Here is an 87,180-nt window from a genome sequence, read left to right as displayed (position 1 = left end):
GGGGGGCGCGCCCCCCGCCCCCCCCCCGCCCCCCCCGCCCCCGCCCCCCCCCCCCGGGGGGGCCCCCCCCCCGCCCCCCCCCCCCCCGCCCCCCCCCCCCCGGGGGGGGGGGCCACGTCCATGAGCGGAGGGGTCTCAGATGAGGTCCACGATGTCGGCGATCGAGTCCACGATCCGCGAGGGGCGGTAGGGGAACTTGTCGATGTCGTCGTCGGAGGTCAGGCCGGTGCGGACCAGGAACGTGGTCATGCCCGCCTCCAGGCCCGCCAGCACGTCCGTGTCCATCCGGTCGCCGATCATCGCGCTCGTCTCCGAGTGCGCGCCGATCTGGTTCAGGCCTGCGCGCATCATCAGCGGGTTGGGCTTGCCGACGAAGTAGGGCTGCTTGCCCGTGGCGGCGGTGATCAGCGCGGCCACCGAACCCGTCGCCGGAAGCGCTCCCTCCAGGCTCGGGCCGGTCGCGTCCGGGTTGGTGCAGATGAAGCGCGCGCCGTCGTTGATCAGGCGGACGGCCTTCGTCATGGCCTCGAACGAGTAGGTCCGCGTCTCGCCCAGCACGACGAAGTCCGGCTCGGAGTCGGTCAGGACGTAACCCACCGCGTGCAGCGCGGTGGTCAGCCCCGCCTCACCGATGACGTAGGCCGTGCCGCCGGGCCGCTGGTCCGCCAGGAACGCGGCCGTCGCGAGCGCGGAGGTCCAGATGTTCTCCTCCGGGACCTCCAGGCCCATCCGCGACAGGCGGGCGTGCAGGTCGCGCTGGGTGTAGATCGAGTTGTTGGTGAGGACCAGGAACGGCTTGTCCTTGGCCAGCAGCGTCTGGATGAACGTGTCCGCGCCGGGGACCGGCACTCCCTCGTGGATGAGCACCCCGTCCATGTCGGTGAGCCACGATTCGATGGGCTTGCGCTCTGCCATGGGGGCGACTCTCCTGCGGAACTCGAGGCGTACGAGACAGCTCAAGCCTATCGATCACCTCCGCGACGGCGAGAGAACGGATCCGATCGTCTCGCCATGCGAATACCCGGGCCCCTCGGTGTCAGGCGCTCGATGCCCGGCTGAGCCGGACGGGTGGCGCGGCGGTGGCGGGCTCACCCGGGTGGACGAGTCGGCGTTTGGGGCATGGGGCGATCGTCATATTTCTCACGGTGCGTCAGCTACTCAGGTGACGGACCGAAAGGGTGACCAGGAACATGGCGAAGCGGTGGAGGGCGATCGCGGGTGTACTCGCGTCCGCCGCGCTCCTGACTCTGTGGTGCGCGGATCCCGTCCTCGCTTCCGACGCCCTCCCCGGCGGCGGGACGACCCTGGTCACCGTCGGCGGCCTCGCGCCGCAGGGAGCGGTCGCACCCGGGGCGGTGGGCCGGGCGAAGGCGCAGCCGCCGGTCGTGCTGGAGACGATGACGGTCGATCCGGCGCAGAGCCGCCCCGGCGGCTCCGTCGACCTGCGCACGTTCGCGGACTGCGGTGGCACCAGCACGGGCGAGGTCCGATCGGCGGCGTTTGCCGGGCCGGTCGGGCTCGCGCTCGCCGAGGACGGCGGCCTCTACGCCGCCGCGCGGATCTCCGCCACCGTGACGCCCGGCACCTACCTTGTGCACGAGTTCTGCGCGGGCCACCCCGTCGCGGCGGGCCGGCTCACCATCGCCGACCTCGGCGCTCCCGCGACCGGCGGCGGCTGGAGGGTGCTCCGCACCCGTTCCGCACCGGCCTCCCAGCCGGCCCCGGCCGCCCCCTCCCCGCTGCCGCGCGACGCGGCCATCGGCCTCACCCTCGCCTCCCTCGCCTGCGTCGCCGCCCTCACCCTCCGCCGCCGCCACCGCCTCGACCTCGACCCGGTGGACGTCGATGCCTGACCGGAAGCCGCGGGACGTGAGCCAGGGCGGTGCGACACCGCCGAAGGCGGACGGAGAGCGCAGGGGTGGGGCAGGTGCGGGCAAGCCGGGCCGGCCGGCGGCTCGGCGGGCACCGAAAGCGGCGGGCGGGCCTGACGATGGCGCGAGCGCGGGTACGGGGGCCCCTGCGCAGGCGCCGCTGGCGCCGAGGGTGGGCGGCGTCCGCGAGCCCGGGGCGAACGCTGGAAGAGGAACTCCCGCGCAGGCTCGTCCGGCGCCGATGGCGGGCGGCGGGGCGAATGCCGGGGCGGGGGTCTCCGCGGTCTCCGCGCAGGCCCGGCCGTTGCCGAAGGTGGGCGGCGGGCACAGGAGCGGGGCAGGCGCGGGTAGGCCGGCCCAGGCGGCGCGGCCGGCGCCGAAGCGTCCCGCTCCGGCCGCTCGCCGCGACGGGATGCCCGACGGGGCGGCGGGCTCGCCCACGCCGGAGCGGCGACCGGCTGCCGGCGCGCCGCGCCGCGCAGGCGGCGAGCCGCCCGTGGCGGCAGGGACTCTCGGCTCCGCCGTGCGCGCGTTCGCGCGTGCGCGGCAGGCGGCGAAAGCGCGCACGGAGGGCTCGCGGACGGGCGCACCAGCGGTGGGCCGCTCGGTCGGGGTGCGCGGGGTCCGGGGCGCCGCGCGGATGATGCGGCTTCGGGCCAGGGCCGGGGTCTCCGAACTGCTCAGGCGGACCGGCTCCGCGCCGGGCGCCGTTGCGGCCGGAGGTGATCCGGCCGGAGGTGTTCCGGCCGTGGCTCGGAACGGACGGGCTTCGCGGTCCGGTAGTGGGCCAGGACGAGCCGGCTCCGCGTCGGGTGCTGCCGCCGGCGGGGCTGCTGTCGGCGGGGTTCCGGCCGGCTGCGGGAGCGGCCGGGCGCCGCGGTCCGGTGGTGGGCCGGGGCGGGGCGGACGAGGGCGGCGGCGCCGGGTGCTGGCGGTGGTCTCGGTCGTGCTGCTCGCGGTCGCGCTCGGCGGGGTGCTGTACGGGGTCGGCCGTGCCCGCCACAGCGTCGGCCCTGTCGCCGACGTGGGGCGGAACGCCCCGCGTGGCGGTTCGGGATCGGACGCGGTCCTGCCCGGCCAGCAGCGGACCGGCGCCGCCACACCGCACGCCCCGACGCCGACCCCGGCCCGGACCGCGACAGCGACCACGCGGCAGAACGCGAGCCGGCTCGCGTCGAAGCCCCTGCAACAAGCGAAAGCGAAAGCGAGCGCGCAAGCGCAGCCGCTCGCGCGCTCGACGCCGCTCGCCCTGGCGATCCCCTCGGTGCGCCTCCAGGCGCCGTTGCTCGGGCTCGGTATGGACGGCAAGGGTGCCGCCGAGCTGCCGCCGTTCTCGCTGCCGCGCACCGCGGGCTGGCTGCGGGACTCCGCGTCGCCCGGTGAGAGCGGGACCGCGGTCGTGGTCGGGCACGTCGACACCACGACCGGGCCCGCCGTCTTCTGGAACCTCGCCGCCGTGCGGCCGGGGGCCGAGGTGGACGTGACCCGACTGGACGGGCGGACAGCGGTCTTCACCGTGGACCTGGTGCGTGCCTACCCGAAGGCGGGCTTCCCCTCCGCCCAGGTCTACGGGCCCTCCCCGGGCGCGCAGTTGCGCGTGGTGACTTGCGGTGGCGCGTTCGACCGCGGCCGGCACGAGTACACCGGGAACGTCGTCCTCTTCGCGCACCTGAGCGGCGTCCGCTGAGGCGAGGTGCGTACAATGTACGCACCTGCGTGGAGGAGGACGTCTTGGCGGAGGCGCGTACGCCCGTGTGGGCGCGGACCCGGAGCGCCGGGCGCGGCCCGCAGCCGTCCCTGAGCGTGGAGTCCGTCGTCGGCGCCGCCGTCGCGCTCGCAGACGCCGAGGGGCTGGAGTCGGTCTCGATGCGGCGCATCGCGGCCGAGCTGGGCGTGGGCACCATGTCGCTGTACCGCTACGTCGAGACCAAGGACGACCTGCTCGACCTGATGATCGACCACGTCATGGGCGAGGGCGAACGCCCGCCCCGCGAGCGGGACTGGCGCGGCGAGCTGCGCGGCATCGCGCTGCGCTACCGCGGGCTCGTGCTGCGGCACCCGTGGGTGCTCGGCGCCTCGGCCTCCCGTCCGCCGCTCGGACCCAACGTGCTGGACAACGGCGAGCGGATGATGGCCGCGATGGACGGCCAGGGCATCGGCATCGACGCGATGGCGCGCTTCGGCGGGACCGTGATGGCCTACGTGCGCGGCTTCGTCATGGGCGAGATCGCCGAGGCGGAGACGCTGCGCCGCACCGGCGTGACCGAGGACGAGTACCGCAACGTCGTCGGGCCGTATCTGATGGGGGTGCTGGCGGAGGGTCGGCACCCGCTGATGGCCAGGTTCGTCCACGAGGCGGACGACCACCCCGACCCGGACGAGGCCTTCGAGTCCGGCGTCGACACCGTCCTCGACGGCCTCGCGGTGACCCTGGAGCGCATGCGGGCCGTGCGGGCCGGGCGGCCGGGAACGGGGTTGTCGGTGGCGGGCGATAGCGTTTCCGCATCGAGTCAGTCCTGAGGCACCGCCCGGAGGATCCCGCATGTCCAAGCCTGCCCCCACCGACGAGTTCGTGCTGCCCGAGTCGTGGCGCGCGGCCCTCCAGAGCGAGGTGGAGCAGCCGTACTTCCACGAGCTCGCCGAGTTCGTCTCCGCCGAGCGGGCCGCCGGTCAGGTCTTCCCGCCGCAGGGTGAGGTGTTCGCCGCGCTGGAGCACACCCCGCTCGACCGGGTGAAGGTGCTGCTGCTCGGTCAGGACCCGTACCACGACGACAACCAGGCGCACGGCATGTGCTTCTCGGTCCGTCGGGGGATCAAGGTGCCGCCGTCGCTGCGCAACATCTACAAGGAGCTCGGCACCGACCTCGGCCTCACCGCGCCCAAGCACGGCAACCTGGAGGAGTGGGCGGACCAGGGTGTGCTGCTGCTCAACGCGGTGCTCACCGTCCGCGCCCACGAGGCCGGTTCGCACGCGGGCAAGGGCTGGGAGAAGTTCACCGACGCCGTCATCAAGGCTGTCAGCGCCCGCCCGGAGCCGGTGGTCTTCGTGCTGTGGGGCGGCTACGCCAAGAAGAAGCTCCCGCTGATCGACACCAGCCGCCACGTGGTGGTGCAGAGCGGCCACCCCTCGCCGCTCTCCGCGCGCCACTTCCTGGGCACCAAGCCGTTCTCCCAGATCGACAAGGCCCTGGCCGACTTCGGCGCCGCCCCGATCAGCTGGCAGCTGAGCGAATAGGGATCAGCGGGTGAATTGAAGCGAGGCCACGGTGACGGTGGCGCCGGGGGTGACCAGGGTCAGGTAGAGGTCGTGGACCCCCTTGGTCGGCAGGTGCAGGGCCGCCGTCACCGTGCCGCCGCCCGCCGGGAGGTCCACCGCACCGATGGTCGGGCTGCCGGGGGAGTCCACGCGCAGCTCCAGCTTGGCCGTTGCGGTGGCGTGATAGCCGACGGTCACGCCCGTGGCCGGGGTGAGCATCGAGCCGAAGTCGTATCCGGGTAGTTCGGCCCTCGGGTTGCCGGGCGTGAGCGTGGGCAGAGGCACGGCCGGGTGGCTCGCCGTGGGCGAGGAGCCGCCGGTGCGCTGCAGCACGGCCACCCAGTCGACCACCATCGGCACACCGGGCCGGGTGCCGGCCGTGGGCGTGGTGACGCCCCTGGGCGCCAGCGCGTCCGGGAACTGGCCGCCGACCGCCACGTTGAGCAGCAGGAAGTCCCCGGCGGTGGTGGCGGCCCGCCAGGCCGCAGCCGAGACGTCGCTCGCCTTGACGGTCCAGTACTCGGTGCCGTCGAGGTACCAGCGCAGCTCCTCGACCGGGCCGCTGCGGTCCCACTCCAGCGCGTAGGTGTGGAAGCCGCCGCGACAGGCGCCGGCCGCGCACGGCGTCGTGCCGCCGAGGCCGACCTTCTCGTTGCAGGGACCGCCCTGGCCCACGCCGCAGTGCATGGTGCCCCGCACGGTGTCGTCGCCGTTGACGTTCTCCACGACGTCGAACTCGCCGATGCCGGGCCACGCGTGGGGATTCGGGCGCTCCCCGGCGCCGAGCGCCCAGAACGAGGGCCAGTAGCCGAGCGCCGCCGGTCCGCTCACCTGCGGCAGTTGCAGCCGCGCCTCGAAGCGCAGCACCGAGCCGGGCGCCGGTCGGAAGTCCGTGCGCCGGGTCTCGATCCGGGCGGAGGTCCACTGTCCGGAGGCGTCGCGCTGCGGCGTGATCAGCAGATGGCCCAGGCCGTCCTGGCGCACGTTGGCCGGGTCGGCGGTGTAGCGCTCGACCTCGCCGGTGCCCCACTGCGGGGCACCGCCCTGATACCCGGTGCCGGTGTCGACGACCCAGCTCGCCGCGTCGGGCGGCGCGCCGGCCGGGCCGCCGAAGTCGTCGCGCCAGACGGTGGACCAGCCCGGCGGCGACGATCCGGCGGCGTCCGGCCCACCCGACGCCGACGACGCCCCGCCGCGCAGCAGCACGAACCCGACCGCCCCTGCCGCCAGCAGGGCCAGGACGACGGCCGGCACAATCGCTCGGGGCGACTTCACGACACCTGCACCCACCGCGCCACGGACGGCACCCCCGCCTTGTTCACGACGAACAGCATGTACCAGCCCGGCGGCACCAGTCCGCTGCTCCGGGGAATCGTCACGCTCACACCCGAGCCGTCCGCCGCCCGCGTCAACGGCAGGGCGACGCTGCGCTGCTGCACGTCGGTGGCGTGGGTGACGGAGGAGGGACGCATCAGCCGGGCGTAGGCGATGTCGCCCGCCGCCGACGTGCTGAACCGGGCCGTCCCGCCGAGCCGTACCTGTTGCGGGCCACCGGTGACACTGGGACGGCTGCCCTGCTGGTAGAGGTAGGCGGGCGTGTAGATCTCGATGCGCTGCTCGAAGAACTGCGGGCCAACGTCCTGCTTGTTGCCGAAGAGCGGGTTCGAGCCGAGGGTGACCACGCGGCCGTCCGGCAGCAGCAGCGCCTCGCTGTGGTAGTCGCGGCCCACGGTCGGGTCGGCCGCCGGGGTGAAGGTGTCGGTGTCCGGGTGGTAGACGTCGGCCTTGAGGATGTCGCTGCCGTGCTTGCCCCGGTAGTCGCTGGAGCCGCCGGTGGTGAAGACCGTGTCGTCGGGCAGGATCACGCTGTTCAGGTAGCGGGTGTCGCCGCCGGGCAGGTTCGGGCCGGGGACGAAGTGCGGGTCGGCGGAGTTCAGGTCGACGATCGCGGTGCGGTCGGTGGAGACCGCGGACTCGCCCGGGGCGCCGCCGCCCATGAACATCACCTTCTGGCTCTGCGCCGGGGGCAGCAGCACCGAGGAGGAGGTCTCGGTCAGGTCGGGCCGGGTGAGGCCGGGCACCACCTGGAAGGTGTTGCCGGCCAGATCCCACAGGCCGGGCGTGCGGCCCTTCTTCGGGTCGCCGTAGCCGGCGTTGGAGCCGGAGTAGAAGAGCTTGTCGTCCGCGGTGAGGAAGAGCGAGGGGTAGGTGGCGAAGTAGCGGTTCGGGCCGGGTGTCCACTTCTTGGTGGCCGGGTCGAAGATCTCGTTCTGGCCGTTCAGGATCGCGCCGGTGTCGTCCAGGCCGGAGACGGCGACGACCTTGCCGTCGGCGAGCGGTGCCAGCGTCGGGTACCAGCGGGCGTACTGCATCGGGTCGGCCAGCTGGTACTGCTCGCTGACCGGGTCGAACTCGTAGGAGGCCTTGATGCCCTCGAAGTTCTGGTCGCCCATGTTGATGTTGCCGGTCATGCCGTAGAGGGTGTTGGCGTCGTTGCCGGACAGCCCCGAGATCTGGAACCGGGTGCTGACCTTGACGTTCTGGCCCTTGCCGGGCTTGACGGCCAGCACGAAGACGGCCTGCTGGGTGTGGCGCACGACCGTCCGGAAGCCGCCGGGCGCCCTGCGGTCGGTGACCCGCACCTTCTGGGCGGGCCCCAGCACGAGCGTGTCGTCGGAGGTGTACTGCCGCCCGTCGGGGGCGGTGAACACGGTGCCCTTGGCGACGGTACGGGCCTTGTTCGGGTCCTCGTTGAAGACCTGCATCGTTCCGCCCGCCGTGGTGACGGCGGCGCCCAGCACCTCGTAGCGCAGCGTGCCGCCCGCCACCAGCAGTTTGCCGTCCGGCAGCTGGGAGTGGCCGCCGCAGAACATGTCGTCCGGCGTGGGGATCAGCTTGTAGGTGTTGGTGACCGGATCCCACAGCAGCGTCTTGAACGTCCCGGCCTTGAAGTTGTCCGAGTCGTTGCCGGAACCCGCGATGATCAGCACCTTGCCGGTGTGGAGCAGGCTGGCGTGGATCGCGTTGACCCGGAACTGCGGGGGCAGTACCAGCGTGCTCCACGAGCCGTACGTGGCCTTGTACCAGGGCTGGGCTATCTCGTAGGCGTGGTACTGCTGTTGGGCGAAGGAGACGGCGGCCGGGGCGTTCATGCCGACGACGGTCAGCACCAGGCTGCTGCCCAGCGCCAGCCGCTTGGTGCGCAGCGAGAAGGGGCGGCGGCCGCTGCGGACGAACCGGGGCAGGGAGAGGATCACGAGGTCTTCCTCCGGGCGGAACGGACGGAGCGAGCAGCGTCGATCCGCCAGATGACGATCGGCAGCAGGCTGGTGGCCAGCGCGATGCCGGCCCAGATCCGCATCGCGAGATAGGTGTTGTGGGTGACGAAGGAGGCGCCGAGGGCGCCGCCGAACAGCAGCGCCCACAGCAGGTGCGTGCCGAAGGTGAGCAGCCGGTCGCCGCTGGCGGACCTGCCCTTGGGCGTCACCCGGAAGCCGGTGGGGATCCGCAGGAGGGCCGCCAGGAACGAGGTGGCGTAGATCGGGGTGGCGAGCGCGCCGACGGCCATGCCGCCGACGCCCGTGGAGCCGGGTTTCTCGTGCGGGCTGATGTTGTGCCGCCGGTTCACCGCGTACAGGCCGATCTGCAGCAGTACCGCGTCGCTGTAGAGCATCATCCACGTCGAGGTCGGGACGGTGACCCCGGAGGCGCCGAGCACCAGGTAGAGCACGCTGCTGACGGCGCCGAGGATGCAGGAGATCGCCGACATCGGGTAGAAGGTCAGCATCAGCAGGTAGTTGACCATCCGGCCCGGCGAGAGCCGCCACATCCGCCACCAGAACTGCTTGAGCAGCGTCTCGTAGGTGCCGCGGCTCCAGCGGGACTGCTGGCGGAAGAAGTCCGTCCAGGAGCTCGGGCCCTCGCCGACGGCGAGCACGTCGGGGGTGTAGACCGAGCGCCAGCGGGCGCCCGTGGCCGGGTTGCGGCGGGTGTGCAGCATCAGGCCGGTGGCCATGTCCTCGGTCACCGAGTCGTGGTAGCCGCCGACCTGACGCAGCGCGTCGACCCGCAGCACGTTGTTGGTGCCGACCAGCATCGGCGCGTGGTACTTGTTGCCCGCGCGCTGCACCACGGAGTGGAAGAGGAACTGCTGGCTCTCGGCGGCCTTGGTGATCAGCCGGTGGTAGTTGCCGTAGACCTGCGGGCCGACGACGAAGGCGACGTCGGGGTCGCGGAACCAGCCCAGGGTGCGCTCCAGGAAGCCCGGGTGCGGCACGTGGTCCGGGTCGACGGCGGCGAGGTAGTCGTAGTGCTCGCCGTGGACGTGCAGCCAGCTGTTGTAGTTGCCGTGCTTGGTGCGCGCCCGGAACGGGCCCTTGCGCGCGTTGAACTCCTCGACGCCGAGCCGGCTGAAGTGGCGCACACCCAGTTCCGCGCAGAGCTCCCGCAGTTCGCCGGTGTCGCCCTCGTCGAGCAGCCAGACGTGCAGTGTGCCGCAGTGGCGGACGCGCACCGCCGCCTCGAGGGTGCGCCGCAGCATCTCCACCGGCTCGGAGCCGGGCACGGCCGTGGTGAGGAAGGCGACGCGGGTGCCGCTCTGCGCGCGCACCGGGACCGGGTCGCGGGCGAAGAGCGAACCGTGCGCGTTCGAGACCACCTGGAGCAGCCGGAACAGCTCGATCACGACGATGCAGGCGAGCACCGTCTTGTCCAGTGCCAGCAGCCAGGTGCGCGGATCGTAGGGCCGGGTGGTCCAGTTGCGCGGCAGGACCATCCACACCAGCAGCGCCAGCTCCATCAGCGGCGCCAGCACCATCAGCGCCCAGACCCGGCGCCGGTTCGGCGCGTCGCTGAGCAGCTTGCGGTACGCCACCCGGTACGGGCCGGGCGGGGCCTCCGTCACCGGCCCGGCGAGCCGGCCGAACCGCTCGTAGTCGTAGAGCGGAGTGTGAGCGCCTGCCCCGGGGACGGGCGGAGCCTCGGGCCCGCCACGACCCGGGGCGCGGCAGACGTGTGCGTCACGTGCGAACCCCCCTTGCGCCGCGCGCCGACCTGCGGAGCCGCGGCCAAACCCCCTGAAGTCGTGCTGAACCGGCCGGACCCCCCGGTGCGACCGTGACTTCAAGCCTGCGTGCCGTGACGGGCGGTGAGCAAGCGACTCCAGAGAATTAACGCGAAAGAGGGACATCGCTCCGGACACGTCGTCAGTGTGAGCTGGATTCGCACTCAGATACGGAAGGGTGCCTCCGTCGCCGCGCGCACGTCCGCGACGCTCACCCCGGGCGCGGTCTCGACCAGGCGCAGTCCGTCGGCGTCGACGTCGAGGACGGCCAGATCGGTGATGACCCGGTGCACCACCCGGCGTCCGGTCAGCGGCAGGGTGCAGCCGTTCAGCAGCTTGGGGCTGCCGTCCTTCGCGGTGTGCTCCATCACCACCACGACCCGGCGTGCGCCGTGGACCAGGTCCATCGCGCCGCCCATGCCCTTGACCATCTTGCCGGGGATCATCCAGTTGGCCAGGTCGCCCGCGGCGGAGACCTGCATGGCGCCGAGAATCGTCACGTCCACGCGACCTGAGCGGACCATCGCGAACGACGCCGCCGAGTCGAAGAAGGACGCCCCTCCCAGCACGGTGACGGTCTCCTTGCCGGCGTTGATCAGGTCCGGATGCTCGGTTCCGGCCGCCGGGTACGGGCCGGTGCCGAGGATGCCGTTCTCGGAGTGGAGTACGACGTGGACGCCCGCGGGGAGGTGGTTCGGCACGAGCGTGGGCAGGCCGATACCGAGATTGACGTACTGCCCGTCCCGCAGTTCGGCGGCGGCGCGGGCGGCGAGCTGGTCGCGGGTCAAGGTCATCGTCCGGCCTCCTGGGTTGCGGGGGTTGCGGGGGCGGCGGGGCCGGCGGCGCGGGTGGTGCGGCGCTCGACACGTTTGTCGCCGGGGTCGGCCTGAACCACGCGGTCGACGTGGATCCCCGGGAGATGGATCGCGTCGGGGGCCAACTCACCGGCCTCCACGATGCGTTCGGCCTCGACGAGGGTGACGCGGCCGGCGGCCGCGGCGAGCGGGTTGAAGTTCCGCGCCGCGGCGTGGAACACCAGGTTCCCGTGCCGGTCGGCGACGGCCGCTCGGACCAGCGCGAAGTCGGCCGTGATGGCCTCCTCCAGCAGGTAGTCCCGGCCGTGGAAGGTGCGGAGCTCCTTGGGCGGGGACGCGAGGAGGACCTCGCCGTCCGGGCCGTAGCGCCAGGGCAGTCCGCCCTCCTCGACCTGCGTGCCGACCCCCGCCGGGGTGTAGAACGCCGGTATCCCGGCGCCACCTGCCCGCAGCCGCTCGGCGAGGGTGCCCTGCGGCACGAGCTCCACCTCCAGCTCGCCGCAGAGGTACTGGCGGGCGAACTCCTTGTTCTCCCCGACGTACGACGAGGTCATCCGCGCGATGCGGCCCTCCCGCAGCAGCAGGCCCAGACCCCAGTCGTCGACGCCGCAGTTGTTCGACGCGACCCGCAGGCCGCCGGTCCCGGCGTCGACGAGCGCGCGGACGAGGGTCGACGGTATCCCGCAGAGCCCGAACCCGCCGACGGCGAGCGAGGCCCCTTCGGGTATGTCCGCGACGGCCTCGGCCGCGGAGCGGAGGACTTTGTCCATGGGTTTCCTTTGCTCGGAGGGGGCCACTTCAGGGGCGCGAGGAACTGCGCGAGAAACCACTGATGAGCGGATGGCCCTGCTCGTTCGGCGTGCGGCTGGGCGGGTGGCTTGTCGCGCAGTTCCCCGCGCCCCTGAGGGAAGTGCAACTGACCCTGTGTGCCTCCAGCCATGTCGGTCGGCCACATGCTTCCCGCAGGGGATGCGGTGCCCGGTCACATGTCAGCGCGGCGCCCCCGCTCCTACGGTTCCGGCATCCACCCTGCAGACCGAGGAGCCGCAGCCATGAGCACCAACCGCCCGTCCCTCCCGACCAGAGGCGTCGCCTGCCTCGCCGCGGCCGCCGCCACTGCCCTGCTCGCGGGATGCGCCTCCGCCGGGACCGCCGGCACCGCCGCCCCCACCGGCGGCGGCGACGCCCCGGTCAAGGTCGGTCTGCTGTACTCCAAGACCGGCCTGCTCGCCGCCTACGGCAAGCAGTACGAGGAGGGCTTCCAGGCCGGCCTCGCCTACGCCACGCACGGGACCGGCAAGGTGAACGGGCATCAGGTCGACGTCATCGAGCAGGACGACACCGGCGACCCGGCCACCGCCGTCGCCGACGCCAAGGACCTGATCGGCAAGGGCGTCAAGATCCTGGCCGGCACCACGGACTCGGGCATCGGGCTACAGCTCGCGCCGCTGGCCGCGCAGAACCAGGTGCTCTACGTCTCCGGCCCGGCCGCCACCGACGCGCTGACCGGCATCAACAAGTACACCTTTCGCTCCGGTCGGGAGAGCTACCAGGACATTGCCGCCGCGGGCTCCTTCGTCGGGGACCCGAGCGGCAAGAAGATCCTCGTCCTCGCGCAGGACAGCGCGTTCGGGCAGGCCAACGTCGCCGCCGTGAAGGCGGTGCTCGGCGCCAAGGGCGCGACCGTCACGCAGGTGCTCGCGCCGCCGAGCGCCACCGACCTCACCCCGTTCGCGCAGCAGGTGAAGTCCGCCAGGGCGGACCTGGTCTACGTCGCCTGGGCCGGTGCGACCGCGCCCGCGCTGTGGACGGCGCTGGACCAGCAGGGCGTGCTCGGCTCGACCAAGGTCGTCACCGGCCTGGCCGGGACCGCCTCGTATCCCATCTTCGGAAACGCCGGCACCAAGGTCGACTTCCTCGCGCACTACTTCCCGGGCGCGGGCGGCAACAACCCCGTCGAGACCGCCATGATCAACGGCATCACGAAGGCCGGCGGCACGCCCGACCTGTTCTCGCCGGACGGCTTCACCGCCGCGCTGATGATCGTCCACGCGATCCAGGCGTCGGGCACCGACACGAACGCCATGGTCAAGGCACTGGAGGGCTGGTCCTTCGACGGACCCAAGGGTGCCGAGCAGGTGCGCGCCTCCGACCACGCGCTGCTCCAGCCGATGTTCCAGGCCACTCTCACCGGCTCCGGCGCCTCCGCGCAGCCCAAGCTGCTGACCGCGCTCACCGCCGACCAGGTCGCGCCGCCGGCCAAGACCATCGCGGGCTGAGACGCGTGACGACGAACGCGCACCAGGCGCCGCCGGTGCTCCGCCTCACGGACGTGGGGTGGAGCGTCGGCGGCGCGGTGATCCTCGACGACGTCTCGCTGGAGGTCCGCGAGGGCGAGTTCCTCGCCTTCATCGGGCCCAACGGGGCCGGCAAGACCTCGCTGTTCAACCTGGTCAGCGGCCTGAACCCGGTCAGTCGCGGCAGCATCGCGCTGGACGGCGCGGACATCACCCGGCTCGCCCCGCACGCGCGCGCCCGGCGCGGGCTCGGCCGCACCTTCCAGACCTCAAGCCTCTGGCCGGCCATGACCGTCGCCGACCACGTCCGCCTCGCCGCCCAGGCGGCGCAGGGCGGCTCGTTCCAGCTGTGGCGCCGGGCACGGCCGTTCACCGCCGAGGTGACGGCGACACTTGGGCGGACCGGCCTCGCCGACCGCGCCGACGCGCTCGCCGGCTCCCTCTCGCACGGCGAGAAGCGGAAGTTGGAGCTGGCCGTGCTGCTCGTCGGAGACCCGCGGGTGATGCTGCTCGACGAGCCGATGGCCGGCGTCAGCGCCGAGGAGGTGCCCGCCCTCACGGAGCTGATCCGCTCGCTCCACCGCGACGAGGGCCGCACCGTGATGATGGTGGAGCACCACATGGACGTCCTGCTTGGCTTGGCCGACCGCCTGGCCGTGATGCACCACGGCACGCTGCTCGCCCTCGACGTGCCCGACGCCGTCATGGCCGACGAGACCGTGCAACTCGCCTACCTGGGGGAGTCGCTGTGAGCGCGCAGCCCAAACGGAGCCGAGGCGGAGCACGAACGGGGGAGGATGCTGTGAAGTCCCCTCTGCTCAGCGTCCGTGACCTGAAGGTCGTCATCGGCGGCCGCCACATCCTGCACGGCGTCGACCTCGACGTGGCCGGCAGCGGCGTCACCGCGCTGCTCGGACGCAACGGCGCGGGCAAGACCACCACCGTGCGCGGCGTCCTCGGACTCGTCCCGCGCACCGGCTCCGTCCGCTACGACGACACGGAGACCGTCGAGATGACGACGCACCGGATCGTGCGGCGCGGCATCGGCTACGTCCCCGAGGACCGCGGCATCTTCGCCGCGCTGACGGTCGCGGAGAACCTGCGGCTCGCCGAACGCGACCCCGACCCCGCCTACGACCTGGTCCACGAGCTCTTCCCCGAGCTCAGGCAGCGTGCCCGGCAGGCCGCCGGGACCCTCTCCGGAGGGCAGCAGCAGATGGTCGCCATCGGCCGCACCCTGCTCAACCGCGGCAACCGCCTGATCATCGCGGACGAGCCGACCAAGGGCCTCGCGCCGCGCGTCGTCACCGAGGTCGCCGTCGCGCTGGAACGTGCCGCCGAGGCCGTCCCGGTGCTGCTCGTCGAGCAGAACCTGGCGCTGGTCCGGCGGCTGGCGCACCACTGCGTCGTGCTGGCCGACGGCCGCACCGCCCACGCCGGACCGGCGGCCGAGCTGCTCGCCGACGCCGAGAAGTCCCGCACCCTGCTCGGCGTCGGCCGCCGCGCGGACGTCGACGCGACACGAAGGGAGCACTGATGTCCACCGTCGTCCTGCTCACCGTCACCGGACTCGGCCTCGGTGCGCTCTACTTCCTCGTCGCGTCCGGCCTGTCACTCATCTTCGGCCTGATGGACGTGCTCAACTTCGCCCACGGCGCGCTGCTCTCCGTCGGCGCCTACGCCACCTGGTGGGCGGCGAGCCACGGCTTCGGCTACCCGCTCGCGCTGCTCTTCGGCACCGCCGTCGGGACGTTGGCCTCCGTCGCGCTCGAACTCGGCCTGATCCGGCCGCTCTACCGGCGTCCGCGCGAACAGGTGCTGGCCACGGTCGGCGTGGGGCTGGCCGTCCCGGCGCTGCTCTCCGCGATCTGGGGAGCCGACGCCCGCACCTTCCCCGTCCCCGGCTCGCTCGCCGGGACGTTCACGGTGCTCGGCGCGAACGTGCCGGTCGACCGGCTGGTGCTGATCGGCGCCGCGCTGGTGGTGCTCGTCGCCCTCAAGGTGTTCCTCGGCCGGACCCGCCACGGGCTGGTCGTGCGGGCCGGGGTCGAGGACCGGGCCATGGTGACCGCGCTCGGGATCGACGTGCGCAAGGCCTTCACGCTGGTCTTCGCGATCGGCGGCGCGGCCGCGGCTCTCGCGGGGGGCCTCGCCGGGCTCTACTTCGGCTCCGTCGACCCGACCCAGGGCAGCTCGTTGCTCGTCTTCGGCTTCGTCGTGGTCGTGATGGGCGGCCTCGGGTCGGTCAGCGGCGCGGCCGTCGCCTGCGTCGTGGTCGGGCTGGTCCAGCAGTTCGCCAACTACTACAGCACCGCGGGTCTGGGTGACCTGTCCGTGGTCGTGATGCTCGCCGCGCTGCTGCTGGTGCGGCCGAGCGGCCTGACCGGGAGGCTCGCGTGAACGTCCCTGCTCTGCTCCGGCGGTGGTGGCCGCTGCTCGCGCTGACCGTGCTGGTCCTGCTCCCGTACAGTGCGCTGCCGCTGCCCGGTCTGCTGGACGGGCCGATCGGCAGTCCCGGCAGCCTGCAACTGCTGGCCCTCTGCCTGGTCTTCGGTGCCCTCGCCACCGGCTACGACCTGCTGCTCGGCCGCACCGGCCTGCTCTCCTTCGGCCACGCCCTCTACTTCGCGGGCGGGACCTACGCCACGGACCTGCTGCTGACGCAGGCCGGGCTGAACTTCTGGCTCGCGGCGGGGCTCGGGCTGCTCGCCGGCGTCGTGCTCGCCGCGCTGCTCGGCTCGGTGAGCCTGCGCATGTCGGGCATCGGCTTCGCCATGGTCACCCTCGCCTTCGCGCAGGCCGGCTCCATCCTGGTCGAGCGCGACCCGGGCGGCGTCACCGGCGGCGAGGAGGGACTGGCCGCGACCGGCCTGCCCGGCTGGCTGGTCGGCATCCAGAACACCGCGAACCTCTACTGGATCGCGCTGGCCTATCTCGTCGTCACGCTGGTGGCCGTGCAGTGGGCGGTGCGCTCGCCGATCGGCCGTGTCTGGGAGGGCATCCGCGAGAACGAGCGCCGGGTGGAGGTGCTGGGCCTGCGCCCCTACGGCTTCAAGCTCGTCGCCTTCGTGCTCGCCGGCACCCTGGCCGCGCTCGGCGGTGTGGTCTACCTTCTGCTCACCGGCGGTGCCACGCCGCAGGCCACCACCTCCGACTTCACGCTCTCGCTGCTGGTCATGGTGGTGCTCGGCGGCTCGGGGACGCGCTGGGGGCCGCTTGTCGGTGGCGTGCTGTACACCTGGGCGCAGCATCGACTCGCGAGCCTGGCGGGCTCCGGGACGATCGCCGGCCTGCCGTCCGTGCTGCGGGTGCCGCTGTCGCAGCCGTTGTTCCTGCTGGGGGTGCTGTTCGTGGTCGTCGTCTACGCCCTGCCGGGCGGTGTCGCGGGCCTTCCGGCCCGTCTGCGAGGGAGGGGAGCCCAGGCATGAGTGCCGTATCGGCCTACGGGGCCTACGAGGCCTTCGAGGAAGTGCCGGTCCCGGTCGAGGGCGGCGAGCTGACGGTCCTGCGGTGGCCGGCTTCCGTGCCCGACGCCCCCGTGGTGCTGGCCGCGCACGGCATCACCGCCAACGGCCTCGCCTGGGGCCCGGTCGCCGACGCGCTGGACGGCCGCGCGACACTGCTGGCCCCCGACCTGCGCGGCCGGGCCGCGAGCGCGGGCATACCCGGCCCCTGGGGCCTGGCCCAGCACGCCGCGGATCTGGCCGCGGTGGTGCGCGCCCTGGCGGGTGGCGGCCCGGTCCGGCTGACGGGCCACTCCATGGGCGCGTACGTCGCGGCGTTGGCCGCGGTGCGGTACCCGGGGCTGTTCTCGTCCGTCCTGCTTGTCGACGGCGGGGTCGGCTTCCCGCCGCCGCCCGGGCTGGCGGGCGACGAGCTGCTGAACGCCGTCCTCGGGCCGGCCATGGCCAGGCTCTCGATGACGTTCGCCTCGCGGCAGGCATACCGGGAGTTCTGGCAGGCCCACCCCGCCGTGGGCGGCGGGATGTGGTCGGCGGCGGTGGACGCGTACATCCAGCGGGACCTGGTCGGCGCGGAGCCGTCGCTGCGCTCGTCCTGCGTCCTGGACGCGGTCCGCGCGGACGGGCTGGCCGTCTTCGACAGGGAGGTCCTCGGCGCGGTCCACGAGCTCCCCGTCCCCGCCCAGCTCCTCCTCGCGGAGCGGGGGCTCCTGAACGAGCCCCAGGCCCTGCTGGACGCCTCCCGCGTGGCTGCCGCCGGCCTGGACACCCTCCGCGTCCCTTTCGAGGTCGTCCCGGACACCAACCACTACACCGTCCTCACGGCCCCCGGCCCGGCCGGCCACCTCGCGGACGCTCTGCTCAGAGAGTGAGTCGCAGCACGTCCGGGGCGCGGGTGAAGGTCGGGTCCGGCTGCTAGCGGTGAACATGAGCGGTGGTTCGTCACGGACCGCAGTCGCCCGGTAGCGTGATCTCCGTACTTCGCTGTCCGCCGCACCGCTTCACCTGCTGTTCGAGGACGCGACAACCCCAGGGGTACGCGCGCAGTGCGTATCCCTTCGTCCCGAATGGGAGAACGTTATGGCTCAGGGCGTCGTGAAGTGGTTCAACGCCGAGAAGGGTTTCGGCTTCATCGAGCAGGACGGCGGCGGCCCGGACGTGTTCGCGCACTTCCGCCAGATCACCGGGAACGGCTTCAAGGAGCTCGTCGAGGGCGAGAGGGTCACCTTCGACATCACCCAGGGCCAGAAGGGCCCGCAGGCCGAGAACATCGTCCGCGGCTGACCCTGAACCGCGCCGAACTTCGGCGGGCCCTCGACGAAGCCTGTGTTCGGCCAGACGCCTACGAGCTCGATGGCGGCCTTCCCCATGAGGCCCACGCCATGGAGCGGCGTCCCGACGGCTGGGCGGTGTACTACTCGGAGCGAGGCCAGCGAACCAGCGAGGGCCTGTTCGACAACGAGGCCGACGCCTGCGCCGAGCTGCACGACAGGCTCATGCGCGACGCAACCACGCGGTTCCAGGCGCCTGCAAGGCGGTCGCCCCGCCGGCCCTGGCGACGCCGTCGAGAGTGAGCAGTGAAGGCCCCGTCTGGCGCGGTCCAGGCGGGGCCTTCGCGTGACAGCCAGTCCTTCAAGAACGTGGCGAACGCGTTGTGATCGTCGCCCGTCCAGTCCCGCACGAACCGGAAGGATCGCGCCTCGTCGGCGCGGGTCGCCGTGTGGACATCCTCGGCACCCAGGTGGGGAGGGCGTACAGCCTTGCGGATGTGGCCGAGTTCTGCCGTCGGGCCGGCCTGGACGAGCTCGACCTCGACCTCGACTCCGACGACATGGTCGAGTGGATCGGCGGCGGCCTCGACGTGTGGGAGTGATCCGAGTCGGGACGCGGTGATGGCCCCGCCGACGGGGGGACGCGGCGGAGCCATCGGCGATGATCTTGGCGGAGTGGACGCCTCCGGTCAAGGCTTACATGCGGCTGCGTCGCCTGGACGGCCTCACGAGTCGGCGCAGTACGTGTCGTAATCCTGTGCGCTCATCAGGCCGGCGAGCTCCTTGGGATCACGGACTTCGACCTTGACCAGCCACGTGCCGTAAGCGTCGCTGTTGATGTCCTCGGGCGCATCGTCGAGCTCCGCGTTCACGGCCGTCACCTTGCCGCCGATCGGAGCGTAGATCTCGCTCACCGCCTTTACGGACTCCACCGTCCCGAACTCCTTGCCTTGATCGAGCGACCTGCCGACCTCCGGCAGTTCCACGAACACGATGTCGCCGAGCTGCTTCTGGGCGTAGTCGGTGATGCCGATGGTCGCGGTCTTGCCCTCGACGAGGACCCACTCGTGCTCGCGCGTGTACTTCAGATTCTTGAGGGTTGTCATGGACAGCAATCTGCCAGGCGGCATCGCCGGTGAACGGCATCGCCCTGGGGGCGCGTTGAAGCATTCGCTACCTGATGGACAGTGCTACGACCCGAAGAATCGCCCTGCGCGACAAGCCACCCAGGGTCTTGAGTTCCCGAGCCGGCAGGGCCATCTGCCTCGGGTGGGTTGCTCGCGCAGTTCCCCGCGCCCCTTGGTGGTGAAACGTCCCGCTGTCGGAAGGCTTACGCGGCCTCGGCCAGGGACTCCGTCGTGGAGACCGCCGCTGCCGCGCGGTTGCGGGCGCGCTGGCGGGCGACCTTGCGGGCGACGAACGCGCTGATGGTGGTCGTCGCCGCGAAGGAGACCGCGAGGCTCAGCCAGAACGTGTTGAACGCGTTCTCGTTCAGCCAGCCCACGCCGATGACGTAGACGGACCAGACCGCCGCCGACACCGCGGACCAGCGGACGAAGTGGCGCGGCGGCGACACCGCCGTGCCGACCGCCAGGTCGAGGACGCTGCGGCCGCCGGGGACGAAGCGGGCGATGATCACGGTCCGGCCGGGCTTCCGCTCCAGCGCGGACAGGACCGTCGCCGCCGCCTCCAGCGTGCCCGCGCGGCGCCCGATCCAGCGGCGCGCCCGCGCGCCGCTGTTGCGGCCCAGCCGCAGCAGCACCAGGTCGGCGGCGAAGGACGCCGCCGCCACACCCGCGATCAGGAGCGGCAGGGGGGCGTGTGACTCACGCGACTCCAGCACGGCGGCCACGACGATGGACGCGCTGGGGACGAAGGGCAGGAACGCGTCGGAGAAGACCGCGAGCAGCGCCAGTAGATAGAACCACGAGGACTCCAGGTAGCCGAGCATCACGTTCACGCCCACTGCACTCTGCCTGTTCCTGTTCGGTCGTCTGTTTCGCTACCGGTCCGTCACGCTCGGCCCAGCCTCCCCCTGCCTTGGTCGACGACCAACGCTAGCCGGTGCATTCTCCCACCGGGCACGCGCCCCATGTGTCACCGATCACTCGCTTCTTACCTGGGTAAAGGCTGGGAACACGCTCCGCTGCCGGACCGGGACCGTCCGCTATCGCATCGTGACACCTCGTTCACCCAGCGGCTGACTTCGTGTCAGCCGGAGGACCCTCCCGATTCCTAGGGTCGTCACCATGACCGCCACGCTTTCGGCCCCGTCCGTCGCCCCGGCCGCGCCGATACCCCCGGCCGGGCCCGGCAGGCCCGCCGCAGCGCGCCGGCGCGCGGTCGGACCGGTGCTCCGCCTGCGGGCGCAGGCCGGTGCCGCGCTGCTGCTGCTCGCGGCGCTGCTGGTGACGGCGCTGGCTGGCTTCGCCGACACCGTCGCGCGTGTGCACCAGCTCACCGCCGTCTCCGAGCCGCGAGCCGTCGCGGCCGGACGGCTCTACCAGGCGCTCGCGGACCTCGACGCGCAGCGCGCCAAGTCCCTCGTCGTCGGCTACGCGGCGCCGGACCCGGCGAACCCGACGGCCACGCCGGCCCTCGTCGACGACGGCGTACTGGCCGGGCTGACCGCGCAGGCGGACCAGCGCGACGCGGCCGCCGCCCTCGCGCAGCTCGCCTCCGCCGCACCGCAGCAGGTCCAGTCCCTGCTGAACACGCTGAACCTCTACGACGCCTGGACCGGCACCGAGGAGTACTTCGTCGGCACCCAGGCCGACCCGGTCGTCGGCCACCCGCCGGCCGGCGCCGTCGACAACTACGCCCAGGCCGACGCGCTGCTCCAGTCCCAGCTGCTGCCCGCGGTCAGCGCGGTGCTCGGCGACGCCGACCGGCAGGTCGCGTCGGACCGCGCCTCCGTGCACGACGCCGCCACCACGTACGCGGTGCTGCTCGGCACGCTGGGCGTGGCCACGCTCCTGGTGCTGCTGTGGTGGCAGCGGGACCTGACGGCCCGCTACCACCGTGTCCTCAACGGGCCGCTGCTGGCCGCCGCGGCCTGCGTCGCCGCGCTGCTCGTCGGCAGTACGAGTGCGCTGCTCGGCGCCGCGAGCGAGGCCGACACCGCCGTCTCCGCCGGGTACACGCCGTACGCCCGGCTCTCACAGGCGTCCGTCGCCGCGGTCGACGCGGAGGCGCGGGAGAGCCGCTGGGTCGTCGACATCGACTACCGCTCCGCGCTGGCCACCGCGTTCCAGAGCGACGCCACCCAGGTGAAGCACCTGCTGGCGGCGGACGACGCCCCGGCGGCGGCCGTGGTGCGGCAGCGCTTCGACGCGTACCTCGCCTCGGACACCGGACTGCGACAGGTGGCCGACAGTGGCGACATCAACGGCGCCGCCCTGCGCCTGACCGGCGTCGGCCGGCAGGACGCGGCCTTCTCCTACTACGACTTCGCGGTCCATCTCGACGCGCTGGCCGCCGACGACGCGGCGGCCTTCGCCACGCACGGGTCGGCGGCGGCCGGTGACGTGTCCGGCTGGGCGGCCGTCTCGGCCGCCGTCATGGCCGTCGCGATGCTGCTGGTGCTGGCGGGCGTCCGTCCTCGCCTGCGGGAGTACGCCTGACCCTGACCGGACTCAGCCGCGACGGCGGTGGCGCCGGGCGTGGCGTCGCGGGTGACGGTGGGCGGCCTCGGCAGCCGGCCTCAGCTCGGGCGCGGCGGCTGACCCCGAGGCGGTCTTCACGGCGCTTTTCACGGCGCTCTTCACGGCGGTCGTAGCGCCCGCCTTGGCGCCGGCCTTCGTCGTGGCCTTCGTTGCGGACTTCGCCGCGGAGGCGGTCGGGCTCGCACCGCGCGCGGTGTGCCGGTACAGGTAGTCGACGACCGGGACGGTGCCACTCACACCGTCCTGGTACATGAACGGCGAGGTGCGGAACGTGCCGCCGACGATGACGCTGGGCATCTCGTCGGTCTGGTACGTGTCGCGCAGCGCGGGCGCCGCCTGGGTCTCGTCCTGGACCTGCTGCGACTCGTAGGCGGCCTGCACCGCGCGCGGGTCCAGGCCCTCGCCCGCCGCCCAGTCGAGCACCGCCTGCTCCGTCGTCAGGTCCATGCCCTCGTCGCGCACCGCGTGAAAGACCGGGATGGCCTCGCGCTGGGAGACGCCGAGCCTGTCCAGCGTGTAGAAGAGGCGGGCGTAGGCCATCATCACCGGCTTGTCCGGCCACGCGGCCGGGATGCGCCGGATCACCACGGGCGGGTCCTGCTGTGCCGCCCAGTCGTCCAGGGGCTGCTCCAGCTGGTACGAGTGCGCGCAGTTGTACCAGAACACCTCGGTGACCTCGCGCGGCGCGGTCTTCACCGGGTGCGCCAGCCGGACGTAGTCCTGCCCCTCGGCCGGAGCGGACACGACGGCCGTCGGGGCGGGCGCGGGCGCGGCACCGAGGAGGCTGGAGCAGATGGCCGCGGCAAGGGCGAGCCGGATCAGAACGCGCATGTAGGCACGATGGCAAGCAGCCTCGCTCGCTCCGCTTCGGACACGGCAACGGCACCCCGGTTTCGCCCGAACGGGGCGGCGTCGGTAATTCGTTTGCCGCCGCCCACGGCCTCGCTTACGGTGGACGACGTACCTGATGCCGCCTGACAGGAGAAGGCCCTTGCTTCGCTGAGCTCGGAGACACGTCCCGACCTCAGCTTCGCCGCGCCTTCCTCCGCTCCGGGCGGCTTTTGCATGCCCGCGCGCCGTCGCGCGCCCTCTGTCGGGCCCTCCGTGTCTCCCACGTGTCGCTGGACGAGCTGACGTTCGCTCGCCTCACCCACCGTCACCGTCTCGGGAGCCCGTATGTCACATCCCACCTTCAACGAACCCGTCGTCGTCGCCACCGGCCTTCGCTACGCCTGGCCCGACGGGACGCCCGTCCTCGACGGGCTGGACCTCTCCTTCGGCGCCGGACGCACCGGCCTCATCGGCCGCAACGGCAGCGGCAAGTCCACCCTGCTGCGGCTGGTCGCGGGCGATCTCGCCCCCGACGCCGGACAGGTCCGCGTCCGTGGCACGCTCGGCTACCTGCCGCAGCGTCTGCCCCTGGACGTCGAGCTGCCCGTCGACGTCGCCCTCGGCATCGCCGGCCCGCGCCGCGCCCTGCGCGCGATCGAGCGCGGGGAGGTGACGGAGGAGAACTACGCCGCCGTCGGCGAGCAGTGGGACGTCGAGGAGCGCGCGCACGCCGAGCTGGCGAGACTCGGCCTCGGCCACCTCGGCCTGGACCGGTGCATCGAGGAGCTGTCCGGCGGTGAGGCCGTGCTGCTGGGCCTGGCCGGTCAGCTGCTGCGCGGCCCGGACGTGCTGCTGCTCGACGAGCCGACCAACAACCTCGACACCCGTGCCCGCGAGCGGCTGTACCGGGCCGTCACCGAGTTCCGCGGCACGCTCGTCGTGGTCAGCCACGACCGCGCGCTGCTGGACCTGGTCGACTCCGTCGCCGAACTGCGGGACCACGAGGTGACGTGGTTCGGCGGCAACTTCACCGCATACGAGGAGGCGCTCGCCGTCGCCCAGGAGGCGGCGCAGCGCGACGTGCGCGTCGCCGAGTCGGATCTGCGGCGCCAGCGCCGCGAACTGGTGGACACCCAGGTCAAGCTGGCCCGTCGCAAGCGGTACGGCCAGAAGATGGCCGACCAGAAGCGGGAGCCGAAGATCGTCATGGGTGCGCGCAAGCGGGCGGCGGAGGAGTCCGCCGGACGGCTGCGCACCGAGCACGAGGACAAGGTGCGCCTCGCGCGCGAGCGGCTGAGCGAGGCGGAGCTGGCGGTCCGGGACGACGACGAGATCCGCGTCGACCTGCCCGCGACCGAGGTCCCGGTGGGCCGCACGGTGCTGTCCCTGCTGGACCTGCTGCCCGTGCACGCGGATCCGGAGGGGCCCCGGCTGCGGCTGGAGCTGCGCGGGCCGGAGCGGGTCGCCCTGGTCGGTCCCAACGGCAGCGGCAAGACGACGCTGCTGCGGACCATCGTCGGAGAGCTGGCCCCCGTCGCCGGGGAGGTGCACGCGCCCGTGCCGATCCGGTACCTGCCACAACGGCTGGACCTGCTCGACGAGGAGGCGAGCGTCGTCGCCAACGCGGCGCGGTTCGCGCCGCAGGCCACGCCGAACGCGTTGCGCGCGCGCCTGGCCCGCTTCCTCTTCCGAGGGGCACGCGCGGACCAGCCGGTCGGCACGCTCTCGGGCGGCGAACGCTTCCGGGCCGCCCTGGCGGCGCTGCTCCTGGCGGAGCCGGCGCCGCAGCTGCTGCTGTTGGACGAGCCGACGAACAACCTCGACCTGGCGGGGGTCCGCCAGCTCACCACAGCTCTGGCCGGCTACCAGGGCGCGCTCATCGTGGTCTCCCACGACCAGCGCTTCCTCGCCGACCTCGGCGTGGACCGGGAGGTCGGACTGAGCTGAGACGCCCAGTGGCGGCACGCAAGGGGCGCGAGGCCCTGCTCGATCAACCGCGTGCGCGACAAGCCACCCTGTGTGGTGTGTCGCCGAACGAGCAGGGCCATCCGCCTATCGGTGGTTGCTCGCGCAGTTCATCGCAGTTCCTCGCGCCCCTGGGGGCGCCCCTGGGGGCCGTCAGCCGCCGGTGCTGGCCGTCGCGGGAGCCTTCAGCGGGGACATGAACCAGTCGAAGTAGATCGACGCGGAGACGAAGAGGCCGATCAGGCCCAGCACCACGCCGGCCCATGCGACGGCCTTGACCCAGCCCGGGATCTCCTTGCTCGACAGGAACGCCCCGCCGAACAGCGTCGCCGCACCCGCCAGCACGGCGATCAGCGCGAACACGCCGTTCCACTCGGCCATGCGGTGCCACGCCTCGTTGTAGGCGTTCTTGACCAGGTCGGCATTGGTCTTGGCGCTGATCTGGCCTATGACGCCCTGACGCTGCTGGATGACCGAGCCGAGGTAGGTGCCGCTGAGGGAGACCAGGCCGAGCGCCGCCGAGACGATCGCGGACGCGCCGCCGAGAACGCCCTTGGAGACGCTCTCCTGCGTCAGGGCCTCCAGCTCGTCGTCGGTCAGGTCGTCCAGGTCCTTCTGCTCGGGGCTGAGGACCGAGTTGGCGCGGGGAGACCAGGCGGTCTTCTGGGCGACGCCCATGGAGACCGTCTTGGGGTCGGCGACCTGGTCGCCTTCGGACAGGGGGGCAGCGGGGCCGAAGCCGGGGAGGCCGGTGGGGGCGGAGGTGCCGCCCGGGGTGGTGGGACCGGGAGTCGTCATGCGGGGCACCCTAGGGCTTCTTTGTGAGGAGCGGATGAATTCTTGACCGCTTCATGGGATTCCTGGCCCGCCGGAGCAGGCCACGTCAGGGGGAGCGGCGTATCTCTCCTGTCCATCCCCACCAGAACCGGGGCTCAGGTCTTGTACGGAGTCGCACCCATGTCTCGCTGGTCCCGCCTCGTAGGGTCGTAAGGGTGAGCTGGTTCCCCGCCACAGCGGAGGACCGTTCCAAGCCGACCTTGGAGTGTTCTGCGATGACCGTCCTGCGTGAAGCCCCCGTGAGCACGAGTGATGCGCACGGTCGTGTGGCCGAGCTGGCCGCCATTCGTGAGCAGGTGCTGGCGGGCCCGAGCCAGGCCGCGACCGAGGCGCAGCACGCGAAGGGCAAGCTGACCGCTCGGGAGCGGATCGCCCTGCTGCTGGACGAGGGTTCGTTCAGCGAGGTCGAGCCGCTGCGCCGGCACCGGGCGACCGGGTTCGGCCTGGAGGCGAAGAAGCCCTACACCGACGGTGTCATCACCGGCTGGGGCACGGTCCACGGCCGCACGGTGTTCGTGTACGCGCACGACTTCCGGATCTTCGGTGGCGCGCTGGGCGAGGCCCACGCGCAGAAGATCCACAAGATCATGGACATGGCCATCGCGGCCGGTGCGCCGCTGGTGTCGCTCAACGACGGCGCGGGCGCCCGCATCCAGGAGGGCGTCACGGCGCTGGCCGGGTACGGCGGTATCTTCCAGCGCAACACCCGCGCCTCCGGCGTGATCCCGCAGATCAGCGTGATGCTCGGCCCGTGCGCCGGCGGCGCGGCGTACTCGCCGGCGCTGACGGACTTCGTCTTCATGGTCCGCGAGACCTCGCAGATGTTCATCACCGGCCCGGACGTGGTCAAGGCCGTCACCGGTGAGCAGATCTCGCAGAACGGTCTCGGTGGCGCGGACGTGCACGCCGAGGTCTCCGGCGTGGCGCACTTCGCCTACGACGACGAGCGGACCTGCCTGGAGGAGGTCCGCTACCTGCTGTCGATGCTGCCGCAGAACAACCGCGAGACCCCGCCGGCCGAGATGACCGAGGATCCGGCCGACCGCCGCTGCGAGGCGCTGCTGGACCTGGTCCCCGCGGACGGCAACCGCCCGTACGACATGCGCAAGGTGATCGAGGAGCTGGCCGACGACGGCCAGTTCATGGAGATCCACGAGCGCTGGGCCACCAACGTCATCTGCGCGCTGACCCGGATGGACGGCCAGGTCGTCGGCATCGTCGCCAACCAGCCGCAGTCGCTGGCCGGCGTGCTCGACATCCACGCGTCGGAGAAGGCCGCGCGGTTCGTGCAGCTGTGCGACGCGTTCAACATCCCGCTGGTCACGCTGCTGGACGTGCCCGGCTTCCTGCCGGGCGTGGACCAGGAGCACGGCGGCATCATCCGGCACGGCGCGAAGCTGCTGTACGCGTACTGCAACGCGACCGTCCCGCGGATCTCGCTGGTGCTGCGCAAGGCCTACGGCGGCGCCTACATCGTGATGGACTCCCGCTCCGTCGGCGCCGACCTGGCCTTTGCCTGGCCGACGAACGAGATCGCCGTGATGGGCGCCGAGGGTGCCGCGAACGTCATCTTCCGCCGCGAGATCGCCGCCGCCGACGACCCCGAGGCCAAGCGCGTCGAGATGGTGCAGCAGTACAAGGACGAGCTGATGCACCCCTACTACGCGGCCGAGCGCGGGCTGGTCGACGACGTGATCGACCCCGCCGCCACCCGCGAGGTGCTCATCCGCTCCCTGCAGATGCTCCGCACCAAGCACGCGGACCTGCCGGCCCGCAAGCACGGCAACCCCCCGCAGTAATCGTCGAACCCCCTATACATCCGCACTCAGCACCGAGGAAGGCCACGATGACCGCCGCCGCGCCGATGGTCCAGATCGTCAAGGGTGAGCTCGCCGACGAGGAGCTCGCCGCGCTGACCGCCGTCCTGATGGCCCGCGCCGCCGCCGCGCAGCGCGCCACCCAGCCCCGCTTCGCCCACGGCAGCCGCCACCCGCAGGCGCGCTGGCGCCGTCTGGAGCGCGTCTCCAGCTACCGCAACCCCGTCAGCTGGCGCTGACGGAAACGGTCTGGCCCCGACCGAGACCAAGATCGTATGGTCGGGCCATGATCAAGGACACACCGGAAGGGGGCCGCGACGCGGCCCCCTTCGCCCCCTTCGCCCCCTTCGCCCCCTTCGCGCCCGTGCTGACGCGCGGGGCCGAGGCCGAGACCTGCGCCGACCCCAGCGCCGTGATGACGCTGCTGGCCGACTCGGGCACCACCGCGGGCGGCTTCACCAGCTACCGCTCCACGTTCGCCGAGGGCGCGGTCGGCGCCCCTGCGCACTTCCACACCAGGGCCAGCGAGCTCTTCTTCGTCATCGGCGGCTCGCTCCGGGTCCTGGTGGACCAGGAGATCACCGTGCTGGAGACTGGCGACTTCCTCGCCGTCCCGCCGCACACCCCGCACGCGTTCGCGGCGGCGCCCGGGTGCGAGGCGGACGTGCTGTTCGTCTTCACGCCCGGCATGGACCGCTTCGACTACCTGCGCCTGCTGGGTCGCGTGCTGCGCGGCGAGGCCGACGCGCGGGAGATCGCGGAGTCGGCGGAGCGCTTCGACAACCACTACGTCGACAGCCCCGTCTGGCGCGCCGCACTGGAGGGCTCGGCATGATCGACACCTCCCTCCACGTGCGCGTGGCCCGCCCCTCGCGGGACCTCGCGGCGGCCGAGCGGTTCTACGTCGAGGGCCTGGGGCTGGACGTCCTGTGGCGCACGACCGAACGCGTCCCCGGCGAGCACGACCTGGTGATGGTCGGCCCGCCCGGCGGTACCTGGCACTTCGAGCTGACGCGCGATCCCGGGAACCCGCTGGAGCCGACCCCGACGGTCGACGACCTCTTCGTCCTCTACCTCGGCACCGCGATCGACGACGCCCTGGTCGCCCGCCTGCTCGCCGCCGGCGGCACCCGCGTCCCGGCCCACAACCCGTACTGGGACACCCACGGTGTGACGATCACCGACCCGGACGGCTACCGCCTCGTCCTCTGCTCCCGCAGCTGGGGCTGACCCCCCGGTCTCCCGCGTGGCAGCGGGTGCCGCCTCGGCCGCGGGCCGTCCGGCCCGGGCCCGCACCCGCCGGCCAGGCGCGCCCCCCGCCGGGCCCGCACCCGTCCGCCGGGCTCGCACTCCTCCGCCGGGCGCGCACCCGTCCGTCGGGCCCCGCACCCGTCCGCCGGGCGGGACCGTGGACGGGTGCCTGCCCGTCCGCCTCCCGCCAGGCCCCGCCCCGCCGCGCGCAATCCCCGCTGTGACCTGCGTCCGTGGGCGTGACGGCGTCGGGCGGGCTCAGAGCCAGTGCAGCAGCTTGCGCAGGCAGTCCTCGACCAGCGTCGCCGGGCCCGCGGTGGCGTCGTCCACGGGGGCGTCCGAGGCCGCCCAGGACTCCAGGGCGAGGCGGATCGCGTCCGTCGCGCCCGCGGCGATCATCCTGAGCTCCAGCTCCTCCCGCCCCGCGAGGCTCGGGAGGGAGGCGAGGACGGCGGTCAGCTGCTCCTCCGACTCCTGGTTGACGCGGTACCAGACCGCGCGCAGCGCCGCGTCGTCCGCCGCCGCGCGCAGCAGTCCGCGGGTGCCCTCGGCCGCCGCCCAGCCGTGGCCGAGGGACCAGCCCTCCGTCTGTGCCGTCAGCGAGGCGCGCGCCGCGCGGACCAGCGCCTCGCGCAGGCCCGCGCCCGCCGCGCCCGCCTCTGCCGCGCCGTTCTCTGCGGCGCCTGCCTCTGCCGCGCCTGTCGCTGCGGCGGCGTTCTCTGCTGCTTCCGAGACCGCTGCCGCCTCCGTCGCGACGAGCGCGCGCCAGCGAGCTCCGCCCGCGCTCAACAGGGGCGAGACTGCGTCCTCCTTGTTGCGGAAGTAGCGGTAGAAGGTGCGCAGCGCGATCCCGGCCCGTCCGGAGATCTCCTCCGCCGTGGTCCCGTCCGGGCCCCGCTCCGCGAACAGTTCGGCGGCCGCCCGGGCGATGTCGAGCTGGGTGGCGGCCTTGCGCCGCTCGGTCAAGGAAGGCTGCGTCGTCACGCCGTCCACCTTAAGCCGTCCTCGGCGGTCAGTGTCGCTGCGGCACGCAATGCACTAGTGGCAAAACATGCCATCCAGGCGTACGGTGTCTGTTGACGCCGAGAACCTCGACGTCGAGAGATTCGTATGGAAACGGAGCAGCCATGAACCGCTACGAGGGTCGTCGAGTCCTGGTCACCGGCGGGGGCTCCGGCATCGGGCAGGCCACCGTCCTGCGCATGCTGGCCGAGGGCGGGCGCGTCGTCGCCGCCGACGTCGACGAGGCCGGCCTCGCCGCCACCCGCAAGCTCGCCGCCGAGGCGGGGACCGACGCGCGCCTGCACACCGTCACGGTGAACATCGCCGACGAGACCTCGGTCCGCGAGGCCGTCGCCGCCACGCTCGCCGCGCTGGGCGGGCTGGACGTGCTGGTCAACGCGGCGGGCATCCTGCGCTCCTCGCACACCCACGAGACGAGCCTGGAGCTGTTCGGCAAGGTGATCGCGGTCAACCTGACCGGTACCTTCCTGATGATCCGCGAGAGCATCCCGGCGCTGCTGCGGGGCGACGCCCCGGCCGTGATCAACTTCAGCTCCACCTCGGCGAGCTTCGCGCACCCGTACATGGCGGCCTACGCGGCCAGCAAGGGCGGCATCCAGTCGATGACCCACGCGCTCGCCGCCGAGTACAGCAAGCAGGGCATCCGCTTCACCGCGGTCGCGCCGGGCTCCATCTCCTCCGGGATGACCGACGCATCCGGCACCAGCGCGCAGAACGCCGGTCCGGGCCTGCCCGCGGACGCGGACTTCTCCCTGTTCGCGAAGCTCGCCCCGGCGCTCGGCAGCGGCTTCGCCGGGCCGGACGCTGTCGCGGGGGTCGTCGCCATGCTGGGCTCGGTGGACGGTTCGTTCATCACCGGCACCGAGATCCGCATCGACGGCGGCACGCACTACTGACACGCCCTACTGGGCCTGACACGCTGACACGCGCTCCTGTGCCTGACACGCGCTACTGAGCCGCCCCGCGCGGCGGAACGACGGAGGGGGCGGCCACCGGCCGCCCCCTCCTCAGCTCATGCGCTCACTCAGCACGGACCGTTGTCTGTCCACACTCCGGCCGCGCCGCCCGGGGTGTCGGCCTCGGTCCACCACTTCGCGGTCCACTGGTGACCGTTGTAGCTGACCACGGCGCCGCCGTTGTACGCGGTGCTGGAGTTCCACGGCGCCGCGGTGCAGGTGCCGCCACCGCTCGTCGCGGTCGCGCTGGCGCTCGCACTGGCCGTCGAGGTCGGGGACGACGAGGCGGAGGCGCTCGCGCTGGCCGTCGGCGTGCTGGTGGGCGGGGTCGCGCCCGCGAACTGCACGTCGTACTTGGTGAAGTCGTACGCGCCCTGCGTCACGCTGCTGCAGGTGCCGGACGTCTGGCCGTTGTTGTCCGCCGGGGTGCACTGGCGGTCGCGGTTGACCGACCAGAAGGTGTACCGGGCCAGGTGGTTGGCCTCGGCGAAGTTCAACACCGTCTGGAAGTCCGACTGGTAGAAGTACTCGCCGCTGTCGCTGCGGCCGTTCATCATCGAGATGCCCTCGTGGGCGTAGGCCGTGGCGCTGTCCCAGCCGAAGGTGTTCATCAGCAGCGTGTTGAACGCCTGCAACGCGGAGATCTGGCTCGACGCGCCGTTGAAGCCGCCGTCGAACGGCATGATCGAGAAGTTGTTCGGCGTGAAGCCGTCCGACTTCGCCTGGTTGAGCATCTGCTGGCCGAACCAGCCGGTGCCGGCGGTGGTGCCGGGCGTGGTGATCGAGATGTACAGGCCGGGGTTGTTCTTCTGCAGGATCTGCGCGGCGCCGATCTCGTTCGCCACGGCCGTGGTGTTCTCGTACTCCGGCTCTTCGAGGTCGAAGTCCATGGCGTGCAGGCCGTACTTGTCGATGACCTGCTGGTACGCGGCGGCGGTCGCGGCCGGGGTGGCGCAGGTCTGGCCGAGCTTGGTGCCGCCGTAACCGCCGATGGAGACGGAGACGTCGCCGCCCGCGGCGCGGATCGAGGCGATGGTCGCGGCCACGCTGGTGTCACTGGCCACGTCCGCCGTGCCGCCCCAGGTCGGCGTACAGCCACCGCCGTTGGGGGCCAGGATGAAGGCGAGTTGGAACGCCTTGAGGCCGGTCGCCGCCATCACGTCGGTGGGGTTCGGCGGGTTGTTGTCGAGCGGCATCAGATAGGGCGCGGCGGCGTACCAGTTGCTGCCGAGTGCGGTGGTGGTACTGGCCTGGGCGCTGCCGCCCATCGAGGCCAGCAGCCCACCGGCGGCGAGCGCGGCGGCACCGACCGTCGCGAGCACGCGGTTGGGGGTGAAGCGGAACACCTGGACACTCCTTGTGGGGAGGAGGACAAGGACACGGACAACCGGCGGACGCCGGCGGCGGGCACGGTGTGGGGGTGTGCCTGCTCGGGTCCACGGTCCAGAGTGTCGAGGTGTCGACGGCGCGTCAATAGATTGGACTAGACCTAGGGCTAGACCAATGCTCCCTTAAGGATCGCGCCGCCCTTCTGCCCGGGATGCCCCTCAACCCGCGACGACCACCGCCACTGTCGTCCCGCACGCCAGTTCCCCTGCCGCGATCCGCGCAAAGAGCGCGCACAGCAGCTTCGCCTCGTAGGTCGGATCGAGCGCGAGACCGTGCCGCCGCTCGAAGTCCGCGCCGAACGCGTCCACCTCGGGTGTGCGTCGCCCATAACCGCCGAAGACGGCCGCGGTGGCGTCCACCTCCCAGCTGCCGCGCACGCCGCCGAAGGCCTCCCGTTGCAGGGCACGCGTCTCCGCCACGAGGTCGGCGTGCGCCAACGCGGCGAAGCCGAGCGCCCGTTGCCCGTGACCGAGCCCGGCCGCCAGACCGGCCAGCATGCCGCCCGTCCCGACCGAGCAGCAGACCAACTCGGCTCCGCTGTTGCGCAGTTCCTCGCCCAGCGACGCGCAGCCGCGCACCCCCTCGGCGTTGCTCCCACCCTCCGGCACCACCCAGGCGGGGCCGAAACGGTCCAGCGACTGCGCGAGCGACTCCGGCGTCATCCGGGAGCGCCAGGCGGAGCGGCTGACGAACTCCAGCTCCATGCCGTCCGCGGCCGCCCGGGCCAGCACCGGGTTCAACTCCCGCCCACGCAGCTCGTCCCCGCGCACGACGCCCACCGTCCGAAGCCCGGCCTCCCGTCCGGCCGCAGCGGCAGCGCGCAGGTGGTTGGAGTACGCGCCACCGAAGGTCAGCAGCGTGCCCGTGGCCCGCGCGCGCTCCAGATTCGGCCGCAGCTTGCGCCACTTGGTGCCGCTCACCGGCGGGTGCAGCAGATCGTCGCGCTTGAGCAGCAGTCGCACACCCGCCCGCCGGACGCGCTCGTCATCCAGCTCCTGCAACGGCGAGGCGCCGCCTACCGGGGCCACCTGCGTCACCGGGGCAGGCCCCACGCCTTGGCGACCAGCTCGTAGGAACGGCGTCGCGCCTCGTGTCCGTGGATGTTGCTGGTCACCATCAGCTCGTCCGCGCCCGTGCGCCCGCGCAGCTGCCGCAGGCCCTCCCGCACCTGGTCCGGGTCGCCGACGACGACGTTCGACAGCCAGGCGTCGACGAAGTCGCGCTCCAGCTCACTGTAGGGGTAGGACTCCGCCTCGGCCGGCGTCGGCACCAGGCCGGGCCGCCCGCTGCGCAGCCGCAGCATCGCCAGCGCCCCGGAGCCCGCGAGCCGGCGCGCCTCACGCTCCTCGTCCGCGGCGACGACCCCGACTCCGATCAGCGCGTACGGCTCCGAGAGCACCTCGGACGGGCGGAACGAGTCACGGTAGAGGTCGAGCGCGGGCACGGTGTTCGCGGCGCTGAAGTGGTGCGCGAACGCGAACGGCAGACCCAGCCGCCCGGCGAGCTGCGCGCTGAACCCGGACGAACCCAGCAGCCACACGGGCGGCCGCCCGCTGCCGGGCGCGCTCGCCTCCCCGGGAACCGCCTTCAGCCGCTCGTACAGGTGCCCGGCGGGGAAGTCCGCGTCCAGGAAGTGCAGCAGCTCGCTCAGCTGCTGCGGGAACTCGTCCGCCGCGTCCAGCCCGGCCCCGCGCCGCAGCGCACGCGCCGTCGCCTGATCCGTCCCGGGCGCTCGCCCCAGCCCGAGGTCGATCCGCCCCGGGTGCAGCGCGTGCAGCAGCCCGAACTGCTCCGCGATCACCAGCGGCGCGTGGTTCGGCAGCATCACCCCGCCGGAGCCGAGCCGGATCCGCCGCGTGTGCGCGCCGAGGTGCGCCAGCAGCACGGCGGGGGAGGAGCTGGCCACACCCGGCATCCCGTGGTGCTCGGCGACCCAGAACCGGTGGTAACCCCACTCCTCCGCCTGCTGTGCCAGCGTCGTGGTGGCCGCCAGCGCCTGCGAGGGCGTGTAGCCCTCGCCGACAGTCGCCAGATCGAGGATCGACAGCGGCACCTGCGCCTCGTCGGCGCGTCCGGCGGTCTCGGCTGTCCCGGCGGCGGTCTGGCTCATCGTGCGGCTCCACGGTCGTGCGGCGGCGGTCTGCCCTCCACTCTCCCTCTGGCCAACCGCGCCCGCCGCCCTCCTGTTCCCGCCCTGCGCCCAGGCCCCGCCCCTGGAGGTGGTCACGAGCACCCTCGCAGGTCAGGTAGTATTTCTGTCGTGCCGAGGCGCGGGAAACCGCGAGGAAAGCACGACCCGCGCCGCTAGCTCAGTTGGTTAGAGCAGCTGACTCTTAATCAGCGGGTCCGGGGTTCGAGTCCCTGGCGGCGCACCACCAAGGTAGTATCTGACCTGCGGCTTCATGATTGATCATGGAGCCGCAGGTCTTTTTTGTGCCCGCGGTGGGAGCGTGGTGGGAGCACAGGCACGCAGTGGATGTGAACGGCTCGTATGAGTCCGCCCTGCCGGGCGCCGCGCCGGGAGAAGGTCGGTCAGTGCCGGGTGAGCGTTTTGGCGGGCCTTTGCGCCGAGTCGTCGGCCCGCCTTTCTGGAGCAAGTGGTTCCGCACCCGGTACTGACGCTGGGTCAGGTGCGGCAACTCGAACGCCTCGGCAACACCGTCACCCTGACCCCCGCCCCGGCCTGACCACAGCCAGCCCTCCACAGCAGCACCAACACGCGAGCACGGAGCGCGCTCCCGTACGTCCACGAAGGCGGTGATTTTCCGGCCAGAGCCCAGGATCAGACACTCCCCGTTCTGCGCAGCACCAGCAGTTCGGCGTCCTTGGCCGTGTCCCGGCGCAGCAGCACCGCAGGCAAGGACAGCAGCGAACGGGTGGCCCGGTACAGCAGTGAGATGATCACGCGCGCAGCATCCCAGCCACCGCCCAGGCCGTTTGCGCGTGGGTTCCCACGTGCGGCGATGACTTTACGAGCCCCACAGGGGGCTGTCCCACGGGTCTACGGGATGAGGACCCAGACACCGCTGGCGACGAAGACGCAGCCGACCCCCGCGAGGAGTGCGCCCGGAACCCGGTGGGCGGAGGGGTGCGTCGGGGGAAGCGTGAGGCGGCGGAGCAGCGGGGGCAGGCGCATCCGGTCCGAGACCTGTCGGGCGTGCAGGCGGGTCATGATCGCGCCGTAGTCGGTGGCGCAGACGGTCCCGAGTCCGAGAGCCAGGAGCCCGAGCATCACGAGCACCGCAGCGGCACCCGCGCCCCCACTCGCACCGTCGCCCGCGCCCGCGCCCGCGCCGACGCCCGGCGCCCGAGGGCTGCTCGGCGGCGTCGCAGCACCCACAACCGCCGTCAGGTGGTGCCTGAGCGCTTCATGGATCAGCGCGAGGTCATCGAGGGAGCCGTCACACCACACGGCGCAACCAGCCGTGGCTGTCTTCGACCCGGCCGTACTGGATCCCGAGCACCCGCTCACGGAGTGCCGCGGTCCGCTCACCCTGCTTGCCGGTGCCGACCGTCCAGGCGTATCCCTCGCCCTTGATGCCGACGACGGAGGTGAGCACGGCCGCCGTGCCCGAGGCGAAGGCCTCGGTGATGGTGCCGTCCGCGAGGCCCTCGCGGAGTTCCTCGAAGGTGACGGGTCGCGCGACCGGGGTCAGGCCGTACTCGGGGGCGAGCGTCAGGACCGTGTCGCGGGTGACGCCCTCCAGGATGGTGCCGAGCGCCGGGGTGACGAGTTCGCCGTCGGACGTGATCAGGAATAGGTTCATTGCTCCGGACTCCTCGACGCAGCCCTGCTCGCCCGCACCGTCCAGATACAGCACCTGGTCGCAGCCGTGCCGTTCGGCCTCGACCTGTGCCGCGAGGCCAGCACCGTAGTTGCCCCCGCACTTCGAGTCGCCGGTGCCGCCCTGGCCCGCCCGCGTGTAGGACGTACTCACCCACAGGGTCACGCCGTTGTCCCCCGAGGGGAAGTACGGTTCCGCCGGGCATGCGATCACGGAGTACACGACGCGTTCGGCCGGTCGGACACCGAGGAAGGACTCCGCCGCGAACATGAACGGCCTCAGGTACAGGCTCCTCTCGCCCGTCGCCGCCGGTACCCACGGTTCGTCCGCGCGCACCAGTGCCTCGATGCCGGCGAGGAAGTCGTCCTCCGGCAGCGTCGGCAGCGCCATCCGCTCAGCGGACCGCGCGAAGCGGCGCGCGTTCCGCTCGGGCCGGAACAGCCAGACGCTGCCGTCGTCGTGCCGATAGGCCTTCAGCCCTTCGAAGACCTCCTGCGCGTAGTGCAGGACGGCCGCACTCGGGTGCAGGGAGAACGGACGCAGCGCGCTCACCCCGTGGTCGTGCCAACCGACCTCCGGAGTCCAGACCGCCGAGGCCATGTGGTCGGTGAAGTGCCGGCCGAACCCCGGCGCGGCCAGGATGCTCGCGCGTTCGGCCTCGGGGACCGGATGCGGGGTGCGCACCAGCGGGAACGCGGATCTCATCGTCAACTCCTCGTGTCGTCGTACCTGGTCGGCCGAAGGACGCAGGTCGCAGGTCACAGGTCGGCCAGGAGCAGGGCGGGGCGCTCCACGCAGTCCGCGACGAAACGCAGGAACCCCCCGGCGGTACCTCCGTCGCACGCCCGGTGGTCGAAGGTGAGCGAGAGTTGGGCGACCTTGCGGACGGCGAGCTCCCCCTCGACCACCCACGGCCGGTCGATGATGCGGCCGATGCCGAGAATCGCGGCCTCGGGGTGGTTGATGAGCGCCGCGGAGCCGTCGACCCCGAACACGCCGTAGTTGTTCAGCGTGAACGTCCCCCCGGTCAGTGACGTCGGCCGCAGACCGTTGGTGCGGGCCTGATCCGTCAGCAGGCGCAGCTCGGCGGCCAGTTCGGCCGTCGTCCTGCGGTGGGCGTCACGGACCACGGGCACGATGAGCCCGCGTTCGGTCTGGGCGGCGAAGCCCAGGTGCACTGCGGAGAAGCGGACGATCTCGCCCCGCGCCACGTCCACCGTCGCGTTCAACTCCGGAAACCGGCGCAGTCCAGCGACGCAGATGCGGGCCAAGAGCGCCAGCAGGCTGATGTGACTGCCCGGTCCCTTGGATCGGAGGGTCTCCCGGGCCTGGACCAGCTCGGTCGCGTCGACGTCCACCCAGGCGGTGGCGTCGGGGATCTCGTTGCTGCGGGACAGTTTCTCGGCGGCGACCCTGCGCAGGCCCCGCAGGGGGATGCGCTCCTCGGTGTCGGTCCTGGCGGGTTGGTCCGCGCGGGCAACGGCCGGTTCGGCGGGCCGCTCGACGGCCCGCTCGACGTCACGGCGCAGGATGACGCCGTGCGGCCCGCTGGGGGAGAGGCGGGTGAGGTCCACGCCGTGCTTCCGTGCGAACGCGCGGACCAGCGGGGAGATCACCAACGGTGCGGCTGCCCGCCCGGTGTCGCCGATGTCACCGGAGGCAGGAAGGGGCTGCACCGTCGGCACGGTCCGGCCGGCGTCGCCCCGATCGCGGGCCCGGCGCCTGGCCGGGGCGTGCTTGGTCCCGTAGCCAACCAGGACGTTGCCGCTCCCGCCTGCGGGGACTGCGGGGGCTGCGGGGACGGTACCCGTGGGCCCGGGGGTGTCCGCGGTGGTGGACCGGCCGACGGAGATGAGGGGGGCTCCGACGGCGAGGACGGATCCCGTCTCCGCGTGCAGGGCCAGCACGGTCCCCGCGTACGGCACGGGGATCTCGACGGCCGCCTTCACCGTCTCGACCTCGGCCACCACCTGGTCGACCTCTACGGTGTCGCCGACGGCCACCCGCCAGGTGATGATCTCGGCGTCGACCAGTCCTTCGCCGAGGTCGGGCAGGGGGAAGACTTGGCCCTCCCGGACGGCGGTCATGCGGCCCCCCTCGCGAGGTGGATGGTGTCCGGCACGTCGTCGTACTGCAGGCGGTGGACCGCGTCCAGGACGCGGTCGACGCCCGGCAGGTACGCGTGTTCCAACCTGGGCGGCGGATAGGGGATGTCGAAGCCGGCGACGCGCAGGACCGGGGCGGACAGGGAGTGGAAGCAGCGCTCCTGCACGCGGGCGGCGATCTCGGCGCCGACCCCCGCGAACCCCTGCGCCTCCTGGACCACCACGCAACGGCCGGTGCGTCGCACGGACCGCGTCACCGTCTCGTCGTCGAACGGCACCAGCGTACGCAGGTCCACGACCTCCAGGTCGATGCCCGCCTGCGCCGCCTCGCGGGCCGCTTCGAGCGCCACCGGAACCGAGGGGCCGTAGGCGAGCAGCGTGGCGTCGTGCCCGGGGCGGCGGACCACCGCCGTGCCGAGGGCGGGAACGCCACGGTGTCCGAGGTCGGCTTCCTGCTTCGACCAGTACAGCTTCTTGGGCTCCAGGAACACCACGGGATCCGGGTCGCGCACGGCGTCCCTGAGGAGCCAGTAGGCGTCCTCGACGGTCGCCGGGGTGACCACCTTGAGGCCCGGCGTGTGGGCGTAGTAGGCCTCGCTGGAGTCGCTGTGGTGCTCGACGCCGCCGATCCCGCCTCCGTACGGGATGCGGATGACCATCGGCAGCGCCACCCGCCCCCGGGTGCGGTTGCGCATCTTCGCCACGTGCGAGGCGATCTGCTCGAACGCCGGGTAGGCGAAGGCGTCGAACTGGATCTCCACCACGGGGCGGAACCCGCCCATCGCCAGGCCGACGCCGAGCCCGACCAGGCCCGACTCCGCGAGGGGTGTGTCGAAGCAGCGCTCCTCGCCGAACTCGTCCGTCAGTCCGTCGGTGATGCGGAACACGCCGCCCAGGCGCCCGACGTCCTCCCCGAACACCAGGGTGCGGTCGTCCTCGCGCAGCGTGTCCCGCAGGGCCGCGTTCAGGGCCTGGGCCATGGTGACCGTCGCCATGTCAGTCCTCCGTGTCCTGCAGTTCGGTTTGCAACTGCCCGCGTTGCTCCAGAAGTTGGGGTGTGGGGTCGGCGTAGACGTGCGCGAAGAGTTCGAGGGGGTCCAGGAGTGCCTCGACGTCGATGCGGGCCCGCAGGTCCGCCGCCAGCGCCTCGGCCTCCGCTTGGACGGTCTCGACGTCCTGCTCGGTGAGGACCCCCTTGCCGCGCAGGTAGGTCCGCAGCCGGTCCACCGGGTCCGCCGCACTCCATCGACGCACCTCGTCGCCGTCCCGGTAGCGGTCGGGGTCGTCGGCGTTGGTGTGCCCCTCCATGCGGTAGGTGTGGGCCTCCACCAGGAAGGGCCCACGCCCGGACCGGGCGTGGGCCACGGCCGCGGTCAGCACCGCGAGGACCGCGACCAGGTCGTTGCCGTCGACCTGTTCGGAGCGGATCCCGTAGCCGACTCCCTTGTGCGCGAGGGTCGGTGCGGCGGACTGCTTCGCGAGTGGAACGGAGATGGCGTACTTGTTGTTCTGGACGAAGAACACGACGGGGGCGTGGAACACCGCGGCGAAGTTGAGGGCCTCGTGGAAGTCGCCCTCACTCGTGCCCCCGTCGCCGACGAAGGCCATCACCACGCCGTCCTCGCCCTTGCGGCGCGTCGCATCCGCCATGCCGGTGGCGTGCAGGAGCTGGGTGGCCAGCGGCGTGCAGACGGGTGCCACCCGCACCGTCGTCGGGTCGTAGCCGCAGTGCCAGTCGCCGCGCAGCAGGGTCAGCACTTCCACCGGGTCCACGCCGCGTGCCACCAGGGCCATGGAGTCCCGGTAGGTGGGGAAGAGCCAGTCCTGCTCCTGCAACGAGAGGACACCGGCGACCTGGCACGCTTCCTGGCCGCGGCTCGATGGGTAGACGGCGAGCCGCCCCTGCCGCGTCAGCGTGGTCGCCTGCTGGTCGAACCGCCGTCCCACGACCATCCGCCGGTAGGCCTCGCGCAGGGTCGCGTCCGGGGGCGCGACGTATCCCGGGGGCGGGGTGGCCGCGGTGCCGGCCTCGGTGACGAGCTGTACCGGGACCGCCGTGGGGAGCAGGGCTTCCGCCGTCCCTCCGCTGCGGGGGACGGGCACAGCTGTCGCGACGGGTGCAGCTGTCGTGACGGACATGCGGGGCACTCGCTTTCTCTGGCGGTTCGCCGGCGGTTCGCCGGCGGGGGGGAGGAGGAGGGCGTCAGACGTTCGCGGTGAGTTTCCGCGTGCGCTCCGGCCGTCCGTGCGGTGCCGCGGCCGGTGCCCGGTTGATCCAGGTGCGTTCCAACTTCGCCACCACGTCCGGGCTGTGCATCCTGGAGGCCTGCTCCAGTGCATAGCGGCTCATGTACGTGCGGAAGAGGTCGTCCGGCTCCTCCGCCAGGTGGACCATGCGACGGTTGCCGGGGACCGCGGGGTCCGCCAGCCGGTCGGCGGCCGCCGCCACGGCCGCGTCGACCGCCTCGGGCGGGACGACCTCGTCGCACAGCGTCAGGGCCTCGGGGCTGGTCGCCGCGACGTGCTCGCCGAAGAAGATCAGCCGTTGCGCCATCCGCCGCCCGACCACCCGTCCGAGCCGCATGTTGGCCGCTCCGGGGATGATGCCCTCCGCCAGCGCGGGCAGGGAGAAGTAGGCGTCGGATCCGGCGATCACCCGGTCGAGGACGAGCGCGACCTGGGTGGCGCCGCCGATCGCGAAGGTGTCGATCGCACCGACCCACGGCTTGCCGCTCGGGAGGTCGAACGGGGTGCCCTCCGCACCCTGGTGCAGACCGTGGACCAGCTTGCGGATGTAGCCCAGCTCCCGGCGGAGCATGAAGTCCACGAAGGAGATCTTCCCCTGGTAGAGGTCGGTCAGGTTGATCCCGGCGCCGAAGGCGCGCCGCCCGCTGTAGCGCGGGTGGGAGAGCACGCTGCCCCGCAGCACGCCCACGGACACCGTGTCGTCCAGGAGCGCCAGGTCCACGGCGGTCTCCAGGGCCTCGACCACCGCGTCGTCCTCGGCGTTGAGGACGTGCTGGTTGCAGATGGTCACCTCGGCCACGAAGCCGTCGCGGTGGATGACGGCCTGGCCGAGGTCCAGGTGCCCGGTCCTGCGGAACTCGGGGAGCAGGGCCAGCGCGCGGGGGGTGGGCGCCAGCATGGAGCGCAGCAGGTGTTCCCCGGGGGTGCGCAGGTTCAGCAGATGGGCGAAGAAGAGCCCCTGGTCGACCTCGCCGCTCGACTTGGCGGATTGGGGGACCAGGCGGTCCGCGGCCGCTCGCGCCCGCGTCGGGACCAGCCCTGGGTACCGGTCCGCCGCCGTGAACGCCAGTTCGTCCAGCCGGACCTGACGGCTCCGACCGGCGGTCAGTTCGTCGTAGACGCGGCCGGCGTGCAGCTCCATGAAGCGGTGGCGCGCCTGTCGTGCGTCACGGTCGATGTGCTCGGCACGGCCGCGCTGGGCGGGGGAGCGCTCGGCGCGCGGCGGCAGGTCGGCCGCGAGGTCCTCGCAGGCGTCGAGGTGGGCGCCGAGCAGGCGGGTGTCCGCGGCGTGGTCCCCGCGGAACTGCGGGGCCGCGGGCGTCCGCGCCGCCACCGTGTCGGATGGGTGGAGGCGCTGCGCCGGCTGTCGTGTCGACACGGGTGTTTCCATGGTGGGTCGTCTCCTCAGGATGGTTCTCGTCGTGCGGTCACCGCGCGTTGACCGGCCGTCAGGACGGGGACAGGCCCGACCGCACGATCGTCGTGAACAGGCCGCCGGTCGGGTCGTAGACCGCGTAGTGGTCTCCGGGGCCCTGGTGGACGCCGAACCTGCCGCCGACGTAGTCCCGCCAGTCCTGCATCACTGCGGGAGGGACGACAGGGTCGTCCGCAGCCGCGAAGACCCGGGTGTCACAGGGCAGCGGGGTGGTCCGCCCTGGACGGAACCCCGCGGCGACCCGCAGGTCGGTGCGCACGACGTGCAGCAGTCGGCGAACGAACTCCTCGTGCTGCATGAGGGGTTCGGGGACCCCGTTGGTGGCGCGCAGATGGTCGAGGAGTCGGTCGTGGGGGAGGGCGTGGAGGGCGGTCCCGGCAGGCAGGTGCGGGGGGCGGGCCCCGGAGATGAGCAGGACCCGTGGCAGGGGGTGACCCAGGTCGTGCAGGTGACGGGCCAGGGCAAAGGCGAGCAGGCCGCCGAAGCTGTGCCCGAAGAGCACGTACGGCGGTCGGAGCAGCGGCAGCAGTGCCTGGGCGGTCTGCTCGGTGAGTTCCTCCAGCGTGTCCGGCATCGGGTCGCCGAAGCGGTTCTCGCGTCCCGGGAGCTGGACCGGGAAGAGTCCCACGGATTCGGGCAGGTTCGCTCGCCAGGGGGCGAACACGCTCGCACCGGCTCCCGCATGGGGGAAGCAGAACAGGCGCTCCTTGGCCGGGTCGAGGTCGGGAAGGCCGAGGAGCCAGGGCGTCGGGGCGGTGGTCACGCGTCCCCTCCTGCGGGCGCGGCCGAGAGGATCTTGGCGATTCGGGTGGCGGTGCGGTTGTCCAGGAGGTCCACCAGGCTCAGCCCGCTGTCGGGGCACAGCCCCTGCAGGCGGCTGAACAGGTCGACCAGCAGCAGCGAGTTCCCGCCCAACTCGAAGAAGTCGTCGTCCGGACCGACGGCGTCCAGTCCGAGGCTCTCGGCCATGGCACCGAGGACGCCTGCCTCCAAAGGGGTGTGCGGCGCGGCGTGCTGGTCGGCGCTCCCGAACCCCGGTGCGGGCAGCGCCCTCCGGTCGACCTTGCCGTTCACGGTCAGCGGCATCTCGTCGAGCCAGACGAAGGCCGCAGGAACCATGTAGGACGGCACCCTGGACTGCATGTACGCGCGGAGCTCTGCGTCGGCAGCACGGACGTCGCCCACCAGGTAGGCGGCCAGCGCCTGACCGCCGGGTGCGTCGTCGCGCACCACCGTGGCGACCGCACGGACGCCGGGGTAGGCGGCCAGCGCCGTGTCCAGCTCGCCCAGCTCGATCCGGTATCCCCGGATCTTCACCTGGTCGTCGCCGCGTCCGAGGAACTCGAGCTCGCCGTCGGGCAGCCAGCGGGCCAGGTCGCCCGTGCGGTAGATCCGGCCGCCCTGCGGATCGAACGGGTCGGGCCGGAAGCGCTCGGCGGTGAGGTCGGGCCGGCCCAGGTACTCACGGGCCAGTCCCTCTCCGCTGAGCCACAGTTCGCCGGGGACCCCGACGGGCAGCGGTGACAGGTCCTCATCGAGGACGTAGGCCCGGGTGTTGGCCAGCGGACGGCCGATGGGGATGGTGGGACGGCTGGTGTCGACCGCCTCGATGGGCTTCCAGGTGGCGAAGAGCGTGCACTCCGTAGGGCCGTACACGTGCAGGAACCGTGTGTCGCCCAGATGCGGCAGCAGCTTTGCGGCACTGGCGGGTGAGAGTACGTCACCCCCCACGAGCAGCTGCCGCACGCGTGCGAGTTCCTCGGGGAACTGGTCGGCCGCCACGTGCAGCTGGGGGGAGACGAGCAGCAGGGTCGTGATGCGGTGCTGCTGCAGCGCGACCTTGAGCTGGTCGGGGAACGGCAGTCCGGAGGGCGGCAGGACCAGCGTCCCGCCGTTCAGCAGTGATCCCCACAGCGCCAGGAGCGAGGCGTCGAAGGAGAGCGGCGAGAGCAGCAGATGGACCTCGTCGGGACCGAGTTGCGCGTAGTCCGCGCCCTTGACCAGTCGGCTCAGCGCCCGGTGGGTGACCGCGACGCCCTTGGGGGTGCCGGTCGAGCCCGAGGTGTAGATGACGTAGGCCAGGTGCTCGGCGGTGGCCTCGACCACGGGGTCGGTCGTCGGCGCGGCGCCCGTCTCGGCTTCGTCCGCCGCGTCGAGGCACAGCACGTGTGCGGCGGTCGAGGCGAACGCGGCCTCGTGTGCGGTGTCCGTGAGGACGACACGGGCACGGGCGTCGTCGACGACGAAGGACGAGCGCTGCGCGGGGTGCTCGGGGTCGAGCGGCAGATAGGCGCCGCCGGCCTTGAGGACGGCGACGAGCGCCACGACCATGCCGACCGACCGGGGCAGGCAGATCCCGACCGGGACGTCGGGGCCTACACCGCAACCGATCAGACGGTGCGCCAGCAGGTTGGCCCGCGTGTTCAGCTGCCCGTAGGTGAGCCGTACGCCGTCGTGCTCGACCGCGGTCGCATCGGCGTCGCGGCGCACCTGCTCCTCGAACAGGGAGGCGGTGGTGCGGTCGCGGGGGAAGTCGCGCTCGGTGCGGTTCCATGCGCTCACCACCAGGGCGCGCTCCTCCGGCGGGAGCACGGGCAGAGCGGCGATCGGCGTGTGCGGATCCGCCACGGCTGCGGTGAGCAGGTGTTCGAGGCGCCGTACCATCCGCTGTGCCGTGACCGGCTCGTAGAGGTCGGCGTCGTACTCCAGGGTTCCGCGCAGGACCTCGCCGTGCAGGTCGAAGCTCAGGGACAGGTCCCGGGCCGCGGTGCCGAGGTGCAGCTCCACGGGGGAGCACGACGCGCCGTGGTAGTCAGGAGCCGCGGGCGCGGTGTCGGTTCCCCACGCGGCGAACCTGACCGGCACGGGCTGGCGCGCCGGATCACCGCAGGCCCCGGCCGGCGTGTCGAGCGATCCCGGCGGCAGCGCGCGGGCATGGGCGATGGCGCGTTCGCGTTCGGCCCGGGCCTGCTCGACGACGTCCAGGAAAGTCGGGTTCCCGTCCAGCCGGAGGCCCAACACGACGTCGGTCTCCGGCCGGCCCGGCCAGGCGTCGGCTGAGGAGGGCCGCACCGGCACCAGGAGCGGGATGTGGCGCTGGGCGGTGTGGCGGGCGAGCAACACGGCCAGGCCCGCGCACAGAGCGCTGTGCGCGTCGGGCGCTCCGGACAGCTCGCGCAGCCGGCGGGCCAGCGCGGGCGGCAGGGTGAAGCGCTCCACACCGCCGGTGCGGGTCGACCGGGGCCGGCGGGGCCGGTCCGTCGGCAGGTCGAGCACGGGGAGCGCCTCCGTCGCCCGCAGCCAGTGGTCCAGGTCGGCGGCGACCTCTTCGGCGGACGGCCCGCCGAGATGGGCCAGGACTGCGGCGCCGCGGTCGGTGTCGGAGGAGGCGGTGTCGGAGGGGGTGGTGCCGACGACCGGCGTGCCCAGGCGTAGCGCCGTATAGCCGCCGGCGTGCTCGACGAGGAACGCGTCCAGCATCACCGGGTCCAGGGCCAGGCGGTGGGCGACGGCCACCAGGACGCACTGCTGCTCGGAGACGCGTAGCACGCGGAGCCGGAGCAACGGCCCGCGGGTGAGGTCGAACGGCCGGCCGGCCTCCCGCACGGCGTGGGCGATCGCGTCCTCGCCCGTCACGCGCTCTTCGGCGAAGTCCACCTCCGTCCTCTGCCGCTCGGACAGCAGCCGGAGCGCGGTGCGGGCCGCCTCCGCGTCGAAGACGCCCTCGATACGGAGGCACCGGACCGTGTGGTGGGAGGGGTGCGACCAGGTGGCGGAGTCGGACTCGATCGGTGCGGATGTCTGGTGCGTCGAGGCCGTCACAGTGTTCCCTCGCTGGTGTCGCCGAGTGGTCGGAGTTCCCGCAGTCCGGCTCCCTCGGGACGCAGCACCGTCCGGACGGGGAGGCTCTTGATCCCTGCGATGAAGGTGGAGTTCAGGTGACACGGCTCTCCGGCCGGTTCGATCCGCTCGAAGTTCTTCGCGATCTCCTCGAACAGGACGGTCAGCGCCAGCCGGGCCATATGGGCGCCGATACAGCGGTGGGCGCCCACACCGAACGCGATGTGGCGGTTGGGGTGCCGGTCGGCGGAGAACCGGAAGGGGTCCTCGAAGACGGTCTCGTCGCGGTTGGCCGATCCCAGCCACACGGACACCGGCTGACCGGCGCCGATGGCGGTCCCGTTCAGCTCGACCTCCCGCGTGGTGTGGCGCAGCGCGTGGTTGGCGGGTGAGGACCAGCGCAGGATCTCCTCCACCACCGAGGCGGTGTTCCCGGTCTCCAGCCATCGAGCCTGCTCGCCAGGGTTCTCCATGAGGGCGAGCAGGCCGGCGCTCGCCGCGTGGGAGGTGGTGACGGTCGCTCCGATGAGGAGGCTGTAGGCGTTGAGGATCACCTCCTCCTGGCTCAGCGGCTCTCCGTCCGGGGCGGCCCGCAGCAGCACGCCGATGAGGTCGTCCGCATCCGCCCGGCCGGGGCGGGAAACCTCCGAGTGGAAGTAGAGGAAGATCTCGGCGTGGGCCCGTCTGAGCACGGCGGACCGCGAGGTGCCGGGGTCGGCGTAGTCGGGGTCCGACTCGGCGACGGCCGCGTAGGTGAAGTGCTTCAGCCGGTTCCACGACGACTCCGGGATGCCGAGCAGGAGTCCGGCGATCGCAATGGGGTAGAACCCCGCCTGCTCGGCGAAGTCCCAGACGTCCTGCCGGGCGCCGATCGAGAGCAGACGCCTGGCGAACTCCCTCAGCGCGGGTTCGAACGCGCGGACAGCCTGCTTGCCCAACGGCGAGGCGAGCGGCTCCTTCAGCCGCTTCTGCAGCGGCGGGTCGGTGACCGCGAGCATCTTGCCGCCGGCGATGTCCGTCTGCCCCAAGGTGGTCAGGATGTTGCCCCGCGCGGCGGTGAACTCCGCGTGTCCGGCGAGTACACGCGCCACGTCCGCGTATCCGGTGACCGCCCAGAACTCGGGCTTGCCGTCCCGAGGGCACTGCCGATGGACGGGCTCCTCGCTGCGCAGTCGCGTCCACACCGGATGCGGGTCGCCGACGCCGAAGAAGTGCGGATCGGAGAGATCGGGTCCGGGGTCGTCCTCCGCGACGGACCCGCCAGAGGTTATGCGCATGCTCAGCTTTCCCTACGACATGTTCGACATGGGTGAGTGCCTTGACGCTGGTGGTGCGGGCCGCCCCGCGGACGGCCTCAGATGTAGTCCTCCGCGCCGCCGGTCCTGACCGTGTCGAGCGTGAAGCAGTGGAAGCCGCCGCCGAACAGCCGACGGTGGCGGTGCTGCACCGGGACGACGGTGAAGCGGTGCTCCTCCAGGGTCCGGATCAGCGTCTTGCACGCGTCGTTGACCATGACGGTGTTCTCGTCGATGGAGAGGACGTTGAGGTCGATGTACGGGCTGGGCGGGATCGGGTCGCCGTTCTCGTACTGCGGGTAGTCGCCGATCTCCGGGGTCGGGGGGACGATCGTGTCCCAGGAGCGCAGCGCTTCGGGCAGGAAGTCCACCACGTCCGCGGAGCGGACCAGCAGCGTGCCCGGACGCAGGGGCACGACCACGCTGTCGATGTGACTTTGCGTCAACTTGTGCATGCGATGGACCCGGAAGCGCCCTTCGAGGTGGCGCTCCAGCCAGTCGCAGGCCAGCGCGTGGTTCGCGTTGGAGATGTTGACGACCAGGTCGCGTCCCAGCCGCAGGCAGTTGGCGGCGTCGATCATCGCCTCCACGCCGGCGTCGTAGGGGGACGGCTGCGGGTTCTCCGGCACCTCGATGTTGGGTGCGGCGTTCTCGTTGTGCGGGTCGAAGGAGGCGTCGGTCATGACCGGGCGCGGCATGACCGTCCACCGCGCACCCTGGGCGAAGTAGCCCATGAAGGTCGGCTTGAGGAACTGGTTCTCGAAGTACCGGGCGCGCAGGGTCGGTGGCGTCTCGATGATCTCGTCGCCCAGGATCAGGGTGTTGTCGCGGACGTTGAGCGGGGGCACCACCGCGGCGTCCCAGGCGGGGGTGGTCACCCGGGTGAGGTCGGCGGCGGGCTCCAGCGGACGGTGCACCGTCACAGAGAGGGCCTCCAACTGCTCGACCACGCCCTCGACGTCCTCGATCAGCTCCCGGAGCAGGCGCTCCTTGAGGGCCAGGCGGTCGGGCTCGTTGCGCCGGCGGCGGGCCTCGCTGTCACGCCAGGTCGACAGGCTCGGGAAGTAGCCGCGGGTGCCCGAGAGGTTGTCGCTGATGAACATGTCGAAGGACAGGTCGCGGATGCGGTCGGCGTATCCGTCCGCGGAGCCGACGATGATCTCCTTGAGGGGCGTGAAGTCGTCGAAGCTGTTGAGTCGCATGGGTGCCGTTCCCTTCTCGGCTGATGGGCATTCAGGATTCGGTGGCCGTGATCGCCTGCACCGGGCAGCGGCTCAGGGCCTCGTGCACGGCACCGTGCAGTTCGGTCGGTGGCGCCTCGTCCAGCAGGACGACGAGGCCGTCGGTGTCGTCCTGGTCGAAGACCTCGGGCAGGACCATGGCGCACTGGCCGGCCCCGATGCAGCTCTCCGTGTCCACGGATACGCGCACGTCATTCCTCCGTTGCAGGGGCCGTCACCAGGTGACGGGCAGGCGCCGTACTCCGTAGACGCTCATGTCGGTGGAGAGCGGGATGTCCTCGGCCGGCACGGCCGGGGCGAGTGCGGGAAAGCGCCGGAACAGCGCGGGCAGGGCCGCCCGCATCTCCATCCGGACCAGGTTCTGGCCGAGGCACTGGTGGATGCCGTAGCCGAAGGCCAGGTGGCCGGTGGTGCGCCGGCCGAGGTCCAGCCGGTCCGGCTCGTCCTGGAACCAACGCGGATCCCGGTTCGCGGCGGACAGGGACACCGTGACCGAGTCCCCGGCCCTGAGCTGCTGTCCGGCGAACTCCAGGTCCTCCAACGGGGTCCGCGGGACCCCGAAGTGGAAGTTCGACAGGTAGCGCAGCAGCTCCTCCACCGCGTTGTCCACCATCGACGGGTCGGCGAGCAGCCTGGCCAGTTCGTCGGGGTGGGACATGAGCGCGAAGGCGCTGAGCGAGAGCGCGCCCATCGTCGAGTCGTGGCCTGCCGTCAGCAGCAGCACTCCGACGCCTGCGATCTCCTCGGTGTCCAGTGTGCCGTCCTGGGCCAGCGCGGTGAGCAGTCCGGGCGCCTCGTTCGGGGACCGGCCCTCGGCGATCTTGCGCACGGCGGCGTAGAGCTGGTCCATGGCCGCGGCGGCCTCGGCGGCGGTGGACTGGAGGTTGAAGAGGACCCCGCTGTTGTGCTGGAACTCCGCCCGGTCGCGCAGCGGCACCCCGAGCAGCTCGCAGATCACCTGCGAGGGAAGCGGCCGCGCGAAGGCCTCGACGAGATCCGTCCCCGGGCCGGAGCGCTCCATCTGCGACAGCAGCTCGTCGACGATCCGGTCGATCTGCGGGCGGATCTCCTTCATCCGCCGCGCCGTGAACTGTCCGGCCAACTGCTGTCGCAGCCTGGTGTGCTGCGGCGGGTCCATGTCGACCAGCCAGCCCGGCATGGCGGGGACGCCGAAGAACGGGTCGATTCCCGGACGGTGTACCGGTGCCCGCTTGAACTCGGATCGGGCGCTGAAGCGCGGGTCGGTGAGCATCTGCCGTGCCAGCTGATGACTGGTCACCAGCCAGCCGACGTGACCGTCCGGGTAGCTCATCCGGCGCAGTGGTGCGGTCTCCTGCCCCTCCATCAGCTCCGGGGGCGGATCGAACGGACGGATACGCTCGGTCGGGTGCGCCGACACTCGGTCCGCAGGCATGGTCGATCTCCTTTGTCGCTCGGTGGGCTGCCGGAGGCTCAGTCGAGGTAGTCCTCGGCGCCGCCCTCGCGCACGGTGTCCAGGGTGAAGCAGTGGAAGCCACCGCCGAACAGGCGCCGATGGCGGTGGCGGACCGGCACGACGGTGAAGCCGTGGCGCTCGAGAGTGCGCATCAGCTCGGGATACGACTCGTTGACCAGAACCGTGTCGGGGCCCACCGAGAGCACGTTGAGATCGATGAACGGGCTGGTGAGGACCAGGTCGTCGTCCTCGTAGGTGGGGAAGCTGTCCTGGTCCGGCGGCGGGGCGATGATGGCGTCCCAACTGCGCAGGGACTTCGGCAGCATGTCCACCACGGCCTGGGAGCGGACCAGCAGCGTCCCGGGGCGCAGCGCCAACACCATGCTGTCGATGTGGCTGTCGCTGAGCCCGTGCACGCGGTGGATGCGGAACCTGCCCTCCAGGTGCCGCTCGAGCCAGTCGACGCCCAGCGCGTGGTTGTGCGTCGCGATGTTGGCGACGATGTCCCGGCCGAGGCGGAGGCACTGGGCGGCGTCGAAGAGCATCTCCTGGCCGACGTCGTAGCGCGAGGGCTGCGGGTCCTCGATCGGCTCGGTGGGCCCGCCGGCGGTGCTGGAGCGCGCGTACGACAGGTCGAAGGACGCGTCGGTCATCAGCGGCCTGGGCATGGTCGACCAGCGGGCGCCGCGCCGGAAGTACTCCTGGAACACCGGCTTCAGCAGCTGGGTCTCGAAGTACCTGGAACGGATCATCGGCGAGGTCTCGATGATCTCGTCCCCGGCGATCAGCGTGTTGTCCCTGAGGTTCAACGGCGGCACGACCGAGGCCGACCAAGCCGGTGTGCGCACGGTGGTGGTCGTCGGGTGGACGTCCGTCGGCCGGTGTACCGTCACCCCGAGCGAGGTCAGGGCATCGGCCAGCCCCTGGAGGTCCTCGTTCAGTTCGGCGACGTACCGCTCCTTGACGGGGACCCGGGTGCCGCCGGCCGACGGAGCCGCGTCGCGGGCCTCCAGGCGGGGGTAGTACCACTCCGACCGTCCGGCGCCGTTGTCCCCGGCGATATTGTCGTGGAAGAAGAGCTCGAACGAGAGCTCGCGCTCGTGCGAGGAATAGTTCAGGGCCGATCCGACGACAACCTCACGCAACGGCGACCATTCGTCGAAGCTATTGAGCTGCACGATTAACCCTTCGTCTTGGAAAGCCGCCGGTAAGGCGTCGTGCCGATGACGCTACCCGAGGCGGTGCGGCGCGGATCCGGACCTGGCAGCAAGTTGCCAGGGCGTGGATACCCCGGTCCCGGGTGCTTACATTTGGACTCGATCGACGGTCCCGCTGCCGACCCGGTCCGAGGCGCGAGTACACACGCCTGATTCAGGACCACCGGCATTCAGTAGCGAAGACCGCCACATGGCCCGGTATCAACCGGCCATTTCGAACCCAAAAGGTTTCCTCGACGCGGAGGCTCAAAAGACATGCCCGGTCAGCAAAAGAGCGGTGCCGACTACAAGCAGTTCGACTTCCTGATGAACTCGCCGGCGCTCTACAACGCCGCTGCCACCGCGGCGGAGCTGCGCCTGTTCATCTTCCTCTCGGAGAACCCGGGTTCCGACTTCGAGTCGATCCGCGAGTTCACCGGCATGCCGACCCACCAGCTCCGTGTCCTGCTGCAGGGCGTCTGTGCGGCCGACCTGATGGAGCGCAAGGACGGCAAGTACCACAACTCCGCCGTCGCCGAGGACCTGCTGGCGTCCGACGAGCCCGACAGCTGGGCCCACACCCTCATCGGCTGGAAGGAGATCTACTACCCCGCCTTCGGCCAGATGACCAAGGCGCTGATGGCCGGCACCAACACCGCCCTGGACAGCTACCCGGGTGACGAGCCCACGCTCTACAAGCGGCTGACCCGCAACCCGGAGCTGGAGGGCGTGTTCCACAAGGCGATGGCCGCCTTCACGCTGGCGTCGATCAACGACCTTGTGGAGCGGGAGGAGTTCGGCAGCGTCCGCCACCTGCTGGACATCGGCGGCGGCGACAGCACCACCACGGCCCGCCTGCTGGCCCGCAACCCGGAGCTGCGCTCGACCGTCTTCGACCAGCCGACCGTGTCCGAGCTGGCCCACGGCAAGGAGGCGCAGAAGTTCATCGACCGGATCGACCTGCACACGGGCGACTTCTTCAACGACCCGTTCCCGGTCGGCGCCGACGCGGTGCTGTTCAGCCACGTCCTCGGCATCTTCTCCGCGGAGCAGATCCTCGTCCTTCTCAAGAAGGCATACGACGTGCTGCCGTCCGGCGGCAAGATCTTCATCTACGACTACAACGTCACGGATGACGAGACCACCGGCATCTACGGTGCCCGACTCGGTCTGTACTTCAACATCCTGGCCAGCGGATCGGGAATGGCGTACCCCGCCGAAGATTTCGAGGCATGGCTTGCCGAGGTCGGTTTCGGCGACATCCGGACCGTCTCCGGGCTCGACTACGAGCACGGTTTCCACATCGGGACCAAGCCCTAGCGGACACCAGTGGCAGTATGCGGCACGGCTCGTCTTCCCGGGGTTCCCGCGAGCCGTGCCGCATACCGGCAGGAGCGGAAAGTCGAAGGCTCTGACATGCTCATCAGCAATGCTCTTTCGCAGTACTACGAAGAGGTCCAGGCGGCGCTGCAGGACCTTCTGGGCGGGGAGAACAGCGGGAACCCCGCTGGATTCACCCCGGGAATCGAGCTGCCCCGCCTCACGCCGGCCGTCATGGAGTACTTCTCGGTTTCCGGCATCGCCCACACGCCCCTGCCGGACTACCGCGGCCGGAGCCTGGCGCTGCTCGACCTGATGCGGAACCCGGCCACCCTGACGGTGAAGACCTTCGCCTCCCTGGTCATCGTGGCCCGCGCGGTGCGGTACATCCAGGACACCGGAGAGCGGGTCACCATCGTCACCCCCTCGTCGGCGAACAAGGCCATCGCCCTTCGCGACGCCGTCCTTCGCGCCGTCAACTGCGGCCTGGTCACAGCCCACCAGCTCAACATCGTGGTCCTGGTCCCGGAGGGGTCCGTCGCGAAGCTGCGCCGCACCCAGCTCCACACCGACGCCCTTTTGCGGGCGCGCAACCCGATCGGGGTCCTGGGAGCCGAGCAGCCGCCCGGTGCCGTCAAGGACATCGCGCGGGGCTTCGTCGAGTCGAACGGCGAGAACTGGGCCAAGGAGCGGCGCACCAACCTCTGGTACACGCTGCAGTTGGAGAACTACCTCGCCGCCGACATCGTCCGGGCGCTGGCTGAGGCGGAGTACTTCCCGGCGGCAGCCGACCGGCCGCGGCTGCACGCGCATGCCGTCTCCAGCGCCTACGGGCTGCTCGGACACGCCTACGGGCGCACCCGGCTGGCCGAGGAGCAGCGCACGTCCTCGCCCGACCCGCGCTACTTCCTGATCCAGCACCTCGGCGCGCCGGACATGGTGCTGAGCCTCCACCACGGCTCGACCGATGTCGGGAACATGCCCGCATACGCGCTGGAGGCCGAGACCGGGTTCTATACCCAGCGGTCCGACCCGCGCTTCCCCTCGGTCACCTACGACCCTCACGAGGCGCTCGACGCCACCTTCTACACCCGCAACCCCCCGACATCGGCCCGGATGAACGAGCTGATCCGGCAGCAGGGCGGCGGCGGCGTGGTGGTCTCGCTGGCCGAGTGCCTTCAGCGCTACCCGCAGGTGCGTGCCCTGCTGGGCGAGGGGGGCGTGCAGCTGCCGGCCGACCCGAGGCTCCTGCGCGAGTGGTCGCTGTGCATGGCCGTGGTGGGCGTGCTGAACGCGGTCGACCGCGGGCTGGTGGCCGAGCAGGACATCCTCGTGCACGGTTCCGGCTGCTACTCGGCCGGCGACTTCGACAGCCTGACCGTCCACGACGTGCAGAGGATCGCGGACGTGGAGTCGTTGCACGACCTGGCCCTCGCCGCCCTCGGCGGGTGACCGCGCCGTTCCCGCACGTCCCCGCCTGCCGTCAGCCGAGGTGACCCACCCGTGCCCGAAGCAATCCCCGCCCCGCGCTCCCGGTTCCCCCAGCGGTTGCGCATGCGCGCCGGCTACCAGTGGCGCAACAGCGGCAGCTCGTTCGTCACCGGCCTCCGCACCCGCTGGGACACCCGCGGGACCGCCGTCTTCCCCTCCGTCCGCTCCAGCCTGGCCCAGTTGTCCGTGGGCTACTCGGGCCTGCGGGAGGGCCTCGCCTACACCCTGGAGTTCACCGAACTGCGCAGGGAGGGGACAGCCCGCCTCTCCGCCGAGCGCACCACGCGCAGGGTGTCGGGGCGCCAGCTGGCAAGGTCCGGATCGCTGCCGGACGCGGACGTGAACTTCGTCGGCATCAGCGCCGCCAAGGCCCGGCGGATGTCGAAGGAGGCCTCGCTGGTGGTCCCGATGCGGGTGCACTTCGTGATCGACTTCGACGACGAGCCGGAGAAGGCACTCCGGGCGATCTCCAAGCGGGAACGGTCGCAGTTCAACCGCGACATGCGCGAGCACCAGTGGGGCTGGGAGCTCCGCCGCTCACCGGAGTGGTTCGACACCTTCTACGACCGCCACTACCGCCCGACCATGGTCCGGCGGCACGGTGCGCGCGAGCGGACGGAGGGGAAGGACGTCGCCTACGAGTGCCTCTTCCGAAACGGGCGGCTGTTCGCGCTCACCCAGGACGGCGTCGCGGTCGGTGGAGCGCTGTGCCACTGGGACCCTGCCACCGGGGTCCTGACGCTCCGGCTGCTGGGCGTCGAGGACGGTGCCCAGCAGCACTACGACAGCGGCGCGTTCAAGGCGATCTACCACCTGCTCATCGACTGGGCGGCCCGGCACGGCGTGCGACGTCTCGACTTCCAGGGAACCGAACCCTTCCTCAGCAAGGGGACGTACCAGTGGAAGCGCCGCTTCGGCACCCGGGTGGTGATGCCGCCCAACCACTTCGGCGACAAGCGCCTGTGGCTGCGGGTCGACCGCGACACGGACGCGGTGCGGGACTACCTCGTCGCCAATCCGACGCTCGCGGTGACAGAGGACGGGCTGCTGGAGGCGGTCTACTTCTACGACGACCGGCGGCCCCCGCGGCTGGACTACTCCGCGAAGTCCCCGGGCGTGGACCGTGTCCGCCACACCGACCTCGACGTGTTCCTCGCCCCGGTCCGCCGGGCATCGGGCGGCGGACCGCCTGCCTGACCGACAGCCGGCGCGGCTTTCAGGAACGGCCGAATCCTGCTACAGTACGTGGGCCTCCGATTCGTTGATCAGGAGCCAGGGGCACGGCGTACCGGGGTCTTCCACCCCTCCGGCACCCCTCCGGCCCGGCTCGATCCGGATGCTGCACGTGCCCGGCGACGACCGGGCGCGACCTCCCGGAGCTCCCGCCCGCACGTTTGCTACGGCGTGCACCGACAGAGTGACCCGCCTCCCGCCTTCCAAAGCACGGGAGACCGCGGATTTCGGTCGACACCCGCACCGGCCACCGGCCGGCCCGGGTGTCGACCATTTTCATGCCCACGCGCCGGCCGTACCGCTGACACCTTCGCCCTGGAGTGCTTCACGATGTCCTCATCGCTCGACCGACCAGACCTGACAGAAGCAGCCGACCTGACGGCCCGACAGTCCGACATCCGACGGGAGCAGCACCGGCTGGACCTGTTGCACCGTCAGATCGGGCGCCGACGTGAGGAGGTCGGCGGCGAACTGCGTGCCGTGCTGAGCGATTCCTCCGGTACGGCGCAGGGGCGGGTGGAGCGCGGGGCCTCCGCGGTCCGGCTCGCCCGGCAGCTGGCCGGCCTGGATGCCGCCGAGAGCGGTCTGTGCTTCGGACGGCTCGACCGGGCGGACGGCGACCGGCTCTACGTCGGCCGGATCGGCGTGCCCGGCGTCGAGCCGGACGACGACCCCCTGCAGATCGACTGGCGTGCCCCCGCCGCCCGGCCGTTCTACACCGCCACCGCCGCCGCCTCCCAGGGCATCTGGCTGCGCCGCCACCTGCACACCAGGAACCGCCGGGTGCTGCGCGTGGACGACGAACTCTTCACCGACGCCTCCGCCGTGCCCGAGGACGTCCAACTCTCCGGCGAGGCAGCCCTCCTGAATGCCCTGAAGCAGAGCCGGACCGGCCGGATGCAGGACGCCGTGGCCACCCTCCAGGCCGAGCAGGACCGCATCATCCGCTCCCCGCACACGGGGGTCATGGTCGTCCAGGGCGGTCCGGGCACCGGCAAGACCGTCGTCGCCCTGCACCGCGCCGCGTATCTGCTCTACACCCACCAGCGCCTGGAGCGGAGCGGGGTTCTGGTGGTCGGCCCGAACTCCGTCTTCCTCGACTACATCGGCCAGGTGCTGCCCGGCCTCGGTGAGACCAGCGTGCTGCTGTCGTCCGTCGGGGGGCTGTATCCCGGCCTGTCCGCGCTCTGCGAGGAGCCTCAGGCCACCGCAGAGATCAAGGGCCGCCTGGTCATGGCCGACGTCCTGGCGGCCGCGGTGCGGGCCAGGCAGGCGGCGGTGACGGGTCCGGTGGACGTGCAGATCGGCGGGGAGGCCATCCGGCTGACCCGCAGGTTCCTCACCGACGCGGCTGCCAGGGCCACCAGCGACGGGGTGCAGCACAACCTCGCCAGGCCCGCCTTCCGTGAGGCGCTGTTCGACGAACTGGCCGACCGGTTGGCCCGGGTCATCGGCGGCATCGAAGCCGGTTTCGAGGAAGACCTCGCCGCCCAGGTCGACGTCGACGCCCTCGACCGGGCCGTGCAGGAGGACCTGGCCGGTGTGTTCGGCGACGACGTGGCCATGTACGACCTCCGGGCGCAGGAGCCCGTCGAGTTCGCGCAGCGCAAGGCCGACTGGCTGTACGCGCTGCCCCGCGACCCGGTGGCCCGCAGGCTGATGGACACGCTCTGGCCCGTGCTGACCCCGGAGCAGCTGCTGACCGAGCTGCTCGGCGACTCCGGCCGCCTGGCCGAGGCGGCGCCCCAACTCACCGAGGCGGAGCGGCGGCTGCTGCTGCGCGGCGCGGCGGCGCCGTGGACCCCGTCCGACGTGCCCCTGCTGGACGAGGCGGCCGAGCTGCTCGGTCACGACGATCGTGCCGAGACCGAGCGCGCGGCCGCCCGGCGGGCGGCCCAGGACGACTACGCACAGGGCGCCCTGGACATCGCACGCGGCTCTCGCGGCGAGGAGGGGACGGCGGACGTCGAGGAGCGGCTGCACGCCACCGACCTGCTCACGGCCGAGCAGCTCGCCGGATGGCACAGCGAGGCTGATCTGCGCACCGTCGCGGAGCGCGCTGCCGCCGACCGCTCCTGGGTCTTCGGCCATGTCATCGTCGACGAGGCGCAGGACGTCTCGCCGATGACCTGGCGCCTGCTGGTGCGCCGCTGCCCCACCCGCTCCTTCACCGTCGTCGGCGACGCCGCGCAGTCCAGTGACGCGGCCGGCTCGACCTCCTGGCAGCAGGCGCTCGAGCCGTTCTTCGGCACGCGCTGGCGCAGGGAGCTGCTGACCGTCAACTACCGCAGCCCCGCGGAGATCATGGCGGCATCCGACCGGGTACTGGAAGCGATCTCCCCGGACCTCCCGCCGGCCCTGGCGGTCCGCACCGGCGCGCGGCCACCGAGCTTTGAACGCACCTCCCCCGAGGAGTTCCCTGGCCGACTGGCCGCCGTCGCCTCCGAGTTGGCGCGCCAGGGTGAGGACCTCCGGGTAGCCGTGATCGTCCCCACCGCCGACCTGGACCGGCTCGCCCCCGCCGTCACCGCGGTGGTCCCCGACGCCTCCTGGGGTGTGGACGCCGACCTGGAGCGGCGGGTGGTCGTCCTCAACGTCCGGCAGGCCAAGGGGCTGGAGTTCGACTCGGTCGTGGTGGCCGATCCCCAGGGGATGCTGGACGGATCCCCGCGTGGCCTGAGCGACCTCTACGTGGCGCTGACCCGGGCCGGCCGGAGCCTGCACGTGCTGTCCCCCGGACCGCTGCCGGAGGTCCTGGACGATGCCGCGGGGGAGGCCACTTGACCGGATGACCCGTCGGGCCGATTGATCCGCGTACGCTCCGCCTCGCAGAAACGAAACTCCTATGACAACTTCGCACGTCATCCCGCTCCGTCGCGTCACCGGATTCCGGAACTTCTGGCTCTCTCGCTCCGTGTCCGGTCTCGGGTCCGCCGTCACCACCGTCGCGCTCCCCGTCCTGGTGTTCCAGAAGTCCGGCTCACCCCTGCTCGTCTCCTTGGTCGCGGCGGCCGGAACACTGCCCTACCTGGCGTTCGGCCTGATCGCCGGCGTGGTGTCGGACCGCATGGACCGGCGCATGCTGATGGTCCTGGCCGACTGGCTCAATGCCCTCTGCCTGGGCTCCATCCCGCTGGCCGCGGCCCTGGGAGTGCTGACGGTAACTCAGGTCCTGGCTGTGGCGTTCCTGTCGTCCAGCCTGTCCCTGTTCTTCGACGCGGGCGTGTACGGGTTCGTCCCCGACATCGTCGGAGCCGAGAGCCTGGGCCAGGCCAACAGCGCCATCTACGGTGCGGAGACGGTCGTGCGCATCGCGGGCAACGCCCTGGCCGGCGGGCTGATCGCGCTCTTCCACCCGGCCGGCACCCTCGCGCTCGACGCGCTGAGTTTTGCCGTCTCGGCGCTCTTCATCCGGGCGGTCACTCACGTGCGGCCCCGGCCCGCCGCCTCGGGCGCCAAGCGGCCAGGGTTCAAGGAGTCCGTCAGCGAGGGGCTGCGCTTTCTGGCCGGTCACCCCACGCTGCGGGTGATGACCGTGGTGGGCACGCTCCAGTCGTTCTCCGGCGGCGCCATCGTCGGCCAGATGGTCGTCTTCGCGGACCGGGTCCTCGGCATCCACGGCTCCGACGGCCGGATCGGCCTGCTCTACATGGCCTGGAGCGCCGGGGGCATCGGCGGTTCGCTGCTGCTGCCCCGGCTGCGGCGGCGCTTCGACGCCTTCTCCCTGCTGCTCTGGGTGCTGCCCACCGGCGCCCTGCTCGGCCTGGTCGTCGTCCTCACCAGCGATCTGTGGATCGCCCTGGCGGCGCTGGCGCTGTGGGGGACGGCGTATCTCGTCGTCCTGGTGAACACCATGACCTACTGCCAGGAGGCGACGCCGTCCGAGCTGCAGGGCCGGGTCAACACCACGCGCAGGATGATCTCCTCGGGTCTGGGTGTCCCGCTCGGCGCGCTGGTGGCCAGCAGTGTCACGGCGTCGGTGGGCATCCACGCCGGGATGGCCACGGCCGTCGTCTCGATCACCCTTGCGGCCGTGGTCGTCTGGGCGGTGCGGCTGCGTGGCCTTGCCCAGCCGGAAGCCGCGCAGCCGGAAGCCGTGCAGTCGGCTGCCGCCGAGGCGCAGACCGCGGAGGCGTAGTCGGCAGCGCGAGGGGCCCGCGCCGCTCTGCTCGTGGGCAGATACGGTGCGGGCCCGGCCGTGGCCTGCGTCGGGTCAGGTCCTGTCGTCGCGCGTCACGTCGGCGGGCAATGTCGGGTCACCGGTGAACACGTGGACACCGTCGGGGCGTCGGGCCGTGCCGACCTGCCCGGTCATGGCGACGAGAGTCTGCCGCTGCCCGGTGTACGGCCGTCGGCCGTGGGAGACCAGCAGGTTGTTGACGAGCAACAGGTCACCCTGTTCCCAGGCGAAGGCGTACGTGCACGCGTCGAACGCGGCGCGCACCTCGTCCATCTCCTCGTCAGGGATCGCCGTGCCGTCGCCGTAGCAGGCCGTCCGCGGCATCTCCTCCTCAGGGAAGAGCTCACCGAGCGCCTCGCGGGTCGCCGGCGGGAGGTTGGAGGGGTGGAAGAGGTGCGCCTGGTTGAACCAGCACTCCTCGCCGGTGCGGGGGTGGGTCACCAGGGCCGGCCCGTGCTGCCGGGTGCGCAAGCCGTAGTCCGTCCAGATGGTCTCGATGCCGCGGGTGGAGCAGTACCGCTCCACCTCGGCGCGGTCCTCGGTCTGGAAGGCCTCCTGCCAGGTCAGGCCCATGCCCTCGCGGTAGGATCGGGAGTAGACCACGCCCAGCCGCCGGTAGCGCTCCGACAGGTCGGCCGGCAGGCGGCGGGCCACCGCCCGGACGTCGGCGAGCGGTGTCTCGCCTCCGGAGCGGGCAGGCGTCAGGCAGGCGAAGAACAGCAGGTGCGGAAAGCTGCTCGCGTACGCGTTCTCGTTGTGCTGGGTGATCGTCTCGGACGCCGGGTACTCCGTGGAGGTGTAGACCCCGCTGCCGACACGGCTGCGCGGCGTGGAGCGCTCGGTGTAGGGGAGGGGCTCCCCAGCGAGTCGCCGGGCCACCGCGGCGAGCTCCTCGGCGTTCCGCAGGGCGCCGCGGACCCGCACCGTGCCGACGGTCTCCAACAGGTTCGTCAGCACGGCGCGGTGCTCGGCCACCCACTCCGCGGCGGGCGGTCCGGGCAGGTTCGGGTCGGCTCCGTCCCGTTCGTAGACGGCCAGGCGGGTGTCGCCCATGCCGTCGATCCGGCCTGCGTACGGGCCCAGCCTCCGGGGCGGTGCCACGTCCGGCAGTGGGGTCGACGATGGGGTTGGCAATGGGGCTGGTGATGAGTCCTGCCGCACGGCGGTCCTCCTCCTCTTCGCGGACGGCGGTCAGAGCCGACCGGTGGTCAGTGTGGTTGCCGGGGAGCTCTCGACATGTGCGGCCATCGCGCGCACCGTGCCGAGCCGGAACACGTCCGTCGGGGTCAGCGTGATGCCGACGCGCCGGGCCCGTGCCGACAGCTGGATGCCGAGCAGCGAGTTGCCCCCGAGCGTGAAGAAGTTGCCGTCCGGGTCCACCCGGTCGACGCCGAGCAGTTGGGCACACAGCTCCTCGAGGAGCGTCTCGATCGGCGTTGCGGCCGTGCCCGGCTCGGCGGCCGCAGCGGACGGGAGGGCCGTGATCAGGGCCGCCCGGTCGATCTTGCCCTGCGGGGTGAGCGGCATCCGGTCCACCAGCACCACGGCAGACGGCACCAGGTAGGCGGGCAGTCGGTCGGCGGCGTAGCTGAGCAGTTGCCCGGGCAGATCGGCCGCTGTCGCCCCCGGATCGTCCTTCCGGACGACGTGCGCGACCAGGCGCAGCCCACCGGGGGCAGGTACCGCGGTGACGCAGACCTGGGCGACTCTGGGCTCCGTCGCGAGCACCGCCTCCAACTCGCCCGGCTCGACGCGGTGGGAGCGGATCTTCACCTGGTGGTCGACCCGTCCGACGAAGAGCAGGCTGCCGTCCGGGCGTCGCCGCACCAGGTCGCCGGTCCGGTACATACGCGAGCCGATGGCGCCGAACGGGTCGGCGACGAAGCGTTCGGCGGTCAGGCCGGGGCGGTTGAGGTAGCCGCGGGCCAACTGGTCGCCTGCGACGTACAGTTCACCGGTCGTCTCGCCGGTAACCGGCCGCAACCGGTCGTCCAGCACATGGGCCAGGACGCCGGGGGCGGGTCCGCCGATCGGGACCGGCCCCCGGGGCACCGCGTCCTGCGGCTCCAGCCGGTAGGTGAGGCAGCCGACCGTGGCCTCGGTGGGCCCGTACTCGTTCGTCACCACGGCGGCCGGGGCGCGCCGGCGCCAGTCGTCCAGCTGCTCGCCGAGCAGTTGCTCGCCCCCCACCACCAGGTCGGAGCCAGGGAGCGCGGACTGGGGCAGCGCGTCCAGCAGTCCCAGATGACTGGGGGTCACCTTGAGGAAGCCGACGGGGCCGTCGGCGGCGGCCTCGTCCTGCTGGTGCGTCGGTACACCGCCCGCCGGATCCACCAGGTCCAGCACCACGACCGTGCCACCCGCCGACAGCGGGCCGAAGAGGGTGGTGACCGTCAGGTCGAACGACACCGCGGAGTGGAGCACAGCCCCCTCGGAGAGCCCCGGATAGGCGTCCAGGCACCACCCCAGGTAGGCGCCCAGCCCTTGGTGGGTGACCACCACGCCCTTGGGCCTCCCGGTGGACCCGGAGGTGTGGGTGACGTACGCGGCGTTCTCCGGGCTTACGGGGCGGCCACGTTCGGCGTCGGTGACGGCGCCGTCCGGGAGGGACGCGACGGCACGCTCCACGTCCGGATCGTCCAGGTGCAGGAGCGCCGCGGACGTCTCGGGGGCGAAGGAGCCGGAGGTCACCAGCAGCGTCGGTCGTGCGTCGTCCAGCACCGCGGCGACGCGGGCCGGCGGATGGTCAAGGTCCAGCGGGAGGTAGGTGGCACCCGCCTGGAACACGGCGTAGAGCGTGACGACCAGTTCGACGGAGCGGGGCAGTGCGACCGCCACGAGGCTGCCGGAGCCGACTCCCAGCGAGAGCAGGTGGCGGGCAAGGCGGTTGGCTGCTGCGTCCAGTTCGGCGTAGGTGACCGTGCGGGCGCCGTGCCGCACCGCGACGGCCGAGGGAGTCCGGTCCGACTGCAGCGACAGCAGCTTGTGCGCCAAGAGGACGTGGTCCATGAAGGCCTCTCAACTCTGACCTAATCACACAAGGAAGGCAGGGTGTTCGTCGGCGGACACCGGCGGTGCGGCGGTGATCCGCCCGCACTCCATGCCTGGGGAAGGTTTCAAGCGCTCTTACGGGCGCGACAGCACGGCGACCGATGATCAGTGCCGGGGCGACGATCGTACATCATCTTCCGGCATCGGCCAGGGCCGGAGCCGACCGAGGCTCCCGGGTGAGGTCATTGACGTCCCATGCCCGCGTCTGGCAAGATCCCGGCCTGTTGTGTCCGCCTCCGTGTGGCCGGCCCGTCTGTTCCGGGTCGAAGTACGGGAGTTGCGGGCTGTGAGCAGGGCCTTGGGGATGCCCGGACGGTTGTCCGGGCGCGAGGCCGCCGGCAGAGGCCCGGGCGTGAGCGCCCGTTCTGCTGACACTGCCGGACCGGACACCGGCCCGTGCCATCCATGCGAACGCTGATGTCCCTCGGAGCCGAACCCCCTCTCCCGTCGTGTGGGGCCCGGGGCGGCCCGGGAATGCGCGGACCCACGGCGTGGCACGGCTTCCGGGCCTTTCTGCTGATTCGCACGAGGAGGCATTGCTTGAACGGCGTGATCAACTGGATCTACCAGGACGACGACCTGGAGTTCGACGAAGTCCTGAGATTTGAAAAGAGCCTGTCGGAGCGCTACCTGCCGCTCGCCCGGAGGATCGGGTTCGACTTCCGGCTGCTCCGGGCCGGCGAGATCACCGTGTCCTGTCTGGACGGACCGGTCATGCGCTACCGGGGCGAGGACCTGCTCGCGACCCGGCAGTGCTACATCGCCGAGGACATCAGCATGGCGCCACAGGGGCTCCAGCACATGCGAGCCATCTACCGGACGATTGAGGCCAGTGACTCGGTCCTGCTCAACCGGTCGATCAGCGGACCGGACTACCTGGAGCGGGACAAACTCGCCCTGCTGCAGTACGCCGCCGGACTCGGCGTCCCCACCATCGGCACGCTGGCCGTGCCCGCGGGGAAGTACGCACGACAGGTGATCCCTGAGGTGCAGCGGGAGTTCGGGAGCGGCCCGTACATCATCAAGCCGAGAGAACTCGGCATGGGGGTCGGCGTGCTCAAGGTCGAGTCGGACCAGCAGCTCACCTCCGCCATCGACATCGTCTCCACGACAGGCACGGGATACATCGTCCAGCCGTTCCTTCCGCACCGTGCGGACATGCGGGTGTTCATCGTCGACGGCCGAGTCGTCACCTCGCTGAGCCGCAAGCCCAGGCCGGGCGGCTACCTGGCCAGCATCAGCCAGGGCGGCTCGCTCGAAGTCAACGACGACCACCTCCAGGTCGAGGAGATGTGCCACCGGATAGGCCGCAACCTCGACGCCCAGTTCCTCTGCGTCGACTGGCTGATGACCGACTCCGGTCCGGTGCTCAACGAGTGGAGCACGGCGAGCGCCGGATTCACGCTCCTTCCCGAACCGCAGCTCACGGTGCTCTCCGATGCCTTCTTCGGCTGGATCAAGCGGACGATCGAGGACGGGGCCTGACAGCATGGGCATCGAGAGCTGGTACGGGAGTGTGGCGGGGCCGGCCGGATCACGGTTGGCGGTTCCGGAACTCGCCGACCATCTTGGCCGGGCCCTGGACGATCTGGACTATCCCGCCAACACCACGTCCATGAACCCGGTGCTGCTGCCGTATCACCGGTATGCGGAACTCTTCGACGCCACCGGGAGGTTGCTGCAACTGCTGCGCAGGGCGCTGTTCGGCAGCGCGCCCGACTTCCACGGCAGACTCCGTGCGCTGGGCGCGGTCGAGGAGAACTACGCGCTGTGGGTGCCCGGCCCCCTGGAGGAGGCCTACGCGACCTGCATGACCCGTCCGGACGTCGCAGTCGGGGCGACCGGACCCAAGTTCCTCGAATTCAACATCGGTTCGGGGATCGGCGGCGTGGTCGAGACCTCGGTCCACTCGGCGGCTTGGAAGGCCGCCTACGGTGGCGACGCGGGCCCGTTCCACCGGGCCCCGGACCCGCTTGCGGTACGCGACCAGATCTTCGTCCGCGCCGTACGCGAGTTGGGCACGGCTCCCGCCGTCGCCGTCGTGGGTGCGCTGCGCGAGTTCAACGCGGTACGAACCACCCGCTACTTCGACCTCCAGGTCGCGTCGCTGCGCCGCCAGGGACTGCAGGCCGAGTACTTCGAACCGGAGCACCTACTGGAGGGGCTCGGTCTGTCCGACGGCGGCGCCACACCCCGTTACCCGCTCGGGTTGCGCCACTTCAACATCTACGACTGGACCCGCCTCGGCATCGACCTCGCACCGATGCGGGCCGCCCTGGACGCGGGGTGCTTCCTGATCGCCTCGCAGACCGCCTACCTGGTCGCCAACAAGAAGGTCCTCGGGTGGGTGTCCGAAGGGCTGCCTTGGATGACCGCGGCCGACCACGCCCTGGTGGCGCGCTACCTGCCGTGGACCAGGACGGTCACCGACCGGCTGGTGCACTGGCAGGACACCCGCCTGAATCTGCCGGAGCTGCTGCTGTCCCGGCAGGAGGAGTTCGTGCTCAAGCCGGCCATCGGACTGGGCAGCCAGGGAGTCGTCCTCGGCCGCCACGTCGACGAAGCCACCTGGCGGGCGACCCTGGAGACCGCGCTGAGCAGCGGTCAGTACATCGCCCAGGAGTACGTGGAGCCCGTGCCGTACCGGATGGAGCTCCGGGAGTCCGACGGTGCGGTGGGCGAGGCGGACGTCTTCCCGGTGCTCAGCCCCTTCCTCTTCGACGGGGAGCCCGGCGGGTGCCTGGTGCGCTACCTGCCCCCCGGCAGGGAGGGCTGCACCACCATCCAGGGCAACGGAGCGCTGCCCTCGGTCGCTCTGCCTGTCTGATCCACCCGGTCGCCCCACGCATAGGAGCGCGCGATATGACCACACCTCTGGCCGACCGGTCGACCCGGTGGACGCGCAGTCACCGGCCGAAGCCGGCGGCGCCGGTCCGCCTGGTCTGCCTTCCCCACGCCGGTGGCGCCGCAAGCGCCTACCGGGACTGGGACCCGCTGCTCCCGGACGACGTCGAGCTGACCGTCGTCCAGTACCCGGGCAGGCAGGAGCGGATCCACGAGCCCTGCATCGACTCGATGGAGGCGATGGCCGACGAGATCGCCGCCGTGGTACGGCCCCAGGCTGGGCGCGACCTCGTGCTGTTCGGCCACAGCATGGGGGCGGCGGTCGCCTACGAGGTGGCTGTCCGGCACGCGGCGGAGGGGCATCCGCCGCGTCAGTTGATCGTGTCCGGCCGGATGGCGCCGCACCGCCAGGTGAGCAGGGACGTGCACGTCGGCGGCAACGAGGCCCTGGTAGCCGAACTGCGCCGCATGTCCGCCACGGATCCGGCCGTGCTCGCGGACCCGGAGCTGCTCGCCCTGCTGCTGCCCGCGATCAGGGCCGACTACGCGCTGATCGAGCGCTACCGCCCCGAGGCGCCGGCGCGGATCCCGACCCCCATCACGGTCTTCCGCGGCCGGACGGACGAGAGCCTGCCCGCGCACGAGGTCGACGCCTGGCGGGAACTCACCGCCAGGGACTTCGGTCAGCAGGTCTTCGAGGGCGGCCACTTCTACCTCCAGGTCTTGGCCCACCTGGTCGTTCCCGCTGTTGTCCGCGCCGTCCGCGCCGCCCGTGAGGGGAGCGACACGTGAGCGACGCAACCACAACCGCAACCACAACCGCAACCCCGACCGCAGCCGGTGCCGTCCGCGACGCGCTCGTCGCGCACGGACTGGGCCCGTACTTCGCCACCCCGTGCGGGGTGCTGGCGCCGTTGCTGACGGCGCTGGCGGACCACACCGAGTACCACGTGGTCGCACGCGAGGACAACGCCGTGGCGATGGCCGCCGGCGTCGCGCTCGCCGGGCGCAGCCCCACCGTGCTGATGCAGAACTCCGGGTTCGGACAGTGCGTCAACGTCCTGGCCTCCCTGGTCGTCCCTTATCAGATCCCGCTGCTGCTGATCGTCAGCATGCGCGGGACACCACCGGATCCGACGCCCGAGAACCTCGCCATGGGGAGACTGACCCGGCCGATCCTGGACGGCCTGGCCATCGGGTCCGCCTACCTCTCACCGGAGACCGCTGACGAGCAGATCGCGGCGGCCCGGCGCACCGTCAGGGACGAGCGGCGGAGCTACGCGCTGCTGGTCCGGCCGGACGCGTTTGACTGGAAGGTGTGACCGCTGTGCCCTTCGAGAAGTCCGCGGCCGTCGCCGAGATCCTCGCCGCCGCTCCCACCGCACCCACGGTCTTCACCACCGGCTTCGCCTCCCGTCTGGCCATGGCACTGGACGACCGGCCCAACCACTTCTACATGACCGGCTCCATGGGACTGGTCCTCGCGCTGGGAACCGGAATCGCCCTGGCGTCCGGGAGGACCACGGTGGTCGTCGACGGGGACGGCAGCCTGCTGATGAACCCGTCCGCGTTGCTCGCCGCCGGGGCGGTACCGGACCTGCCGCTCGTCCATGTGGTCCTCGACGACGGCGCCTACTCCTCGACAGGCGGGCAGGCCACCCCCGGGACCCGTACCGACCTGGGTGCGCTGGCGGCGGCCGGCGGTTACCGGTCGGTCCACGAGGCCACCGGTCCGGCCGCGTTCCGTGCCCTGCTCACGAGCGCGCTGGCTGCGCCTCCCGAGCCCGTCTTCATCCGCTGTCCCGTGCTGCCGGACGCCGTCCCCCCGGGTGCACGCATCACGCCCGACCTGCCGGGAGTCGCCGCGCGGTTCTCGGAATTCGTGCGCCGTTCCCCGCTGCATTCCCGTTGACCGTCGGGGAATTCCGCGGCGACAAGAGGGCCGAGGGATCTGGCAGTTAGTGGCCAGCTGGGTCGGAGCCCGGTCCGGCGCGATTAGGAAATACCTGGAACCGTTTTCTCGCCGAATCAGGAGTCCCGGACCATGACCGACACCGACGTCACCGCGCGGGCCCCGTACCGCGTCGCCTTTGCCGAGTTGGACCCGAACGCCCTGCGGGCCGAACTGGAGGAGCGTGGCTACCTCTACATCGACGAGGTCCCCGAGGGTTTCGACCACGCGGCCTTCGTGAGTGAGCACCTCGGTCCGCTGCTGCCGCAGTGGGACGGCGTGACGACGATCTGGTCGATCAAGCCTGAGGCGGGGTTCGAGGAGAGCTACCACTCGAACAACACCAAGAAGCTCACCCCGCACACCGAGTGCTTCGAGTGGGAGGGAGTGCCGCCGAAGTACCTGGGCCTGTGGTGCCTGGTGCCCAACGCGGACCAGGGCGGCCAGACCACGCTCACTGACGGCTTCGGCTTCCTTGCGTCCCTCACCGAGGCCGAGCGGGAACGCCTGCGGACGCAGGTCTACCAGTTCGTCTCCACGCCCGGGCTGCAGCAGCTGGACATGGGGCTCACCGCCGCCCACCCGGTCCTGGAGGAGCGGGCCGGCAGCGGGCCGATCCTGCGCTTCAGCTGCCGCTGCATCGCCGACGTCGACGAGTTCTGCCGCAGCGTCAGCCACCGGGTGCAGGAGTACTTCGAGGCCCACAAGATCGAGGTCGAGTTCAGCGAGCGCTCCCTGCTGCTCTGGGACAACCACCGTTTCCTGCACTCCCGCAACGCCTTCCAGGACACCCGTCGGCACCTGCAGCGGGTCTGGGTCGCCGAGCAGTAGCGGCAGGGGCGGTCCGGATGCTGAGACGTTCGGCAGAGCTGGCGTTGTCCCGTCATGACGGGAGGGCGCAGGTCGGATCGCTGGATCGCCCTGAGGCAGCTCAGAAGGATGAGTCCTGTGACCGAGCCGGGCTACCGCCCGGCGGGGGAAACGGGGAGGATCCATGAGTACTACTGTGAACGCACACTTCGCCAAGCTCGATCAGGTCCGCGACGTCATCCACGGCGCGCGCAGCGAGGTGGTCCTGGTGCTGCGGAAGACCGATCAGGACCCGCACCGGCGCGTCGAGGTCGCAGCGGCCAGGAACGTCGCCGACCGCGGCGTCGGCGTCCGGATCTACCTGACCCGGTCGGAGCAGCTCCCCGGCGCGGTGTCCGCCGCCACGAGTGCCTTTCCCTGGCCGCGCGTGGAGTTGGTGGAGACCGACGCGGCGCTGCCCCGGCTCGCGGTGGTCGACCAGCGCACCATCATGCTGCCGCAGGCCGGGGAGGACTACCAGGACGGGGCGCTGATCGCCACCGGACTCAGCATCATCCCGCTGGTGGTCTGGGCGGTCAGCGCGGCCGGGGCCAGGGAGGCACAGCACCTGGGCCACGGAGCGGAGTCGGACATCCTGGACGCCGCGGCCGGCGAGGTGCTGCACCAGATGGCGCTCGGCCTCAAGGACGACACCGCCGCGCGCAACGTCGGCGTGTCGTTGCGGACCTATCGGCGCACCGTCGCCCAGTTGATGGACCGGCTGAACGCGCGCAGCCGGTTCCAGGCCGGCTACCAGGCCGCCCAGCTCGGCCTCCAGGGGCCGGGCGGACTTCCGCCGCAGAGCTGGGCCCGTGCCTCGGACCTGCGGAGCGTCGCCGCAGCCGACGACCTGCTGCCGTGCTGACCGACTGACCTGACGGACCGTCCTCCGGGTTCCGGCCCGTCCGTCGGCGGGCCCTGGCAGGAAATGGCCAGGGCCCGGTGCGCCCCCTCGGTGCGTGGTTAGCCTCACGGGCCGTGGGCGCTGCGCGTTCCGCACCTCGCGTGCACAGCACATCCCCGTCGCTCGGCGACGGCTCTCGGCTCCCGTGCATCGGCAATCTGAAAGGGACGGACCCATGTCCACTCGGCACCGCGGCTTCGAAGACCAGACGCTCTCCGCCGCGGCTCCCGGCGCGCCGGAGCGCACTACGACCTTCGCGGCAGGTGACGGTGACGGATTCTGGCGCGCGCACCTGCGCGGGCTGCCGCCGGAGATTGCGGTGCCGGCGGACCGGCCGCGCCCGCCGGGCGAGCACGGGGGTGTGGACGTCGTGCCGTTCGAAGTGCCGGCCGAGGCGTGGGGCGCGCTGGAGCGGCTGGCACGTGAGGCCGACGCGGAACCGGCCGATGTGGTGCACGCCGGATTCGCCGCGGTGCTCGCGCGGCTGGGTGCCGGGTACGACCTGCCGGTCGGGCGGCAGGACGCGGCCGGGGACGTCACGGTCCTGCGCACGGATGTCTCCGGGGACCCTTCGTTCCGTCGGCTGCTCGACCTGGTGCGTGCCGAGCGCTTGGCCGTGGAGCCGCACCGGGACGTGCCGTTCGGGCGGATTGTCTCGGCTCTCGGGGCCGAGGCCGCGCCGGGGCGTCACCCGCTGGTCCAGGTCGCCGTCCAGTGCGCGGAGGCAGAGGCGGGCACGGGCTCGGGTGCGCGCGCCCAGGCGCTGGACTTGCTGGTGTCCATGACCCCGGATGAGAACCCGACCGCTGCCCCGGACGCGCGTCTGGAGTTCGCCGTCGCGCTGTTCGACCGGGCCACCGCCGTGCGCTACGCGCAGTACCTGGTCCGGGTGTTGACCCAGGCCGCCGCAGCACCGCAGACGCGCCTCGGCGAGCTGGACCTGCTCGGCGACGACGGCCGACAGCTCCTGCTGGAGGAGTGGAACGCGACCGAGACGCCGCTGCCCGCCTCCGAGACCCTCGTCGAGCTCCTGGAGAGCCGGGCCTCGGCCACGCCCACAGCGATCGCCCTGGCCTTCGGCGAGGTCGAGCTCAGCTACGGCGAGTTGGACGCGCGGGCCAACCGGCTGGCCCGGCACCTGGTCGGGCTGGGCGTGGGCCCGGAGCAGATCGTTCCCGTCGTGCTCGAGCGCGGCATCGACCTGATCACCGCGCTTCTGGCGGTGCTGAAGGCGGGCGGCGCCTACCTGCCGATCGACGACCGCTACCCCGCCGAACGCATGGCGTACCTGGTCCAGGACTCGGGGGCCCGCTTCGTGCTCAGCTCCGGCGCCTGCGCTGCGCAGCTGCGGCGCGCGGAGGGCGCGACCGTCGTCGGCCTCGACGACCCCGCGGTCGTCGAGGCCGTCGCGGCACTCGCCGACGCGCCGCTGGCGCAGCACGAGCGCGTCGCGGCGCTGGGTGGCCGGCACGCCGCGTACGTGATCTACACGTCTGGGTCGACAGGTGCGCCGAAGGGCGTAGTCGTGGAGCACGCGAACGCGCTGAACCTGGTGGCCGAGCGGCGTCCGGGGCTGGCGGCGGACAGCAGGATGCTGCAGTTCTCCTCGATCAGCTTCGACGTCGCGACGGCGGACATGCTGATGACGTTCGCCGCTGGAGGCCGGCTGGTCCTCGGCGGCGCCGAGGAGGTGGTGCCCGGCCAGGGCCTGGTCGAGCTGATCCGTCGGCACCGGGTCGACCACATGGTCGTGCCCGCGACCGTCCTCGGTGCCCTGGACCCCGCCGACCTGGGCGGCGTCTCCACGCTGCTGACCGCCGGTGAGGCGCTGGGCGCCGAGCAGGTGGCGGTCTGGGCGCGGGGCCGGCGGTTCATCAACGCCTACGGCCCGACCGAGAGCACGGTCTACGCGACCATGTCCGAGCCGCTCTCGCCGGACGATCCGCCCTCGATCGGCAGCCCGGATGCCAACATGAAGGCGTACGTGCTCGACGACCGACTGCAACCGGTGGTCCCGGGTGTGGTGGGTGAGCTGTACATCGCCGGCGCCGGCGTGGCCCGCGGTTATCTGGGGCGCGCCGGTCTGACCGCGGAGCGTTTCGTCGCCGACCCCTTCGCGGCCGACGGCACCCGGATGTACCGGTCCGGGGACCTGGTGCGGTGGTCGGCCGAGGGCCGGTTGCTGTATGTCGGCCGTGTGGACGACCAGGTGAAGATCCGCGGGTACCGGATCGAGCCCGGCGAGGTGCAGGCCGTGGTCGCTGAGCACCCGCGGGTCGGCCAGGCGGCGGTCGTGGTGCGGGAGGACGTGCCGGGCAACAAGCAGCTGGTGGCCTACGTGGTCGCCGCGCCGGCGGGCCCGGACGGGACCGCCGGCCCGGGAGGCGGGCGCGGACTCGACGCCGAGGTGCGGGACTTCGTCAGCGGACGGCTGCCGCGATTCATGGTGCCGTCCAAGGTCGTCGTGCTGGACCGGCTGCCCGTGACCGTGAACGGCAAACTCGACCGCAGTGCGCTGCCTGCACCCGAGCGCGGCCCCGCCGCGCCGGAGTCGCCGCAGGACCGGCCCGCGGTCGACGCCCGGCTGGAGGCGCTCTGCGCCCTGTTCGCCAAGCTGCTCGGTGTCGAACAGGTCGGGCCGGACGAGGCGTTCTTCGAGCTGGGCGGTCACTCGCTGATGGCGGCCCGGCTGATCAACCGGATCCGTGCCGAGTTCGGCAGTGAGCTGCCGTACGAGGCGATCTTCGAGGCCCAGACTCCCGCAGCGCTGCTCAAGCGGATGGACGGCGCCTCGGCGGCGCGTCCGCCCCTGGTCCGCGTCGCCGGCGAGGACCCGGTGCCGCTGTCGGCGGCGCAGAGCCGGCTGTGGTTCGTCGACCGCCTTCAGGAGGGTTCGTCACAGTACAACGCGCCGTTCCTGCTGCACCTGACCGGTGGGTTCGAGGTGGAGGCGCTGCGGTCGGCGCTCGCCGACGTGGTGGAGCGGCACGAGCCGCTGCGCACGGTCTTCCCCGAGGGCGAGGGACGGCCCTGCCAGCACGTCCTGCCGACGGAGTCGGCGACGCCGGCGTTCGAGGTCGAGCCGGTGGCCTCGACCGGGCACGTCGACTCCCTGATCCGCACCGAGGCCCGTACGCCGTTCGACCTGGCGACCGGGGCCCCGCTGCGGGTCCGACTGTTCCGGATCTCCGCGGACGAGCACGTCTTGATGCTGACGATGCATCACATCGCGGTCGATGGCTGGTCCTTCAGGCTGCTGATCCGCGACCTGCGGCAGGCCTACGAGGCGCGGGCGGGCGGCCGGGCACCGGGCTGGTCCGCCCCGGCGGTGCGCTACCGCGACTACACGCTCTGGCAGCGCGAACTGCTCGGGTCCGAGTCGGACCCGGAGAGCACGGTGTCCCGGCAGCTGGACTACTGGCGCGGGGCCCTCGACGGCCTGCCGGAGGAGCTGGCGCTGCCGGCGGACCGGCTGCGCCCGGCGAGCGCGTCGCATCGCGGTGGGTCGGTTCCGCTGTCGGTGGGGCCGGAGTTGCACGCGCGGCTGGTGGAGCTGGCCAGGGAGACGAACACCACGGTCTTCATGGTGCTGCAGGCGGCTGTGGCGGGCCTGTTGACGCGCCTGGGCGCAGGCACCGACATCCCCGTCGGCTCGCCGGTGGCCGGGCGCGGAGACGTCGCCCTGGACGACCTCGTCGGTTTCTTCCTCAACGTGCTGGTGCTGCGTACGGACACCTCCGGTGACCCGACCATGCGTGAGCTGCTGGCGCGGGTGCGCCGGACCGACCTGGCCGCCTTCGAGCACCAGGACGTCTCGTTCGAGCAGGTGGTCGAGGCGGTGAACCCGGTCCGTTCGCTGGCCCGCCACCCGTTGTTCCAGATCATGCTCGTGCTGGAGGAGCCCGGTGGCCGGGACTTCGAGCTGCCAGGAGTGACCGTGCGCGGCGAGCAACTCGACACCGGGACCAGCAAGTTCGACCTCGCCGTCACCATGTCCGAGCACACCGACGCGGCGGGTGCGCCGACCGGGCTCACCGGCCGGCTCGACTTCGCCCGCGACCTGTTCGAGACGCGGACCGCCGAGCTGCTGGCCGAGCGCCTGGGCGTGCTGCTCGCGGCAGTGGTGGCTCACCCCGACGCGCCGCTGTCGTCGGTGGACGTGTTCGTCGCCGGTGAACGCGAGCAGGTCACCGCGCAGTGGTGCGGCGAGCCGAAGGTACTGCCGCAGGCGACCCTGCCGGACCTGTTCGAGCATCAGGCGGCGGCCACTCCGGACCTTGTGGCCGTGCACGGGCCGGACGGCACCGTCACCTACCGCGAACTCGACGAGCGGAGCAACCGTCTGGCGCGGTTGCTGGCGGCCCGCGGCGCGGGGCCGGGCTCGCTGGTCGCGGTGGCGCTTGGCCGCGGCGTCGGACTGGCCACCGCGCTGCTGGCGATCCTCAAGGCCGGTGCGGGATACGTGCCGGTGGACACCTCCTTCCCGCGCGAGCGGGCCGTGGGCATCGTCGCGGACGCGGACGCCATGGCGGTGATCACCGACGCGGCCACCGCGGACCTGGTCGCCGGTCCGACCGCCCTGCTCCTCCTCGACGACGCCGGGCTTCAGGCGGAGCTGGCGGCGCTGCCCGCAGGCCCGTTCACGGACCCGGAGCGCCTGGCGCCCCTGACCGCAGAGACCCCCGCCTGCGTCGTCTACACCTCAGGCACCACCGGCAGGCCGAAGGGCGTGCTGCTGCCGAGCCGGACGCTCACCAACATGACGCGGTACGTGGGAGCTGTCCAGCCAGGTGCGGTCGGCGCGCGGGTGGCGCAGTTCGCCGCGATCGGCTTCGACGTCTCCGTCAAGGAGATGCTGACGACCCTCTTCTTCGGCAAGAGCCTGTGGGTGCCGACCGAGGAGACCCGCCTGGACCCTGCGCGCCTGGCCGCCTGGCTCGACCGGGAGGCGGTCGCGGAGTTCTCCGCGCCGGACTCGGTGCTGACGGCCGTGTACCAGGCCGCGGTGGAGCAGGGCCTGGAACTGCGCGCCCTGCTCCTCGCCAACCAGGGCGGCGAGCCGTTGCGGCTGACCCCGCTCAAGCGCCGCTTCCACCGCGAGCGGCCGTGGATACGGCTGCACAGCTCCTACGGACCCTCGGAGACACACGGGATCTTCCGTGCCTCGCTGCCGAAGGACGTGGACGCGTGGCCCGAGGACGCCCCGCTGCTGGGGTTCGCCAACTGGAACGCGGGCACGTACGTGCTCGACGAGCACCTCCAGCCGGTCCCGACGGGGGTGGTCGGCGAGCTGTACGTGGCCGGACCCCAGGTCGGGCACGGGTACATCGGCCGCCCTGAGCTGACCGCGGCCCGGTTCGTCGCCTGCCCGTTCCGTGGGGTCGGCGCCCGGATGTACCGGTCCGGCGACCTGGTGCGCCGGCGGGCCGACGGGAGCCTGGACTACGTCGGTCGCTCCGACGACCAGGTCAAGATCCGCGGCATCCGGGTCGAGCCCGGTGAGCTGAACGCCGTCATCGCCGCCCACCCGCAGGTCGCACAGGCCGCCACCGTCGCCAGGAAGGACCGGCTGGGCGACACCTGCTTGGTCGCCTATGTGGTCCCGGCCCCCGGCGATACCCCGTCCGCCGAGGAGTTGCGTCGCCACGTCGGCGCGAGCGTGCCGCAGGCCCTGGTGCCCTCGGCCTTCGTGCTGCTCGACACCCTGCCGACCACCACCAACGGCAAGCTCGACAAGCGCGCCCTGCCCGCGCCGGACCGCGACACCGTGTCCGGCCGGATGCCCAGCACCCCGCGCGAGCACGTCGTCTGTGGACTGTTCAGCGAACTCCTGCAGGTGGACAGCGTCGGCGTCGACAACGACTTCTTCCTGCTCGGCGGCAACTCCATGCTGGCGACCCGCCTGGTCAACCGGGTGCGCGGCCTGCTCGACGTGGACCTGCCGCTGCGTGCGATCTTCGAGGCGCCCACCCCCGCGGCACTCGCCCGGCGGGTCGACGAGGCCGGGCGGGCCCGTCCGCGGCTGCACGCCCGGCCGCGCCCCGAGCGGCTGCCGATGTCGTACGCGCAGCAGCGACTGTGGTTCATCGACCAGATGGAGGGCGCGAGTGCCGCCTACAACCTGCCGCTCTGCCACCGCATCACCGGTCCGCTGGACACCGAGGCGCTGAGCCTGGCCTGCCGCGACCTGGTGGAGCGGCACGAGAGCCTGCGCACCGTGCTGCGCGAGGTCGACGGGGTGCCGACGCAGGTCGTGCTGCCCGCCGGGGAGGTGGCCGTCCATTGGCTCGCCGCAGGGGCCGACCTCGACGCCTCGGTCCGCAGCGCGTGCGAGTACGTCTTCGACCTCGCGGGCGAACTGCCCGTCCGCTTCCTGCTGATCCCGCTGGAGGACGGCGACCACGTCTTCGTCGCGCTCTTCCACCACAGCGTCAGTGACGCCTGGTCGACGGGGCCGTTCAACGCCGACCTCGCGACGGCCTACGCCGCACGCCTCGGCGGCGAGCAGCCGCCATGGCAGCCGTTGCCGGTCCAGTACGCCGACTACGCGCTGTGGCAGCGGGAGGTGCTCGGCCGGGACGAGGACCCGGGCTCGGCCATGCGCCTCCAGCTCGACTACTGGCGCGCGGCCCTCGACGGCGTGCCGGCCGAGCTCGAACTGCCTACGGACCGGCCGCGGCCGGCGGTGCCGAGCCAGCGCGGGGGGTCGTTCGACGTCGAGCTCGGGACAGCGCTGCACGCGGGGTTGACCGACCTGGCGCGCGAGACCGGCTCGACCCTGTCGATGGTCATGCACGCCGCGCTCGCCGTAGTGCTCACCCGGGTCGGAGCGGGCAACGACATCCCGATCGGCACCCCGGTGACCGGGCGCACCGACGAGGCGCTGAACGAACTGATCGGCATGTTCATCAACACCCTGGTGCTGCGGGTGGACACCTCCGGCAACCCCACCTTCCAGGAGCTGCTCGGTCGGGCGCGGGAGGCGTGCCTGGGGGCTTACGCGCACCAGGACGTCCCGTTCGAACGAGTGGTGGAGGCGGTGAACCCGCCGCGCGCGGCGGGGCGCAACCCGCTGTTCCAGCTCATGATGGAGGTCACCACCACCAACAACGGCGGCTTGCAGCTCCAGGGCACGCGGTGTGCCCCGCTGGTCCCGGCACTGGAGTCGGAGAAGTTCGACCTGGAGCTGCAGTTCCGGGTCGCGGCGGCGCCCGGCGAGCCGGTGCGGTTCTCCGCGCATGTGGGCTACGCCCGGGACCTGTTCGACGACGGCACGGTCCGCGTCCTGATAGATCGGCTCGTCCGCGTGCTGGAGGCGGCGGTGACCGATCCGGGCCGCAGGCTCAGCGCGATCGAGGTGCTGGGTGCGGAGGAGCGGACCGCGCTGCTGGCCAAGGGCTCCGGGGCGGCGCCGGTGGTCGGCGGCATGCAGGCCGACTGCGTGCAGCAGGCGTTCCGGCGGCAGGCTCGGCTGACGCCCGACGCCGTGGCGGTGCGCTGCGGCGGACAGGGCCTGACCTACCGTGAGCTGGACGAGCGCTCGAACCGGTTGGCGCAGCGGCTGATCGCGGCCGGGGCGGGGCCGGAGGTCCCCGTCACCACGGGGCTGTCCCGGTCGCTGGAGATCCCGGTGGCGCTGCTGGCGGTGCTGAAGGCGGGTGCCTACTACGTCCCGCTGCACCACGCGGCGCCGACCGAGCGCAAGGCGGTGCTGCACCAGCAGGTCGGGGCCAGGATCCTGATCGCGGACCGGGTCATGGCCGGGCGCGGCCTGCCCGAGGCCGAGACGCTGCTGTGGGCGGACGACCCCGGGCTGCAGGAGGGCCCCGCGCCCGATCCAGGGATCGACGGCTTCGCAGGCCAGTTGGCCTACGTCATGTTCACCTCGGGGTCGACCGGTGCGCCCAAGGGCGTGGCGATCTCACACCGGGACGTGCTCGACCTGGTCGCCGACGCCTTGTTCGTGCCGGGGGACCACGACCGGGTGCTGCTGGTGGCGCCGTACGAGTTCGACCCCTCGACCTACGGCATCTGGCACCCGCTGCTGCACGGCCGGACGGTCGTGGTGGCCACCGAGGACGAGCTGACCGTCACCGGGCTGAGCAGGGTGCTGCGCGAGGAGCGGATCACCGCGGCCAACATCACCGCGGGCCTCTTCCGGGTGGTGGCGGAGGAGAACCCGACGGCCTTCTCCGGCATGCGGCTGGTGATCACCGGCGGCGACGTGAACTCGCCCTCGGCGCTGCGGCGGGCGCTCGACGCCTGCCCCGAGCTGGTGATCCGCGGCAACTACGGTCCGACGGAGGTCACCCTGTACGCCTCGTCGGCTCCGTGGCGCTCCGCGGCGGAGGTGCCGGCTCCGGTACCGATCGGACGGCCACTGGACGGGATGCGCGCCTACGTCCTGGACGAGGCGCTGTGCCTGGCGCCGACAGGGGCGGCAGGGGAGCTCTATCTGGCCGGGGCCGGGTTGGCGCGCGGCTACGTCGGCCGGCCCGACCTGAGCGCGGAGCGGTTCGTCGCCGATCCGTTCGGTCCGCCGGGCTCCCGGATGTACCGGACCGGGGACCTGGTGCGGTGGACGGAAGCGGGGTTGCTGGACTTCCTCGGCAGGTCCGACGACCAGGTGAAGATCCGTGGCTTCCGGATCGAGCCGGGCGAGATCGAGGCGGTGCTGGCGGGCGCCGAGGGCGTGCGGCAGATCAAGGTGCTGGCGCGCGCCGACCGGCCGGGCGGAGAAAGGTACCTGGTCGCCTACGTGATCGGTGAGGCGGGCTTCGACGCCGCGGCACTGGACGCCTTCGCCCGTGCCAGGCTGTCCGAGTACATGGTGCCCAGCGCCACGGTCGTGCTGGACCGCTTCCCGCTGACCGCCAACAACAAGGTGGACGTCAGGGCCCTGCCGGTCCCCAAGCGGGCCGTGGGCGAGCACCGCGTTCCGGCCACGCCCGCCGAGGCGGCGATATGCGACCTCTTCGCCGAGCTGCTCGACCTCGGGACGGTCGGCGCCGACGCGAACTTCTTCGAGCTCGGCGGCCACTCGCTGCTGGCCACCCGCCTGGTCAGCCGGATCCGCAGCGGGTTCGGCTGCGACCTCACCGTCCGCGACGTCTTCGAGGCGCCGACGCCCGCCGGCCTGGCGGGGCGCCTTGACGGCTCCGCGACGGGCTCCCGTCCGGCGCTGACGCTCAGGGACGGCGGCGCGGGTGAGGTCCCGCTCTCGCCGGCCCAGTGGCGGCTGTGGTTCCTCAGCCGGATGGAGGGGCGCTCCACCCTCTACGCGATGTCCCTCTCGGTTCGACTGCACGGGAAGTTGGACGCCGGCGCGCTGCGGGAGGCGCTCGGCGACCTGGTGCGCCGGCACGAGTCGCTGCGCACGGTCTTCCCCGAGCGCGACGGCGAGCCGTACCAGGCGGTGCTGCCGGTCGAGTCGGCCACGCCCCTCCTCGGGATCGAACCGGTGGCCTCCGAGGAGCAGCTCCAGGAGCTGCTGCAGGCCGACCGCAGGACCGGGTTCGACATCACCGTGGACGTTCCCTTCCGCGGCCGGCTGGTCCGGCTCTCGGACGACGAGCACGTCCTGCTGCTCACCATCAACCACATCGCGGCCGACGGCTTCTCCATGGGCCCGCTCGTGGCGGACCTGTACCGGGCCTACGAGGCGCGGACGGGCGGTGCCGCACCGGAGTGGTCCGCGCTCCCGGTGCAGTACCGGGACTACACGCTGTGGCAGCGCGAGTTGCTGGGGTCGGAGTCGGACCCGGAGAGCGTGGTCTCGGGGCAGCTGGATTACTGGCGCGGGGCCCTCGACGGCCTGCCGGAGGAGCTGGTGCTGCCGACGGACCGGCTGCGCCCGGCGAGCGCGTCGCATCGCGGTGGGTCGGTTCCGCTGTCGGTGGGGCCGGAGTTGCACGCGCGGCTGGTGGAGCTGGCCAGGGAGACGAACACCACGGTCTTCATGGTGCTGCAGGCGGCTGTGGCGGGCCTGTTGACGCGCCTGGGTGCGGGCACCGACATTCCCGTCGGCTCGCCGGTGGCCGGACGTATGGACGCGGCGCTGGACGACCTCGTCGGCTTCTTCGTCAACACGCTGGTGCTGCGCACGGACACCTCGGGCGACCCGACCATGCGCGAGCTGCTGGCCCGGGTGCGCCGGACGGACCTGACCGCATACGAGCACCAGGACGTCCCCTTCGAGCAGGTGGTAGAGGCGGTCAGCCCGGAGCGTTCGCTGGCGCGGCACCCGCTGTTCCAGGTCATGCTCCAGCTCGGGGTGAACACGGTGGGCGAGGACTTCGCGCTGCCGGGCCTCCGCGTCGCCACCAGGATGCTGGAGAACGAGACCTGCGCCTTCGACCTGCTGTTCACGTTCACCGAGTGGTACGACCCTGACGGCGCGGCGGCCGGACTCTCGGGTCGGCTCGACTTCGCCGCGGACCTGTTCGATCCGGGGACCGTGGAGCTGCTGGGCGAACGCCTGGGGCTGCTGCTGGCGAGTGCGGCGGCGGACCCGGACGCCCCGCTGTCGGCGGCGGACGTGTTCGTCGGCGGCGAGCGTGAGCAGGTCGTGTCGCCGTGGCCCGGCACGCCGAGGCAACTGCCGCAGGAGTCGCTCGCCGAACTGTTTGAGCGTCAGGTCGCCTCTGCGCCAGGTGTGGTGGCGCTGCACGGGGACGGGCAGTCGCTCACCTACGCGGAGCTGGACAGACGCGCCAACCGCCTGGCGCACCTGCTGCTGCAGCAGGGGGCGGGACCGGGCCGGCACGTCGCCACCGTGCTGCCGCGCGGAGTCGAGCTGGTGATCGCGTTCCTGGCGATCCTCAAGGCGGGTGCGGCGTATCTCGCGGTGGATCCGGACCATCCGCAGGAGCGGATCGACCACATGCTTGCGGACGCCGGTCCCGTGCTGGTGCTGACCGACAAGGCCACGGCCGCCGGTCCGGCCCTCGACGGTCAGCTGGTGGTACTCGATGGTGCAGGTGTGCTCCGGGAGTTGGCCGGATGCCCGGACCGCAGCCCGACCGATGCGGATCGTCCCGCGCGGCTGACGGCGGAGAGCCCGGCGTACCTCATCTACACCTCGGGCACCACCGGCCGTCCCAAGGGCGTGACCCTGCCCGCCCGCGTGCTGCTCAACCTGATGGCGTTCTTCACCGACCGGCACCCGGGTGAGGCGGGGGAGCGGGTCTCGCACCTCTCCGCCGTCGGCTTCGACGTCGCGGAGCACGAGATGCTCGCCGCCCTGCTCAACGGGCGGGGTCTGTGGATTGCGGACGAGGAGACCCGGCAGGACCCGGCGCGCCTGGCGGTATGGCTCGAGCGCGAGGCAGTCACCGAGTTCCACGCGACCGACATGGTGCTCACGGCGGTGTACCAGGCGGCGATCGAGCAGGGCCTGGAGCTGCGCGCCCTGCGCCACGTCCACCAGGCAGGCGAGGCGCTGCAGCTGAACCCGCTCAAGCGCAGGTTCCACCGGGAGCGACCGTGGTCGGCCCTGCACAGCAACTACGGCCCGTCCGAGACCCACGTCGTCACCACGCTCACCCTGCCGCAGAACGTGGACGAGTGGGGAGCGGGGGCTCCGCCGCTCGGGGCGGCGATCTGGAACACGGGCACCTTCGTGCTCGATGATCACCTGCGGCCGGTGCCCAACGGGGTGATCGGCGAGCTGTACCTGACCGGCCCCCAGGTCGGGCACGGGTATCTCGGCCGACCGGAACTGACGGCGGCACGGTTCGTGGCCTGCCCCTTCGGCGACGCCGGTGCGCGGATGTACCGGTCCGGCGACCTGGTGCGCCGGCGGGCCGACGGGAGCCTGGACTATCTCGGCCGCTCCGACGACCAGGTCAAGATCCGCGGGATCCGGGTCGAGCCCGGTGAGTTGGACGCCGTCGTCGTCGCGCACCCGCGGGTCGCGCAGGCCGCCACGGTCGCCAGGAAGGACCGGCTGGGCGACACCTGCCTGGTGTCGTACGTGGTCCCGGTCCCCGGCGAGGCCCCGTCGAGCGAGGAGTTGCGTCGCCATGTCGGCGCGAGCGTGCCGCAGGCCCTGGTGCCCTCGGCCTTCGTGCTGCTCGACGCGCTCCCGACCACCACCAACGGCAAGCTCGACAAGCGCGCCCTGCCCGCCCCCGACTACGCCGAAGCCGCGGCGGAGCGCCGGGCCCCGGTGAACCGGACCGAGGAGGTCCTCTGCGACCTGTTCGCGAAGACCCTGGGACTGCCCGAGGTCGGTCCTGACGACGACTTCTTCGCCATCGGCGGGCACTCCCTGCTCGCCACCCGGCTCATCACGCTGCTCCGTGCGGCGTTCCCGTGCGAGCTGTCCTTCCGTCTGGTGTTCGAGGCCCCGACGCCGGCCCTGCTGGCCGAACGGCTCGCTCCGGACGGGCAGGAGCACACCGCGCGGACACCCGCGCCGCAGGCTCGGCGCGCTGCGGCACGCGACGCACTCGGCGTCCTGCTGCCGCTGCGGGTGAGCGGGGACCGGCCACCGCTGTTCTGCGTGCACCCGGGCGTGGGCCTGAGCTGGTGCTACAGCGGGCTGCTCGCCCATCTGGACCGGGAGCAGCCGCTCTACGGTATCCAGGCGCGCCGGTTCAGCGACCCGGACGGTGGACCGGGCAGCTTCGAGGATCTGGTCGAGGACTACCTCGCCCAGATCCGCTCGGTCCAGGCGCACGGACCGTACCGGCTGCTGGGCTGGTCCTTCGGCGGCACCACCGCACATGCCCTCGCGGTGCGGCTGCGCGAGCAGGGCGAACAGGTCGAGTTCCTCGCCAGCCTGGACGGCTATCCGGCCAGGGGCCTGGGGGAGCCGATCTCCTACGACGACCCGCAGGTGTGGTCCGACCTCGTCCGCTCGATAGGGCACGACCCGCGCGAGCCGGACAGCCCCCTGGCCGGGATCGGCGAGCAGGCGATGGCCATGCTGCCCCAGGTGTTCGTGGACGTCCTCAACCTGCGCGGCCGGGGCGTGTCCGGCTTCTTCGACGGCGACCTGGTGGTGTTCGCGGCCACCGGCGGCAGGACCACCCCGCCGGACGTGGAGGCGTGGCGGCCGCACGTCTCGGGCCGCATCGAGACCTTCGAGACGACCGCGACGCACGGGGAGATGCTGGCAGCCGGACCGCTGGCCGGGATCGGCCGCGAGATCGCCCGTCGGCTCGACCTCCTGGAGAGGCGGGAGTAGCGCGCCCAGGGCCGTCCACGTCCGAACTCACGTCTGTACGAGCCGGTGAACCCCGAGGCGCACAGGCACCAGGTAGCGAATGGGAATGCGATGGAGATCGAGAGCATTGCGGTCGGCAGCACGCTCGCCGACCTGTTCGAGCGACAGGTGGCGCGCACGCCGGAGTCCATCGCGCTGGTCTGCGGGGCAAGGAGGTGGAGCTACCGGGAGCTCGACGGGCAGGCGAACCGCCTCGCGCGCGGGTTGATCGCCCGCGGGGTCGGGCCGGAGCGCCTGGTCGCGCTGGCGCTGCCGCGCGGGGCGGAGATGGTCCTCGCGGTACTCGCCGTCGCCAAGGCCGGCGCGGCGTTCCTGCCGCTCGACCTCGACTACCCCGAGGAGCGCCTCAACCTGGTGCTGGACGGCGCCCGTCCGATGGTCGTCCTGGTCTCGGCGCAGTGCGCGCTGCCGGAGTCCGTCGCCGGGCCCCGGCTGGTGCTCGACGACGCCCTGACGGCCGGGCCGGTGGACGTGCACCCGGCGCACCCTGTCACCGACGCCGAGCGGACCGGCCCGGTGCACCTGGACCAGACCGCGTACGTCATCTACACCTCGGGCTCCACGGGCCGGCCCAAGGGCGTCGTGGTCACCCACCGGGGCATCGCCAACCTCGACTGGGCGCACCGGAACCGCTACGGGGTGGACGCCTCCGCGGTGGTGCTCCAGCTCGCCTCGCCGGGCTTCGACGCGCTGGTGTCCGAACTCTGCATGGCGCTGCTGACGGGGGCCCGGCTCGTCGTCTCCGACGGCGAGCCGCTGGTCCCCGGGGAGGGCCTGACCGCCCTGGTGCGCGAGCACGGGGTCACCCATGTCACCGTCTCCCCGACGATGCTGACCGAGTTCGACGAGGCCGGGCTGCCCGGCGTCGGCACGCTCATCGTCGCTGGCGAGGCCTGCCCGCCCGAGACGGCGGCCCGCTGGTCGCGCGGCCGGACGATGGTCAATGCGTACGGGCCGACCGAGAGCACCGTGTGCGCCACCGCCTCGGCGCCGCTGGACGGTCGCGGCACGCCGGACATCGGCGGCCCGATCACCGACACGCAGGTCCACGTGCTCGACGAGAAGCTGCAGCCCGTCCCTGCGGGCACGGCGGGAGAGCTCTACCTGGCCGGCTCGGGCCTGGCCCGCGGCTACCTGGACCGGCCCGGCCTCACCTCCACCCGGTTCGTCGCCGACCCGTTCGCCGGACCCGGGTCACGCATGTACCGGACCGGTGACCTCGTGCGCCAGGACGACCAGGGGCAGCTCCACTTCGTCGGGCGCTCCGACGACCAGATCAAGATCCACGGCTTTCGGGTGGAGCCCGCCGAGATCGAGGCGGTCCTCGGCGGCATGGACCAGGTCGCGCACGCCGCCGTGGTCGTGCGGGAGGACACGCCGGGCGACCGGCGCCTGGTCGCCTACGTCGTGCCGTCCCCCGATGCGACCGTGCCACCGGACCCGGCGACCCTGCGCAGCCTCAGCGCCCGTTCGCTGCCGCCGCACATGGTCCCCACGGCCGTGGTGTGCCTGCCGTTCCTGCCGCGGACCCCGCACGGGAAGCTCGACCGCCGGGCGCTCCCGGCCCCGACCGAGGGCTCCGGCCGCGCGCCGGAAGGCGTCCACGAGGTGGCACTGGCCGCGCTCTTCGCCGAGCTCCTGGGCATCGAACCGGGCCGGGTGGAGGCGGGGACCGGCTTCTTCGAACTCGGCAACTCCCTGCTCGCGATCCGGCTCCTCGGCCGCCTCCGTAACGACTACGGCGTCGACCTGAAGATGCGTGACTTCTACGAGGCCCAGACCGTCGAGGCGCTCGCGAAGCGGCTGGAGACCGCGACGCAGCCGGCTCCCCGGCGACCGCTCGAACCGAGGGCGCGCGGCGCCGCGGATCCGGTGTCGTTCGCCCAGGAGCGTCTGTGGCTGCTCAACCTCTTCAACGGCGCCGGCGCGGAGTACAACATCCCCTTCGTCCACCGTGTCGTCGGTGACCTCGACGACACCGCCCTGGCCCTCGCCGTACGCGACGTCGTCCAGCGGCACGAGGCCCTGCGCACCGTGTTCCGCGAGGTCGACGACGCACCGGTGCAGCGTGTGCTCACGCCGGAGGAGGTGGAGGCGGGCGCGGTCTTCGCGTCGGTACGCGTGGAGCCGGACCGCCTGCAGGCGAAGATCGACGAACTGTGCGCGTACCCCTTCGACCTGGAGCGCGGCCCGGCTCTTCTGGTGCGGCTGCTGCGCCTCGGCCCGACCGAGGCCGTGCTGGTCGTCGTCGTGCACCACATCGCCTTCGACGGCTGGTCCGCGGGGCCGTTGTTCTGCGACCTCTCCGACGCCTACACGGCCCGTGCCGCGGGGCGTGCCCCGACCTGGGAGCCGCTCCCGGTCCAGTACGCCGACTTCGCCCACTGGCAGCGGGAGAGTCTGGGCTCGCCGAACGACGCACAGAGCTTGTCCTCCCGGCAGGCCGCCTTCTGGCGCGAGGCCCTCGCCGGACTGCCCGCCGAGGTCCTGCCGCCGACCGACCGCGCCAGGCCGCAGGCACCCAGCCGCCGCGCCGACACCGTCGACTTCACCCTGCCGGCGACGCTCTGCACCGCGCTCGAGCGGTTCGGCCGGCTGGAGGACGCGTCCTTCTTCATGGCGGTGCAGACCGCGGTTGCGGTGACGCTCGCCCGGCTCGGGGCGGGGGAGGACATCCCCCTCGGCATGCTCGTCGCGGGACGTTCCGAGCCGGTCCTCGACGACGTGGTCGGCTTCTTCGTCAACACACTCGTCCTGCGCAGCGACCTGTCGGGCGGGCCGAGCCTGCGCGAGGTGCTGCGCCGGGTGCGCGGGACCGACCTGGCCGCCTTCGCCCACCAGGACGTGCCGTTCGACCGTGTGGTGACCGCGTTGCGGCCGCCGCGGCAGGCCGGTCGCAACCCGCTGTTCCAGTTCATGCTCGTCTACCAGGACGGCAGCGGCGAACCGCTGTGCCTCGGCGACACCGCCTGCGAATCGCTCCAGGTGCACGCTGCGCGGGTGAAGTTCGACGTGCTGCTCTGCCTGAGGAGGACCACGGACGGTGGGATGTCCGGGTACTTCGAGTTCGCCACCGACCTCTACGACCGGGCCACGGTGGAGGGGTGGTGCGAACGTCTGGAACAGGTGGTCGCGGACGCCGGAAGGGGGCCCGACGCCCCCGCACTCGGTTGATCCCCGCCGGCCCGGTCCCGGTGCGGCCGGACTGGCAGCTAATGGCCAACCGGGCCGGGGTGCGACCCGCCCTGAATACCGTCAAGCGACGGCGAGGGCCGGCCCCGGCCGGTCGCAACGACCTCTTAAGGAAGACTCTTCAGTGAAGCAGCCGGACAAGCCAAGGATTCACCACATCGGTGTGCAGGCCGCCGATCTGGACAACTGCCTCCGCTGGTACCAGGACTTCTTCGGGGCGGAGCGGAAGTGGGAGCTGGACCGGTTCTCCCCGCTCACGCTCAGCCGCCTGCCGGGGATCGGCCGTCTGGTCGAGATCGGTGTCGGCGACCTGCGTTTCCACCTGTTCGACCGGGCGGACCACACCGGCCGGCAGCCGGATCCGGTCGGTGTCCAGTTCCAGCACGTCTGCCTCCAGGTCGACTCGCCCGAGGAGCTCGGGGCGGTCCGCCGTCGCTGGACGGAGCTGCACGCGTCCGGGCGCTACTCCTTCGCGCGGCCGGACCTGCCGACGGACATCGTGGTCGACGACGACGGCGTCCGGAGCCTCTACCTCTACGACGTCAACGGCCTGGAATACGAGTTCACCCACATCCCGGACGGCCCGCGATGAACCGTGGCGGCACCGAGGAACGCGTCACCGACCCGTGGGCCGGCACCTGGGACTACGGAGACTTCCCCTACGGTCTGGAACTGCTGACGCTGCCGCCGATCGGCCACGCCTCCGCAGCCGACCCCGGGCTGCCCTGCCTCCTGCCGGACTGCGACCCGGGCGTCGTGCTGCCCCGACTGCGCCCGCTCGCCGCGGGGGGCGCGCCGCCCGGTACCGGTGCCGGCGACGCCGAGCCGACGGTCGATCAGCTGTACTGGTTCCGTTGGATCACCGGGCACCAGACCACCTTCCTGATCTGGCGTCTCATGGGCCGGATCCTTGACCGGCACAGCGTGGCGGAGCCACTGGACGACGACGCGCTGGCCCGCCTGACGACCTTCGTCCGCGGCTACTGCGCGATGCTGCTCTACACGGGGTCGTGCCCGCGCGCGGTGTACCAGGACCTGATCCGCCCGCGGATGTTCCTCCAGCACCGCAGTTTCAGCGGCACCTGGTCGCCCGACTACGCGCCCGTCCGGGGCGTCTTCAGGGGACGCGGTCCGGTCCTCACGAACTCTCCGGCAGCCGCCGAACTCGCGCGTGCCGTGGACCTCCACCGGACCATTCACGAGGGCATAGCCGCCCGGTTGGTTCCCGAGGGTGAGTCGCTGCTGCAGCAGGCGATCGAGCAGGTCGCGGTCCGACCGTCGCCGCGCACGGCCCTGCTGTACGACAACTTCTTCCTGACCATGCGCGCCGACGTGGGCGAGCGTGAACTCACCGCTCAACTGCTCCGCCGCCTGCTCCCGGTGGCCCTTGACCTGGAACAGCACGGTCTCCACCCCGGCGGCCTGCCGGACGCGGAGCGGCCGCAGCACCTGCGCGACCCGGCTGTGACCCGGTGCGAGGAGCAGGTCGGCCAGGTGCTCCACCAGGTCGGCGAGGCGGCGGTCGACGCGACGAGGCTCGCCGCCCGGGCCTGAAGGACAGCATGCGGTGGCGAGTCTGCGCCCCGAGGAAGGAAGCCATGTCATCCCCGACTTTCCGTCAGATCACGGTCCTGCCCGGTGTCTGGGCGTCACCCGGTCTCCTGGACCGGCTCCGGGCGCTGAGCGAACGACCGCCGCTCGTCCTGTGCGAGTGGCCGGGCGGGGCCTCCGCCCTCGACCGCACGGACGCCCTGCTCGCCGGCTGGAAGGACGTCCTCGGTGCGGAACAGCTGCGCCGGCTGCCCGAGTTGCGGTACGTCGGCCTGCGGGCGACGTCGACCGCCCGGGTCGACGAGGACTACACACGGGCCAACGGCATCGCGGTGTCAGGCATCCACCACTACGGGGACACCGGCACGGTCGAGTTCGTCGTCGAGGAGCTGCTCGGACACGTGCGCCACAGAGGTGAGTCCCGTGGTGAGCTCGCAGGACGCCGCCTCGGACTCGTCGGCTACGGAGCGGTCGCCCGCGGGGTCGGCCGGGTCGCCACCGCGCTGGGCATGGACGTCCGGTTCCACACCCCGACGCCCCGCGAGTCGTCGGCCGGCGAACCACAGTGGGCCCCGCTGCGGGAGCTGCTCACCGGCGCGGACCTCCTGTCCTTCCACTCGCCCGCCTATCAGCACGTGGTCACCCTGGAGGAGCTGCGGCTCGTTCCACCGACGGCGTTCGTGGTCATGACGACGCTCGGTCTGCCCATGAGCGAGGCCGATCTGACGGCCTGGCAGTCGGGACGCCCCGGCGGCGTGGTGATGGACCTGTGCACGGCCAGTGGCTCCGCGCGGGACGTCCTCGACCTGCCCGGCATCCAGGTGCGTGACCTCTATGCGGCACGCACCGTCGAGTCCGTCCGGCGGGCCGAGGACCAGGTAGTCGACAACATCCTCGCCGCCCTGGGGTGACCCACCCCACGCGCGTATCGCGCTGCGCCGCGGGCCCCCGGGGGGGGGGGCCCCGGGGGGGGGGGCCGCCCCCCCCCCGGGGGGGGGGGGGGGCCCCCCCGGGGGGGCGGGGGTTGTGGGGAAAAG

65 protein-coding genes and 1 tRNA gene are annotated in these 87,180 nt (G+C 72.1%); 36 read left to right on the top strand and 30 right to left on the bottom strand.

Annotation, left to right across the window (positions count from 1 at the left end):
- Window positions 1-135: 135 nt before the first annotated feature.
- Window positions 136-915 (bottom strand): HAD-IIA family hydrolase, encoded by a 780-nt coding sequence (locus ABH931_RS33090; RefSeq protein WP_370121718.1) that lies wholly within the window; start codon window positions 913-915, stop codon window positions 136-138.
- Between the two features lie 275 nt (window positions 916-1,190).
- On the opposite strand from ABH931_RS33090, the gene ABH931_RS33085 reads away from it, so the two are divergent.
- The 4 genes from ABH931_RS33085 (at window position 1,191) to ung (ending at window position 5,106) form a co-directional block, all read left to right on the top strand.
- The gene (locus ABH931_RS33085) at window positions 1,191-1,853 is read left to right on the top strand and encodes a hypothetical protein (protein WP_370121715.1); all 663 of its coding nucleotides are present in this window, start codon (window positions 1,191-1,193) and stop codon (window positions 1,851-1,853) included.
- Between the two features lie 952 nt (window positions 1,854-2,805).
- A complete protein-coding gene (locus tag ABH931_RS33080) occupies window positions 2,806-3,558 on the top strand; it encodes a class F sortase (RefSeq protein WP_370121712.1) in 753 nt (250 codons plus the stop codon).
- 29 nt (window positions 3,559-3,587) lie between these two features.
- Window positions 3,588-4,391: a TetR/AcrR family transcriptional regulator gene (locus ABH931_RS33075; protein ID WP_370121709.1), complete on the top strand. Its 804-nt coding sequence runs from the start codon at window positions 3,588-3,590 to the stop codon at window positions 4,389-4,391.
- 22 nt (window positions 4,392-4,413) lie between these two features.
- Window positions 4,414-5,106 carry a uracil-DNA glycosylase gene (gene ung, locus ABH931_RS33070; protein ID WP_370121706.1) on the top strand — a complete coding sequence of 231 codons (693 nt, stop codon included), beginning with the start codon at window positions 4,414-4,416 and terminating at the stop codon, window positions 5,104-5,106.
- 3 nt (window positions 5,107-5,109) lie between these two features.
- Here ung and ABH931_RS33065 read toward each other — a convergent pair whose 3' ends face one another.
- The 5 genes from ABH931_RS33065 to ABH931_RS33045 all read right to left on the bottom strand — a co-directional run bounded on the left by ABH931_RS33065 (window position 5,110) and on the right by ABH931_RS33045 (window position 11,774).
- On the bottom strand, window positions 5,110-6,402 hold the full coding sequence (locus ABH931_RS33065) for a carbohydrate-binding protein (protein ID WP_370121703.1): 1,293 nt from the start codon (window positions 6,400-6,402) through the stop codon (window positions 5,110-5,112).
- Window positions 6,399-8,279, bottom strand: a complete 1,881-nt coding sequence (locus ABH931_RS33060) for a galactose oxidase-like domain-containing protein (protein WP_370121730.1) — start codon at window positions 8,277-8,279, stop codon at window positions 6,399-6,401. Before ABH931_RS33060 ends, ABH931_RS33065 begins: the two co-directional genes overlap by 4 nt.
- 101 nt (window positions 8,280-8,380) lie before the next feature.
- Window positions 8,381-10,030: a glycosyltransferase family 2 protein gene (locus ABH931_RS33055; RefSeq protein ID WP_370121701.1), complete on the bottom strand. Its 1,650-nt coding sequence runs from the start codon at window positions 10,028-10,030 to the stop codon at window positions 8,381-8,383.
- Between the two features lie 323 nt (window positions 10,031-10,353).
- The gene (locus ABH931_RS33050) at window positions 10,354-10,983 is read right to left on the bottom strand and encodes a 3-oxoacid CoA-transferase subunit B (protein ID WP_370121698.1); all 630 of its coding nucleotides are present in this window, start codon (window positions 10,981-10,983) and stop codon (window positions 10,354-10,356) included.
- On the bottom strand, window positions 10,980-11,774 hold the full coding sequence (locus ABH931_RS33045; RefSeq protein ID WP_370121696.1) for a CoA transferase subunit A: 795 nt from the start codon (window positions 11,772-11,774) through the stop codon (window positions 10,980-10,982). The genes ABH931_RS33050 and ABH931_RS33045 overlap by 4 nt, the downstream gene beginning before the upstream one ends.
- A gap of 282 nt (window positions 11,775-12,056) precedes the next feature.
- On the opposite strand from ABH931_RS33045, the gene ABH931_RS33040 reads away from it, so the two are divergent.
- The 7 genes from ABH931_RS33040 to ABH931_RS33010 all read left to right on the top strand — a co-directional run bounded on the left by ABH931_RS33040 (window position 12,057) and on the right by ABH931_RS33010 (window position 18,046).
- Window positions 12,057-13,283, top strand: coding sequence for a substrate-binding domain-containing protein (locus ABH931_RS33040; RefSeq protein WP_370121693.1), 1,227 nt, complete (start codon window positions 12,057-12,059; stop codon window positions 13,281-13,283).
- Between the two features lie 5 nt (window positions 13,284-13,288).
- Window positions 13,289-14,053 (top strand): ABC transporter ATP-binding protein, encoded by a 765-nt coding sequence (locus ABH931_RS33035; RefSeq protein WP_370121690.1) that lies wholly within the window; start codon window positions 13,289-13,291, stop codon window positions 14,051-14,053.
- A 50-nt stretch (window positions 14,054-14,103) separates the two neighbouring features.
- Complete coding sequence (locus tag ABH931_RS33030; protein WP_370121687.1) at window positions 14,104-14,838, top strand: ABC transporter ATP-binding protein; 735 nt, start codon at window positions 14,104-14,106, stop codon at window positions 14,836-14,838.
- Window positions 14,838-15,701, top strand: coding sequence for a branched-chain amino acid ABC transporter permease (locus ABH931_RS33025; RefSeq protein WP_370121684.1), 864 nt, complete (start codon window positions 14,838-14,840; stop codon window positions 15,699-15,701). The genes ABH931_RS33030 and ABH931_RS33025 overlap by 1 nt, the downstream gene beginning before the upstream one ends.
- The gene (locus ABH931_RS33020; RefSeq protein WP_370121681.1) at window positions 15,698-16,729 is read left to right on the top strand and encodes a branched-chain amino acid ABC transporter permease; all 1,032 of its coding nucleotides are present in this window, start codon (window positions 15,698-15,700) and stop codon (window positions 16,727-16,729) included. The genes ABH931_RS33025 and ABH931_RS33020 overlap by 4 nt, the downstream gene beginning before the upstream one ends.
- Window positions 16,726-17,634 carry an alpha/beta fold hydrolase gene (locus ABH931_RS33015; RefSeq protein ID WP_370121679.1) on the top strand — a complete coding sequence of 303 codons (909 nt, stop codon included), beginning with the start codon at window positions 16,726-16,728 and terminating at the stop codon, window positions 17,632-17,634. Before ABH931_RS33020 ends, ABH931_RS33015 begins: the two co-directional genes overlap by 4 nt.
- A gap of 208 nt (window positions 17,635-17,842) precedes the next feature.
- On the top strand, window positions 17,843-18,046 hold the full coding sequence (locus tag ABH931_RS33010) for a cold-shock protein (RefSeq protein ID WP_370121676.1): 204 nt from the start codon (window positions 17,843-17,845) through the stop codon (window positions 18,044-18,046).
- 712 nt (window positions 18,047-18,758) lie between these two features.
- On the opposite strand, the gene gcvH is transcribed toward ABH931_RS33010, so the two are convergent.
- A complete protein-coding gene (gcvH, locus tag ABH931_RS33005; RefSeq protein ID WP_370121673.1) occupies window positions 18,759-19,139 on the bottom strand; it encodes a glycine cleavage system protein GcvH in 381 nt (126 codons plus the stop codon).
- 224 nt (window positions 19,140-19,363) lie between these two features.
- The gene (locus ABH931_RS33000; RefSeq protein WP_370121727.1) at window positions 19,364-19,984 is read right to left on the bottom strand and encodes a DedA family protein; all 621 of its coding nucleotides are present in this window, start codon (window positions 19,982-19,984) and stop codon (window positions 19,364-19,366) included.
- Between the two features lie 298 nt (window positions 19,985-20,282).
- Between ABH931_RS33000 and ABH931_RS32995 the strand changes: the two genes are divergently transcribed.
- Window positions 20,283-21,656 (top strand): hypothetical protein, encoded by a 1,374-nt coding sequence (locus tag ABH931_RS32995; RefSeq protein ID WP_370121670.1) that lies wholly within the window; start codon window positions 20,283-20,285, stop codon window positions 21,654-21,656.
- Window positions 21,657-21,668: 12 nt separating this feature from the next.
- Here ABH931_RS32995 and ABH931_RS32990 read toward each other — a convergent pair whose 3' ends face one another.
- Window positions 21,669-22,529: a thiol:disulfide interchange protein DsbA/DsbL gene (locus tag ABH931_RS32990; protein ID WP_370121667.1), complete on the bottom strand. Its 861-nt coding sequence runs from the start codon at window positions 22,527-22,529 to the stop codon at window positions 21,669-21,671.
- A 345-nt stretch (window positions 22,530-22,874) separates the two neighbouring features.
- On the opposite strand from ABH931_RS32990, the gene ABH931_RS32985 reads away from it, so the two are divergent.
- Window positions 22,875-24,476, top strand: coding sequence for an ABC-F family ATP-binding cassette domain-containing protein (locus ABH931_RS32985; protein WP_370121664.1), 1,602 nt, complete (start codon window positions 22,875-22,877; stop codon window positions 24,474-24,476).
- A gap of 171 nt (window positions 24,477-24,647) precedes the next feature.
- Here the strand turns inward: ABH931_RS32985 and ABH931_RS32980 are convergent, their stop codons facing one another.
- The gene (locus ABH931_RS32980) at window positions 24,648-25,292 is read right to left on the bottom strand and encodes a hypothetical protein (protein WP_370121662.1); all 645 of its coding nucleotides are present in this window, start codon (window positions 25,290-25,292) and stop codon (window positions 24,648-24,650) included.
- A 254-nt stretch (window positions 25,293-25,546) separates the two neighbouring features.
- Between ABH931_RS32980 and ABH931_RS32975 the strand changes: the two genes are divergently transcribed.
- Genes ABH931_RS32975 through ABH931_RS32960 form a run of 4 tightly spaced genes read left to right on the top strand, consistent with a single transcriptional unit; the run spans window position 25,547 to window position 28,378 of the window.
- On the top strand, window positions 25,547-27,130 hold the full coding sequence (locus tag ABH931_RS32975) for an acyl-CoA carboxylase subunit beta (RefSeq protein ID WP_370121660.1): 1,584 nt from the start codon (window positions 25,547-25,549) through the stop codon (window positions 27,128-27,130).
- 47 nt (window positions 27,131-27,177) lie between these two features.
- Window positions 27,178-27,387 (top strand): acyl-CoA carboxylase subunit epsilon, encoded by a 210-nt coding sequence (locus tag ABH931_RS32970; protein ID WP_370121658.1) that lies wholly within the window; start codon window positions 27,178-27,180, stop codon window positions 27,385-27,387.
- 47 nt (window positions 27,388-27,434) lie between these two features.
- On the top strand, window positions 27,435-27,983 hold the full coding sequence (locus tag ABH931_RS32965; protein WP_370121656.1) for a cupin domain-containing protein: 549 nt from the start codon (window positions 27,435-27,437) through the stop codon (window positions 27,981-27,983).
- Window positions 27,980-28,378, top strand: a complete 399-nt coding sequence (locus tag ABH931_RS32960; RefSeq protein ID WP_370121654.1) for a VOC family protein — start codon at window positions 27,980-27,982, stop codon at window positions 28,376-28,378. The genes ABH931_RS32965 and ABH931_RS32960 overlap by 4 nt, the downstream gene beginning before the upstream one ends.
- 279 nt (window positions 28,379-28,657) lie before the next feature.
- Here ABH931_RS32960 and ABH931_RS32955 read toward each other — a convergent pair whose 3' ends face one another.
- A complete protein-coding gene (locus ABH931_RS32955) occupies window positions 28,658-29,383 on the bottom strand; it encodes a TetR family transcriptional regulator (protein WP_370121651.1) in 726 nt (241 codons plus the stop codon).
- Between the two features lie 143 nt (window positions 29,384-29,526).
- Here ABH931_RS32955 and ABH931_RS32950 point away from each other — a divergent pair, with 143 nt between their 5' ends.
- A complete protein-coding gene (locus tag ABH931_RS32950; RefSeq protein WP_370121648.1) occupies window positions 29,527-30,318 on the top strand; it encodes an SDR family NAD(P)-dependent oxidoreductase in 792 nt (263 codons plus the stop codon).
- Window positions 30,319-30,446: 128 nt separating this feature from the next.
- Here the strand turns inward: ABH931_RS32950 and ABH931_RS32945 are convergent, their stop codons facing one another.
- From ABH931_RS32945 to ABH931_RS32935, 3 genes are all read right to left on the bottom strand, one after another.
- Window positions 30,447-31,646 carry a carbohydrate-binding protein gene (locus ABH931_RS32945; protein WP_370121724.1) on the bottom strand — a complete coding sequence of 400 codons (1,200 nt, stop codon included), beginning with the start codon at window positions 31,644-31,646 and terminating at the stop codon, window positions 30,447-30,449.
- 279 nt (window positions 31,647-31,925) lie between these two features.
- A complete protein-coding gene (locus tag ABH931_RS32940) occupies window positions 31,926-32,804 on the bottom strand; it encodes a 1-aminocyclopropane-1-carboxylate deaminase/D-cysteine desulfhydrase (protein WP_370121645.1) in 879 nt (292 codons plus the stop codon).
- Window positions 32,801-33,877 carry an LLM class flavin-dependent oxidoreductase gene (locus tag ABH931_RS32935; RefSeq protein WP_370121642.1) on the bottom strand — a complete coding sequence of 359 codons (1,077 nt, stop codon included), beginning with the start codon at window positions 33,875-33,877 and terminating at the stop codon, window positions 32,801-32,803. The genes ABH931_RS32940 and ABH931_RS32935 overlap by 4 nt, the downstream gene beginning before the upstream one ends.
- 188 nt (window positions 33,878-34,065) lie before the next feature.
- On the opposite strand from ABH931_RS32935, the gene ABH931_RS32930 reads away from it, so the two are divergent.
- Window positions 34,066-34,142 (top strand) — tRNA-Lys (locus tag ABH931_RS32930).
- A gap of 407 nt (window positions 34,143-34,549) precedes the next feature.
- Here the strand turns inward: ABH931_RS32930 and ABH931_RS32925 are convergent.
- From ABH931_RS32925 to ABH931_RS32860, 14 genes are all read right to left on the bottom strand, one after another.
- Window positions 34,550-34,672, bottom strand: a complete 123-nt coding sequence (locus tag ABH931_RS32925; RefSeq protein WP_370121639.1) for a hypothetical protein — start codon at window positions 34,670-34,672, stop codon at window positions 34,550-34,552.
- Window positions 34,673-34,768: 96 nt separating this feature from the next.
- The gene (locus tag ABH931_RS32920; protein WP_370121636.1) at window positions 34,769-34,999 is read right to left on the bottom strand and encodes a hypothetical protein; all 231 of its coding nucleotides are present in this window, start codon (window positions 34,997-34,999) and stop codon (window positions 34,769-34,771) included.
- A gap of 169 nt (window positions 35,000-35,168) precedes the next feature.
- Window positions 35,169-36,257, bottom strand: a complete 1,089-nt coding sequence (locus ABH931_RS32915) for a branched-chain amino acid aminotransferase (protein WP_370121633.1) — start codon at window positions 36,255-36,257, stop codon at window positions 35,169-35,171.
- Between the two features lie 53 nt (window positions 36,258-36,310).
- A complete protein-coding gene (locus ABH931_RS32910) occupies window positions 36,311-37,639 on the bottom strand; it encodes a dihydrolipoamide acetyltransferase family protein (RefSeq protein WP_370121631.1) in 1,329 nt (442 codons plus the stop codon).
- Complete coding sequence (locus ABH931_RS32905; RefSeq protein WP_370121628.1) at window positions 37,636-38,652, bottom strand: alpha-ketoacid dehydrogenase subunit beta; 1,017 nt, start codon at window positions 38,650-38,652, stop codon at window positions 37,636-37,638. Before ABH931_RS32905 ends, ABH931_RS32910 begins: the two co-directional genes overlap by 4 nt.
- A 1-nt stretch (window position 38,653) precedes the next feature.
- Window positions 38,654-39,796 carry a pyruvate dehydrogenase (acetyl-transferring) E1 component subunit alpha gene (gene pdhA / locus ABH931_RS32900; RefSeq protein WP_370121626.1) on the bottom strand — a complete coding sequence of 381 codons (1,143 nt, stop codon included), beginning with the start codon at window positions 39,794-39,796 and terminating at the stop codon, window positions 38,654-38,656.
- A 64-nt stretch (window positions 39,797-39,860) separates the two neighbouring features.
- The gene (locus ABH931_RS32895) at window positions 39,861-41,282 is read right to left on the bottom strand and encodes an enoyl-CoA hydratase/isomerase family protein (protein WP_370121623.1); all 1,422 of its coding nucleotides are present in this window, start codon (window positions 41,280-41,282) and stop codon (window positions 39,861-39,863) included.
- A gap of 70 nt (window positions 41,283-41,352) precedes the next feature.
- The gene (locus ABH931_RS32890; protein ID WP_370121620.1) at window positions 41,353-42,102 is read right to left on the bottom strand and encodes a thioesterase II family protein; all 750 of its coding nucleotides are present in this window, start codon (window positions 42,100-42,102) and stop codon (window positions 41,353-41,355) included.
- Window positions 42,099-45,161 (bottom strand): amino acid adenylation domain-containing protein, encoded by a 3,063-nt coding sequence (locus ABH931_RS32885; protein ID WP_370121617.1) that lies wholly within the window; start codon window positions 45,159-45,161, stop codon window positions 42,099-42,101. The genes ABH931_RS32890 and ABH931_RS32885 overlap by 4 nt, the downstream gene beginning before the upstream one ends.
- Window positions 45,158-46,456, bottom strand: coding sequence for a cytochrome P450 (locus ABH931_RS32880; RefSeq protein WP_370121614.1), 1,299 nt, complete (start codon window positions 46,454-46,456; stop codon window positions 45,158-45,160). Before ABH931_RS32880 ends, ABH931_RS32885 begins: the two co-directional genes overlap by 4 nt.
- 77 nt (window positions 46,457-46,533) lie before the next feature.
- Entirely contained in the window at window positions 46,534-47,676 is a 1,143-nt protein-coding gene (locus ABH931_RS32875; RefSeq protein WP_370121611.1) for a glycine amidinotransferase, read from the bottom strand.
- A gap of 31 nt (window positions 47,677-47,707) precedes the next feature.
- Window positions 47,708-47,905, bottom strand: a complete 198-nt coding sequence (locus ABH931_RS32870; protein ID WP_370121608.1) for a ferredoxin — start codon at window positions 47,903-47,905, stop codon at window positions 47,708-47,710.
- A gap of 24 nt (window positions 47,906-47,929) precedes the next feature.
- Window positions 47,930-49,129, bottom strand: a complete 1,200-nt coding sequence (locus ABH931_RS32865) for a cytochrome P450 (protein ID WP_370121605.1) — start codon at window positions 49,127-49,129, stop codon at window positions 47,930-47,932.
- A gap of 38 nt (window positions 49,130-49,167) precedes the next feature.
- A complete protein-coding gene (locus tag ABH931_RS32860; RefSeq protein WP_370121602.1) occupies window positions 49,168-50,328 on the bottom strand; it encodes a glycine amidinotransferase in 1,161 nt (386 codons plus the stop codon).
- Between the two features lie 294 nt (window positions 50,329-50,622).
- Between ABH931_RS32860 and ABH931_RS32855 the strand changes: the two genes are divergently transcribed.
- The 5 genes from ABH931_RS32855 (at window position 50,623) to ABH931_RS32835 (ending at window position 58,528) form a co-directional block, all read left to right on the top strand.
- Entirely contained in the window at window positions 50,623-51,666 is a 1,044-nt protein-coding gene (locus ABH931_RS32855) for a methyltransferase (RefSeq protein WP_370121599.1), read from the top strand.
- A 96-nt stretch (window positions 51,667-51,762) separates the two neighbouring features.
- Window positions 51,763-53,118, top strand: a complete 1,356-nt coding sequence (locus ABH931_RS32850; protein WP_370121597.1) for a DUF6002 family protein — start codon at window positions 51,763-51,765, stop codon at window positions 53,116-53,118.
- A 51-nt stretch (window positions 53,119-53,169) separates the two neighbouring features.
- Window positions 53,170-54,354: a hypothetical protein gene (locus ABH931_RS32845; protein WP_370121594.1), complete on the top strand. Its 1,185-nt coding sequence runs from the start codon at window positions 53,170-53,172 to the stop codon at window positions 54,352-54,354.
- A 366-nt stretch (window positions 54,355-54,720) separates the two neighbouring features.
- Entirely contained in the window at window positions 54,721-57,174 is a 2,454-nt protein-coding gene (locus ABH931_RS32840; RefSeq protein ID WP_370121592.1) for an ATP-binding domain-containing protein, read from the top strand.
- Between the two features lie 61 nt (window positions 57,175-57,235).
- On the top strand, window positions 57,236-58,528 hold the full coding sequence (locus ABH931_RS32835) for an MFS transporter (protein ID WP_370121589.1): 1,293 nt from the start codon (window positions 57,236-57,238) through the stop codon (window positions 58,526-58,528).
- Between the two features lie 75 nt (window positions 58,529-58,603).
- Here the strand turns inward: ABH931_RS32835 and ABH931_RS32830 are convergent, their stop codons facing one another.
- Both ABH931_RS32830 and ABH931_RS32825 read right to left on the bottom strand, forming a co-directional pair.
- Window positions 58,604-59,671 (bottom strand): TauD/TfdA family dioxygenase, encoded by a 1,068-nt coding sequence (locus ABH931_RS32830; RefSeq protein WP_370121586.1) that lies wholly within the window; start codon window positions 59,669-59,671, stop codon window positions 58,604-58,606.
- Window positions 59,672-59,761: 90 nt separating this feature from the next.
- Window positions 59,762-61,579 carry an amino acid adenylation domain-containing protein gene (locus tag ABH931_RS32825; protein WP_370121583.1) on the bottom strand — a complete coding sequence of 606 codons (1,818 nt, stop codon included), beginning with the start codon at window positions 61,577-61,579 and terminating at the stop codon, window positions 59,762-59,764.
- Between the two features lie 591 nt (window positions 61,580-62,170).
- Here ABH931_RS32825 and ABH931_RS32820 point away from each other — a divergent pair.
- From ABH931_RS32820 to ABH931_RS32765, 12 genes are all read left to right on the top strand, one after another.
- Window positions 62,171-63,106, top strand: a complete 936-nt coding sequence (locus tag ABH931_RS32820) for a RimK family alpha-L-glutamate ligase (RefSeq protein WP_370121721.1) — start codon at window positions 62,171-62,173, stop codon at window positions 63,104-63,106.
- 4 nt (window positions 63,107-63,110) lie between these two features.
- A complete protein-coding gene (locus ABH931_RS32815) occupies window positions 63,111-64,448 on the top strand; it encodes a hypothetical protein (RefSeq protein WP_370121580.1) in 1,338 nt (445 codons plus the stop codon).
- A gap of 35 nt (window positions 64,449-64,483) precedes the next feature.
- Complete coding sequence (locus ABH931_RS32810; RefSeq protein ID WP_370121578.1) at window positions 64,484-65,257, top strand: thioesterase II family protein; 774 nt, start codon at window positions 64,484-64,486, stop codon at window positions 65,255-65,257.
- Window positions 65,254-65,787 (top strand): thiamine pyrophosphate-binding protein, encoded by a 534-nt coding sequence (locus ABH931_RS32805; RefSeq protein ID WP_370121575.1) that lies wholly within the window; start codon window positions 65,254-65,256, stop codon window positions 65,785-65,787. The genes ABH931_RS32810 and ABH931_RS32805 overlap by 4 nt, the downstream gene beginning before the upstream one ends.
- Entirely contained in the window at window positions 65,784-66,377 is a 594-nt protein-coding gene (locus tag ABH931_RS32800; protein WP_370121572.1) for a thiamine pyrophosphate-dependent enzyme, read from the top strand. Before ABH931_RS32805 ends, ABH931_RS32800 begins: the two co-directional genes overlap by 4 nt.
- 132 nt (window positions 66,378-66,509) lie before the next feature.
- Entirely contained in the window at window positions 66,510-67,247 is a 738-nt protein-coding gene (locus ABH931_RS32795) for a TauD/TfdA dioxygenase family protein (protein ID WP_370121569.1), read from the top strand.
- Window positions 67,248-67,410: 163 nt separating this feature from the next.
- Entirely contained in the window at window positions 67,411-68,130 is a 720-nt protein-coding gene (locus ABH931_RS32790; RefSeq protein ID WP_370121566.1) for a hypothetical protein, read from the top strand.
- A gap of 214 nt (window positions 68,131-68,344) precedes the next feature.
- On the top strand, window positions 68,345-81,361 hold the full coding sequence (locus ABH931_RS32785) for an amino acid adenylation domain-containing protein (RefSeq protein ID WP_370121563.1): 13,017 nt from the start codon (window positions 68,345-68,347) through the stop codon (window positions 81,359-81,361).
- Window positions 81,362-81,451: 90 nt separating this feature from the next.
- The gene (locus ABH931_RS32780; RefSeq protein WP_370121560.1) at window positions 81,452-84,574 is read left to right on the top strand and encodes an amino acid adenylation domain-containing protein; all 3,123 of its coding nucleotides are present in this window, start codon (window positions 81,452-81,454) and stop codon (window positions 84,572-84,574) included.
- 142 nt (window positions 84,575-84,716) lie between these two features.
- The gene (locus ABH931_RS32775; RefSeq protein WP_370121557.1) at window positions 84,717-85,184 is read left to right on the top strand and encodes a VOC family protein; all 468 of its coding nucleotides are present in this window, start codon (window positions 84,717-84,719) and stop codon (window positions 85,182-85,184) included.
- The gene (locus ABH931_RS32770) at window positions 85,181-86,146 is read left to right on the top strand and encodes an L-tyrosine 3-hydroxylase (protein WP_370121554.1); all 966 of its coding nucleotides are present in this window, start codon (window positions 85,181-85,183) and stop codon (window positions 86,144-86,146) included. The genes ABH931_RS32775 and ABH931_RS32770 overlap by 4 nt, the downstream gene beginning before the upstream one ends.
- Before the next feature lie 44 nt (window positions 86,147-86,190).
- A complete protein-coding gene (locus tag ABH931_RS32765) occupies window positions 86,191-87,054 on the top strand; it encodes an NAD(P)-dependent oxidoreductase (RefSeq protein WP_370121551.1) in 864 nt (287 codons plus the stop codon).
- The last annotated feature ends 126 nt before the right edge of the window (window positions 87,055-87,180 follow it).

It is taken from the genome of Streptacidiphilus sp. MAP12-33 (assembly GCF_041261265.1).
Taxonomy (GTDB): Bacteria; Actinomycetota; Actinomycetes; order Streptomycetales; family Streptomycetaceae; genus Streptacidiphilus.
This window is presented reverse-complemented; position numbering and strand designations above follow the sequence as displayed.

Coding starts and splice junctions, on each gene's coding strand:
- ABH931_RS32825 (WP_370121583.1), bottom strand. CDS start 61,579: ATGGACCACGTCCTCTTGGCGCACAAGCTGCTGTCGCTGCAGTCGGAC.
- ABH931_RS32850 (WP_370121597.1), top strand. CDS start 51,763: ATGCTCATCAGCAATGCTCTTTCGCAGTACTACGAAGAGGTCCAGGCG.
- ABH931_RS32990 (WP_370121667.1), bottom strand. CDS start 22,529: ATGCGCGTTCTGATCCGGCTCGCCCTTGCCGCGGCCATCTGCTCCAGC.
- ABH931_RS32945 (WP_370121724.1), bottom strand. CDS start 31,646: ATGGGCGGCAGCGCCCAGGCCAGTACCACCACCGCACTCGGCAGCAAC.
- ABH931_RS32785 (WP_370121563.1), top strand. CDS start 68,345: ATGTCCACTCGGCACCGCGGCTTCGAAGACCAGACGCTCTCCGCCGCG.
- ABH931_RS32790 (WP_370121566.1), top strand. CDS start 67,411: ATGAGTACTACTGTGAACGCACACTTCGCCAAGCTCGATCAGGTCCGC.
- ABH931_RS32795 (WP_370121569.1), top strand. CDS start 66,510: ATGACCGACACCGACGTCACCGCGCGGGCCCCGTACCGCGTCGCCTTT.
- ABH931_RS32855 (WP_370121599.1), top strand. CDS start 50,623: ATGCCCGGTCAGCAAAAGAGCGGTGCCGACTACAAGCAGTTCGACTTC.
- ABH931_RS32810 (WP_370121578.1), top strand. CDS start 64,484: ATGACCACACCTCTGGCCGACCGGTCGACCCGGTGGACGCGCAGTCAC.
- ABH931_RS32910 (WP_370121631.1), bottom strand. CDS start 37,639: ATGACCGCCGTCCGGGAGGGCCAAGTCTTCCCCCTGCCCGACCTCGGC.
- ABH931_RS33050 (WP_370121698.1), bottom strand. CDS start 10,983: ATGACCTTGACCCGCGACCAGCTCGCCGCCCGCGCCGCCGCCGAACTG.
- ABH931_RS32905 (WP_370121628.1), bottom strand. CDS start 38,652: ATGGCGACGGTCACCATGGCCCAGGCCCTGAACGCGGCCCTGCGGGAC.
- ABH931_RS33045 (WP_370121696.1), bottom strand. CDS start 11,774: ATGGACAAAGTCCTCCGCTCCGCGGCCGAGGCCGTCGCGGACATACCC.
- ABH931_RS32780 (WP_370121560.1), top strand. CDS start 81,452: ATGGAGATCGAGAGCATTGCGGTCGGCAGCACGCTCGCCGACCTGTTC.
- ABH931_RS33085 (WP_370121715.1), top strand. CDS start 1,191: ATGGCGAAGCGGTGGAGGGCGATCGCGGGTGTACTCGCGTCCGCCGCG.
- ABH931_RS33010 (WP_370121676.1), top strand. CDS start 17,843: ATGGCTCAGGGCGTCGTGAAGTGGTTCAACGCCGAGAAGGGTTTCGGC.
- ABH931_RS33090 (WP_370121718.1), bottom strand. CDS start 915: ATGGCAGAGCGCAAGCCCATCGAATCGTGGCTCACCGACATGGACGGG.
- ABH931_RS32865 (WP_370121605.1), bottom strand. CDS start 49,129: ATGCCTGCGGACCGAGTGTCGGCGCACCCGACCGAGCGTATCCGTCCG.
- ABH931_RS32815 (WP_370121580.1), top strand. CDS start 63,111: ATGGGCATCGAGAGCTGGTACGGGAGTGTGGCGGGGCCGGCCGGATCA.
- ABH931_RS32880 (WP_370121614.1), bottom strand. CDS start 46,456: ATGCGCATAACCTCTGGCGGGTCCGTCGCGGAGGACGACCCCGGACCC.
- ABH931_RS32920 (WP_370121636.1), bottom strand. CDS start 34,999: ATGCTCGGGCTCCTGGCTCTCGGACTCGGGACCGTCTGCGCCACCGAC.
- pdhA (WP_370121626.1), bottom strand. CDS start 39,796: ATGTCCGTCACGACAGCTGCACCCGTCGCGACAGCTGTGCCCGTCCCC.
- ABH931_RS32985 (WP_370121664.1), top strand. CDS start 22,875: ATGTCACATCCCACCTTCAACGAACCCGTCGTCGTCGCCACCGGCCTT.
- ABH931_RS32965 (WP_370121656.1), top strand. CDS start 27,435: ATGATCAAGGACACACCGGAAGGGGGCCGCGACGCGGCCCCCTTCGCC.
- ABH931_RS33015 (WP_370121679.1), top strand. CDS start 16,726: ATGAGTGCCGTATCGGCCTACGGGGCCTACGAGGCCTTCGAGGAAGTG.
- ABH931_RS32980 (WP_370121662.1), bottom strand. CDS start 25,292: ATGACGACTCCCGGTCCCACCACCCCGGGCGGCACCTCCGCCCCCACC.
- ABH931_RS32915 (WP_370121633.1), bottom strand. CDS start 36,257: ATGAGATCCGCGTTCCCGCTGGTGCGCACCCCGCATCCGGTCCCCGAG.
- ABH931_RS33060 (WP_370121730.1), bottom strand. CDS start 8,279: ATGAACGCCCCGGCCGCCGTCTCCTTCGCCCAACAGCAGTACCACGCC.
- gcvH (WP_370121673.1), bottom strand. CDS start 19,139: ATGACAACCCTCAAGAATCTGAAGTACACGCGCGAGCACGAGTGGGTC.
- ABH931_RS32970 (WP_370121658.1), top strand. CDS start 27,178: ATGACCGCCGCCGCGCCGATGGTCCAGATCGTCAAGGGTGAGCTCGCC.
- ABH931_RS32995 (WP_370121670.1), top strand. CDS start 20,283: ATGACCGCCACGCTTTCGGCCCCGTCCGTCGCCCCGGCCGCGCCGATA.
- ABH931_RS32765 (WP_370121551.1), top strand. CDS start 86,191: ATGTCATCCCCGACTTTCCGTCAGATCACGGTCCTGCCCGGTGTCTGG.
- ung (WP_370121706.1), top strand. CDS start 4,414: ATGTCCAAGCCTGCCCCCACCGACGAGTTCGTGCTGCCCGAGTCGTGG.
- ABH931_RS32950 (WP_370121648.1), top strand. CDS start 29,527: ATGAACCGCTACGAGGGTCGTCGAGTCCTGGTCACCGGCGGGGGCTCC.
- ABH931_RS32840 (WP_370121592.1), top strand. CDS start 54,721: ATGTCCTCATCGCTCGACCGACCAGACCTGACAGAAGCAGCCGACCTG.
- ABH931_RS32835 (WP_370121589.1), top strand. CDS start 57,236: ATGACAACTTCGCACGTCATCCCGCTCCGTCGCGTCACCGGATTCCGG.
- ABH931_RS32875 (WP_370121611.1), bottom strand. CDS start 47,676: ATGCGACTCAACAGCTTCGACGACTTCACGCCCCTCAAGGAGATCATC.
- ABH931_RS33025 (WP_370121684.1), top strand. CDS start 14,838: ATGTCCACCGTCGTCCTGCTCACCGTCACCGGACTCGGCCTCGGTGCG.
- ABH931_RS33000 (WP_370121727.1), bottom strand. CDS start 19,984: ATGCTCGGCTACCTGGAGTCCTCGTGGTTCTATCTACTGGCGCTGCTC.
- ABH931_RS32960 (WP_370121654.1), top strand. CDS start 27,980: ATGATCGACACCTCCCTCCACGTGCGCGTGGCCCGCCCCTCGCGGGAC.
- ABH931_RS32770 (WP_370121554.1), top strand. CDS start 85,181: ATGAACCGTGGCGGCACCGAGGAACGCGTCACCGACCCGTGGGCCGGC.
- ABH931_RS32935 (WP_370121642.1), bottom strand. CDS start 33,877: ATGAGCCAGACCGCCGCCGGGACAGCCGAGACCGCCGGACGCGCCGAC.
- ABH931_RS32975 (WP_370121660.1), top strand. CDS start 25,547: ATGACCGTCCTGCGTGAAGCCCCCGTGAGCACGAGTGATGCGCACGGT.
- ABH931_RS33040 (WP_370121693.1), top strand. CDS start 12,057: ATGAGCACCAACCGCCCGTCCCTCCCGACCAGAGGCGTCGCCTGCCTC.